Here is a 114331-nt window from a genome sequence, read left to right as displayed (position 1 = left end):
ATCGGCGCTGACCCCGATTTCGCGCGCGCGCGTCGAGACCATGGTCAAGGACGACGTCTCAGGTGCCAAGGCGCTCGCCCGGGTTGTCGACGCCCGCGCCAACCAAATCAACATGCTGGTCATGCTGCGCACCGTCCTCGACGCCGTTGCAGCGGTCTTCGCCGCCATGCTGGCGATGGATCTGATCCCCTCCGACGCGTGGGCGATCATCGCCGCCGTCGCGTCGGTTACGCTGCTGCAGTTCAGTATCATCGGCGTATTTGCGCGCACCGCTGGACGCCGCAACCCCTACACGATCTCGCTGAAGGCCGCGCCGTGGCTGGTCATTGTCAACCGGGTCCTCGGTCCAGTTTCACGCCTGCTCATCTGGGTGGGCAACCTGTTCCACCCCGGCGAGGACTTCCGCGACGGCCCGTACTCCACCGAAGTGGAGCTGCGCGAGATGGTCGACATCGCCCAGGAGAAAGGCGTGGTGGAAACCGCCGAGGGCCGCATGATCCAAAACATCTTCGATCTGGCCTCTACCCACGCCCGCCAAATCATGGTGCCGCGCCCCGAGATGATCTGGATCGAGGGGGAGAAGACGGCCCGCCAGGCAACCACGCTGATGGTGCGCTCCGGACATTCCCGCGTGCCCGTGATCGGGGAGAACGTCGATGAGATTGTGGGCGTCGCATATTTGAAGGACATGTTCGGCCCCACCGGCACCCCAGTGGCGCCGGACACCGTGCTGTCCACCCTGATGCGCGACCCACTGTTCATCCCGGACTCCAAGCCGCTCGACGTGCTGCTGCAGGACATGCAGCGGGTGAACACGCACATCGCCATCGTGATCGACGAGTTCGGCAACGTCGCCGGCCTGCTCACGATGGAGGATCTCCTCGAGGAAATCGTCGGCGAAATCACCGACGAATACGACGACGACGAAGACGCCCCAATCGAGTTCGTCGCCGCGCGCACCCTGCGTGCCCAGGCACGCCTGCCTCTCGACGACCTCGTCGACTTCCTCGCCGACAACCTCGACTACGAGCTCACCTTCGAGGAGGACGTCACCGACTCCGTCGACACCGTGGCAGGCCTGCTGTCCTACGAGCTGGGCCGCGTGCCGCTGCCGGGCTCCGCCATCGTTCACGACGGCCTACGCTATACCGCGGAAGGCGGCCGCGACCGGCGCGGACGCATCAAGACCCGCAGCGTGCTCATCGAGGTCCCCGAACCCGCCGAAGCACCCATGGAAGATTCGGACGGGGGTTCTGAAGACAAGTAGCTGTCAGGTTTGTACGCTTATCCCCATGAGCAATATCTTGTCGATCCAGTCCGCCGTCTCCTACGGCCACGTAGGCAACTCCGCCGCAGTCTTCCCACTGCAGCGCATCGGCCACGAAGTGTGGCCCGTCTACACCGTCAACTACTCCAACCACACCGGGTACGGCTCCTGGAAAGGCCCAATGATCCCAGCCACGGAGGTTGCGGCCATCATCGACGGCATCGAGGAGCGCGGGGCCCTCCCGCGTGTCGACGCCATCCTCTCCGGCTACCAAGGCGGCGACGACATCGCCGACGTCATCATCGACACCGTCGCCCGCGTCAAAGCCGTCAACCCCGACGCCATCTACGCCTGCGACCCAGTCATGGGCAGCGCCAAATCCGGCTGCTTCGTCTCCGACAACATCCCGCCCCTCCTCCGCGACCGCGTCGTCCCCGTCGCCGACCTCATCACCCCCAACCAGTTCGAACTCGGCTACCTCGTAGAACAAGACGTCACCGACCTGGACTCCACCCTCCGCGCCGTCGACGCCGCCCGCGAAATGGGCCCCTCCACCGTCCTCGTCACCTCCGTCGAACGCGCCGACGCCCCCGCCGACACCATCGAAATGATCGCCGTCGACGACCACGGCAAGTGGATCGTGCGCACCCCACGCCTGCCATTCAAGCGCAACGGCTCCGGCGACGTCACCGCAGCCCTCTTCACCGGCCACTACCTGCGCGGCGGCAACGCCGCCGACGCCCTGGCCAAGACCGCCAGCTCCGTCTACGACCTACTCAAGCGCACCTACGACTCCGACTCCGCCGAGCTCCTGCTCGTCGAGTCCCAGGACGCCTACGCCAACCCGCAGCTGCAGTTCGAGGTTGAGGCACTGTAGCCGTTTGCGCCGGCAGTTCCGCCGGCGTTTTCGCGCTCTTTTCGCGCTCATTTTGCTAAAAGCGTGCGCTTAGTAGCGTGCGATGCAGGTCGCGTGTTTTCATCCTGCCGGGCCGATTCTCGGCGACCAGCGTCGCACGCTTTTAATACCTCCACCGGAGCGAAAACTGCTGGAGAAAGTACTGTAAACAGCTCGTTTTTGGCCAAAGCAGGGTCGCAACTGCCTTTAATTTGCGCCCATTTCGCGCCCGTTTTGCTCAAAGCGTGCGCTTAGAAGCGTGCGATGCTGGTCGCGTGTTTTCACCCTGCCGGGCCGATTCTCGGCGACCAGCGTCGCACTCCTTTAACACCTCCACCGGAACGTTTTCGAGGTGGTATTTGAGGCGTTTTCGAGGCAGCGCTCGCGGCCAGGTCGGGTGCCCCCGGATGCACACTATGGTGTGCAAAGCCGAAAAACCCTGGCGCCGGTGACCACATACCTGCCACAATGAGGCGCATGGATACGGGGGACTGGAAAACACGGTTGCGCTCAGAGTTCGTTGACGTTCGGAGCTGCGTGAACGTGAGCCGCGAGGTGCGGGAGCGCTTGGACTCTGGCGAGTTAGTGAGGTTGTCGTCGGGGGTGGCGGTGCCGGCGTCGATAATTGAGGAGGTCCCGCAGTACCAGCGTGACTGGGCGCGGAGCTTCGCTGTCGGTGCGGTTGCGCAGACTGCGGTGGTGACGGGGCGGGCGGCGGCGCACCTGCTGGGGATGTGGACGGTCAATCAGCCGATGCCTCAGGTCTCGATGTTGACGCACAACCCGCCGCCGAAGCCGACTCGGCAGCCGGATGTACGCTACGTGCGGTCGCGATTTCGGCCGGATGAGGTGGTGCAAGGCCAGCATCTGAGCACAACAACTCCGTACCGGACCTTTTTGGAGATTGCCCGCGAGGCAGGGTTTAAACACGCACTCGTAGCCGCGGACTGGCTGCTCTATTCGCGCACGCTCATCGCGCCACAGCTGCAGTATTTAATGCGCACGACTCCCCGGTTTCATGGGATTGGGGCAGCTCGGAAGGCTGTTCAGTATGCGGTGCTCGGTCCGGAGTCTGCGCCGGAGTCCTATACCAGAGCAGTGCTATTAGACGCGGGCTTCAGGAATGTGTTGTCCAACGTATGGATAGACTCGACGCGCTACCGTGTAGACCTTCTCGTGGAAAACGCACTGATCATCGAAATCGATGGGAACATGAAGTACATTGGCCCCGACGTGGATACGGCAGATGTGCTGCTGAAGGAGAAGCGCCGCGCCGATACTCTGCGCAATCTCGGCTATGAACTGATCCGTTTTTCTCCCCACGATGTGGAAAGCAACCCCGCCTCTTTCTTATCGACGGTCCACTCCGCCCTGAACCGCGCCCGCCGGTAGCTCGCGTCCGTTTCGTTCCACGTTTCGCTCTGGTTTTCGCCACGTGTTTCGCGCCCGTTTTGCGCCGCTTTCGCAACCTGTTTCGCGCCGCTTTCGCGCTCAAATTGCGCCCGTTTTCGCGCTCATTTGGCTAAATGCGTGCGCTTAGAAGCGTGCGATGCAGGTCGCGCTTTTTCACCCTGCCGGGCCGATTTTCAGCGACCAGCGTCGCACTCCTTTAACATCTCCACCGGAGTGAAAGCGGCACGAGAATCACGCGAATTCAGATGGCAGCACGCCATTTCCGCACCGTCGTAGACACCCAGCAGCGCTACAACTTGCCTCCAGCGCACACCAAGTTGCTAAAAGCGTGCGCTTAGAAGCGTGCGATGCAGGTCGCGCTTTTTCACCTTCCCGGGCCGATTTCTGGCGACCAGCGTCGCACTCCTTTAACACCTCCACCGGAGTGAAAGCGGCACGAAATCGGAGCGAAAGCGGCACGAAAACAGCACGAAAACAACAGCACGACAACAGCGACAACACTGCACTGCCAACAGCGCAGGGTAGACTTCTGCACTATGAGCGAAAACTTCCCGGAGTTCCCGGACCTGTCTAACGCACCAGCTGACGCAAATGCGAGCACCCCCGACTACGCGGGCTTCACGCAGACACCGGAGGGGTTCCGGTCCGGCTTTGTGAGTTTTGTGGGCAGGCCGAATACGGGCAAGTCGACGCTGATGAATGCGTTGGTGGGCGAGAAGATCGCGATTATGGCGGATCAGCCGGAGACGACGCGTCGGCCGATTCGTGGGGTGGTGAATCGGGAGGATGCGCAGGTGATTGTGGTGGATACGCCGGGGGTGCACCGGCCGCGGACGTTGTTGGGGCAGCGGCTGAATGAGATCGTGAAGGATACGTACCAGGATGTGGACGTGATTGGGTTTACGGTGCCTGCGGATGAGAAGTTGGGGCCGGGGGATCGCTACATTTTGGAGGAGATTCGGGCGGCGAAGCCGAAGACGCCGATCGTGGGCATCGTGACGAAGTTGGATAAGGTGCCGAAGGACGTGGTGGGGGAGCGTCTGTTGGAGATGCACGAGTATCTGGGGCAGGACGTGGAGTTGGTGCCGGTGTCTGCGAAGGACCGGGTGCAGCTGGACGTGCTGATGGATGTGTTGGTGAGCAAGCTTCCGGAGGGCCCGCGGTTTTATCCGGTTGATCAGGTGACGGATGAGGGCGTTGAGGCGCGGATTGAGGAGTTGATCCGTGAGGAGGCGCTGAGTGGGCTGCGTGAGGAGTTGCCGCACTCGGTGGCGGTGCAGATTGATGAGATGCATCCGGATCCGGAGCGTCCGGATCGGATGATGATTTACGCGGTGATGTTTTTGGAGCGCCCGGGCCAGAAGCGGATTATTGAGGGGCCTGGTGGGCGTCGTTTGAGCGGGATTGTGCACCGTTCGCGGAAGCAGATTATGGAGCTTGTGGGTCAGAACGTGTACCTGGATGTGCGTTTGAAGGTGTTGAAGAATTGGCAGGAGGACCCGAAGGCGTTGGGGCGTCTTGGCTTCTAGGAGAGGTCGCGGCGCGGGGAGGCCGTCGTGGCGTGATCGTGCGTTTGTGGTGCGCACGTACGATTTCGGGGAGGCGGATCGCGTTGTTGTGTTGTTGACGCGCGATCATGGCTTGGTGCGGGGTGTGGCGAAGGGGGTGCGCAAGGCGCGGTCGCGGTTCGGGTCGCGCTTGCAGCCGTTCGTCGAGGTGGATGTGCAGGTTTATCCGGGCAGAGGCTTATCGACGATCACTAGCGCCGATACCGTCGCGTTTTATGGTCACGCGATCATTGATGACTTCGATAGGTACGCGGCGGGTTGCGCGATGTTGGAGGCTGCGGAGAAGCTGTCCTTTGACCAGGAGGATCCGGAGTTATTTGCGCTGCTGCAGGAGGGCTTTGAGCGTCTGCAGTCGCCGACGCACCCGACCTTGGTGCTGGACGCGTTTTTGTTGAAGGCGGCGGCGCACGCGGGCTGGAAGATGAGCCTGTTTAACTGCGCGAACTGTCAGGCGCCGGGGCCGCATAAGGCGTTTCACGCGGCGGCTGGCGGCGCGGTGTGCACGCTGTGCAGGCCGCCGGGGGCGATGGATGTGGACCCGGAGGTGCTGCATTCGATGTGGCTGTTGGAGCATGACCATGTGTGTTCGGAGGAGTTCGCGGAGCAGGTGCACCGGGCGACGTCTGCTCACCTGCAGTTTTATTTGGGGGCGGGGTTAACAAGTTTGCGAGTGATGAAGCAGGCATAATGTTTCCCATGAGCAGACCGCAGATTTCCCCGGAGTTTATTCCTCGTCATATCGCGTTGGTGATGGACGGTAACGGCAGGTGGGCGCAGGAGCGCGGCATGAAGCGCACCGAGGGCCACAAGCGCGGTGAGGCGGTGCTGCTGGACTGCGTGGATGCCTGCATTGAGATGGGGTCGGTGGAGTGGCTGTCGGCGTACGCGTTCTCGACGGAGAACTGGCGCCGCGCGGCCTCGGAGGTGCGGTTCATCATGGGCTTTTCGCGCGATGTGTTGCACCGCCAGCGCGAGGAGCTGCACGAGAAGAACGTGCGCATCGTGTGGGCGGGGCGCCGCCCGCGGCTGTGGCGCTCGGTGCTACGCGAGCTCGAGGCCGCTGAGGAGCTCACGCAGGACAACACGGGGCTCACACTTGCGATGTGCATCAATTACGGTGGTCGCGCCGAGATTATCGACGGCGCCCGCCAGCTTGCCAAGGACGCTCGGGACGGCAAGATTGCGCCTGGGGATATTACGGAGAAAACGTTCGCGAAGTATATGTACCGGCCGGATATGCCGGACGTGGACCTGTTCTTGCGGCCGAGTGGGGAGAAGCGGACGTCGAACTTCTTGCTGTGGCAGTCGGCGTACGCGGAGATGGTCTACCAGGATAAGCTTTTCCCGGACTTCACTAAGGACGACATGTTCGACGCCGTGTACGAGTATGCGAAGCGGGACAGGAGGTTCGGAGGGGCCGTCGATAAGTTTGATTAGGCCTGGCAGGTGCTGCAGATGCCGTAGATTTCTGCTTCGTGGGCGACGAGCGTGAAGCCGTGCTCTTTGGCGGTGGCCTCAGCCCAGGACTCGACGGGGCCGCCTTCGATCTCCTCGCTGGTGCCGCACTTGACGCACACGAGGTGATGGTGGTGGTGCTCGGTGAGGCAGTGCCGGTAGAGGGTTTCGCCCTCTGGGCTTTGGATGACGTCAACGGCGCCGATTTCTGCGAGCCCCTGCAACGTGCGGTAGACGGTGGTGAGACCGACTTGCTCGTTGCGGTCGACTAGCGCTGCGTGGATGTCTTTGGCGGGGCTGAACTTGTCAATGTCTTTCAGCGCGTCCACGACGGCCTGGCGCTGGCGGGTCATGCGCGGGCCGAGTTTCCTGACGGGGTTATTCGAGCTTGGCATAGTGCGTCCCAGAGTAGCGGACGGCGCCAATGTGGTGGGGTAGATGCTAAGTGTCTGGGGGATTGGCTACACTAAGCGGGTAGTTTTTGCATCACCCATATATGAGGAGTGTTCATGTCAGCCAGCAAGATCGATACCGTTGTTAACCTTTGCAAGCGCCGTGGCCTTGTGTACCCGGCCGGTGAAATTTACGGCGGTACGCGTTCTGCATGGGACTACGGTCCGCTCGGTGTCGAGCTGAAGGAAAACATTAAGCGCCAGTGGTGGAAGCACATGGTGCAGTCCCGGAAGGATACGGTCGGCGTGGATACGTCGATTATTCTGCCGCGTCAGGTGTGGGAGGCTTCGGGCCACGTGGAGGTGTTCACGGACCCGCTGGTGGAGTCGCTGTACACCAACAAGCGCTACCGTGCGGACCACCTGCTGGAGGCCTACGAGGAGAAGCACGGCCACCCGCCAGTAAACGGCTTGGCTGACATCAAGGACCCGGAGACGGGCCAGCCGGGCAACTGGACTGAGCCGCGTGAGTTCTCGGGCCTGATGAAGACGTACCTCGGCCCGGTCGACGACAAGGAGGGCCTGCACTACATGCGCCCGGAGACGGCGCAGGGCATCTTCGTGAACTTTAAGAATGTGATGACGTCCGCGCGTCTGAAGCCGCCGTTCGGCATCGCCAACATTGGTAAGTCCTTCCGCAACGAGATCACGCCGGGCAACTTCATTTTCCGTACCCGCGAGTTTGAGCAGATGGAGATGGAGTTCTTCGTCAAGCCGGGTGAGGACGAAGAATGGCACCAGTACTGGATTGATAACCGCCTGCAGTGGTACATCGACCTGGGCGTTAACCCGGATAATCTGCGCTTGTACGAGCACCCGAAGGAGAAGCTGTCGCACTACTCGAAGCGCACTGTCGACATCGAGTACGCCTACAACTTCACCGGCTCCAAGTGGGGCGAGCTCGAGGGCATCGCGAACCGCACGGACTACGACCTGCGCACGCACTCCGAGAAGTCCGGCGAGGACCTGTCCTACTTCGACCAGGCAGCAAACGAGCGCTGGACGCCGTACTGCATCGAGCCAGCCGCTGGCCTTGGCCGTGCGATGATGGCCTTCCTTGTCGACGCCTACCATGAGGAAGAAGCCCCGAACGCCAAGGGTGGCACGGATACCCGCGTGGTGCTGAAGCTGGATCGCCGCCTGGCGCCGGTGAAGGTTGCTGTGCTGCCGCTGTCCAAGAAGTCCGAGCTTGCCGAGCCCGCTGAGGAGCTCGCCGCGAAGCTGCGCCAGCACTGGAACGTCGACTTCGATACCTCCGGCGCGATCGGCCGCCGCTACCGCCGCCAGGACGAGACCGGTACGCCGTTCTGCGTGACCTTCGACTTCGACTCGCTTGAGGATGGCGCCGTGACCGTCCGCGAGCGTGACACGATGGAGCAGGAGCGCGTCAAGATCGACGAGCTCGAGGCATACCTGGCTACCCGCCTGATCGGCTGCTAGGGGGCACTCGCCATGCATTACGTAAGCTGGGACCGCACGCAGCGCGACGCCCCGAAGCTGTTGGCTGAGGCCGGCCCGGAGGTACTCGGCGAGTTCACGCACGAGTCCGCAACGGTGGGCGGGCAGCAGTGGGACCTGCTGGTCGCCCCTGAGTCCGGCGCGGTGGCGAAGTGTAACGGTGAGACAGTGGTGGAAGCCACCGCTTCCTTGGCACGCGCGAAGGAGATCCCTGTACACATCGGGGAGCGCTCCTACGTGCTGGTCAACGAGTGGGGCAAGAACTGGGTGGTCAACGACGCCGCCGGCGAGAAGGTCGCGCAGTTCACCCAGGACCACAACGGGGTGCGCAAAGCAATCCTCGAGTTTGAGGGCGAGACCACCCTGCCTGCCACTGATGTGGCGGGGTTGGCGTGGGTAAGCCGCGAGGTCCTGGAGGCGAAGAAGCTCGGGATTTCGAACGCTCTGATCGGCACGCTGTTGCTGTTCTCGGGAATCATCGTGCTGGTGATGTTCCTCTAATGACCACGGTGTGGTGGCGCGGTGCGGCGCTCGAAGGAACCGATGCGACGGTGGCAACCCTGGAGGGCGCCACGATCACCGCGGACGGCCACCGCATCACCATGGTGTCGACGTCCCCCGCGTCCCTGCGTGCAGTCGACGAGCGCGGCCAGCGCTACCAGCTGCGCAAGACCAGCCTGACCGTGGCGCGCTACACCGCCGAATGCGGCGGCAGGCCTTACACGGTGCGCAGGACCCGGGGGCGCCGCCGCGACATTATCGACGCCCGCGGCACCACCGTCGCAACGACAAACGGCCACCTCAACGGTGAGTTGGAGGTGACCGTTCTAGGGGACTGCGCCTCCGAGGCGCTCGTGGGGGACCTGCTGTTTATAACGTGGGCGCTCACGTACGTGGATACGCCCACGCGTAGGCTGCGCTACTAGCCGGTTAGAAAGTGCCGCCGCGGGTGTTCATCCCGCCGCCGCCACCGCCGCCACCGGAGAAGCCGCCGCCTCCACCGAATCCTCCGCCCCCGAAGCCGCCCCCGCGGTTGCCGCCGCCGGACAGGATCGAGCCCCACAGCACGGCCTGCGCCATGGAGTTCGCGGTATCGCGGGCTTGGGCGCGGCGGTACTGATCCAAGTCGTCCTTGGCGGCCTGGATCGCGCGACGCGCGGTGGTGGTTGCCTGGCGGGCGTACTCGATGGCCTCGCGGGTGTTGCTGGTGCGGCGCTGCTGGGCCTCCGCGTACTCGCGCTGTGCCTGGGCCAGCAGGGTGCGCGGCTGCGAGCTGATGATGCGGCCGCGGGAACGAATCATGTCCTCGGCGGACTGGATCTGGGTGGTGGCCACCTGCATCTGCTGGTCGAACATGGTCAGCGCCCGCGACTGGTCGTGGGCGGCGCCCTCGGCGCGTTCGATTTCTGCGTCGAGCTGGGCGTCCACGTCGCTCAAGTCGGCGTACAGGCTCAGTGGGTCGGTGGTGTTGCGGTCGCCGATGTTGGCGATGGCCTCGCGGGCGGTCGCGGTGACGCGGTCGAGGGCGGTCACGTCAATGTCGGCACCCTGTTCGCGTGCCCCCTTGAGCTGCGCGATCTGCTCGATCTCGTCGCGGATTTCCTGGATGAGCGAGGACAGGTTCTCCTTCGCTGTCCGGATGTTCGCGTCGGCGTGTTCGATGGCGGACAAGTTATGGTCGGAAAGTTCGACGGCGCGGGTGGCGGCGGAGAGGACGTCGAGAAGCGGGCCCTGCTCACCGGCCGGACGCGCGGCAAGACCGCGGGCCTTGTCCAACTGCGCCTCGGCCTCGTCGAGAGACTCGGCGGCGAGCTCCACGTTGCCGTCGATGGAGTGCAGCATCTGGGCGGGGTACTGCTCCCGCAGCGCCACCAGCTGCTGCTTCGCAGGCTCCAGCCGCGAGCGCAGATCCACGGTGCGCTGCATCACCTTCTCGATCTCCTCCGGCGCGCGCATCAGCACACCGCGCATCGAGTTGAACTCCTCCGTCTTCGCGCGCAGCGACGCCTCAGCCGTGCGGGCAGACGTAATGATGTCGATGAGCATGGCGCGCCGCTCCGGCTCGGTCTCCGGGATGGCGTCGTGCAGCGCCTGCTGGGTGCGAAACGCGCGCTGCAAGGCGGTGGTCGCCGAGTTCATCGCGGCAGTAAACGGCCGCACGCGGTCCGCGCCGAACTCGGAGGTAGCCAGGCGCAGCTCCTCCTGACCCTGCTGTACGGATTCGTCAGCGGCGACGAGCGTCTCCTGCGCCACCGCGTCCAGGGTGGCGGTAGGCAGGCGGTTCAACGAATCCGCATCGCCGGGTGCCAGCTCGCGTGCCGACGCCACCTGCGCCTCCCGGTGCTGCTTGTTCTTACGACGCGACACAGCCCAGTACCCGCCACCAGCAACCGCGGCGAGCCCGGCACCGCCAGCAATCAGGCCGGTCGCCTCGCCGCCACCTGAGCCCGAACCCGTGCCGCCCGAACCAGCACTAGCGCTGCCGGCCGCCTCAACCGCGGCCAGCGCGGCACCCGCCCAGTCAGACTGCACCAACCTCGCGTACGCAGCCTGGTCAATCGCGTCCGCCTCCGCTGACGACCACTGCTCGCCAGTAGTCACGCTGTAGGCGCGCTCATTCGGCGAAATCGCGATGACTGCCGTGTTCGGCCCGTTGGCCCGCACCGCGTCCTCCGTCCACTCCGACGGCGGCGTTCCCTCAAAGGAATCTAGGAACACCACCCGCACCGAGCGACCCTTCTGCGCGCTGACCTGCGCGATAGCGTCCTCAACCTGGGAGACCTCCCCAGCGGTCAGGACGCCAGCTTCGTCGGTGACTGGCGTCGTCAATAAGCTGGGCTGAAGTGCCAGCACAGACACGGACGGCGCTGCAGCCTGCGCCACCGGAGCGACGGCCAGCAACGCGCCCCCAACAAACAGCGGGGCAGCGGCCAAGAGACGGTAATTGCGCTTAGTCATGCCAATGAGGGTAGTCGCTCACACAGAAACGTGCCGGAAACGTTTACGCTCAGTAGACGTGTACACCTATAACGCCGCAGACGTCGAACGCCGCGCCCCCGAAGCCGCAAAAGGCGCCCAAACCGCGCCCCAGGCGGACACCCGCGACGCGTTTGCCCGCGACCGTGCCCGCGTCCTCCACTCCGCGGCACTGCGCCGCCTCGCCGACAAAACCCAAGTCGTCGGCCCCCGCGACGGAGACACGCCCCGCACACGCCTGACCCACTCGCTGGAAGTCGCACAGATCGCGCGCGGCATCGGCACCGGACTCGGCCTCCACCCCGACCTATGCGAAATGGCCGGCCTCACCCACGATATCGGCCACCCGCCCTACGGCCACAACGGCGAAAACGCCCTCAACGAAGCCGCCCCCTGCGGCTTCGAAGGCAACGCACAAACCCTGCGCATTCTCGCGCGCCTCGAACCAAAAATAATTATCGACGCCACCACCTACGGCCTCAACCTCACCCGCGCCAGCCTCGACGCCGCCACCAAATACCCGTGGACCCGCACCAACCCCGACGGCACAGTCAACCGCAAATACTCCGCCTACGACGAAGACGCCGACGTCCTCGCCTGGGCGCGCGCCGGACACACCGATTCGCGCCCACCCATGGAAGCCCAAGTCATGGACTTTTCCGACGACATCGCCTACTCCGTCCACGACGTCGAGGACGGCATCGTCTCCTCGCGCGTGTCACTGCAGGTCCTTTGGGACTTCGTCGAGCTCGCCGCCCTCGCCGAGAAAGGTGCCGCCGCGTTTGGCGGCACCGCCGACTCCCTCATCGACGCCGCCGACCGCCTCCGCGCCTTGCCAGCCATCGCCGCAGCCGCCGACTTCGACTTCACTCTCCAGTCCTGGACCCAACTCAAAGCGCTGACCTCGGAGCTGGTGGGCCGTTACGTCGGTGGGGTCACGCAGGCCACGCTCACCGACGAAGCAAACAACGTGCTGGGCAGACAGCACGGCAACCTCGTGGTCCCGCCTGACGTGGAGGCAGAGGTCCGTCTTCTCAAGACCGTCGCCGTGCTCTATGTGATGGACGAGCCCGCGCACCTCGCTCGCCAGGACCGGCAACGCGACCGCATCTTCCACGTCCACGAGTACCTGCGCGCCGGCGCGCCGGGCACCCTGGACACAATGTTCCAGCAGTGGTTCGAGGCCGCCGAGACAGATCTGGAGCGCGAGCGCGTCATCGTGGACCAGATCGCTTCGATGACGGAGTCGCGCCTCGAGCGCACCGCGAAGAAGGCCGCCGCATTCGACGGCTTCTACTAGAGGTATGCCTCGCGAGATTATTCGGGAAATCGTGAACAAAAGTGCAGTTTTTGTGACTCATCACACAAGCAAATCTGTTCACAAAATTCCGACTCCGCTCGAGACGACACCTTCTACCTCTACGTGGAGAGGAATCCAGCGATCTGCTCGAGCGCACCCCGCGTGCCAATTTCGCCCGGAAGCCACGGAAGCTCAAGGATCGGCACTGGCAGGTCCAGCAGCTCCAGCGCTCGCGCTTCCACCTCGCGGCGTCCCGCCAAAAAAGAGCCGGCCTCATCTGGCGTGCGGCGGTTCACCACGGCCCCGCCGACGTGCACGCCGTGGGACGTGAGCTCCTCGTAGAACTCCATCGACTCCATGACCGGCAGGCGCTCCGCGGTCAGCACGATGTGGAAGACGCACTGGGCGGGATCGGTGAGGACAGTGCGCAGGCGCTCGAACTTGCGGCGGCGCTTCAGCAGTGTGGAGCGGATCTGCTGGTTGCGGCGGTCGACAGGGGAGCCGCTGTTCCCGGAAGTGCCGCCCATCCCGCGGACGAGCTCGCTGAACTTATCGGACTTATCGCGCCGGGCCAAGAGGCCGTCGGTGTAGGCGGCCATGACCTCGGGGAGCGCCATGAGGCGGGAGGTGTGGCCGGAGGGGGCGGTGTCGAAGATAATGTGGTCGTAGTCGCCGCGCTCTGCGACAAGGTCCGCGATGCGCTCGAGGAGGGCGGCCTCGTGCATGCCGGGGGAGTGTCGTGACATCTCCAGGTGGCGGTCTACTTCGCGGTGGAGGCGTTCGGGCATCATGGCGCGCATCGATTCGCCGACGGCACGCAGGTGCTGGTCGGTGATGGTTGCTGGGTCGAGCTCGATGGCGTGGAGGTTCGGTTCGAGGGCGGTGGGGGCGTCGTGAAGCGAGGTGTTCCAAATGTGCCCGAGGTTGTGTGCGGGGTCCGTTGAAACTAAGAGGACGCGGTGGCGGCGCGCGGCGAGGCGCACGGCTGTGGCGGCGGAGATGGTCGTCTTGCCGACGCCACCTTTCCCGCCGAAGAACATGACTGGGGCGTCTAGCAACATGAGATTCCGTCGAGTGGTGAGTGTTCCATGCCCATGCGGGTGTGCCAGGCGTGGAAGTCGTCGTAAAGCAGGGGGAGGAGTTCGAGCGTGTAGTAGCTGGCGGGGTTCGGGATGCCGAGCATTTCGGAGGCGACGAGCATGGTGAACAGGTCGTCCTCCTCGCGTGCGGCGCGGGCGAATTCGCGGCGGTAGGGCGCCTGGTAGAACTCGCTGAGGCCCGCGCCGAGCGCGGCCAGCTTACTGCGCAGGCTCATGGACCGGCGTGTCCTCCCAGTCGACGGCTGGCTCGCGGCGCGCCTTGCTGATCGCGGTGATCGCCTCAACGATGACCCAGATCGCGCAGATAATAATGACGACGTCGATGGCGAGCAGCAGCCAGTTGCCCGCCTCGAAGAGGGTGCGCAGCTGCAGCACCGCCGCCCACAGCGACATCAGCGTGACGAACGCCAGCGGGATCAGCAGTGGCAGCGTCGGGCGACGCAGCCTGGTCAGGATGACCACCAGGACTGCCAGGGTCAGCCCGGCCATCAGCTGGTTCGTGGTGCCGAACAGCGGCCAGATGATCATGCCGCCGGAGCCGTCGAGGCCCGTGGAGAACGTCAAGCCCAGCGCCGCTCCCACCGCGATGATCGTGGCTGCCAGGCCGGAGAGCTTCACACCCATAATCTGGCCGATCTCGCCGACCACCATGCGCTGCAGACGCACACCAGAGTCCATCGTGGTCGCAGCGAAGAGGACAGCCATGGTGGCCAGAATCGTGGCCGACAGGGACGTCGGGATGCCCAGGCCCTGGTTCATCAACGCACCGCCGCCTTCGACGAAGGCGTTGACGCCACCGGCGTTCCACTCGTTGTACACGTTCTCCCAATCCGCGATCGTCTTGTAGCCGCCCGTCGTCGCCACAATCGTGCCGAGGGCCAGCAGTCCCTCACCAACCGCACCGAAGTACCCAACGAAGCGCGCGTCCGTCTCCTTATCCAACTGCTTCGCCGACGTACCCGAAGCAACAATGCCGTGGAAGCCAGACACCGCACCACACGCAATCGTCACGAAGAGCAGCGGGAAGATACTCGGCGTGCCCTCCGGCACCGCCTCATTAATCGACGGCGCCACAATCTCCGGACGCACAATAAAGAACGAAGCGTACAAAATAATCAGACCAACAAACAGCTGCAGCCCATTGATGTAATCACGCGGCTGCAACAGCACCCACACCGGCAGCATCGACGCAATGAACGCGTACACGAACAGCAAAATGATCCAGATACCGCGGTCCGGAATACCCATCACCGTCTCCGGCAGCGCGAGCGGCACGCGGTCACCAATCACCATCAGCGCGTACAGCGCCACAACACCAACCACCGACACCAGCGGCAGATTCCACTTCAGGCGGTAAATCGCCTGCCCAATCAGCACCGCCACCAGGATCGCGCCCCACGTCGGAATCACCGCCGACGGCGTCGCAATCAGCAGGTTCGAAATCACCACCGCGAACGCAGTATTCACCATCAGCAGCAGCAGGAAAATCACCACGAGGAAGAGATTGCGCCCACGCGCGCCGATGTAGCGCCCAGACAACGTGCCAATCGACTGCCCTTTATGCCTTTGCGACGCCCACAACGCCCCCAAGTCGTGCATCCCCGCAAAGAACACCGTTCCCAAGGTCACCCACAGGAATGCGGGCAGCCAACCCCAAATCACAGCGACTGCCGGGCCGATAATCGGCGCGGCGCCCGCCACGGAAGTGAAGTGGTGGCCCCACAGCACGTACTTGTTGGTGGGCACGTAGTCCACACCGTCTTCCATAGTGTGCGCCGGGGTCTCATAGCTCTCAGAGAGCTTATAGACCCGCTGGCCCAGGAACTTTGAATAGAGCAGGTACCCGGTGAGCAGCATCGCCAGCCCGATGAGTACGAGGAAGAGCGAGTTCATGCGGTCGCCTTTCTGTCAGTGTCTTGAGTCACAACTGCGGAAAGTATGCCACACCTCACAGCTCATTTCCGGTGTTTTCTGAACACTCCCGGAGGTTCTCGTCGGCGACGACTCGCGTGGGGTGGGGATATGCCTCGCGAGATTGTTCGGAAAATCGTGAATAGAATTGCGCATTTTGTGACTCCAACCACACGCAATTTTGTTCACAAATTCCCGACTCCGCTCGAGAGCACACATGCCACCCCAAAATCACCACGCAGGAAGAAGGCCTTCGGGCCGCTCATCGTCGGGGAATCTGCTAATCCTTGCGATGTAGGCTTCAATGCTTGCATCACGGAGGGGGTCGTCGGCGTATTGCAGTGGTTCGCGCGGGCCCCGGCAGATGTCGCAATGCGGGCGGCCGCGGTAGGTGGCGCGCACGGTGTCGGCGATGAGGTTGATCGTGCCGCGGAGGTCTCGGTGGAGTGCTTCCACGGGGACGTGCAATGTGCGGACCCAGCTGGTTTCGGCGGGGGCGCAGTGGTCGTCGAAAAGTGGGGCGTCGGTGAGTGCGAGGGCGAAGTGGGTGCCGTACATGACGCGGTGCGGTTGGGTGTGCCAGTAGTGCGCGGGGAGTGCGTGGTGGGAGAGGAGGGCGGTGGCGAGGTAGCTGAGCTCGGGCGCGATTGGGTGGTGGGTGGCGCGCTCCCAGCAGAGTTGGAGGGTGTTGCGGTCGCGTTGGTGGGGCAGGGCCCAGATGGCTGCGGTGATGGTGTCCTCGTGGCCGCCGACGTGTTTGAGGTGGTTGAGGACGGGGTAGAGCTGCGCGCGTGGCTCCCATTTGAAGATGCCCGCGATGGTTTCGGGCAGGGGTGCGACGCGGATTCCGGCGATGGTGTCGGTGGTGTGGAGGATTTGGCGTCGATAGTGGAGGCCGGGGCGCCATTTGCTGCGGGTGATGGAGGTGCCGTTGGGCAGTGCGACTTCGGTGAGTTCGGGCTGGCGGCCGAGGTGCGGCACGGGGAGGCGGTGGAGGCGCGCGGCGGTGCGCCCAACGATGGCGGCTTTGCGGTTTTCGCGGCCGTGGATGAGGGCTCGTGCGATGCGGCGGGTGTCGGGGTCTAGCGTGCCCCACCACTGCTTTTCGACGGCCCCATACCTCCCAATCTGCACCATAGTCCCGCTCGCGACGGCCTGTTTGTGCCGCTGAGCTTGTACTGTGCGTCCCCGAAGGCTGTGAATGTGTGCGTTGAGCGCTGCGAATTCCCCCATGCGTTGGCAGTGTAGCAATTTTGTTCACAATTTCCCGAGTGTGCTCGAGACGCCACCTTCCCCCCAGTTAGTTACCTCGGCTGCACCTCGCAGAAGGTGTCGTAATGGTTGTCGGTGTAGTACCACTCGTCGACGACGCCGTCGGCTCCGCCGCCGGTGACGATGCGCCGCAGCCCGCGGTGGTGCACGCCCGGCGTGTCCACGGTGTATTCGCGGTAGTAGCCGAGTGGCTCCTCGGGGAGGGTGCGCTCGTAATTACCGAAGCGCGAGTCGTCCTCCGGGTGTGGGTAGGGTCCGCCGGATTCGATGAGGTCGATGGTGTCCCAGGCCTCTGCGGGGAGGTTCGGGCAGGAGGTGGGGTCTCCCGACGCGGCGCCCTCGTTATTGTTGGGCAGGAACGTGTTGATCAGGAGCGCCGCGGCGACAACGACGGCGCCGACGGCGGTGTTCTTCGATTTTCGGCTCACGCTGAGTCATTGTGGCACAGGCTCCGCAGAACAGTTAGGAACTGCCTTGCAGAAGTCGTAGTGGAAGCTGTGTATTTGTTGTAGGCTGCTTTCAACAATTGAAAAGACTTTGGCTTTGCGCTGGTTGCGGAGCTATTCGCTGTAAAGGGGAACTCATGAGAAGAAATGTGAGGGGCTGGCGTCGCGCGACCGTTGCGGTGGGTGTGTCGTTGGCATTGGGGGCGGGCTCGATGACCGCTCCGGTTCAGGCTGCGCCAAGTGAGCCTGAGTTTGGTTCGAGTGTGGAGGATCCGTATGCGGCAGGTGTGCAGCTGCCGAAGATGCAGCCGTTGCGGATTGGGAAAGTTGTCTTGCCTGGGGAGCTGGTCGGTGTTGCCTCAGTGCTTGGGTTGTTGGCGATTATCGCGACGATTGCAGCAACGGTGACGAAGGCCCAGGGCGGGCAGGGCGGATCCTCGAGTGGTGAGGGGAGCTCGCGGTTGGGGTTGAAGCCGGATGAGTACCGGGCGGATAACGGGGCCGTCTATAAGGTGAATCCGCAGGCCCGGAACTTTTCGACGCAGCAAGCCACAGAACTGTTCCCGAGAGGCGCCGGGCAGATCGGTTCGACTCTCGAACTGAGCAAGCAGGCATTCGAGCAGTTGCACCTCCGCGAGGGCGACGTGCTTTCGATCCCGCCGAGCGCGAAGTTCCCGGGGGCGGCGATGGCGAAGATCGTCAAGGTTGAAGAAGGGACGACCGCCGTCACGGTGGAGACGAAGCCTGCGATCCTGGATGACATCATTGAGTACACGAAGGGTGATGTGAAGTTCCAGGGCCGCCTGATGACTGCCGAGCCGATGCCGATCATCGACCCAGTGACTGGCGCGCAGATCAATGCGATGCCGACCGCGGATTCCGAAAAGGAAGCAAAGCTTGAGCTTACAGCTGATCTGAAGAAGCTTGCGGAATCGAAGAGGCTGGTGAAGAAGGATGCCTTGTCGAAAGCGGAACTCACTGGTGGTGTCAGCGTGAGCCCAGAGTTGGGCATCAATAAGGAAGCTGTCGAGAAAGAGGCAGATAAGAGCTTTGAGCTCAAGACGAAGGTTTACACCAAGTTCGAGGTAAAGACTGGGTCAAAGATTGACGTGGGCGAAGACTTGGGTAAGGCGGCGGAGGAGTACTTGCAGAAGCGGTTTGGCAAGAAGCGACCTTGGCTGTTCCCAGTGGGACCGGTGTGGGTGTATATGGACACTGGTGTTGAGCCAACGTTTGAACTTGAACTGTCAGCTGAGCGGGCCAGGAGCTTCTCATTAGAAGCTTCGAAGGAGGGCGTTATCGGGTTTAAGTATGACGCAGATAGTCGGAGTTTGAAACAAATCTCCCGTGAAGCTTCCCCGGGGACGTTCAAACCAGAATTTAGCGAGGTTGAGAGCACGTTAACCGCACGGCTTGAGCCCGGTGTGCAGGCTACCGCAGCTTTGTGGAAGACATTTAATGGCGCGCTTGGCGCAAGTCTGGCGGGTCAGGCCGACCGAAAGAACGACACATGCACTGGGTCGTTGGCCCTGAACGCGCCAAAGGGTGAGATCACTGTGGAATCGCCACTCGGTGGAGTACTCGGCGGTTGGTCCAAGATGGAGTTCTTGAGCCTGGAACTGACTAGTGAATTGGTGAAGAAGGAGTGGGACCTTGGCTGCGGTAAAGACCCAGACACGGGCAAGGACCCAGGCAAGAACAAGGATCAGGACAAGGGTAAGGATCAACCCCAGCACACACCCGATATTTCGGCCGACCTAAAGCACAAGATGCTAAACATGAAAATTCCGGCGGTGTGCGGACATTATGGTGGACGCCTTACTAACGGGCGCCTGGAGGAGTCTGCTGTCCGGTATAAGTATGGGTTTGTAGACATTAATACCCGCATCGGGGAATCATTCGACGAGCCATTAGGCGTCAATGCGAAGTGGCTCAACGTCGATGGGAAGGATCGCATTCTGCTGGTAGCGCAGTGCTATGCAGGAGGCACTGCTTGGCCACAGAGCCTCTTCCTGCTGGACGAAAACCTCAATTTTGTAGAAACCGGACCTTACGGGAATGGCCTCACCATTGAGCCACAGCGACCAGAGGCGCGCAGGCCGTTCTACGTCTTCGAAACGGAAGGCGACAAGGTCATGCTCAAGTACGGCGCTGCCGATGAGCGCGACGCGATGGCCGCGCCGTCGCTGATCATCGAGGGCACGTACCGTGTTGACGGCCAGCGGCTTGTGCCGGTCGGCACGCCGCGTGTGGAGAAATTGTTCTAGGAGCGGTACGCACATCCTGAATGTCGGAGCCGGGGGTTAGGATGTGCGTATGGCTAGGGGCAGAATTCCGGATAGTGACATTGAGGCTATTCGTGAGCGGGCGGCGATCGAGGACATCGTTGGCGAGTATGTGCAGCTCAAACCGGCTGGGTATGACTCGCTGAAGGGCTTGAGCCCGTTTAAGGATGAGAAGACGCCGTCTTTCCATGTGCGTCCGGCGCGTGGTTACTACCACTGCTTTTCTACGGGCAAGGGCGGGGACGTCTTTTCCTTCCTGATGGAGATGGAGCAGATGTCCTTCCCGGAGGCGGTGGAGGCGGTTGCTCAGGAGATCGGCTACCACATTAATTACCAGGGCGGCACGACTGGTGGGCGTGATGTGAAGCCGGGGACTCGCGCGCGCTTGTTGGCTGCGAATAAGGCGGCGCACGAGTTTTACCGTGAGCAGTTAGAGACGCCGGAGGCGGAAGTCGGTAGGAATTTTTTGCTGGAGCGGGGGTTTTCGAAGGAGCTGATTTATCACTTCGAGTGTGGGTACGCCCCGGATGGTTGGGATACGTTGACGAAGCACTTGCTTCGCAAGGGTTTCGACGCCCAGGAGCTCCAGGATGCCGGGATTTCGAGTATGGGGCGTCGCGGGCCGATTGATAAGTTTCGGCGCCGCCTGATTTGGCCGATTAAGGATGTGGCCGGCAACGTGATCGGGTTCGGGGCGCGAAAGCTCTTCGAGGATGACCCGATGGGCAAGTACATGAACACCGCGGACACGATGTTGTACCACAAGTCGAAGGTGCTTTTCGGGCTGGATTTGGCGAAGAGGCACATCGCCACGGATCACCAGACGGTGGTGGTGGAGGGCTACACGGACGTGATGGCGATGCACGCCGCTGGGGTGAAGACGGCGGTGGCGTCGTGTGGTACGGCGTTCGGTAAGGATCACATGGCGGTGATCCGTCGCCTCATGCTGGATGACAACTACTTCCGCGGCGAGCTGATTTACACCTTCGACGGCGACGAGGCTGGCCAGAAGGCGGCGATGCGCGCGTTCCAGGGGGATCAGCAGTTTTCGGGGCAGTCGTTTGTGGCGGTCGCCCCCGACGGCCTGGACCCCTGTGACCTGCGCCTCGAGCGTGGGGATTCTGCGTTGCGGGACTTGGTGGCGTCGAGAATCCCGATTTTTGAGTTCGTGATTGAGTCCCTGCTGAAGGACTACTCGCTGGACACGGCGGAGGGGCGCCTGCAGGCGTTGCGACGCACCGTTCCCGTCGTTGCCGGTATCAGCGACAAGGTGCTGCAGACGGAGTACGCACGCAGGCTCGCCGGCTGGGTGGGCTGGCCGAACCCGGACGAGGTGCTCGAGCAGGTCCGCGAGGAGGCGCGTCGGCCGAAGAAGCAGCAGCGCACCTGGCAGAAGCCGCAGCGCAACCAGCAGCAGGCCGCGCCGGGCCAGCCACCCGCGTTGGTGCCGCCGAACCCGCAGGATCCGCTGCTGTGGCCGCAGCGCGAAGCGCTCAAGATTGCGCTGCAGTACCCGGAGAAGGCCGGTAGCTACTTTGAGGGCATTTCGCCGGAGGCGTTTACGAACCCGGCGTATCGCCAGGTGCGAGACGCGATCGAGAAGGCTGGCGGGGTGACGGGCGCGCACGTCGGCCCGCAGTTTTTGGCGAAGGTCGCGCAGGAGATGCTGGACCTGGTGGGCCGCAATTTCGTTTCAGAGTTGGCGGTTGAGCCGATGCACCCGGACGGCATTGACCGTTACGTGGACTCGGTGCTCTCACGCCTACAGGAGACCCGCGTGGGGGATCAGATTGCGCTGCTGAAAGCGCAGTTGCAGCGCATGCGCCCCTCCGACGACGAGGCCGCCTACAACGCGCTGTTTTCCGACTTGGTGGCGCTGGAGCAGGCGCGCCGCGAGCTCAACGACCGCGCCCTGCGCGGCGGGGCCTACGGGCCGCAAGGCTAGTTGCCCTTGGCTTTGGCCTCCTGCCACAGCCGGTCCTGGGTCTCGGCGTCGATGGTGCCGGTGCTGCCGTCGAAAAGGTAGGGGGAGCGCGCCTTCATCTTATCGACGAACCCCTGCGCCACCTCCGCGAACCCGAACGCGCCGCGCTCTGCCGCGATTTCGGCGTGGAAGAGGACTTGCAACAGGACGTCGGAAAGCTCTTTGCGCAGGGCTTCGTCGCCCTCGTTGTCGGTGATGGCGGCGGCGAGCTCCTCGGTTTCCTCGTGGAGGTAGGGCAGCAGCGTTTCATGCGTCATGGAGCGCTCCCACTGCCCGCGCGTGCGCGCCGCGTGCATGACGGATACTGCCTGGTGGACGGGGTCCTCGAGCGAGGGCACCCGCTCGAGGTGCTCACCCTTCGCAATGCGCTCCCGCACCACCTCGTCGTCCTCGTTCGTGGTGAGGAGCCAGGGGGAGGGGCCGTCGGGGGCGTCGGCAAGGTCCCAACGCACGGAGACGGGAACTTCCATGGTGAACTCCACTGGTCCGCGGATGCGCTGCGCTACCGAAACGGGCAGCATGTCGGGCCAACGAGGGTCAAGCACGAGGATGGTCATAGTGTGTAACAATAGTCCGCATGACAAACCAGATTGCAGAAGCCATCAAGGCCGTTTCCCCAACCGCGGAAGCCGTCGCGCAAGAAACCGTCAGCTTTTCCCCGATCCGCTGGAAGACTGGCTGGCCGCACAACCTGCGCCGCGTCCCACCCTTCCGCGACGACGCCACCGCGACCCTGACCCGCCGCGAAGTCTTCGCCTTCGCACAGGATGTGGTGGACTCCGAGTTTGCTCGCGACCAGATCATCGACTTTCTGGGTGCGTCCTTCGCGTTCCAGGGCGGCAAGAACGCGCAGGCACAGCTGAAGCTGCAGCAGTTCCTGCGCAACAAGGGCAAGGCGAACGCGCTGCTGCAGGCGCTGCGCAAGGTCGGCTCCGGTGAGCTCACGCCGGTCCAGCAGTACGAGGCCGTCGTTGCCACGGGTCTGCCTGCGAAGTTCGCCTCCGGCCTGATCTACTTCCTGGCCGGCCCACAGGAGGCCGCCGACGAGAAGCCGCTCATCATCTGCTCCAACCGCGCGAAGGGCGCCGGCCTGGACGTAACCAGCGACTGGTCTGCCGAGGAATACGGCACCTACCTGGCAGCCATCAAGGCCGGGCGCGACGAGCACGCCCCCGAGCTGCCACTCGACGCGGTAGAATTCGCACTACGCGAGCACGCCCGCCAAGGATAGGAGATTTTTATGCGCATCAACGTTCTCGCCGCACTTGCTCTCGGGTGTCTGGCGCTAGCCGGGTGTTCGACAGGGAAGTCGACAGACCTGGGTTTCGCAGCCGCCGCGCAGGACGGCACGCCGTTTACGGTGTCGCAGGTTGCCGGCGAGCACGCCGAGCGCGCCTATTTCTTCTGCCCGTACACAGACAAGGCGCAGGCGGAGGCCCTGGGCTTCAACCCCGACGATGTCTACAGCATCAACGACAATTCACAGCGCTGGGAGACCTGGAGCGGCATCGGCGTCATCTTCAGCGATGATCGCACACCCGCCATCGAGTGGTTCGACCCCTCAATTATCGACGCCTGCCCCGGCGCCACCACCGGCGATCCCGTCGATGTGCACGCCCCGATTACCCCCACCGTCCAGCCCGTCGAGTTCGCGGGCGACGAAGGCCCGACCGACGTGATCAAGTTGGTAGTGGAGTAGGGCTTCTTTGGGGATTGCACGCTAGCGGGGGTGCGCACCACATTCCCTCACAGGTTTCGCCCGAACTGGGCTTTTGCCGCGCTCGCCGGTCGGAATCGTGGAATGTGGTGCGCGTGCTGCTTGGACTGACACCAAATTCCCTCCCGTGCTTTACGTGACCTGGGGAAATGCAAAAGTCGGCGAAGGAAAACGGGAATGTGGTGCGCAAGCAACGGGGCGAGCGCCTAAAACCTAGCGGGCCAGGAGCTGGCCCAAGTCCAGGTTGGAGGACAGCTGCTGCAGCTGTGGCGGGATGTTGGTCTGGGAGCTGCCGAGGAGCTTCGCCCAGTCCTGTACCGGGTCCGGCTTCACGATGCCGCACTCCAGCGCGCGGTCCGCAACTGCCTGGACGGTGCCGCCGGACATGACGCGAAGGGCGATGGAATCGCCGATCTTGCCGTTGAGGTTGTTGACCAGCTGCTGGCGGGTGGTGTCCTTGCCGGCGACGCCGGTGCCGTTGAGGGTGACGCGCAGGGTGCTGCAGTTCATGGTCTTGACGTTGCCGTTGACCAGCTGCAGGAGCGAGGTGGCGTCCTGTGCCTGTGCTGCTGGTGCTGCGAGGCCTGCCAGGCCGGTCAGGGCTGCGACGCCGATGGCTGCGATACGGGTGGAAATGCGCATAGGGTGCTCACTTTCAGGTTGTAAATAGGTGCTTGAAAAACAGAACGGGATACACCATACCTGTTACTGGTGTGACGCAAGTGAAAATTGGGGATTGCGGGGGTAGTGTAGGATCTTCTGCCATGACGTTTTCTGGCCGTCCCGGCAGGCGTGCGCGCGGGTGTGGGTGTGTGGCGCTGCTTGTTGTTGTCGGCGCGGTGGTGATGGTTGTCGCGTTGGTGGCCTTCCTGCTGAGCGCGCTCGGCGGCCCGGAGCAGTTCGTGCAGCGCCAACCCGTCCCGGAAGACGTGCCCCCGGCCGCTGCCGCGCCACCGCCGACTATCGACGTCCACGCGCCCGGCCGAACCGCCAACGAACTCCACGCGTGGGCTGCCCCTATCGCGGAGGAGATCGGGGTCGACCCGCAGGCGGTGCGTGCTTACGGTAACGCCGCGCTGATCGCGGCGGAGGCCTGGCCTGCCTGCAATCTGCAGTGGAATACGCTCGCCGGCATCGGTTGGGTGGAGACCCGCCATGGCACCTATACGGGCAAGAAGTTCGACGCTGGTCGCCTCGACGAAAACGGGGTGGCGCAGCCGCCGATCATCGGCCCGGCGCTCGACGGCACGGGCAACTTCGCGCTCATTACGGACACCGACGGCGGCGCTCTCGACGGCGACACCGAGTTCGACCGTGCGGTGGGGCCGATGCAGTTCATCCCCGGCTCGTGGGCGATCTATGGCCGCGACGCCGACGGCGATGGGGTAGCAAACCCGCAGCAAATTGACGACGCCGCCCTGAGTGCCGCGAACCTCCTCTGTGCGAACGGGCGCGATCTGTCCACTGCGGAGGGGTGGTCGGATGCGGTGCTGACGTATAACCACTCGCGCGAGTACCTCCACAACGTCCGCGATGCCGCTGCGAACTACGCGCTCACCCAGCGCGCCGCCCGGTAGGCGTGCCGCAGCCATGCCGAGAAAGCCACAAAAGTGGGCGAAACCGGGCATGGACAAAAGGTTTGACGAAGATCACATTCCGAATGGTGTGACCTTAAATCGCGTGGTTGTGGGCCTATCTCTGCACGGAAACGCAGGGAAAGCTCGAGTGTGACGAACGCCAACAAGCATTTTTTGCTGCGATCTGGAACAATCGGTAACGGAAATTTGGTTTGGCCAATCTCAAGGAGATGAACTGTAGTGGCTGATATTATGCACGTCTTTGCTCGTGAAATTTTGGACTCTCGCGGTAACCCAACCGTTGAGGCTGAGGTTTTCCTCGACGATGGTGCGCACGGCATTGCGGGTGTTCCTTCCGGTGCGTCCACTGGCGCACACGAGGCGCACGAGCTGCGTGACGGTGGCGATCGCTACGGCGGCAAGGGTGTCCAGAAGGCTGTCAAGAACGTCAACGAGGAGATCGCTGACGCACTGGCTGGCATCGAGGCTGACGATCAGCGTCTGCTCGACCAGGCGATGATTGAGCTCGACGGCACGGACAACAAGTCCCGCCTCGGCGCGAACGCAATCCTGGGCGTGTCCATCGCTGCGGCGAAGGCTGCTGCTGAGTCCGCTGGCCTGCCACTGTACCGCTACATCGGTGGCCCGAACGCTCACATTCTGCCTGTTCCGATGATGAACATCGTCAACGGTGGCGAGCACGCTGACTCCGGCGTTGACGTCCAGGAGTTCATGATTGCTCCGCTGAGCGCTGAGTCCTTCGCTGAGGCTCTGCGGATGGGTGCAGAGGTCTACCACTCCCTGAAGTCCGTTATTAACGCAAAGGGCCTGTCCACCGGCCTTGGTGACGAAGGTGGCTTCGCTCCTTCCGTCGACTCCACCCGCGCAGCGCTTGACCTGATCGTTGAGGCAATCGAGAAGGCTGGCCTCAAGCCTGGCGAGGACGTCGCACTTGCTCTGGACGTTGCTTCCTCCGAGTTCTTCGAGGACGGCGTGTACAAGTTCGAGGGCGGCGAGCACTCCGCTGAGGAGATGGCCAAGGTCTACGAGGAGCTCATCGCTGAGTACCCGATCGTCTCCATCGAGGACCCACTGCAGGAGGATGACTGGGAGGGCTACGCAAACCTGACCAAGACCATCGGCGACAAGGTCCAGATTGTTGGCGACGACTTCTTCGTCACCAACCCTGAGCGCCTCGCACGCGGCATCAAGGAGCATGCTGCGAACGCGCTGCTGGTGAAGGTCAACCAGATCGGTACCCTGACCGAGACCTTCGACGCTGTGGACATGGCTCACCGCGCTGGCTACCGCACCATGATGTCCCACCGCTCCGGCGAGACCGAGGACACCACCATTGCGGATCTCGCAGTGGCTCTGGGCTGCGGCCAGATCAAGACTGGTGCACCGGCTCGTTCCGAGCGCGTTGCTAAGTACAACCAGCTGCTGCGCATCGAGCAGGAGCTCGGCGACGCCGCTGTTTACGCTGGTCGTTCCGCATTCCCACGCTTCAAGTAATCGCTTGATTCGTACGCACCCCCTGCCGATCGCGCGCTCGCGCGTGGCAGGGGGTGTCGTGTTTTTCCCTGCTGTACACTGATGGACACTATGAGCACCGGCACGCCCCAAGACAAGCACACAGTGAAGCGCCGCAGGAAGCGGCTGGCTCGCACTGTGCCCGTGGCGTCCCGCGAGCAGCGCAAGCAGCAGCTCGCCGAGCAGAAGGCAAACAGGGAGTCGCGCTTCGCCGCCCCCAATTTAGCGACGCTCGCCCTGCTCATCATCGTGCTCATCGCCGTACTTGTGGCAGTAGCAGCCCCACTTCGTAATTTCTACGAGGGCCGCAACGAGATCGCGCGCGCCCAGGCAAACATCGAGTACTTGGAGCGCCGCCAAGCGGACCTCGAGCGCGAGATCGCGAAGTATGAGGACCCCGAGTATCTCAACCAGGTCGCCCGCCGCCGCCTCGGCGTGATGGAGCCCGGCGAGTCGGCCTGGCGAGTCATCGACCCCCGCATGACCCACGGCACCACCATCACCTCCGACGAAACCCCCGACGACCGCGGCTGGGCCGTATTCCTCTGGGATTCCCTGCGCGAGGTCCCCGATGACGTCCCCGCTGACGCTCCTGAAGAATCGCCCGCCCCGGCAGAATCGCCTGCTCCCGAAGCGCCCGCGGAAGCACCTGCGGCGCCTGAAGCGCCTGAAGCGCAGTAGCCCGAGCCTAAAAGGTAGCAACAGGATTACTGCAATCCACTTTTTGCGCGCTCCCACCTGGATTATTCCAATCCTTTTACTCCCATTTGGAGAATCACCAGGCTGCCAGCTCCACGCCACCCCGAGCGCTCCCGTCGACCGATTAGCAGCGTGCTATTAGCAGCGTGTGATTAATGGAGTGCGACGCTGGTCGCCGAAAACCGCCAAGCCCGGCCCAAACAGCGCGACCTGCATCGCACGGCATTTAGCGCACGCTTTTAAGTTCCGGTGCCGCCACGCGAGTGCCTACCTACCAGCAGATGATCTCTCACTGCCTGCTGTACTCGTGCGTCACCCAACATGTAGGCGTCGGCCAGCGCTTGGATCTCGCTGAGATTTTTCTTGCGGATCACGAAACCATAGTCGGAAATCTCATCAGAGCATTCGGTCACACCCGCGCCCTGGAGCTGTTCGAGGCACTCTACTTGGAACAACTCCCTTCCACCAGTAGCGATGCCAAGGTCACTCGGACCCAGGAGACTCCAGCCTGCCAGCGCAATGTTGTCACGGCTGAAACTGATCGCTTCTGAATAAACAAGTTGGCTTCCCAAGAAGGAAGCTTCAGAGCCAAACATGTTCTCGAATTCGTCTGAAACAAATCGGGATAATGCTTGGGCAAGCATCAGGCTCAAGGTTCCCGCAGTATCGAGTTGAACCACCCCTTCATCGAGGGCCCGTTGCAGTGCACATTGGTCAGTTCTGAACCCGCTGGCAATCTGCTCTAGAGGTAGCCTCATCGGCTCTGCCTCCCAATGATTTCCCGAAATGATAACGTCGATCCTATTCAGATCAGGAAGCTATTCCTATCCAGACGAACACAAAATGAGCAAAGTTCATTCTCCACCGACGAGGTAAAACATGCGTCCCGAGGGGCCTAGTCGCATCTACAGCCTTTTTGAAGCAGGTTGCCTCGGGGCTAACGCCCGCTAACGATAGCGAATATCACGCTATTTTAACGCTCACGCCGGATCCCAACGAGCACAACCGAGTACCAGAACCATGTAGTCTGAAACAAACACAACGGCCTGCGACAATGAGAGGAGCACGACCGATGAATTCCAACACACCGGATCAACTCCCGCCTAAGAACACCCGCCCCAAACAGCAACCCATCGACCAGCAGTGGCTGATTGATTACCTCACGCTCCCGAAGAGAAAGAAGCGCTCGAAGCTCACTGAGTTCTTCGGCTGGGTCCTTGGGTTTTAACGTTTAACCAGGCAAGTTAAAGTATTCTCAATTCTGTTGCGCCGTTTTCATTACCAAGATTGAAAGGAGGGAAGCGATGGGGGTTCTGCGTGTTGATATCGAACCGTCTGTGCTGGACTGGGCGCTGCGACGTACAGGACTCAGTGACGAAAAGCTCCGTGCCACGTTTCCCAAGGTAAACGATTGGCGCTCAGGGGAGGAGCGTCCGACGCTCAACCAAGCGAAGGAACTAGCGAAGAAGGCACGAATCCCATTTGGAAGGCTCCTTCTTCAGGCGCCTTCTGGCGAAGAGACTGATTTACCTGATTTTCGTACTGTCAGAAATGAGCGTCTCGATGGGTTGAGTCCTGACCTGCAGGAAGTTATTCACTCCGCCGAGGCGCGCTTGGGGTGGTACGCGGATTACGCAGAGGAAGTTGGAATTCCCGGTCCTGAAATTCTGCGCTCTGCCCAAGATTCCACCAGTCCCGTCCTGGCCGCTCGCCAGGCTCGCATCGCTCTGGATCTTGATGAGACTTCTCCTATTGCTGGGCCAGAAAAAGTTACGACACTAACGCACCACATGGAAGATACAGGGATTCTAGTATCCCGGAATGCCATTGTTGGAAACTCTACTCAACGTCATCTGAGTATTGATGAGTTCCGTGGATTCACCCTGATTGATGGGGAATACTGCCTGGTGTTTGTGAATACAAGTGACGCTAAAACTGCGCAGCTCTTCAGTCTCGCCCACGAGTTGGGTCATGTTGCTTTGGCGAAGGCTGGTATTTCTGACCACAGCGACCACCTGCGGGTAGGGCGCTGGTGTAACGAGTTTGCAGCGGCATTCATCGCCCCAGAGACTGCAGTGAAGGAACGGTACAACAAGAAGTGTTCTTTGCTCGACAACGTCACGTCTCTGGCAAGCGTGTTTGGCATCAGTAGGGAAGCGATGCTGTTGCGCTTGAAAGATATTTTCCTGATCGAGCAACAAGAGTTCGACGAAGTTATGCGATTGGTCCGTGTCAGGAAAGAAAAGAAAGCCACACAAGAGGGCGGCGGCGGTCCTTCGTTCCATGTTCTCGTTCGGTCTCGAGTCGGCGGACGATTCTTTGAGACGATCACCTTTGCCGCAAAGTCCGGACAAATTCCTGAGAGAGATGCTGCGCGGCTTCTTGGTGCTGCCTCGTATAAGTCCTTTGAGAACTTGGTGAAGAAAAGCGATTGGGCTAGCAGGGAGGCAGAGTACTTAGGAAGCAAATTTCAGCTGATCGGGGATTAGGTTTTAGAAAGCGCAGGCAGGACAGGGTGCGCAGCGAAACCAAAGGGATCGATATTAGAACGTCTTTGCGCATCGATTCGAGTAAACTTTGGTGATATGTGTATCGATGAAGGAAACGAGCAGACAATTACCCGCTTGCTGGATAAGAGTGAGGAGGCGTTTGTTCTTGCTGTCGAACTGTACAATCGACCGAGCTTAAAATACGGTGCGGAAAGTTGTTCGATTTTGTTGTGCAATGCTTGGGAGCTGATGCTGAAAGCTCACATGATCAGAAAGTGGGGCATTGATTCAATTTACTTCAAAGATGATCCTAGTAGGACTCTTGCTCTTTCCGATTGTTTGAAGAGGGTTTTTACGAATGAGAAGGATCCTCTTCGGGTAAACATGAAGAATGTGATGGAGTTTCGTAATACGAACACGCACTTCATTACAGACGAGTACGACTTGTTTTATGGGCCCTTCTTGCAGTCGTGCGTGGAAAACTATGCGGACAAGCTTTGGGAATTGCATAACCGTTCGGTAAGCGAGCTCATCCCAGACAATCGGTTGGCCTTGGCAATGAGAAGAGGTGCAATCGTTCCTGACGTTATTCGGACAAAGTATGACGCTGCAGTTGCGCAGGAACTACTTGCCCGGCGGAAAGATGTTGCGGATGCTATCGGGGCTGAAGGAAATCAGAGGATCGCGGCGACTTACGAGACCTCGTTGAGGCTGGTTAAAAAGAAGAATGATGCAGATTTGAATGTTTACATTCAAAACGGATCGGAGCATGGCATCGCCATCGTCAAGGATGTGAAAGATGCCGTTAGCTTTTATCCTTATACTGCTGGTAACGCGACTAAAAAGATCGATTCTTTGTTAAAGAAAAGAGGCATTACTTTTTGCTTCAATGGTTCAGTGAAAGAGAAGTTTACTACGTATGCTTTCCAGCTCTTTACCAAAGCGTACGAGATGAAAGGCGATGAGCGCTTCTCCTACGACCGTAAGACTGCGGGAGAGAAAACGAGCAATTGGATATATTCCGAGGCAGCAGTCGAATTTATCGCGCATCAAGTTGAAAAAGACCCTGGTCACTGTCTTGATCAGTTAAGAAGGAAAATTAATACAAAATAACTGAGCCGCAAATCGCCTTCGAAAAGTAAAACACCAACCCTTGGAGCAAAGGAATTCTCAGGTCGTTTGACCCTACTCCCATTCGGGAACCCAGCTGTATCCTTCTCGGGTTGGTGCTGTGATACACATTCTACGCAACCTTAGTCAGTTAGGCAATGCCCCCATGACTGATTGTGCAAGAAGCAGCTGAAGCCTCAACCCACCTCCGCCGCACCGTTCCACCGCCGCCCACCCCGTGTGGAACAATGTTGCTCATGCAACCGACTCAAGAGGATCTCAATATCATTCAGGAGCAGCTCGGCCGCGCGCCCCGCGGTGTGCTAGAAATTTCCTACCGCACGCCGGACGGCCAGCCTGCGGTGGTCAAGACTGCACCCAAGCTTGACGACGGCACTCCGTTCCCCACGCTCTACTACCTGACGGACCGCCGTCTCACGGCCGAGGCTTCGCGTTTGGAGGGCGCTCAGGTGATGAAGTGGATGGAGGCCCGCCTGGCCGAGGACGAGGACTTGCAGAAGGACTATCGCCGCGCCCACGAGTACTTTTTGGCGAAGCGCAACGAGATTGAGGACTTGGGTACGGACTTCTCCGGCGGCGGTATGCCGGACCGCGTGAAGTGCCTGCACGTGCTGATTGCGTACGCGTTGGCGGAGGGCCCGGAGCACTTCCGGTTCGGTACCGAGGCTGTGGCGCTCGCTGCCGAGCACGGCAACCTGCGTGGCACCGCGATTCCTGCCGACTGGCCGACGCTCGAAGACCTCGGCATCACGCTTGCTGAGGCGGGGGAGCACCTCGCATGAGCCAGCCGGTAACGCTTGCAGCGGTCGACTGCGGCACGAACTCCATCCGCCTCCTGATCACCCGCTTCGACTCCGAGACGAACACGTTCGAGGAAGTCTGCCGCGAGAACATCATCGTGCGCTTGGGGCAGGGCGTGGACGAGACGGGCGCGTTTAACCCGGAGGCGATTGAGCGCACCCGTAAGGCGCTCGCTACCTACACTGAGCGCATGCTCGCCGAGGGCGTCCAGCGCGTGCGCATGGTCGCTACCTCCGCGACCCGCGACGCCTCCAACCGCGACGTCTTCTTCGACATGACCCGCGTGCTGCTCAGTCGGATCCAGCCCGGCACACAGGCTGAGGTGATCACGGGGGAGGAAGAAGCCCAGCTTTCCTTCATCGGCGCCACGATGGACCTTCCCAACGACGACGGCCCCTTCTGCGTCATCGACTTAGGCGGTGGCTCGACCGAGTTCGTAGTAGGCAACGGCGACACCATCGAGGGCCGCATCTCCACCCAGATGGGGTGCGTGCGCCTCACGGAGCGTTTCTTGCGCTCGGACCCGCCAGCGCCCGAGGAGCTGCGCGCGGCCCGCGACTACGCCCGCGAGCAGGTGCAGCATGCGGCAGCGGTGGTCAACATGGCGAAGGCCCGCGCGGTGGTCGGCTGCGCCGGCACCTTTACGACGCTCTCCGCGCTCACCCAGCGCCTTCCCGAGTACGACCCATCCCGCATCCACCTCTCACGCCTCACCTTCGACGACCTACGCGCCACCATCGCGAAGATCCAGGCTCTGAGCGTGCAGGAGCGCAAAGATCACCCGGTGATCCACCCCGGGCGTGCCGACGTCATCCCCGCCGGCGCCGCCGTCGTCGAGGAAATATTAAAAGCCGCCGAGGATCTCACTGGTCTTGACTCGATTGTGATCAGTGAGAAAGACATCCTCGACGGCATCGTGGCCTCGTTGGCTAATTAGTCTTCGTCGGGTTCCAGGATCTGGTTTTGGTCCCCCCGCTTACCGCGCAAGTCCTTGATTTCGCGCATGCGGGGTTCCGGATCGATCTTGTTCGCGATGGCCTTACGGGTGGAGGACACTACTTGTTTGGCCACCGGCGAGTTCACCGCCTTTTGCGTGGCGTTGACAATCTGGTGATAGCGCTTGCGACCGGCTTTCGTGCCGAACACGTACCCGGCGGCTGCTCCGACAACGAATTGAATCATGGGTGCCATAGTACATTTTTCAAAAGTGACAGTGGTGAGTGCGGGGGATTAATGGCCTAAGTCTGTTATCTGCACTAGATTAAAAGGTGTTCTTGTAACTACGAACCGCATTGAGGAAGCTGTGTCTGAAGCAAAGCCCAAAGTAATGACGATTTACGGGACCCGTCCGGAAGCGATCAAGGTAGCCCCGGTAGTCAAAGCGTTCGAAGCTGATGACCGCTTCCAATCCGTGGTGGTGTCTACTGGTCAGCATAAGGAAATGCTGGAACAGGTAAACAAGCGATTCGACATTCACCCCGACCATGACTTGGGTCTGATGAAGCCAGGGCAGACTCTCAACGAGCTTGTATCTCGTGCGATGCAGGGACTTGACGCAGTCATCGAACAGGAGCAACCGGATGTCATCATTTCTCAGGGTGATACCTCTACTGCGATGACAGCAGCATTGGCTGGATTCCATCGTGGCGTAAAGATCGTGCACTTAGAAGCAGGTCTTCGAACTGGCAATATTTTTTCGCCATTCCCAGAGGAAGCGAACCGTAAGATTATTGGTCAGGTGGTAAGTTTGCACCTGGCGCCAACCGAGGAATCTCGTGAAAACCTGCGCCGTGAGAACTTCCGGACGAAGGACATTGTCGTTACAGGCAACACCGTCATCGATGCTTTGCTTGTCGCATCGGGCTGGGATGTGAACTTTGACGACGCCCGCCTCCAGCAGCTCACCGAAACTGATCAAAAGGTGGTCCTAGTGACGACCCACCGACGTGAAAACCTCGAAGCAATGAAGGAAATCGGTGGCGCGGTGCGAGATCTGGCGTCTGAATACACGGACCACGTCTTCACGCTGCCTTTGCACCTGAACCCAAAGGTTCGCAATGCCGTGTTGCCGCTTGTCGAAGACCTGCCAAATGTGATCATTACAGATCCACTGCCGTACGATCAGTTCACCGCATTGCTGAACCGTGCCTACCTAGTGCTGACTGACTCCGGCGGAGTCCAGGAGGAAGCGCCTTCGCTAGGAAAACCAGTCCTGGTCATGCGTGAGAATACGGAACGCCCTGAGGCAGTAGTCGCAGGTACCGTCAAGCTCGTGGGAACTGACCGTAAGCGCATCGTGGCAGAGGCCAAGAACCTGCTCGATCAACCCGCTGCCTATGACGCGATGGCAAATGCAGTGAACCCATACGGTGACGGTCACGCTGCCAAACGCGCGGTAGCCGCGATTGCGGAGCTAGTTGGCGTTGGTGAACGAATCGCGGAGTTTACTCCGGAAGTTCAGGCGTAAATAGCTCATCAGCTAGCAAGGTTGGCCAGTCGCCTCCGAGGGCTACTGCGTATTCCAAAATGCCACGAAGCAAAAAAGCCGGAGGCGGAGCGTGACCCGCCCCCCAGTCATCGACGATAAATGCGCGTCGGTCTGCGTATTTTTCAGTTGCCTTGGCCCAGGGGCGCGCGTGCTTCTCTAAATGTAGGGTGTCATTGACGCATTGCAAATACGCGACGTGGTTAGGGAAAGAGGTTGTGTACATCGGTAGCAAGTTGGTTGTTGCAGGAATCTCTGAAATGGATGCTCCGGCCCAGCTGCTATCCAAGAACTCTTTCACTTTGTTCGCCTGATAATTACAAATATTAGTTTGAGGGTTAGCCGATATCGCTAGTGAATGCGGAAAATGATGGGAGAAGTAAAGGGCTGCAAAACCTCCTGCTGACGGGCCGTAAAAACAAAGATGGTTTGCATACTTGAGTCCACTTTGAATGTGCTTGATTAGTTTGACAAGTTCGTCTTGCAGCGCTAAGTCAGGGGCGCCAGTGAACCAACCGATTGGGCTATCACGGCCTAAAAGTGGATCGGATACAAAAATGATGTTGGCGTCTAGATCGTTCGTCAACTGCTGGCCTACGAATAGGGGGAGCTCAGTGTCTAGGCCGGCTGCTGCATGGAAAATAACAATAGTTGTGGTGGCACCACGATCGGATAGCATCACTTCGAGCAGGTGCTTCCCACACGGTATTACTTGAATTCCAGGGGTAATTGGCGAATCATAAAACTCAGCCAAGGACCGGTAAAGCACTGACGGTGTGCGGTAGCGATGATAATTCCGGACAAGGACCATGCAAAGCAGTCTAATCACGGCGACCGCAATGTGGCATATGCGACCTCCCGCCGCTGGTTATACGGGAATAGCAGGTTCTATACCTACATCGTGATTAGGTTGGGTGTATGACAAATTAGTGTGATTACATACGCAGTCTAGATGTGTTATGTCCATAGGGTTTTTGGACACGGAGTCCGGTGTCTTTTTGGACACGGAATCCATGGTGTTCTTGGGCACTTCTAGCGGCTTACGGTTGCAGCCTGCGTTTCGGCCGGGGCTTGGATAATTTCGGGTTCATCCGCGGTGGTTGGCGATGTTTCATTCCTTCGACGAGGTTAATGTTGATCTGACCACCTGGCGGCCTGTGGCTCAACGTGATCGGAAGGGGCACGCTGAAGAGGAATTCACCAGCATGGGCCGTGTAGAACTCCGCAACATTATCGACTGTGACTGTCGAGTAGAGCCGACGGTTTTTAAACCTCAGACCAATGTAGAGACCGAAACCGCATACGCGTACAACGCCGTCTTTGCTCACGCAGAGCTGGTCTGGGATGCCCCAATGGTTTGTTGATTGTGGCGTCGGCGCCGTTAGTGTGGAGGTGTCGGTGGGAGGTATGCCTTGCTGAGCTGCCATGTCATCGGTGTTGGCCTCGTGTGAAGTTGCCGCTTCCACGGGGCTGTTTGGCATTTTGGATATAGCTTGAGGATTGTGTGCTTGGTTATAGGCAACTACGCGGGCCCAGATTTGATCAGGATCGAGTGGATGCGTAGGCGACGGTGCCTTGGGGAAGGTATCGAAAGCCTGGCGTGGTGTGATGTGCATCTTGCCGACCAGCAGTGATTGGTGCCGTCGTTGTTCGTTGTATACCTGGCGATATTCGGCCAGATAGGTGTTGACCTCAGCAAGGCTTGCTGGGTGGCGTGCATCGAGGAACTGGGTCAACGTACGGTGAGATCGCTCGTCTTTTCCCTGGGTTGTCGGTGCGAATCCAGCAATAGCAAGTACGCCTTGGCTGGCGAGCCAAGTTTCAGTAGCAGAGAGAAAACCCCGGTGGTAGGTGGCGAACGCATCGCCATTGTCAGAAAGGATTTCTTGGGGTTTGCCGTAGGCGGCGAACGCTGCGGCCAGCGTAGCGCGCGCATCAGCACCGTTTTCCGGTAGAGCGAATGCTGTGGTTCCGACATCAAATCTGCTGGCATCATCGATGATCTGGTAAATCGTGACATGCGTGTGGGCATGGTCGAAGAGGCGATTGTTTAGAAGACTGAAATGGTAGCGGCGTGGTGAGTATCCGGTAGCACCTGAGTGAGTACCCGGTAGCGCAGGGATCACCCAGGGGCCACGGAGACGTTGGAGGGTTACTCGTTGGCTTCTAAGCGCATATTCGGTCCTTCCAGCGTGATGATCTCAGCACCAACGACAAGCCGGTTGAGAATCGACTCTGCAATGACCGCGTCAGGAATCGACGCATACCAGTCTTTCGGGGTGAACTGGGAGGTCACAATCGTCGAGCCGGTATGTTCGCGCGCGGCGAGGATATTAAATATCTGATGCGCCGTGGCAGCATCAATCGGCGTGGTTAAAAAGTCATCCAGGACAAGTACGTCCACGTTGTGGAGTTGCTCAATGAACTTCAACCGGGTGGGGTTATCGGGCTGTAAGACTGCAAGTTGTGCTGCAAGCATGTCCGTGCGGTAGAAACTCGCGGAGTAATCGTTGCGGCATGCCGCGTTGATTAATGCTTGGGCCAGGTAGGTCTTGCCGACTTCAGGATTTGCCCAGGATGACAATGTTTTGTCCCAAATGGCACCATTGACCATGAGCGAGTCGGCTGATTTGCTCCGGGTTGATGTTGAGGGCAGGTGTGCACACCACGTTTTCAAGACAAGCATCAAGGTTTGGCGATCGGGATGCTTTCAAAAGTTTGTTGATGCGTCGTTCACGCCTGGCCGCGACTTCCTTATCTAGTGCGTAGAGCACCTTTTGTGAAAACGTCCACGTGTCGAATGCTGGGTCATTAGCAATGTCGATCACGGTTTTACCGAACGCGGTCATACGCAACGCTGTGAAGTCAGCAAGGACAGATTCATCAAGAAATCGATCCATTGGCGGGGTTGAGTTTGTCATGTGTTTCGGGTTCCTTTCTTCATAAGGTTGTCCATGCTGAACTGGTCTGCGCCGCCAAGTAGTGCCCCAGTGGTATCGCGATGTTCAATCACAGCCGAATCAGGCAAGATTGGTGTAGTAGTGCGTTGTGCTTGGTCGAACCCGCGGGGTCGGGTGGTGTGCTCTTTGCGTACCGCGGCCATCATGTTTTTTACTGCGGTATAGGACACGGCACGTCGGCTGCCATCATTGGCTGTCAGGCGCAGGCAGGCCTCTTCCAAAATGGGTTTGTTGGCGTGTTTGCCCATCGACAACACGTTGCGACACGACTGATAAGCCTGGGCCGGGATTGCTTTTGCTGCGATGAGCTCTTCGATGACTTTGCGTGTTGCCGGCCCAACTTTGCTGGCTTCACGGTAGAAGTACTCACTCGTCCACAACCCGCGTGTGGTATCCATGCCTGAGGGAATGTGGTCACAGTCAGTGACATAGGCCCCGCGTGTATGTGAAACCCGGTGGGTTGCAACGGTTTGACCTGCATCAAAGACTGTCAGTACCTGGCCGGTGATACGCACATCGACGGTGCGCCCAACGAGTTGATGCGGTACCGAGTAGCGCACCGTGGCAACAATGATGTGGAAATCTGGTGCGGCTTTCGCGCGTTTCCATTCGGTGTGCTGCCATGGTGTTTGCGGCAGATCGGCAAGAAGATGCTGCTCATAGGTTTCAAACAGGTCCCGGCGGCTTGATTGCTGACTCCGAAACGGCGTGGCATCGTTCATTGCATCGACAAGGCTGACAATCTTGTCATTGAGCTCGTCAAGATCAACACACTGGTGACCATCGAGTGCATGGATGATCTTGTGTGTGACGATTTTGACTGCGGCTTCCACATTCGCTTTATCTTTCGGTCGACGCGGGCGGGCAGGAAGAGCTGCAGTGTTGTAGTGCTCCAAGAACTGTTCGTAGGTGTCATTGACCTTCCGGTTTCTATCTGACGTACTGATTGCGTTCGACGCAGTCGACGCGTTATCAGGCACGACGACTTGGCAGACACCACCGAAGTATTCGAATGCACACCGGTGAGCATCAAGCCAGGCCTGTTGGCGTTGGTCAGCACACGCACAGGCAAACAGCATCCCTGAATATGGAAGAGAGGCAACAAAGATACTGACTCTGGCACCCGGTTTCCCGATTGGGTCAAACAGTCGCATCTTGGTGCCTGCCCAGTCGACTTGCATGGTGTGTCCTGGTGCATGGGTGATGCGTGCTGAAAGCCCGGTCGCGTCGACATGTGCTGCGACAAGTTGACGGAACCTGTCGTAGCTGTAGTGACGCTGCCCCGGACCGGCTGGGGCGGTGGTGTAGCGTGCCCATAAGACTTGCAGGGTCTGCTTTGTACGTCCTGTGCGGGCTTTGACGACTTTTTCGAAGTCAATCGGGACGAATTCACCTTGCCCGGTACTTCGTTTGTCAACGAACAACTCGTCTAGCTCGTTGTCTGTCAGCGCTGCGACTTGTTCAACGGTGCTAAATCCACAGGTTCGCAGTGTGTGGTTCGCGCGTGCGATTGCACGGTGCGAGCACCCGAGTTGTTGTTCTATTTGGCGATAAGAACGCTGTTTGATCAGCAACGTCATTATCGCGCGGTAATCCGTCATGAGCGGACTCCTTCCGGTTGATGCCACACCCGTGTGGTGTGGCTACCGGAAGTATGAACGTGAGGAGATGTGCAGCGCTACCAGATACTCACTGTCGTGCTACCGGATAGTCACGACACTGCTACCAAATAGCCGGTCGCAACAAGGCGATAGACCAGTCCATCGATTTGCCAGAGTTCACCGACGAAATCACGGGCGAAGCGCTTATAGGAACTCCGCGGCCGTTTGCGGGCATTGGCATCAACAAATCCCAGCTCATACAGCCACGAGGCGATTGTGGACCGCGATGGGGTGCGATCTGCACCGACAGAGTCGAACAAGAAGTAGTAGATCGACCAAGGGCCATAATCCAAGCCTTGTTCCATCAACTGTTGCCTGGCGTGAATGACTGCGATTTTGTCGGCCTCGTCAAATTTCTTCATCGGATTCTTCGGGGCAGTCGAATCCGGCACGATACCTGCTCGGCCTTTCTGCGCTATCCGGTTTTTGATGTTGTGGTACGTCTGTCGCGAGATCCCCAATTCTTTGCAAAACTGTGTGACCGTCTTGCCGTCACGAACGGGATCGAAATCTGCGACCTTTCTACGTTTATGCAATGGAATAGCCATCCGGCTATTCCACCGCCGTAACCGTCCAAAAAGCCACTAGACATCCCGTCCAAAAACATCCTGGACTCCGTGTCCAAAAAGTCCCTAGACATCACATACGCAGTCTAGATGTACAGTGACCCAAATAGCTTTTGGGCCCAACACGCGGGAGAAAGTCGAGAGTCTGGATGCTATGGGAGATACAAGGGAAATAACGTTTGCAAGGCCTACATATGTAAGCTGAATGTCAGAATTTTGGTTATGCCACGCGAAAGAATTTTAGTGCATTGAAGATCCTCATCTTGTCTCAGTATTGGTATCCAGAAAATGGGGTACCACAGCGACGCTGGGCGTGGTTGACAAAGATTTTAGTCCGTAATGGCCATCAGGTTACCGTTATTGCGCCTCCTCCACATTATGAGAGGAAAACCTCCTTTAAGTATTGGAAAGATACTCAAGGATGGCGGTCTCACGCCACGGAGGAGACTGGTCCTTCCGGTGAAAGAATAATTAGGTCCGGGTTTTTTCCGGCGGGTAATTCCCTCACGCAACGTATTTTTAATCAAGCCTTTGTCGCGCTCTCGATGATCGCATTGCATGTTATGCCTGGCAAACGCGCTAGAGAGCTTCGTCCAGATCTCGTAATAGGTACGGTGCCGGCGTTACCTACTTCTGTCATTGCTGCTTTGGTCGCTCGATTGCACGGTGTGCCGTACGTATTGGACTTAAGGGACGCATGGCCCGATCTTCTAAGGGAAAGCAAGAGCTGGAATTCCGGGGTAGGTAAAAGGACGCTACGAGAAAAATTGTTGAGTATAGGACCGCTACAGCTTTTGTCAAGTGCGACGGAAAAGTCCATGAACTTATCGTTGAAGAACGCTAGCGGTATTATTGTCACATCACAAAAGGAAGCTGATCATTTATCTGAAACATTCACGCATCTTCCGGAGTGCCAGCGCCCAGTTTTGCGAGTTATCCGGAACGTATTTCCGCCTAAGTCAGACTCGGAGAGATCGGTAGAAAGAAGTAAGAGTTCCTCCCTCCGAGTCTTATATGCAGGAACATTAGGGCGTGCGCAAAAACTGGAGAATGCCTTGATCGCTGCAAGAATGGCAAGAGATGCCGGAATAGATCTGAAGCTTCGATTAATCGGAGATGGAGCTGCGTGGTATGCCCTGCATGAGAAAGCGGAGGAGCTTGGTCTGGATGTTGAGTTTCATCACCGTTTACCTGCTGATGAGCTTCGCGAGTATTACGACTGGGCCGATACGGGGCTAGTGCATTTGACCGACTGGGGAGCTCTAGAGCGCGCGATACCGTCGAAAACATATGAATTAATGGAGCTCGGTGTACACATTAGTGGCGTCGTGACTGGAGAGGCACGTGATCTAATAACGGAGCTCGGGGCAGGGCACGTGGTCGAGCCTGAAAAACCAAATGAGCTTGCAAATTTGTGGGCGGAATTATCAAGGCATCCAGAGTTGTTGTCGGTTTCCGATGCGGGCCGGAAATGGGTGAGGCGTCAACGTGACGAAGAGGTACCGACAAATTTGCTGGAAGTTATCGATGAGGTCGAACGAAAGAATTGTAGATGATTACTGTTCTCAGTGCAGAACCTTATAACGTTGCAGGAAGTGCTAAGAGGGAAGATACGTGCGTAATTCTTCCACGTGCTGATCAACCAATAGTCCTGGGTGAGGATCTTGGGGATGCGGAGTTCCACAAATCCGTTCGCTTCGAGGAAGTTCAACCCGGTGCGCGGACTATCTTTGTAAATGCTCCCGCGGAAGAAAGCGTCCTGCGGCCAGAAATCAAGAATCTTGCAAGTTTTGAGTACTGGGTCGATTCTCAAAATCTATCCAACTTGTGTGATTGCTTGCGTAATGGGAGAGCTTTGACAATTGTAGGCATAAACTCAGATGGAAACTGGCTGAAACTATTGATGCAGCCAGAAGAGAACAGGGGAAGGCCTGCCACTGATCTGCTACGGGGCATCGAGTTGGCTGTCTATGTTGCGGAAGCAAAAACGGAGACGGCACCCCCGGTGTTGGCTCAACCGCCACGTAATGCGTCTGGCTTTGGGACATTGTTTATTAACGTCATCACTCCTTACGCGAAACCGTTGAAGGAGTACCTACCAAAAGGTGTGGTTGCTGTTTTGTACAAATTGCTGGAGAAGATTCGCTGATGTCATTGCGAAGGTTCCGACCAGGAATAAGTGTTATCGTTCCAACATACCGAGGGGGAAAAAGACTGCCCCGGGTTCTGGAGTCTTTACTGAATCAAACACTTGACCATAAACTCTTTGAGGTGCTGTTCGTTCTCAATGGACCCGATGACGGTAGCAGGTTGCTCATCGAAAAGTTCCGTGAGCAACATCGTACGTTAAACATCCGGGTGCTTACTAGTACCCGATCAGGAGCTGGCATAGCCCGAAATATTGGTTTAGCGTCCGTTTTAAGACAATATGTGACATTTCTCGACGATGATGATGCATTTGAGCCTAGGTTCTTGGAGGTTGGACTGAAAGCTGTCCGGCCGAAAGTATGTGCTTTGTTACCCATTGTTGATGTTGTTAGCGATAAGCATTTGTGTTCGTCAAGCCTGGCGTTGCGGACTATGGCTTTGAAAGGAACTGTGCAATCAATTGCCAGCATACCGTGGGTATTGGGATTTAACGCCTGTAAGATCATCTCAAGTGAGACCTTATTGGCATTTAGGTACCCGGAAGATCTTCAGTCAGGCGAAGACGTTGTCTTTTTTGCTCACTTACTGGCGACGCCCGACCTGAAAGTGTGCATTCCTGACGACACTGAAGACGCTGGATATCTGAGAACACAGCGGGAAGGGTCCGTCTCACGGCAGAATTTGACTTTCGACTTCTGCGTTGCCCAACGGCTGAAAGTTATTAGCCGACTCCGGTCAATTGAGATTCCTGCTGCGGGTCTATCGGCTATGGAAGCTCTGGTTCGTGCACAGTTTAGTTTTATAGAACGATTTCTCACTCAGCATCCTAACCAGTTGGATGAGGCGATCACGCTTGCAGTTGCGCTGAAGATCGATAGTTTGGACTGGGAGGGGCTGCGAGCAGATAGATCGAAGAAGCTGGTTATTTCCTATTGTTTTCCTCCGTACGCAGATCCCTCCGCAAACGCTGTCGCCAAAACAATTGCGAACCAAGGTGAGCTCGTCGACGTAATACATGCGGATATGTCTCAAGTGCGCAAAAAAGATGCTTCAACCTCACTGGTTGTCGAACCCTTTGTGGGTAGAAGAGCTGAGATTGCAGTCGCTCCCTCGTTTTCTTCATGGCCATTGATATGTGCTTTCGCACGAAGGGCCGCGAAACAAGCAGAGAGCTGGTCTAAGACGAATAATGGTTATGAAAAGCTGTATTCGCGTGCGTTATGGTCTGCTTCGCACGTTGCGTCGTGTTTGGTGAAGTTGCAGCACCCGGCTATCTCGTGGGAAGCTGAATTCTCTGATCCACTTCGGTATGGAATTTCTGGGGATTTACGAGTCGGAAAAATAACGCCGGGATTCGTTACACATAAGTTGAAGAAGGCTATCAGAGAAAGCGATTGGGCTGGCCTAGCGATACCCAGCCACTTTGTTCTGACAGAACTTGCAACATTCATCCTTGCCGATCGGATAGTTTTTACTAACGATAATCAACGAAGCGTAATGCTCTCACCGTACCCGCAGGATCTTCAGGAATTTGTAGTAGCTAAATCTGTTATTCGAAATCAGATTAAGCCGTCGAGAGAGCTTTTCTCGCTGGGAACCCAACAATCACAAGTCGTCCCAGGCAAAATCAATATTGGATATTTTGGAAGCTTTTACAGGAACCGCGGCATAGGTGGCGTCGTACAAGTACTTGAGGGGCTTGACGAAGAAATCCGAAATAGCTTTGTACTTCACGTCTACTGTAGTGACCCAGAAAGCGTGAACCGAGTGCTCTGGGAATCAGAGAGCACGATTGATGTTCGACCGTATCCGTACTTGAATTACTTGGATTTTCTTGCGAGCTCCGATCTGTTCGACGTGCTTCTCGTAGCGGATGCTTTCGTAGGTCAAGTAGCGTTCGGAAAGAACCCGTTCCTACCGTCAAAATATGCTGATTATTGCGCCTCCAATGCTCCGGTATGGGGAATCGTGCAACCAGGATCCCCGCTGTCGGAAATGCCTCTGGACTTCGTGAGTTCCGTGGGGGATGATGCCAGCATTCGGGAAGTGCTTTTTCAGCTGTACGGTCAGCTGGGGTAACATACTTGTAGTTTTATGCCGTAACAGTTGGTACAAATTGGAGGGACGCGATCTCAGTGAGCGATTCAAACCCTATCGTGGTCCCGCTTGAGGGATTGAAACCGCTTAATCCAAGGCCGAGCCTGATCGAGTATGTGCAACAGCTGTGGGTAAGACGCTTCTTCATCATCGCCGAGGCGCGGTCTAAAGCGCTACGCTCAACCCGAGACTATCGGCTCTGGAAGCTTTGGCTGATTGTGAACCCGATTTTGGGTGTCATTTTTTATGGTTTTCTGTTTGGAGTGCTGTTTCGGACATCTCGTGGAATCGAAAATTTTGTCGGCTACTTGTTCCTAGGCATGATATTTATGCAGATGATGACAGGGCTATTTTCAGCCGGTAGTGGACTCATTCGAGGCTCTAGGGCTATGATCCAAGCGTTCGCCTTTCCTCGCGCTGCACTTGTTTTTTCCCAGACGCTCCGCGCGGCGATTGACAATTTGCTGCCAGCGTTAGTGGCAATTGCTTTGGCTTTTCTTACGCAATGGGGCAAGCCTCCGACTTGGACTACACTTCTTGTGATTCCGCTCTATGTTATGATTCACCTATTTGGTTGCGGATTGATGTTTCTCACCGCACGAATTACTGCTGAGTTGCCGGACACAAAGGCACTAGTTGGAATAACAACGCAAGCTTGGTTTTTCTTATCTGGAGTGATGTTCTCACTGGATCGTTTTGATCATGTGCCCTTGATTCAAAGTGTTATGTTTCATAATCCCGGATATGTTTTTCTCACTGCGATTCGAGACACTACTATTTACGGGACAGTGCCTGACTTTCAGGAGTGGGGGATAATGCTCCTGTGGACGATGGGTACTTTGCTGGTAGGGTTCCTGTTTTTTTGGAGAGCGGAGCAAAAGTATGTCCGGCTTGCATGATGACGCACGAGAACCGCTGCAAGAACCGGTCGCTAATGTCGTTGTTCAAAACGTTTCTAAGCGTTATGTAATTAGTGAATCCCGCTCTGATGATGCGAATACGGTTCGTGTTGGGAGAAACAAACACATTGTTGATTCATTGGTTAACGCTTCATTAGTGGCCCGAGCAGGAGAATCTATTGGAATCATTGGTGTCAATGGCTCGGGCAAGTCAACTTTATTAAAGCTGATTTCTGGAGGCGAAGTCCCCACTGAAGGCCATATTCTAGTCCGCTCTCAACCGGTGCTAATGGGTGTTGCACCTGCATTGCAGGGGGGTCTTTCGGGTGAGTCTAATATCTATCTGGGCTGTCTTGCATTGGGAATGTCGCCTTCTGAAGCGAGAGCTCAGATTCCAGTAATTGCGGAGTGGACTGAGCTAGAAGAAGCTATTGTGCGACCTATGTCTACGTATTCCTCAGGAATGGCTGCGCGATTGGGATTTGCGATCTCAACTGCGGTTAAGCCCGATATCCTCCTTATCGACGAAGCATTGTCAACGGGAGATGCAGCCTTCGGGGCTAAAGCCGCCAAACGGATGGAAGAGGTCCTTGATCGGGCAGGCAACCTATTCTTAGTTTCGCACTCGATAGGTCAAATTGAAAAAAATTGCGAGCGGTGCATCTGGATACACAAGGGGAGAATTATTGCTGATGGAATGACCGAAGAAGTATCGCCTCAGTATCATGAGTGGGCTCGTCTGTTAGGGAAGGACAATAAAGCTCCAGCGGAGGTGTTTCTGCAGGAAGTCATTTCTCGATATGTTGCGCCAGAAATCGAACTGATAGATTGATGACAATCCTCGAGAGTGTAACTGCAGCCGTCTCAAGGACGAATTTCGGCGTGTTTGCTTTCTTGTCTTGGTTTCGTATCCCTAATGTCAAGGCAATGGGTGCATCGTCTCCGAACTAGCGCGGAAACTAATTTCTTATTGATTTAGTTGGAACTCAAGTTCACGAAGTCAGGTATTCACCGATACGGTGACAGTGAATACCTGTGCTGGATTACTTACCAAGTACCAAGTTCCCGATGGCGTTTGGATTGTTGCATGTCGGGAAGGACTAAAATCGACATATCTATCAAGTCACCGTTGACCCAATCATCCCACACAGAATGAGGCACGAGGGCTCCGGTGGTTCTGCTTGTTACGAATGATTCAGAGTCCTGAACGATAGCATCTGGGGTGCATGATAGCCAATGGCTCAATAGATAGTTCTGCTCCAACCTGTCTTGACCAGAGATAATTACTGCAAAATCGGTCGAAAGCGCGTCTCCAGCTGGTACCGCTACTACTTGTGGCATTAAGTTGAGACCAATGTTTGAAGGAATCCTGACTTTATGGGGCCCTACTACGCAGATCTCAAATAAATTTTTTGGCAATGACTGATTAGCCAGGTCCTGCCATAGCTTTTCGCTGGGCGATACAGAGGAAGCGTCAATTAATACCGTGATGGTATCGTGCTTCGGCAACTGTTTGTCATTGTGCGGAGCTTCCCAGCCTTCGATGAACGCATCGAACTCATTATTTGGAGAAGACATGGCTTCACTAACCAAAGCTCGTTGAACTATCGATTCTATTTCTACATTTACGTCTGAGCCTCTCAGTAAGATTGGCCAACGTAGGGAAGACGGAAGCTCAGGATCCCAATAGGAAACAGTTCGAATGGAAATTGGATGTTGTTCGAGGAGCTGTCGGATCGTTCGAACAGATGTCGTGGCTATCGCATCCGCCTTTCGAGCAGTGGCAAATAGTCGCTCCGGGAGCGAGCGCTCTGCCCCAAAATTGTTTACAAATATTGTTGGTATACCGAAGAGGCGGGCACGATCAAATATCCTTGCAACCAATGTCACCTGAGTGGGGTTCGATGACGCAATATGGTTTGACCATTCATTAGTATCGGCGATGTCCGAGTGCACAATCACGGCGTCTAACTCCGGTGTCACTTGAGTCTCAAAGTCGGTTGGCGATATTCTGCGAACAGATTGTGTCACGTCATGTAAATCTCGTTCCACCTCCGGTGGAGCGATTAGGCCAATCCTTAACTTACTGAGGGGCTGAAGTAACTCGAGCGGCACATTCGTCGTGCGAGAGGAAGGTGTCTTAGCCAAATGCTGCTCTATTTGGTCAGCAGACCAGCAGGGTATTCCGGTGGAAGTTGGTTCGCCGCCCTCAAGACAGGCGTCAAAAGTCCAGAACGAATGTATAGAGTCGATTAGATGACGATTTGTTGCTATAACTAAATCAGCTCGTTCGAACGCACTCCGCACTAACTGCGTGACGAAATCATTTGAGCGAATATTGCGCGAAACTGCGTCTATTGAGTCTGCGGTTTCAGCATCATCAACGAACCAGACGAACCGAATTCCCATTACATCCGCAGCAAGAGCTGTTGGCAACGCTGTCCACCAAGGGCCGACAGCCCCAAGTACCGTCGTACCTCTACGGATCCCAGACGCAATGATGCGAGCTTTAACAACGTGTATCCATCGGTCTACACGCAGCTGTCCATCCTCGACAAAGGTCTCATCCGCCACGTTGGGTTGAATTTCGAGGACCGTTGACTCAGGAATGTACCGGCCATCTAGGCGCAAGTAATTCGGAGGAACCAAATCGATTGCCTCGCGATCGATGCCTGAAAGCGACAGGTTGAGATCAGCTGAGTTCTGCGGTTTGACTAATGTAATCTTCTCGTCACGATTCGAACGGTATGCGCTAAACGGCCTGAAGTGGGTGAACCGCCTTTCGTCGAGCGCAGCTAAACCGCGAGTAAAGAGCTCGATGTCTTTCAGAGGACCAGTGGCTGATCGAGTTGTGGGAATATGCTCGTCCAACACGGCCAACGCTGCTTCTGAATCGTGCTCTGATAGTGCGCGTTCCACCGTCACGAACAGGCCCTCTTGCTCGGGCAAAAGATGCGTCAGCGTGCGCCTTTGGGCGGAGCGCGAAGAAAACAGTGTTTGGATCAAATCCAGCCATTGCGCACGGACAGAGTCGTTTGAATACTTACCCGCAAAAGCGATAGCATTCTGTGACATTTCTTGGAAGCCTTTGAGAGTTTGGCCGCGAAGTACGAGTTCAACGGCTTCATCAAGGCTATCAACATTGTGAGGAGCTCCCAGGATTTCATCTGAACCGTCACGCCGCCAAGCAATCGGGATTGCACCACTAATTGCGCCCTCTACGGCAGCCATATGGAAAGTCTCCCGAGTTGAAGGAGAGAGTAACCAGCCGATTTTCGTTAGCCAGTTTCCCATATCAGGCGAGAATTTCTCGAAAGCAATGTGCTGAAGTAACTGAGGATTGTCCCTAATACGTGAAAAGAATTTGCGATAAGAATCTTGGTGGGCGGACTTCTTCCACTCCCAAGCATAGTTCCAAGGCGCATGGCCTTTGATATGCAGTGTATATCTTGGGTCGATCTTAATGAGCGCTTCCAATAGATCCAAGGCTCTGTCTGGCCGTTTAAGAATCGGCACAATTCCTACAATCCCGAGATGATAACGGGCATCAGCGACCTTGTCCCTGCGAATATCGGCGGGATTTACGCTGTTAGGTATGACGACAACTTTGTCGGCAGGCCAACCTTTCAATAAGAGTGCTTTTTGGCGGTAAAAATCTGAAGCCACAACGATTGCTGCGCAGGCATCGATGTTGAGCTCATCAATCCAGTCGGAAAGAAGTTCGTATCCGTGGAGGTGGACAATTAATTTTTGATGGGGCCGTACGTTTTGTGAATACCAAATAGCATTCTTCGATGCGAATTCTGCGATGATTACGTCGGCCCATGCTAAATGAGGCGCACTCTTCACAGGTTGCGGTTTTGCGTTGGCCTCGAACAGATCAACTCTAGTATCCAAGTCGCTTCTTTGGATCAGCGCATCAATAATGTCGCCTGCAAACTTAAAATCAGCACCAGCAAGTAGGACCTTTATCTTTTCACTGGTCGGGGGTGTTCTTTTATAATCAGGCAGGTCAAACTGCCAATACTCTGCAAAAGATGGCAAATGTTGAGGAGCGTTGTCTTCCCATTGTGATGAGGATAAACACGTTAAGTCCTTGACAATCTGAGTGCCTATCGTTAGCGGGTTCGCGCCCCTCATGCGGGCGATTGATGACGTTACAATATTCTCGAGCTTTTCTTGTGAACCAAAAATGAGGACCCGTGACTTATTCGTCACAAGGGGGCTTGATAGCAGTGGTTCATGCTCAAGACGCACGTTAGGCACTTTAGTAAGACCCGTTGCGACGAGGATTGCTGATTCTTCATCGGTGGGGTTTGTCGGCCAACCACAGACCACAATTTCCGGTGGTGTCCGTTTTTCAATGTAAGAGTCTGCAAGTGCATCGAAATTGTGGAGTCGAAGACTATCAGCACTACGTGAAAAATCGATGATAAAATTGTTCCGGCCTGGAGACTTCACGTCGCTCGACAAAGTTAGGTCAGAGAAGTCTGGAACTGGAAGAAGCCGCGTTTTAGATGTCGCAGCAGGAATTCTTGAGTCTAATTGCGCTCGAACAATTGAGGACGTGGTAAGCAGTAGCTTTCCGCGTTCAGCGACGAGGGCCGCCTGTTTTAATTCAGAGTCAGTGAATACCTGGGGTGCCAGCGGGTGGTCATCTAAAATGCTCCAGTGGCGCGTCATGAGCGAACCATTGCCGGCAACTTGGCGAGATAGTGCAAGCCCCTGCGTTAGGATTATGTCGTACTCGTTTTCTTTCGCGACAGAAATCACTTGTCGTGCCCGAAAACGTGGCGCCACACCGCCCTCGTCGTATGAATTTGGTTCAGAGAACTGTTGGGCAGGAATGAGCTTTGCACCGCGTTCGACGAGTTTTGAATGTAGCGGGCACTCTTCTGGACTTTTGGCGAGGACATCAACTTTTGTATCCTCGCTCAGCAACCACCGGGTGGTTGCATCGACCCAGAAAGCATTTTCTGTGTTTGACAAATAATCTACATCGGGAACGAAGAGTATCCGAAGGTCGCCTTTTTCACAATGCATTAGTTTACCTCTCGCTCCAGAGCAACATCGACCAAAAATTTCCACAAATCAGACTGTGGCGCTTTTTCTTCCAAATCAACTTGTGGGATGTTATGAAGGTCCACGGTGGAGGTTGATTTTAACCATTTTGTATCTGTTTGGTCCGGACGTATGGGATTTCCTAGCCAATATACGATGGACCCTTTTGCTCGAAGTTCGCGGCCAGCGTCAAATATTTCCTGTGCCAACGGTCTGTTTCCGCCGTTGTCAGCTGAAATCCAGGGACCTTGATCGAATGCATCTGTATCAATCAGCAAAGAACGGATGTGATTCTGTTTGGCTTGAGATATTGCGGTGCCAGGCATAGCAACTTCAAAAGGAATTGTTGTTGGCCAGTTTACAATCATTTCTTGAGAGGTAATGACAAGGATCGGATCCTGAGAGTCTTGAAAATGCGAGTCCGGAAAAATCAAGTCGTGAAGCTTAATCTTGAAGTTGCTCTCACGAACTGGGGGTGTTGCTGCGCGTCCTAAGTGCCGAAGAAGCTTGTTTAGTCCAGAATTTGCGGAAACCATACTTTCACCTTTCCTCGGATCTAGCCATCAGGGTAGGAAACTTGTGAAGGATCATGTCCCATAATTGAGTCCGGGCACATGCAACATCACCAACTGGTGTTTTGATGTCTGCGGGCTTCCCGGACAGGATTGATCCCTCTTCGATAAAAGCCCAGGTTTTTGCTGATGATCCGGCATAGTCGCTCCACTTCGAAGGGAGGTATGGGTTCCTTGAGTGGTGGTCTCCAGATCGTGCATCGTTGACAATCAAGTAGTCTAGCTTTTCAGTGGTAGCGAGGAACTTGAGGTAGGGGAGTGATGGATTGAAGGTTACGTGATCTTCAATCCCGCTCGCGCCCACGCCCTCGTATGCGCGATTTACGAGCTCATCGTAGCGTTTCTTGGAAAACCCGCGCGGCCGTTGGTTGCCTTCTGATGCCGGAATATAATTTGTGAAAACATGCAAATGGACTCGCTGTTTTAGCGCTTCCGGTAGCGTGCGCATCGCAGCCGTAACTTCTGTAATTGACCTGCTGGAATAGAACTCGCCAAAATAACCTAGATTCAGCACATTATCGTCAACTGCATACTCGGATTCTTCGTGCAGGTAATACGACCTGGGTAACGTTGGGTGATTACTGACGATTGCGCGATTCTGCACGCGTTCCCTCAGACGCTGTGATGGAACCTGCTCGAGCATAGTTTTCATTTGGTTTTCGTTAGTGAAGTAGATTTCGTCGGCCTGTGTGTAGACAAGATACTCCGCCAATGAAAACACTGTCATGGAATCATAGGCTAGTTCTGGGTATTCTTCTGAAACTAGTTGAAAGTAGAACTCACTTAGCTTGTCATGCGGTACAGATCCACCGCGTGGAAGTCCTTCTACATCTAAAGAAAGTGGGTCGGAGAACTCTGCAATCCACTTAACTGAAGGGTAACGACTCTTGAAAAGCGCGCCGGCGTATATAGACGGTGCCCACATTGCGCGAGAATAGAGGAACTCGTAATTAGCCCCGGTTTCCATTTTTTGGGAGGCAAATTCTGTTGCTTTCACCGCAAACCCCCGAAATGGCTCCCAAGATGCCCAGGACGGAGCGAGTGGGAGAAAGTATCGGCTTGCCACATATGGCTCCGCGATTGCTTCGATCGTATTGTCGACTTTCTTGCGATGAAGAAAAGAGCATGCAACCACATCCACAGTAGTGCCAAAATCCCGAAGGCGCTTGGATGCAACTGTGGCGCCGGTATCCTGGAACGGAGAGAAATTGTAAAGCATGGCTAGACCACGAGCCGGAGGCTGGACAGCGTTCCATGGGAAGGCCCGCTTTGATGTGGATTGTACCTGATCTGATACTTTGATCCGTTCGTCTGGATGCGTAGCGAGGTATTTAGCGAGCCATTCGACTGCGGTGTTCCTGCCTGCCAGAATTTTCTTTCGAGATTCTATGTCGCCAACTATTTCGGATAGATGGATTGCCGCGTCGTTAATAAGCGCACACATTTCGACCAGAGAATCACGCTGGAGATCTTCGTCGGCCGAATTTGTCATTGAAGCGTCGTTAACTGGGAATTCAATTCCAAGCGAATAACCAGTGGCCTCAAGGATCTGTTGAGCGCCCTTTTTGATTAGGGGGGACCCGCTTGAAAGCCCTGTCGAGATGATCCCAACGGCGTGATCTGTGAGTGGCTGCATCTTTTTAGCTTTTCTTAGTTTGAGCGTGGAATGGACTTTTGGGCTTCGCTCGAAACTAGACGTAGCATGCGAGCTTCCCTCCGTAGTGCGTTTATAGCGTTATTGAGGTCTTGTACGTCAGTAGTGTCAGAAAGTTTGGAAGACAGTAACTGCGTGGAATCACTAAGCTCCGAGAGTTTGGAGTCGAGTGCGCCACGCCTGTCATTGAATGCTGCATAAACTTCGTCAAAGTTGCCTGACTGTATAACGTGCTTAATTGCATTCAAGCTCCTACGCATCCTCAAGTGGCTAGCAAATGGCAGGATTGCAAGTGAGAGTGCGACGAAAGCTAAACCAAGGTTGAATTGATTGGCGAGAATCGCGACGCAGCCTATTAAGGCAACTAACGACTGGACTGACATCGAGGCAATGTAGAGTAGCCGGTCATTCATGTTCTGTTCTTTCCTGTAGTTAATGTCTTGGTGTCTAAGGGTATCTTAGCGACAGATGGCAATACGTCGAATTTATTGGCTGATTGGCTCTCATTGTTAAAAATAGGTTAGGTCAGTTCGATTTCCTGCCGGTGATCGGCTACTAGTTCTGGATTGTTGACGAAGCAACGCTCTGCAGTTGGGTATCAGCTGAGCTGTTGCAGGACTCTTGGGGATTTTATTGTTTTTGGAATTAATAATGTGATTGTAGTCTGCCGAATATGGCAGCCAGTCCTTTATGGTTTTGTGGCTAAGCACCCATTCGGCAACCCGAAACTTAAATTTATTGTTCCCCGATAGTGTTTTTTCGCGCTTTCAGGCTTTATGTCACCGTGGTGACGTTAAGATGCTTATGTCAGGTGATAAACACACCCTGCATAGAACGCGGCGGATCGCCAGCCCCACTTTGGTAATCGTGTTTGTTATAACGAACGGATTGTTACGACCTCTCATCATTGATATCGCCCATTTATTGAGCTGCCCGTAGTCGGGAGTGGTGGGCGAGATTGCGTACGAAAGGGCTCTGGCAAGTTTGGTTAGAGATTTGCGCTAAAATCATGGCATGTTGCGGATTGTCTTAGGTTAGTGTCGGAATGTGTGGGCGGATAGCTGCCTTGCTCGAATCGAAAGGAATTCTAAATTGGTAAAATTAATTATTTGGGACTTGGATGAAACTCTTTGGCGTGGAACCCTGGCCGAAGGGGATGATATTCAGTTGTTTGAACAACGGAGCCGGTTCGTAAAACAGCTAAATCGCAATGGAATTGTCAGCTCGATTTGTTCGAAGAATGACCGGCAAGATGCTCTGAAAAAATTAGCTGAACTCGGTATGGGGGAACAGTTTGTTTTTCCGGAAATAGCCTTTTCTGCTAAAGGGCCCTTGGTCGAGAAGATTATCAAAGACATGAACTTGCGGGCACCAGATGTCTTGTTCATCGATGATAACGTCCATAACTTAGAAGAAGTGCGATCCGTAGTTCCGGGCATTCAAACTATGGATGCTACATCTCCTGAATGTGACGATTTTTTGGCTCAGCTAGTTGCCGAGTCTGAAGGCGGAAAATCACGTTTGGAAAAGTATCGCATCATGGAAAAGAAACGTGAGGATCGTGCACTGATAGATGGGCCAAATGAAGAATTCTTGCGGCAGTCGGGAATCAGAATGACTGTTGTGAGGACACACGAGAACTTGCCCTTTGCTTCACGGATAGAAGAACTAATAAATCGTACCAACCAATTGAATTTTTTGAAATCAAGGGTAGAAACGGGGTTAATGGCCCCTTTTATCGTAGATCTCGGTAAAAATCTAACGTATTCGCTATTCGTTTGGGATAAGTACGGCAATTATGGTCTAGTTGGATTTGCGTTTGTTCGGGCTAACACAAAAGCACTTCAGCATTTCACCTTTTCTTGTCGGATTATGAACATGGGTGTGGAGGAGTCTTTCGCGTACTATTTAAGTCATGATCCACTGGGGCCCCATGTCCCTGAAGAGAATCTGCCTGTCAAATCTAATCTTCCAGATTGGGTAACCTTTGTTTCTTCAGAGTCTGATGAAGCAAAAGCTGCTATCGAAGAAGCGGGTATATCTGAATTTAGTGGCGACTCTAGGATGCGGATCATGGCCAATTGCCAATCCGGCGCAATTGCTCACTATATGCACAACACTGAGCCTGTTGTGATCGATAACTGGCCTCACGCATTCCGGCTTTGTGATTGGATTTCTACCGGAGATATGAAAGGGCCATGGAAAGCATTAATGGTTTACGGTGCGTTCGTCGATTACCATGAAGCGGTCTGGGAGGGGGACGGAGGGGTGGCCAAGTATCGACTAGCCGTGAGTGAATTTCTTGCCGAATTAGACAGAGCCGGTTCTAACCTAATCGTTTTATTGCCAGCCGATGTCTCGAGAAATTCTGCTGACGTGGTGTTTGACTACCGTAGACTCAACGACACTTGGAGGGAAGAAGCGGCCAAGCGCTGGAATGTTGTTGTAATGAATCTAGAAGAGTACTCAACGGGCATTGGAGCGGACCCGCGACATTTTAATAGAGACGCGATTGTTAGTATTGCCAAAGGTCTGGCAACAACTGCTGATGCCTGTTCCCAGTGGGGGCAATAGCATCTGTTATAAGCACAAACCTGTACGGCATCCCACTTAAACGGTGTAGCCATAGAAGTCAAAAACCGCAGCAGGTTCACGCTATTGTAGTTTTCCGCGTCCCCGAGCTGCCGCCGGTATTTTTACTGTTTTGGGCGGTAGCTACGGTCGGCATTTTGAGAAATTCGTACTGTTTTTACAAAGTGGTACCAATTTTGTAGATATTGTGCTCTTTCGGCAGTCGATATTGCTTGTCGAAAGAGGGTTCAAATGCGGTAGCTTTGCAAATATCGGACTGGTGAGTGTTCGTTTCTGTAAGCGATGCTGAAAACGGTAATTCTTGAAGCCCCATTTGTTAGTCAGTGTCTCACGGGTCGTCACCAAATGGTAAAGAATGACCTATGCGGTCCTGCAAATTTGTATCGTTCCAAAAGAGGCTGGCAGTGCTCTGAAACAACGAGCAATTACGGAAAATACCCAACTGGACTGTTCTGTGGAACATTTTGCTTCGGAAGAGACTAGCTGAGGGAGCTCAGCAACTACAGTCTCTACTAGCACGAGGTAGTAGTTAATGTCATGAAGTTTGCTTTATGCTCTCCTAAGCCGAATTGTAATCTTTTGGAGTATCCGATCATCGGTGTAGGGTCACCGTTGTTAGGACCACGGATATAGTAACGCCGTGGTGAGCAACCAGTAACGCCCGGGTGAGTATCGAGTAACACCCGGGCGCAGACCATCTGAGCAACTACTCCGTGTTGGTTTCTAAGCGCATGTTCGGTCCTTCTAGTGTGATGATCTCAGCCTCTTCAAGGCACATCGCGATGATCTGTTTGAAGTTCGCCACAAGTTGGCCCCTTCCATGTCGAAGATGACGCGACACCATCGGGTGATGGGTCGCCATCTTTTACTATGGAAGAAAACAACGCTGCGGTACCAGGTACGTGGAACCCGGTACCAACTACGCGGACACACGGTACCAACTACCCCGAATCGACATTCAGCCGCGGGCGGAAACGCTCGTAGCTGTAATAACGCTGGGACGGGTTGGCGGGTTGGGTTGTGTAGCGGCCCCACAAGACTTGGAGGGTAACTTTGTTGCGCCCGGTGCGTGCTTTGGTCACTGCGTCGAAGTTGATGGGTACGAAGTCGCCTTGGGCTACACTTCGACCGTCAACAAACCATTTGGTCATTTCTTCGTCGGTGATAACGGCGAGTTGTTCCTGAATTGTGATTTGGTGCGCCGCCATTGTGTGGCGCGCTTTTTGGACTGTGGTGTGTGAGCATCGCACAGTCGAGCAGATTTGACGGACGGACCAGCCTTGTAAGACTAGGTCCATCATGGCCCGGTAATCAGTCACGATCGGACTCCTCTGATGATGCCGCGTGCCCTGTTATCACGCGGTCAGAAGAATCTTCTCTAAAGCGTTACTCGATACTCACCATTGCGTTACCCGATAGTCACCACGGTGTTACTAGATACCCCCGCGCAACAACCGTCGCTACCATTTCAGATTATTATGTCTCTGCGACCTATTGGATGAAAGCACCGTACCAGACCGCAGGAAACTAACATGGGAGAAACGTTGGGATGTGCCGAACCTAGAAGTGATCGGCACAGGTTGCGTCAATTTGGGGGGGATTGTGGGTGACCTGGAACAATTACTATGTATGGCAAGCCGCTTATGGCTACCCCCAAATCCCTTTCGTATCAATTACCTTCTTGCCTTCCAGGCTAGCAGATGGTAATTCTTTGAACTCTTTATGGTCTACCAAAAGGGCCACGATGTCTGCCGCTTGTAGCGCGCTTTCTAATTGCGTGTAGACAGCATTGGAAGTGGAAGCCAACGACCCGGGAAGCTTGTTTATGTTGGGCTCTACGATAAGAAATTTGTTGTCTGGGAATGTGGCCACCGTTTTCTCGGTGATTGCCAACGCAGGGGACTCCCGCAAGTCATCAATATTAGGCTTGAAAGAAAGTCCGAGGAGGGCGACAGTCGCGGTCGGATTTTCGTTAATTGCAGAATTGATCTTGTCCAGCACCCACTCTGGCTTAGAGTCGTTTACTTCGCGAGCTGTCCGAATAAGGTTCGATAGGTTTGGTGACGCAGCCACGATAAACCACGGGTCAACCGCAATGCAGTGGCCGCCAACTCCAGGACCTGGCTGCAAAATATTCACGCGGGGGTGATGATTTGCGAGTTCAATGAGTTCCCACACGTCGATTCCGAAGTCATCGCAGATCATCGAGAGCTCGTTTGCGAATGCAATATTAACGTCGCGGAAGGAGTTCTCGGTTAGCTTGGCAAGTTCTGCTGTGCGGTCGTTGGTCTTGAGCAGTTCTCCCTTGCAGAAGCTTGCATATACAGCCTCAGCGCGTTCCGCTGCGGCAGGGGACATGCCACCAATAATCCGGTCGTTCGTGCGTAGCTCTTCCATCGCTTTGCCTGGCAAGATGCGCTCTGGGCAGTGGGCGAAGAAGACAACAGGCTTAGAGGAATCCGAGTCATCGCCATCTGCACGAAGGTCAGGGCGGAGTTCAAGAATTCGAGCGGCCATCTTCTCAGTTGTCGTTGGTGGAGAAGTGGACTCGAGGATAACCAGCTCGTCACCCTCGAGCTTTGGTGCGATAGCTTCAGCGGCTGAATAGATGAAGCGCATGTCAACGCTGTGGTCGTCGTTAAATGGGGTTGGAACCGCAATCACATAGTTCTTCGCGTGAGGCATTTGAGTGGTGGCCTTGAAGTTGCCGGACTCTAGGGCGTTCTTGAGCTCTTCCTCCAGCTCCGGCTCAACGATAGTGACTTGGCCCGCATTGACTGCGTCCACTTTTTCTTGGACCACATCAACGCCCAATACCTTCAATCCGGATTCCGCCATTACCACGGCGGTTGGGAGTCCAATGTATCCAAGGCCAACAAATGCGACATCTGCGTCCATCTTCATTGCCACTTTCTGATAGGTAGTAGTTTAGTTCCAGCCGAGACATTGAGACCTACGGCATATTGTTTGAATTGTACTAAATCTGTCCAAATCAGTGTGATTGGGCCCCCGTAGATTGGTCGGTTATACTGCACCGAGTTCCAATTAGTTGGAGCAACTGGGGCTATAGCTCAGTCGGTTAGAGCCGCGGACTCATAATCCGCTGGTCGCGGGTTCGAGCCCCGCTGGCCCCACTATTCGCAAGCGATGCCGTCGCCGTCCCGATCGAGCTTCCTGCTGTACCCGGGTTGTCCTTCATAGATTGGAGCGGCCCCGGCTGCGCGTGCTTGGGAGCAGTTGGCGTAGTAAACACGGGCTGGCGCTGGGGCAGGCGCAGCCGGCATTGGTTGTTCAATTACGGGCTCGGGTGCAGGAGCCTGTGCAGGTTCTTCGGCTGGGATGTCGGCGAATTTGGCGATGCTTGCTGTGGTCTCCTCGGTTGTAACACTGCTCGGGGAAGAGCCGTTGTGAGTAGAGCTCGTCGTCGACGTGTGTGTTGTAGTGGTTGCTGCTGAGGTGGATTCACTCGCGGCAGAAGTAGTTGTCGGTGCAGTGCTAGTTGGCATGGGCTCTGTATCTGGAGTGGATTCAAGTTCAGGGGAGAGGTTGCCACCAGCGATAAACAAAACGAGCGCAGCCAGCCAAACCAAAGGCCACCTGCGGTTCACCGGGGTGAATTGAGGTGCGTCGCCCATGCTGTTGAGCACCAACGCATCACGTTCGGGATCGAGGAGCTTGCGCAGCTGCTCGTGATTCGTGGCGGCTTCTTGTGACTCTTTGTAGTGCTTTTTGTCCTGGGCTTCGCACCACATCCACCACGAGCCGGGCACAATGAATGCCGCGGCAAACAGGACACCGCCAATGCCGCCTGAGAACAACATGATTGCGCCAACAGCTAAAGCGATCCAAGCGAGAATTGTTTTAATCTTTGAAGAGGACTGGGTAGGCATTGCTGACCTCTCACTGCAAGGTGACGGAACCTATTCAGAATAAGCCAAAGCCCGAGGATGCGGAAACCTCGGGCTTTGTGCTCCTCCAACTGGGCTCGAACCAGTGACCCTTCGATTAACAGTCGAATGCTCTGCCAACTGAGCTATGGAGGAATACGCACTAGGTGCGAAAGACACTCTAGCGCATGTTACAAGGCAAGGGAAATCTGCAGTCCGCATAGACTGGGAACTGGCGTAAAGGCAGATGAATGGGCGTCGAAAAGTGGGAAGAAGCTGTAGCGTGGGGCCATGGCTACGACATATCGAGTACAAAATCCGGCGACGAATGAGATCGTCGCAACGTATGAGCAGACCACCGACCAAGAGCTGCAGGACACCCTCCAGCGCGCCGACGCTGCGTACAAGACATGGAGTGCTCTCAGCTACGAGGAACGCGCCGCATACCTGCGCAAAGTCGCCCAGCTTTTCGACGAGCGCCGCGACACCCTCGTGAAAATCATCGCCGAAGAGATGGGCAAGGCCATCAACCAAGGCGACGGGGAAGTCAGCGAATGCGTGGAAATCTGCAACTACTACGCAGACCACGGCGCCGAATTCGGCGAGGACGAACCGCTGCCACACGACGGTGGGGACATCGTGATCCGTAAGGTGCCGCTCGGCGTGATCGTCGGCGTGATGCCGTGGAACTTCCCGTACTACCAAGTCGCACGCTTTGCAGCGCCGACGCTGATGGCGGGCAACACCATCATCCTCAAGCACGCGTCCATCTGCCCGCGCTCCGCCGAAGCAATCCAGCAGATCTTCGACGACGCCGGCGTGCCCGAAGGCGTGTTCAACTACCGGCGCATCAGCCACAGCCAGATCGAAGACCTGCTCGCGGACCCACGCGTGCAAGGCGTATCGCTCACCGGTTCCGAGGGCGCAGGCAAGGCCGTGGCGAAGGCCGCAGGTGCCAACCTGAAGAAAGCCCTGCTGGAACTCGGCGGTACCGACGCCTACATCGTCCTGGATACTGACGACATTGATCGCGAAGTGCGCACCGCCATGAAGAAGCGCATGAGCAACGTCGGCCAAGCATGCACCTCCAACAAACGCATCATCGTCATGGACGACATCTACGACGAGTTCGTTTCCAAGATGGTGGACGCCGTGTCCGCCCTGCGTCAGGGCGACCCGTTCACGCCGGAGCGCGGCCACTACTACCCGCTGTCCTCCCGGGAGGCCGCCGAAACGCTTCGCGACCAAGTCGCCGCAGCCGTCGACGCCGGCGCCACCCTCCACTGCGGAGGCGAACTCACCGGGGAAGGTGCTTACTTCACCCCGGCTGTCATCACCGACATCCCAGTTGGCTCCGACTCCTACTACGAGGAGTTCTTCGGGCCCGTCGTGGAGATCTACAAGGTGTCCTCCGATGAGGAAGCCGTGGAGCTGGCAAACAACTCCCGCTACGGACTCGGCGGCGCCGTGTTCTCCGCCGATGAGGAGCGCGCCAAGAAGGTTGCGAACCAGGTTGTCACCGGCATGATCCACGTCAACATTCCGCAGGCCCGTGGTGCCGGGCTGCCGTTCGGCGGCGTGAAGAACTCCGGCTTCGGTCGCGAGCTGGGGCCACTTGGGATGGACGAGTTTGTGAACAAGCAGCGCTACTTCGTGGCGAAGTAGCGCTGGGGGACGGGGTCTCGCGGGAATAGTCGGGATTTTGTGAACAGAATTGCGTCTGCTGCGGGCGGGGTTAACCTCGCTTCAGCGGGCGCACTTCCAGGTTGACGCCGACGGGGCCTGCCACGGACTCGATTTCCACGGTGCGAGGTCCCTCGCCGCGGAAGTCCAGGGAGGAGAGCGTCTCCGTGGCGTCCGCGGTGAACAGCTCGATGGAGCCGCGGTCCAGGTAGATGTCCAAGGTATCGCCCGGAGTCCAGGGCATGGACCGATAGCCGCTTCCGGCGCCATTTCCTCGCTCGAGCACCAAATGGATGCGCTCGGCGAGGGTGTCGAACACGATGTGGGCGCAGCGGGCGTCGTCACGAATGAGGTGGACGGCCACCTGCTCGCAGGTGTTCGTTTGCAGGGGGACGGGCTGATCCAGGTCGGGGGTGACGCGCAGCCATGCCTCCTCGAGCGGGGCAAGGATGGTTGTTTCGCCTGCTTGGAGGGTGGCGTCGTGCGTCTCGGCGGGGCCGAAAAGCTCGGCGATTTCGGGGGCGGGCGCGCAGTGGAGCGTGAGGGCGTCGCTAAGCGAGAGCTCCCGAGGGAGGCTGAGCTGGCCCGACCAGCCGTCCTCGCGCGAGGCAAGCGGGTGAGCGAACTCGCCCATCCAACCGAACGCCAGGCGGCGGTTGTTGGGGGCGGCGAAGGACTGGGTGGCGTAGAAGTGGTGGCCCCAGTCGAGAAGCCGGAAGTCGGTTTCGGGCACGAACTGCGCGCCGGGCTCCCACGAGCCCACAACGTAGCCGACGTTGTGGCCATTGCGCAGGCTGTACCCGGAGCGGATCGGCGTGCGCACCATCGGGCCGTAGATGAGCACCCACTTGCCGTCGAGGAAGAAGAAATCGGGGCACTCGACCATGAAGACGTTCGGGTCTGGGTCGATGAAGAGGGAGCCGGCCTCGGACCAGTTGTAGAGGTCCTCAGAAGTGTAGAGCAGTACGTGGCCGCGACCGTCGACTTCTGCGCCGATGGTCATGTACCAGCGGCCGTCGTGGGAGAACACCTTCGGGTCGCGCGCGTCCGCCTTGACGGGCGGGACCACGGCGCCGTGCTTCTCAAAGTGGACGCCATCGGTAGAGGTGGCCAGCATCTGGGTCTGGAACTTGCCGTCCTTGTCATCGACGCCGTTGACCCAGCGGTTGCCCGTATAGAACGCATACAGCGTGCCGTCGTGGACTACAGCGGAACCGGACCAGATGCCGTCGGCGTCGTCGGAACCGGGCTCGCCCGGAGCTAGCGCGATAGGCTCTTCGCGCCACTCGAGCAGGTCCGCAGAGGAGGCATGGCCCCAGTGCATCGGGCCCCACGCCGGGCTGTACGGGTGATGTTGGAAGAAAGCGTGGAACCGGCCGTCGAAAAAGCAGAGGCCATTCGGGTCATTGATCCAGCCGCCAGGGGCTGCGACGTGGAACGCGGGGTACCAGCGGTCGTTGGTGTGACGGAGGGGTTGCATGATGAAACCTTTCTAAAAACGTTGCGGGCTAGCGGGTTGGGATTTCCTCGGGGTTGACCACGGCTTCGTCGTCGCGCTTGAGCGCGAAGACCGCAATGAGGCCAGCGACGAAGACCACGCCGGAGATGACGAAGAACGTTGGCTGGTAACCAATCTGGTCACGGAGCGAGCCCAGCGGCGTCGACAGGATCACGTTGCCGAGCTGCGAAGACAGCTGGAATGCCACCAGGTACAGGGTCGCGGAGAGTGCCTTGTTGAAGTGGATCGCGAAGTACTTGAAGATAGCCAGGATGCACAGCGGAACCTCAAACGCGTGCAGCATCTTCGCGATACTGATCAACACCGGGCCGGTAAACGCCGCGCACAGGAAGATACGGACAAACATGACGCCGATCCCCAGCAGCAACGTATTGCGGGCGCCTACCTTGCGCATCAACAGTGGGATGAGACCCATCATGATCGCCTCAAGGAAGACCTGCACCGAGTTCAACGTGCCGTACGCACGCTGGCCGACCTCCGGCGAGCTAAACAGGGACGTGTAGAAGTCCGGGAACATCTGCTGGTCAAATACGGTGTAGAACGTCCAGGACAGCAACACAATCACGATGACCTTCCACACATGGCTGTCCTTGAGCAGGCCGAGCATCTCAGAGACCGGCGGGGTCTTCGCCGTGACCTCCTCAATCGAGGCTTCCTGTGCCGTGCCCTTCGGGTGCCAGAACAGCTGCGTGCACAGCAGCAGCGCGCCGAGCGCGGAACCGATCCAGAAGTTCAGCATTGGGTTGATGGTGAAGAAGATACCCGCGAGCAACGCGACAATTGCGTAGGCAAACGAACCCCACATGCGGGCCTGGCCGTACTCGAAGCCAGTGCGGTTTGCCATCCTCTCCACGAACGCCTCCAGCAGCCCGGCGCCAGCCACAAACCCGGCCGAGAGCACCACGCTGCCCAGGATTGCGCCGACGATGAAGTGGTCACGCAGCAACGGGTGGTAAATGAACTGCGTGAACGGCCCGATGAGGGTTGCGCTCGCGCCGATGAAAATGGTCAGTGGGCGCTTCAGGTCCAGCTTGTCCTGAAGCACGCCGTACACCAGCATTAGCGCCATCGTGATCGCGCCCTGGATGGCGTACACGGTACCTACCTGCGCGCCGTTGAGCTGCAGACCGCCAGCCTCAGACGTGAGCCAGATCTGGTAGAAGGACCACCAGATTCCCCACGCTGCGAAGAACAGGAAAATCGTGGCGGAACCGAAGCGGTACGCGGGGTTTGAAAACTGTGATCGAAGCATCTCCATCGCCGAATGTCCTTTCTGTGAGGCCCGGGGGTAGCCGGGCACGACAATGGCTTCGCAGGGATATGTGCAGTTGCGCGTGCTGCGCTTCTCGTTCTTGGTCCTTGCAGCGACCCTGCTTAAACCTTTAAGCACATAGTATGTCGGGGGTGTGCGAAAGGTGGGGAAGGTGCTAAAACGATTTAGCGAGCTTGGGAAACGCTCCCACGCTCAACCACTTTCAGGGGGAGCAAGGTGGGATTCTCGGTACCGGGCTGTTCGCCGGACAGAAGGCCAACCAGCATGCGCGCCGCCCGCGCACCCATCTCCTGATACGGCAGCCGGAACGTCGTCAGACCCGGCCGCACCAACGCCGCCAAATCCTCATCATCAAAGGACAACACCGAAATTGTCGACGCCACATCCAACCCCGCGTCCTGCATCGCCTGATACACGCCCAACGCCAAACGATCGTTCGCCGCCAGGACCGCGGTGGGGTAGTTTGTGGGGTCGTCATCAAGAATCTCCGACATCCGCGCATACCCCGACGCCGGCTCCCACACCGACGCGTGGCCCTCCGCGTGCAGACGGATCCCGTGGTGGGCCAGGGCGGCGTCGATACCGCGCATGCGCTCGCTAATGCTGAACGAAGGCGTCGCGGCCTCTGGGAACCTGCCGATCAACGCAATCGAACGGTGCCCCCGCGCCACCAAATAGTCAATCGCGTCCCTGCCCGCAGCAAAGTCATCCGGCAAGATCGCAGGAAGATCGCCCGCCTGACCGTTGCAGATCACGAGCGGCAAGTTCGTCTTTGGCAGTCCAAGTTCACGCGACGCCATCAACCCGACCACAACGCCATCCACGTTCCGCGACTCCAACGTATGCAACGCCGGAGCAAACCGATCCGAACGGTGGCCGGTCTCCGCCATCATCACCGCGTGGCGCAGCTGTTCAGCCTCGTCCACGATGCCCGTGATCATCGGGGACGCGAAACGGGTAGTTGTGACCTCGTCGGAGAGGAAACCAATCGTGTGCGTGCGTCCAGTCTTCAGTGCCCGCGCCAGCGTATTCGGGCGGTAGCCCAGTTCGCGCGCGGCCTCCCGGACCTTCCACGCCGTCTCCTCCGGGATGCGTGAGCCGGGCTTGCCATTGAGCGCGAGGCTCACCGTGGCCGTGGAGACGCCGAGATGCTTCGCGATATCCGCGAGCGTGACACGATGCGAACTTCTGGACATTTGAAGCAGTATAGCCGGGACGGTCTGGTCTTAGTTGGGATGGGCGTGATGGGATGCGGTGGGGTGGAAGGTGTCGTCGAAAGCTGAGTCGGGATTTTGTGAACAGAATTGCGTCTGCTGCGGGTCGGACTACTCGCAGGCGACGCCGTCGCCGTCACGGTCGAGCTTCGAACGGTAGCCAGGCTCGTGGCTGTAGATGGGGGTGACACCCGCGCGGCGAGCTTCTGCGCAGGACTTGTAGTGGCCATTGGCAGGCAGCTTGCCACTGCGTGCCGGCGCGGGTGCTTGCTTCGGAGCTGGAGCCGGGGCTGGCTTTGGGGCAGGGGCCGGCTTCGGTGCCGGTGCGGGTTTCGGTGCTGGTTTTGGAGCAGGAGCTGGCTTCGGGGCAGGATTCTTTGCTGGTGGTCCAGGGATAATGCCTGGCAGTGGATTCGGGATGATGCGTTGCTGGACCGCCCAGAACGTAGCACCAGCGCCGATGCCCAGTACCGCGAGGATGCTTGTGACTGCGATGGCGGCGATGGCGCCGTCGGAAAGCCCTTCTGAAGGGGTCTCCGGCTTGGAGGTTGTGGTGGTTGTCGGGACAGGACTTTCAGGAGCGGCGTGTGCTGGTGCTGCGACACCGAGCGCGAGCGAGCAGGCGAGGGCTGCTGCGATAGTTGTTTTTCTCATGTGTACAGCATGTCATAAACATTGGAAAAGCCTGAAATGGCATGTTGCAAGAGGGTGGTTGCAATCCCTCACTCGTCGCCGTGGAGGTATGAAGCCTGTGGGCTTTTGTAAAAGCTCTTTACATGTTTTTCGCTAATTCGCTGTCTTGCAAGCTTTCCCCTGAGCCAGTCAATGGCGGCTTCACCTCGTTTTAGTCGTTCTTCGTTTTCACCAAGCTCTGGTCCACCGCACGAGGTCGAGCCATCCTTATCAGCGATGGGGTGTGCGAACAACCTGGAGCTCGGAGAGTGATTTCATGCAGATGGAAAAGGCGAAGCGGTTTGTGTATGAACCATCACATAAAACTCTTGAATCGGTGGACATTATTGGTTATGATCAGGGCAATGCTGGCGATAAGTCCTCCAGGGGAGGACTTCTTACCCCGATAGGTGAGATAGCCAGCTTCTCTATGTTTTATGGGCGCCCCCATGGAAGGAACAAACTCGCAAGCGTCGGTTTAATGCACGGCTCAAACCATGTGCATTTCTTACCTTCTAAATGCCGCTGCACAGCCCAAAGACCGTAATCAGCTACTTGCAATCCCCACGCTGAGGGCGCGGTCCACACACATAGCGTGATATTTCGCTGTATCTGACTGCACACTTCTTCTACTGCTTGTCGCGCAGCTTCTCTGATTCCTTTGGTACCGAACTCTGCCACAATGACGAACAGCTCGTCTTGAGGCTCGGAAACTTGGAGGGCGATTTCTTTGAGGTGTAAGTACCAGGCTGTCTTGTAGAGACCCATTGGTCCAGCGTCTTTGATGTGCGGGTATGCGTTTGACTTGTACAGGAAGGTTGTATCGAAGCGGGGCGCTTGCTTTTGGATGAGGCTGAACATTTCGTTTCGCGTTCTAGCAGAGTCGTCGACGGCGTGGAATCCGCGGGTGAGCTTAATTCCTTCTTTGGAGCGACTAGCGCGTAGGTGGAGACCCTGTAGGAGGTCGTCTCCGTGTGTGTCGTGCTGGAATGTGGCGGTTCCGAAGCCGAAGTAGGTTGATGCTCCGCCACCTTGTGGGTTCGGTGTCCCGTCGTAGTCAAGGTTTCCGGTTTCGTCGGCGTAGAGGTAGATGCGTTTATTCATGGCTTTCAGAGAAGTATTACAGTTTCGATCAAGTAGGCAGGTTTCGCGGTTATGCTTGTTGTCTTTGTCTGATTGCGTGGTCGCTATCAAGGTCTTGCCAGGTGGTGACAACGTAGGTTGTGGCGTCTAGTTTTGTGCGAGCAGGTTCGGGTTGTGCCGATAGAGGCGTTCACATAGCTCGGCCTCTAGCGGGGAGACAGGCAGGGGTGCAACGAATTGGTCAGCTTGTCGTTCTCGGCGGGCATGGAGCGACTCGCTCATCCCTGCGTGGCGCCCGTGGGTAGCGTGCCCCGACTCGTGTGCAAGTGCGTAGCGCCGTTCGATTGGGCGCAGACCGGGCGCAAGCAGAATCAGGTCGTAGTTGGGGAACTAGCCACCAGCGTCACCTGCGAGCCATACAGCGTCATCGACATCGACCTACACGCCGAGCTCGCTAGCCATGTCCAGCAGCGCAATGAAATCAGACGTCAACGGTATCTCCTTATTTGCGGTGCGTGGTTGGCAATTGCGTCACGCTCGCAATCTGTGACTCCACGGGCGCCGCCTCAGCGCTAAGGCGAGTCAACTCTGTGAGATCAACCGGATCGACGAAGGTGTTCTCCATCAGCACGTGGACAGGCTCGTGAACTTGCCAGCCGCGCCCGGAGATTTGCATGCGCAAACTCCGGTAGCGCTTGTAGTCAATCAGCTCGAGCTCATGGGTTCGTCGCACAATCGCTTGAATAGAACAGCCCCACTGCGATTTCAGGTGCGCATAGTCAGACAACGTCGCCTCTGGTGTGACGTTGTCAGCGACAAGCTGCGGGGGCATCAGCAATGCCCCCGCAAATTGGTTGGCTTCAGTCTCAATTACAGGGAGGTCGCGCCGGGTTGTTGCGGTGTGCAGGATGAGGTGGCCGAGTTCGTGGGCAAGGCTAAACCTGTATCGGTCGCCGCTACGTTGCCGGTTGAGGGCAATGACGCGCAGAGGTGCTGCTGTGGGGGTGGAAACGCCGTCGAAGTTGGTGCCGTCGACAACGTCGTCGGGAAGTGATGTGACGATCACACCGCATTGGTGCAGTGCTGCTGTCAGGTTGCCGATAGCGGTATCGGGTGCGAGTTGTAGGTGTTCGCGGGTGCGGGCGGCTGCTTCCTCGATGACGATCTGGTCTAGTGGTTGATCAGGCAGGTCTAGCTTTGGCAGGCTGCTGGTTTGGTCGGGGAAGCGGCGTTTGAGGTAGTGCTCGGTAATCGAGAACGCGGTGGCGATTTTCTCCGATTCGGGTTGCCCTAGTCGTGCTGTTCGGAACAGGAGGTCCGGTGAGTCGTAGTAGTCGATGGGTTCTTCAAAGAACTCGCGGGGAACCTTGGTGACAAACTGCGCGGTAGTCAGGAGCCGTGGCGACAGGTTGCGTCGTTGGCGTTCGACGCTACTAAGCGTTGATTGCGAAACCCCGAGCTCTGCGGCGAAGGCTCCTTGCGTGTAGCCAAGCAGAATTCTGATGTGTTTGAGGTTTGTGCTTGCAGTGGACATGTAGCTGGTGCTTTCTAGGTGCCGAAGTTGAACTCTTGTTCGTCGGCGCGTGTTGGGTAAAACTTGTCTTCGGTGATCTTCTCGTTAGGAGTAAGTAGCTGGAATTCTTGCGATAGTTTCCTTGCCTCTTCAAGGGTGCCTTCGCCGTCGAAGAGTTGTATCGAAAACTTGGTAATCGAGTCCGTCTCCGGCTTCGGGAACTCCCAGAACAATACGATACGGCGTTTGTTTTCGATTAAGGGTTGGTCCGGGGTCTCTATGGGGGAGTTGCGGAATCCTTTCTTGCGGCGCACCACCAGGAAGGCGTCGTCGTTCTCAAACCATAGGCGGGTGGGAAACCCTGATGCTTCGCAGAGTTTAAGACCTCCGAGTCCGCTCTCGCGGAACTGCCGATGCAGTGCTACGAGCATGGCTTCACGGTCTAACCCTGGGTACTCATCGAGGTAATCGACGTAGGGCAGATTTCGGCGGTAGTCCAGCGCGACACCGACTGCTTCGCGTAGCTCGTCGTGCTGCTTTGTTAGCTGCTTGTGGATACGGCGCACTAGTAGGGCGTTGTCTTGGCGGGGATGGGGCATCGTTACTCCTTTATGTAACATTCCGTGTGATATTTTCACACTTTAGTAATAATATCACTCGAACTGTTACATCGGTCGGGGTAAGGGGGTTATCGCGGTGACTTTTATGAAAGGGTGCCCGTTGCTGCCGTCGACCTCATAATGTCGACCAACGCAGGTCAGCACGATTTAGATGATTTGGGGCTATTCTGTCGATTTTACGCTGACCTGCATTGGTCAACCGGAGTAGGTCGACGGGACGATGTCGACGGGGGCGGCGCCCCGGCCGCCCGTCTGCCGACCCGCTAGTCTGAAACGCAAAAACCCGAGGCAACGCCTCGGGTTGTAGTTGCTCCTCCAACTGGGCTCGAACCAGTGACCCTTCGATTAACAGTCGAATGCTCTGCCAACTGAGCTATGGAGGAATATGTGCTTGAAAGCAACGAGCAATACTTTAACCCGGATGTTGGAAATTGAAAAATCGCCAGGTGGGGGCATGTTTCGTGGACATGGAAGGTGGGCGGTATGTAGGGTGGGCGCTATGAAACACTCACTGCTTGCACTCACTGTTGCTTCGGCTGTGTCCGTGACGGCCGTCCAGGCGCCTGTCGCGTGGGCGGAGGAGAACTCGGCGGACGGGAATGCGCAAGGGGCGCAGCAGACGACAACGAAGGACGGCAGCTCCGGGAGCTCCGACGGCGAGGAACTGAGCCCGGCTGCGATTGCGGGGATCACGCTTGGTGTGCTGGCCGCGGTTGGTGCGGGCGCTGCGTTCGCGGCGTCGCAGGGCATGATTCCGAACGTGGACCCGAAGATGGTTGCTGGGTTGACGGGGTTGTCCTCGACGGTGCCGGGGTTGGCGGCGTTGGGGTTCGGAGGGGCGTCGATAAATAGGTGCTCGCCGCAGGCTTTTGATGCGGTGATGCCGGGCTGGCCAGGCGTGACCGGGACGACTGTGCTGTACTGCGAGGGTCAGTGGGCCGTGGCGGGGCAGAAGCAGTCGGATTGGATTGTGCCGTTTGAGCGCAAGGGGGATCGCTGGGTGGCGCTGCTGCCGGATGGGACGTCGAAGCGCGGGCTGAACTCCGCGTGCTACAACGGTGACGCGCTGCGAGGCCGCGGTGCGCCACAGCAGTTTGTTGACAAGATCCGGGTCTGTGCCCCCGATGAGATCGGGCGGTAACGTGCCGCTGTAGTCTTGCAGCGTGGAAAAAAGAGGATTTCGAGTAGGCGCGCTGGTGCTTACTGCGCTGGTGATTGCGCTGGTCACCGCGTTTGCGGTGTTGAAGTTTGTGGTCCCGAACGGCCTGCAGGTCGGTCGGGAGGAGATCAGTGAGGCGTCGATAGGGGCGTCGTTTAGGCAGGTGGGGGAGCTCTCGGTTGAGGAGTATGCGTACTCGAACGTGGGCAACTACGACAATAAGGGGCTTGAGCTCGCGGGTGTGAAAGTGCCGCTGACCGGGCGCAACTTCTTGCTGAGCTACAGCGGGACCGTCAAGGCGGGCATCGCGGACGTCGAGGCGATCGGCGTCAACATTGACGACGCCGCCCAGACCATCACGGTGCGAGTCCCGGAGGTGAGCGTGACCTCCTCGGAGATCGACGATAAGAGCGTGCAGGTGTACAAGCAGTCGATGAACCCGCTCAACCAGGTCAAGGTGGAGGACGTCACCGGCTTCCTCGCCGAGGAGAAGACGCGTGCGGCGGACCGCGCGGTCAAGGAGGGGCTGCTGGATCGTGCGCACACGCGCGTGGAGGAACTCATGACATCGCATGCGGAGGCGCTCAAGCAGGGCACCGCGATGCAGGACTACGAAGTGCGCGTCGAGTGGGTGCGCAAGTAGCTATCATGTGGGCATGATTTTAGAAGAGCACCTTGCATCCTGGCCGGTGAAACACTGCGCGGCGGCGCTCGTCGGTACGCATGGGGAAACCTACGGGGACCAGCACCGGGTGTTTGAGCTGGCGAGCGTGACCAAGCTGCTCGCCGCGTACGGGGTGCTGCTGGCGGTGGAGGAGGGAGCCTTCGAGCTGGACACCCCGTGCGGGCCGGATGGCTCCACGGTGCGTCACCTGCTGTCGCACGCCAGCGGCGTCGGGTTTGATAGCAGGCGCCCGCAGAAGCCAGTCGGGGAGCGGCGGATTTACTCGTCCGCTGGCTACGAGATTCTTGCGGACTTCGTGGAGGAAACCACCGGCATCGCGTTTCCGGAGTACCTGCGCGAAGGAGTCTTTGCGCCGCTCGGGATGGAGACGGCAGTGTTGGAAGGCTCCGCGGGCCACGGGGCGCGCGCGAGCGTCGCGGACCTAAGCAAGTTCGCCGCGGAACTGCTGCAGCCCACGCTGCTGCACCCGGACACCGTCGCGGGGGCGTTCCGCAACCAGTTCGGGGATTTGCGTGGGGTAGTGCCCGGCTACGGGATGCAAAAGCCATGCCCGTGGGGTCTCGGATTTGAGATTAAGGGGGAGAAGTCCCCCCATTGGACGGGGGACACCATGCCGGCCGACACGGTGGGGCACTTCGGTATGGCGGGGACCTATCTGTGGGTTGCGCAGGGCCAAGCCATGGTCGCGCTCACTGACGAGCAGTTCGGCGAGTGGGCGAAGCCCTTGTGGCAGGAAACGAACACTGCCATCTGGAACGCCCTGCTTTAGACTCGGGGGCATGCACGATACACACACGCCACCCCCGGAAGCAGGCCACCGCCTGCCGCCCGGCCAGGTTTGGCCACTCATGCTTGCCCTGTTAACCGCCGTCTTCGCGTTCCAACTGAACGCGTCCATGCTGGCGCCCGCGCTGGCGACGATGGAGCGTGAACTCGACGCCACCACTTCCCAGATCGGGTTGACGCAGACCGCGTTCTTTACCGCTGCGGCACTGTTTTCCCTGTTTATGCCGCGGTGGGGAGATTTGATTGGGCGTCGAAAAGTGCTGGTGGGCATGATGGTGGTCACCGCGATTGGCTCGGTGGTTGCGGCGCTGGCGGCGAATGTCACCATGCTGTTCATCGGGCGCGTCATTCAGGGCGTGTCGGGGCCGACGGTCGCGCTGACGTCCGTGATGCTGCGCCAGGAGGTGCGCGAAGAGAAGCAGTTCGCGCTGCTGATTGGCATCTTGACCTCGATTAACGGTGGTATCGCGGGTATCGACGCCATTATGGGCGGCTGGCTCACAGCTGCCTTCGGCTTCCGCTCCCTGTTCTGGGTGATCGGCGTCTTCGCGGTCGTGGCGGTGTTTGCCGTGCACTTCGGCGTGCGTGAGACGAAGTCCGACGCCGGCTACGCCATGGACTGGAAGGGCGTGGTCCCGCTGGTCGTGGCCGTCGGCGCGATCCTGACCGCGCTGAACGAGGCCGGTGCGTTGGCCGCCGCGAACTGGTTCATGGTCATTGTCCTGCTCGCGGTCGGCGCGGTGGCGCTGGTGGTCTTCTGGCGCATCGAGTCCTCCACGGAGCACCCGCTGGTTGCCCCGCACCTGCTCAAGGAGCGGCGCACGTGGGCACTCTTGACGACGACCACCCTGACTATGACCGGCATTTTCGCCGTGATGAACGGCCTGGTCCCGAACCTTGCCCAGGACGAAACGTTTGGTCCGGGGATGTCGGCGGGCGTGGTGTCCTGGTGGACGCTGACCCCGTACGCGCTGGCTGGTCTGGTGTTTGGTCCGATCGCCGGGTTCTGTGCCGGGCGGGTGGGCTACAAGCTCATGCTGCAGATCGGTATCGCCGGTGCGTTCCTGTCGGTGGTCTTCGGCACGTTCGTGGTGTCTAACCCGACGAAGGGCTTGCTGTTGGCGCTGTCGGTTGCCGCTGGTGTGACCTACGCGGGTATCGCGAACATCATGCTCGGTTCGCTGCACGTGGTGCTGGCACCGAAGACGAACCAGGGATATCTGCCGGGCCTGAACGCGGGCGCGTTCAACCTGGGTGCCGGGATCTCCTTCACCGTGATCTTTGCGGTGGTGGCCACGTTCGCCGACCAGAACGGCGGCTACCGCGCCGGCATGATCGCGGGCGCAGTCCTGCTCATTGGCGCGTTCTGTACGTCGTTCCTCATCCCGCGCCCCGAATCGCTTCCGGACACGATCGCCGCAGAAGACGCGGCACGAAAGAAGGTGCAGTAAATGACAACCAAGATCATCCTCGACTGCGACCCAGGCCACGACGACGCCGTCGCCATCCTGCTCGCAGCTGGAAACCCAAACATTGAACTCCTTGGCGTGACCACCGTTGGTGGCAACCACACGCTGGAGAAGGTCACGCGTAACGCGGCGCAGGTGCTGACCGTGGCAAAGCTCACGGACGTTCCGCTGTACGCGGGTGCGACCCGGCCGATCCTGCGCGAGGTAGAAACCGCCGAGGGCATCCACGGCGACACCGGCATGGAAATCCACGGCTTCGAGCTTCCCGAGCCGGCGCTGTCGGTGCAGGAGACGCACGGTGTGCAGTTCATCATCGACACGATCATGAGCGAGCCCGCCGGGACCGTCACCCTGGTACCAACCGGCCCGTTGACTAACATCGCGCTTGCAGCCCGGCTGGAGCCGCGCATCGTCGAGCGCGTCAAGGAGGTCGTCCTGATGGGTGGGGCGTATGGCACCGGCAACTGGACGCCAAGCGCGGAGTTCAACATCATCGTCGACCCGGAAGCCGCCCACATCGTCTTCAACGAGAAGTGGCCCGTCGTCATGGTTGGCCTTGATCTGACGCACCAGGCACTGGCGACGAAAGAGGTCGAGGAGCAGTTCGCTGCGTTGGGCACGAACGTCGGCGACTTCGTAGTGGGGCTCTTCGGTGCGTTCCGCAAGAACTACCAGGACGCCCAGGGCTTTGATGACCCGCCAGTCCACGACCCATGCTGCGTCGCCTACCTCATCGACCCAACTGTGGTGGAGACGGTCAAGGTACCGGTGGACGTCGAGACGCAAGGGCTGCTCACCACCGGGCGCACCGTGGCCGACTTCCGCAGCCCCGCGCCCGCGGACTGCCACACCTCCGTGGCCACGAAGCTCGACGCCGAGCGGTTCTGGTCCATGGTGCTCGACGCAGTAAAGGCGCTGGGGTAGCAGCCAGGTAGCTCCTGACCCTCAAGTAGAGCTTCAGTAAACAGGGGGATCAACCAGTTGTTGAGGGTTGCCCGGTGTGTCTCGTGTCATGCAAAGTGATGCGAGAGGCCGTTGGGGAAGACGAACCTCGTCTCGCACGAAGATGCGCCCGCCTAGTCAGCGGGCGCGGAACCGGCTAGTCACCGGGCGCGTGCGCCGCACTGTCACACACAGAAGGGTCCCCACAAATGACAACAACTCTCGTTGCCCCGCGTACGTGGCGCTCTGTCTGCGCCGCGCCGACGACCTCCGTCATGAGCATCCAGGACATGCCCGCCGCAGCGCGTATGCGCGTCGAAGAGCTCCTGCTCATGCTCCCGGACGCGCCAGTCAACCAGGAAGCACTCTGGGACGACGCCTGGTTCACCCGCTGGCGTCGCGACGCCTCCGGCACCTACCAGTGCCGCGAAACTTTCCGCGCGACCCCGGACGTCACGCGCAGCTTCGCGGACGCGCTCGCGACGCTAGCCGCCGAGTACGGCTTCAGCGCCAGCATCGAAGCGGCAGGATAGGGCTAGCTGTACGCGCCGTCGCCGAAAGGATCGGTGATGACGTCCACAAGCTGGGCGACGGAATCGATCACCTTCGTTGGCCGGTACGGATAGCGGGCGATCTCGGCGTCATCCGAAATTCCCGTGCGCACCAGCAGCGTGCGCATGCCGGCCTCCAGGCCGGACTTCACGTCCGTATCCATCCGGTCACCAATCATTACCGTGTGCTCCGAGTGCGCGCCGATATTGTTCAGCGCCGAGCGCATCATCACCGGATTCGGCTTGCCCACGTAGTACGGCTCCATCCCAGTCACCGACGTAATCATCGCAGCCACCGCGCCCGTCGCCGGGAGAATGCCGTTCGGGCCGGGGCCCGTCAGGTCCGGGTTCGTGCCGATAAACCGGGCACCCTTCAAAATCAGGTTGCAGGCCGTCGTGATCGCCTCAAACGAATAGGTGCGCGTCTCGCCCAACACCACAAAGTCGGGGTCCTGGTCGGTCAGGATCCACCCGGCCTCGTGCAGCGCCGTGGTCATCCCGGCCTCACCAATCACGTAGGCCGAGCCCTCGCCGACCTGCTGCGACAGGAACGTCGCCGTGGCCGTGGCGGACGTCCAAATCCGCTCCGGCTCAATCTGCAAGCCCATCCGGACCAGCTTCGCCGAGAGGTCCCGCGGGGTTTGCATCGAATTGTTCGTCAGCACCATAAACGGAATCGATTCATCGTGCAGGCGCTGAATGAAGGCGTCCGCGCCGGGAATCATCTGCCCTTCCTTGTGCAGCACGCCGTCCATGTCGGTGAGATAGGAAATAGTCACGCTACGCTCCTTTGTAGTCCTCGTGCCCTTCAATGTAGGCGCTGAGCTCACCCAGCGTCGAGTGCTGCCGGTAGGTTTCCTCGTCAATCGGCACGCCAAGCTCTTGCTCGATGCGCACCGCAAGCTCAATACGATCTAACGACGCCACCCCGGCCCCATCCAGCGTGGTCTCCCGACTCAGGCCTTCAGTGTCCTCGCCGGTGACACGCTCAATGAGGCGCGTGAGCTGAGCGAACGCGGAGGCATCCTCGGTGTTCGCGGTGGGGTCGGAGGGGGCGGCGTCAAGCTTGAGAGCGCTTAAATCTAAGCGTTGTGAGAGTTCCATACCCACATAATAAGGTGGAAGCATGCTGCAAACAGTTGCCTACCTCCGATCGCTGACGCCGAAAGCGCGCCGACAGCTCGTGGAAACCCGCGAACTGTTGCACACTGGCGATGGCGAGTACGGGCTCAAGCCGGACCGCGAAGGCGTGCTCACCGTCGACGCCGGGGGAGAGCGCGTCAACATCCACTGGTACGAACTCGGCCCCGAGGATCCCGACGCCGTCACCGTCGTCTACGTCCACGGCTTCAACATCGCCGCCGAAGAGTTCTTCCTGCAAACCGAAGCGGTCGCAGGCCACGGGGTGCGCCAACTGCTGCTTGACCTGCGCGGGCACGGGCAGACCGGCAAAGTCGACCCCGAACTCTTAACTATCGACGCCGCCGCCGACGACGTCGCCGCCGTCATGCGTGAGCGCAACGTGCGCGGACCCGCCATCGTGGTTGGCCACTCGCTCGGCGGACCGATTTCGCTTTCGATGATGCGGCGCTACCACCACGAATTCAACCTCGCGGGCTCGGTGCAGATCTCCAGCGCGGTCGAACCCTTTACCGTCCAAGGCCTGCCACAGATCCTGGCAGGGCCGATCGGCCGCTTCATCGAAGGCGTCGTCGCCGTGACCCCGCACTTCGCGGAAGGCGTGCGGCAAGTCGTCACCGACATGCTCACCCCGATCCTCGCGCTCGGGTTCTACTTCCGGCCGATGAGCTACCAGCTGGTGCAATTCCACGCCGCCATGATCCGCGAAACCCCGCTGGAAACCTACGCAGGCTACTTCGAGGATCTGCTGCACCACTCGGAACTCGACGCCGGCGAGGTGCTTGGCACCATCCCCGGCTACATCCTCGTCGGCGACCACGACGCCGTCACCCCGGTGTCCCAGAGCGCGAAACTCCACGAGATCTGGCCGCGCGCCTACATGCAGGTGCTGCCTGAAAGCGGCCACATGCCGCCTCTCGACGCCCCCGGCGCCGTCAGCACCGCCATCAACCGACTCATCCAACGCATTACCGAAGACGTGAAGTAACCCATGAATTACAAATTGCTCGCCGTCACCACCGCCGCAACCTGCGCCATCGCGTGCGCCCCGCACGCAACCGCTGCGCCTACTGACGCCGAGAAATACCAGCCCAGCTTCCAAACCGAGGCGCGCTACCTGCCGCTGGTCGAAGGCCAGCTCTACACCGAAATGACACGCTTCGCGCCAACCGGGGCTCCAGCCGGGACGACCTTCCGCGTCATGGGGCAAGAAGAAGAGGAAGGCGAGCCAGTCGTCGCCAGCATCGACGATACGGACCACAGAACGCTAATGGCCCGGCTCCGGTTCCTCAACTGCGACCAGGTCGAAGCCGGGCAGCTGTACGGCAAACACTGCCGCACCGTCCAGCGTGGTGAAAACACACGCGACGCCTACATCGAGGTGACCTACCCGGACGGCTCCTCGGAAGACATCCGCACCAAGGTTTCGCTCATTGCCGACCAGCGCCTCATCTACGAGCCCGTCTACAAACCAGTCGAGGTCACCCACGGCGCATCGTTCACTGCGACCCCGTTCAACTTGCGTGAGCGAGTCGAACTCCCAACCGACGCGAAGTTCGAGCTCATCGATCCACCAGCCGGGTGGGACCTCTCCATCGACCCCGTCACCGGCACCGTCAGCGGCACCGCCACCGACGCCGCCCGCACCCCCTCGACCGTCGAGGTCCGCGCCACATTCGAAGACGGCACCGCCCGCACCGCTGACCTCCGGCTCAACCACGACGGCCCCAACCTACCAGCACCGGCGCAACCACAAACACCCCCAGCGGACTCGAACGGCTCCTCGGGTTCGAGGGCGCTCGTCATCACGCTAGGGGTGCTCTCTACGCTCGCGGTGGTCGGGGCGCTGTTCGCAGCGTTGGCGCCGAACATTCCGGCGCTCGCCCCGTACCTGCCGCGCTAGCCCTTAGGCTTCGGTTGGGTCGTCGATCTTCAGGTCCTTCGCAGCCTGCGCGGCAACATCCATCTCGATCTTGCCCTCGTTCGCCAGACCCATCAGCGCTGCCACCACCATCGACTCGGCGTCAATGTTGAAGTAGCGGCGTGCCGACTCACGCGTATCCGAGAAACCGAACCCATCCGCGCCAAGCACCAAGTACTGGCCCGGCACGTACGGGCGGATCTGCTCCTGCAGGTCCGTGGCGAAGTCGGACGTCGCAACGTACGGGCCCTCCGTCTGCTTCAGCTGACGGGTCACGAACGCCTCGCCGACATCCTCGCCCGGGTGCAGCAGCTGCTCGTTGGCCACACGCGCACCGTCGCGCGCACACTCCACCCAGGACGTCACCGAGTACACCGAGGCGCCCACGTTGTAGTCCTCCTGCAGGATCTTCTGCGCGCGAAGCGCCTGCTGCATACCAATACCGGACGCCAGCAGTGACACGTTGTGCTCGTGCTTCTCGCCCTCGTCGAACAGGTAGATGCCCTTGTGCAGGCCCTCAACGTCGAGGTTCTCTGGGCGCGCCGGCTGGTGCGTCGGCTCGTTGTAGACGGTGATGTAGTACATCACGTCTTCGCCGTGGCCGTCGCCGTACATACGCTCGATGCCCTTGGAAATCAGGTACGGCATCTCGTACGCAAAGGCAGGATCGTAGGTGACCACCGCCGGATTTGTCGACGCCAAAATCGGCGAATGACCATCCATATGCTGCAAGCCCTCACCAAACAGGGTGGTGCGTCCCGCAGTCGCGCCGATGATGAAACCACGCGTCATCTGGTCGCCAGCGGCCCAGAAGTTATCGCCCGTGCGCTGGAAACCGAACATCGAGTAGAAGATGTACATCGGGATCATCGGCTCGCCGTGCGTCGCATAGGACGTACCGGCCGCGATGAAGGACGCCGAGGAACCATCCTCGTTGATGCCCTCGTGCAGGAGCTGGCCGTCCGACGCCTCACGGTAAGACAGCTGCAAGTCGTGGTCCACCGGGACATAGTTCTGGCCCTGCGGGTTGTAAATCTTCAGAGTCGGGAACCAGGAGTCCAGGCCGAACGTGCGCGCCTCATCCGGAATGATCGGCACCACTCGCTTCCCGATCTCCTTATCACGCATTAACGCCTTAAACGTACGCACCAGCGCCATCGTCGTGGCAACTTCCTGCTTACCCGAGTCCTTGAACATAGCCTTGTAGGCCTTCTCGAAGTCCTGCTGCTGCTCCAGCGGCGTGAACTTCACACGACGCTCCGGCAGGTACCCGCCGAGCTCCTCGCGGCGCTCCTTCAGGTACTTGATCTCCGGCGCGTCCTCGCCCGGGTGGTAGTACGGCGGCAGGTACGGATCCTTCTCCAGCTCCTCGTCGCTGATCGGCACGCCCTGCTTGTCGCGGAAGCGCTTCAGGTCCTCCAGCGTGAGGTTCTTCATCTGGTGCGTCGCGTTACGACCCTCAAAGTTGTGGCCCAGGCCGTAACCCTTAATCGTGTGCGCCAAAATGACCGTCGGCTTGCCCTTGGTCTCCAGCGCACGCTTGTACGCCGCATAGATCTTGCGGTAGTCGTGGCCGCCGCGGCGCAGCGCCCAGATCTCCTCATCCGACATGTCCTCGACCAGCTTCAGCGTCCGCTCGTCGCGGCCGAAGAAGTGCTCGCGCACAAACGCGCCATCATTGGCCTTAAACGTCTGGTAATCACCATCCGGAGTGGTATTCATGACGTGGACCAGCGCACCGTCCTTGTCCTTCTCCAGCAGCTCATCCCACTCGCGGCCCCACACAACCTTGATCACATTCCAGCCAGCGCCAATGAAGAAGGCCTCCAGCTCCTGGATGATCTGGCCGTTGCCGCGGACGGGGCCGTCGAGACGCTGCAAGTTGCAGTTGACCACGAAGGTCAAGTTATCCAGGCCGTACAGCGACGCCATGTGCAGTAGACCGCGCGACTCCGGCTCGTCCATCTCGCCGTCGCCGAGGAACGCCCACACGTGCTGCTGATCCGTGTCCTTAATACCGCGATCCTGCAAGTACTTGTTAAAGCGAGCCTGGTAAATGGCGTTCATTGGGCCCAAGCCCATCGACACCGTCGGGAACTCCCAGAAGTCCTTCATACCGTGTGGGTGCGGGTACGACGGCAGACCACCCTGCGGACGCGAATGCTCCTGACGGAAACCATCCAGATCATCCTCAGTCAGACGACCCTCCAGGAACGCACGCGCGTACATGCCCGGGGAAGCATGACCCTGGTAGAAAATCTGGTCGCCGCCCTGCTCAGCGTCCTTGCCGTGGAAGAAGTGATTAAAACCAACCTCATACAACGCCGCCGCCGACGCATACGAGGAAATATGGCCGCCAACCTTCACACCCGGACGCTGCGCGCGGTGCACCATGATCGCCGCGTTCCAACGCATCCAACGGCGGTAGCGCTTCTCAATCTGCTCATCACCAGGGAACTCCGGCTCCATCTTCGTCGGAATCGTATTCACGAAATCCGTCGACGACAACGCAGGCAAATCCACCCGCTTCGCCGACGCCCGCTCCAACAGGCGCAGCATCAAAAATCGAGCACGCTCCGGCGTGGACTGGTCCAGAATCCCATCAAACGAGTCAATCCATTCTTGGGTCTCTTCCGGGTCCGTATCATGCAGATACGAAGCGACACCCTCGCGGATCAACGGGATGTTGGAGTCATTATTGTGTTCAGCCAAGGAACGTCCTCCTAACGTTTCGGGCCTGCAACCAGCGAGGCACAGGCGGGAATGAAAACCTGCAAAACAGGATACGTGGTTTCAGCCAATTGCGTTGAACGTCACAAAACTCGAGGGCCCCCGGAGGCCGTCGCATATTTGTCCGGTAATGTGTAACCCGCAGATGTAAACTAAACGGCATATTTGCATACAACACTCATCTCATTGGGAGGAATAAGAACGTTGGGCGCCAACGGTGTCGATACATACGCTGACCGACTAGGGGTCAATCAAGGCGAAATCGTCCAAGAAATCGGTTGGGACGACGACGCCGACGCAACCATCTCCGAAGCGATCGAAGACCGCATCGGCGACCAACTCCTCGACGAAGACGCACAAGACCTCTGCGACATGATCCTGCTCTGGTACCGCGAAGACGACGGCGACCTTGTCGACGTCCTCGTCGACTGCTCCCGCAACCTCGACGACAACGCCCGCATCTGGCTCATGACCCCAGGCGCCTCCAAGCCCGGCGGCGTACAACCCGGCGTCATCTCCGAATCCGCCCAACTCGCCGGCCTGGTCCAAACCACCGCCGACCGCTTCGGCGAATGGCAAGGCTCCTGCCTCCGCTCCGCCGGTGTACCAAAATAGGCGTTTACCTGCCTGTTTGTTGTTAATTTTGCGATCGGTAGAAGCTTTGTTAAAGTCTCTACCCAGCGCGCCGTTAGCTCAGCTGGAAGAGCAACTGGTTTACACCCAGTAGGTCGGCGGTTCGAGCCCGTCATGGCGCACCAGGTCAAAGGCCCTTTCCGAGGAATCGGGGAGGGCCTTTTTCACGTCGCCACGACATTTCCACGACATTTTGAAAAAGTGTCGTCGAGTCGTCGTTCCGCCACGACATCCAAGTCACCATCAAACAAATCAGCGTAAACGTTGAGTGTCATTGCTGCCGAAGCGTGGCCCAATTGTCGTTGTACGACCTTCACGCTCGCCCCGGAACCAACCATGAGCCCGGCGGCGACGTGGCGTAGCCCGTGTGGGGTGAGCTTCGACGGGAACGACGTGTCCTTGCCTTGGCAGCGTTTCACTGCGTGCGCGAAGAATGATGTGTGGCCCAGGGGTCGCAGTGGCCCGCCGTTGGTTGCGGTCCACAGCAGGGCGTCTTTCGTTTTGCCGCGCGTGCGCTTCTCAAGCAGACCGGCAACCCACTCGGTGATCGCTACGGTGCGTTGCTCGCCGGTTTTTGGGGTGCCGTAGATAGGGCCGGCCGTGGTGTGGCGGGCGTTGCGTTCGACGCGTATGCGGCGGCGTAGGAAGTCGATGTCGCCGACGCGCAGGGCGGTGGCTTCGCCGTAGCGTAGCCCGGAGGTGCCGAGTAGGGCTATGAGGTCACCCATGTCGCCGCATTCACGCACAAGGGCTTGTAGCTGGCCTGGGGTGAGGTACACCTTTATGCCGGGGCTCTTTTTGGGGAGTTTCACCCCACGCGCCGGGTTTGATGGGATCATGCGGTCTTGTACTGCCAGGTCCAGTATTTGGGCGAGGACCATGTGGCAGTTGCGTACGGTGGTTGGGGATGCTGGTTCGTTGGTTGGTTCGGGGTGTTTGCCGGAGGTGTGTTTTTTGATGGTGCCGAGCCATACCTGTATCTCGGATTGGCGGATGGTTTTGATTTGGCGGTCGCCCCACATGGGTTCGACGTGGATGCGCCATGTTGATTCGTTGATGCTTTTGGTGGCGGGTTTGAGGTGCGCCCAGGATTGTTTCCATGTGTTGGCGAGGTCGTTGATGGTGGTGGTGCCGAGTTCGGGGGCGATCCAGTCACCGTCTCCCATGGCGGTGGTGTTTTTCGCGGCCCAGGCTTGGGCGTCTGATTTTCTTGCGAAGCCTTGTTTGGTGCGGCCTTTTCCGGTGGGGTCTCGGTATTGGACGCGCCATTTGCGGCCTGTCGTTGTTTTGTATGGGGTGATGCTTGCCATAATGGGTGTGTCCTTCCTTTGTTGGGTTGGATTGGTGGCCCCCTGGCACTTCTGGTTTTTCTGCATGGCCACATTGGGAAAACCCTTCGGCCATACCTGAACCGCAGGATTGGGAACACTCAACCACATGTCCAAACTGCGGCAACAAACTGACCTGGGATTTTAGCGACCCCATAGCAACAGTTATCCATACCGGATATACGGAGGAAGAGATTAGCTAAAATCGGCTCTAGTACACCCAATTCAATTAGAGACGAAACATGGCCACGAAGAACCGGACGATTTTCTACTACTCACCAAAATGGTGGGATAAGGACGACCAACCTATCGATATCCCAAGTACATTTTGGAACGATATTTGGGATGAGATTAATGCTTTAGATGGGTCGAGCTTTTCATTTAAGCACTATGGGAGGGACTATATTGTCCAGGCAGCAAGTATAAAATCTCCTTCCGTAAAGTTCCTGTATATTGGAAAGGTTCGTTCTAAAGACGATTGGCCTGACCATCGAGACCAGGGCAGCGACCAAATTGAGAGGCTCGCTCAAACTGGTATCGGTGGTCATCTCATCGAAGGTGCCTACCTGACCGCATCAGGGCACGAAAACGTAGTAGCAATATCGAGAACTCAGAATGGAGCTACAGTCTCCGCCATTAGCGCAGCAATTTCTCACCATTTCAATACTCTTCAAAGCGGAAATCGCTTCGAATTAACCCCGTTTGTCCGTAGGGACCAACTCAGACGTCTGCAAGAAGCTGATGGTGCAACTAGACTTCAGCTCACGCTCGACAATGATGTAGACCTTGCAGAACTTGATGGGGATGACAGTGTGAGTAAAGCTTTGGCGAAAGCTAAAGAAATCGACACCGGAAATCAGATGACGGTAGGTATCACTCTAAGCTTTGGCAATTATACGGTCTCCCCCTCAATACAGGATGATATTAAGACTGCGCTTGTCAACCTGTTTGGTAAGGAAACGGATATTCAGAAATTCAAAAAAGCTGAGGCCACCTTGACCAATTGGGACAAGGATGGAAAGCTGCGCAAAGATTCGATTGACTTCATCTCCGATCGAATCACGATTAAAGAATCGTTCCAGAACGAAGAAAATGAGCAACCAGGGCCCGAGCATATTCTTCAGGGAATGCTTGAAGCAAACAGTAAATTTCGCGAAAAACTTCGTAAACTTTAGAAGTTATCCCATAGAAGGCAGAGAGGCATACAATGAAGTGGGGAAAGACACGGAAGGAGATACTTCGTTCTTATCCACGTCTAATTGATGCAACGCTGCTAACACTCACTATGTTACATGCGCTGCTTGCTCTGACGGGTCAAATACCTGATATCTGGCATGCGTTGTCAGACTCTGCGACCCCAGATCGAACTGAGTCCCTCTATACCGGCGCGCTTGGGGCTGCAGCTACAGTATCGGGTTTTTCTGGTGTAGTAGTAATATTTGCTCTGACTGCCAACGGCAAACGCTTTCAAAATCTCCGAGTACTTGGAGGGAAAGCATTAAAGTCCAATTGGATAAGTTCCACATCATCTGGATTTTTCGCAGTCCTTGCTTTCACACTTGCTAATCTTCTTAGCCTTCTCAATTGTCCGAGTATTGCCCCATACATATTTCAAGCAGGATTCCTGTTACTCGCGCACTCTTCAATTCGTTTAGTTTGGCTACTTGGAGAACTCACCGAAATTGTCATTGCTGCAGATCGCGATGCTATTAAACAAGCTCGGCAAGTTTCCTCTACCCGTGAATTGCATGGCTGACCGGATAAAATAAAGAGCTCTATTATTGAGAAATCGAAGTTTCTCAGTCTAGCTGGAGCATTAAACATGCTGCGCCGCCTGGCCCCGCACAACCTCGTGCAGGGGCCATTTTTAATACCCAAAACCACCCAACCACTGAGGAGAAACCACCCATGAAAAACTGCGAACTCAAAATCGCCACCGCCACCACCCGCACCTCCTCCCACTGAACCAACCAACACACCACCCTCCAAGACCTACAGACAATCATCGGCTTCTACAAAGGAGAAGGCAATGACAGATGAAATGATGACCGCGACCGTTTACAGCCGCCCACACTGTGTGCGGTGCACCACCACGATCCGCGCACTCACACGCTGCGGGGTCGTCGTGCAGGTCTGACAGCTCGACGACTACCCCGTGAAGATTGTGGAGATGGAAATGAAGGGCTGGCAAGAGCTGCCACTAGTGGAGGTCCACGACGCACGTGGTGAGCTGGTGGGCATGTGGTGCGGGTTTAGCCAGGTACACATCGACCGACTCAAGGAGGGGCAATGACCAAGCTCAGGGCTTTAGCCCGTGAGAGTATCTGGTGCCGGGTTCAAAGCATGGGCTTTAAGGAGTGCGATGCTGGTCGCTGAAAATCGGCCAGTCTGGGCAGAAATGGTCGACCTGCATCGCACGCTTCTAACACCTCGACCGGAACGGAAACTGACTGGTAGTTCATCAGTGAAACCGGGAACAATCTTTGTGGACATCCGTCGCGACCTGGGAAGACGTGAGTGGTGGTCGACGGGAACAGGCCCAAAACGAAAAATAGTTCCCGAGCCCGGGAACTATTTCAGTGGTAGAACGAGAGCGCAAGGGGTGGCGCACCAAAATCTAGGATTTTCGCGACGCACCTTTGCATTTGCTCAGGTCGTCAGGGGTCGTAATGGATTGTGGTGCACAGCGAATGCCCAGGAACGTGCAGGACCTTCTCTAGTGGTCCGCAACCGCCTCAGTAGCACCAGACTCAGCAGCGCGACCTCGCTCCAAGAACAGGAGCAGGAGCCCAACCACGATCCAGATGAGCAATACCCACCAGCTCTGGGTTGCTCCGAGGCCATCGAAGTAGGAAAGGGAGCGCACGAGGTGTCCGGTGGCGCCGATTGGCATCCACTGGCCGAGCGTCGACCAGCCGACGGGGAGGAGCCACGGCCCGGTGGCCAGGCCGGAGAGCGGGTTGGCGACGAAGATGGTCAGGATCGCGCCGAGGCCCACGCCGGGCAGCCCGATGACTGCGCCCAAACCGGCGGTGAGCAGCGACGTCGCGAGGATGCCGCAGCCGATGCCGAACCACTCCATCCCGAAGCTGCCGGTGAGGGTCCCGTAGACGGAGTGCAGCATCCACGTCGCGACCAGCGACCCGAGCGCAGCAATCCCCACGAGAACGGCGAGTTTTGTCCACTTCTTTCCGCGGAATCCGAGTGTCGCGATGACGGCGGAGACAATTCCGCCGAACGCCAGCGGCAGTCCGAGCAGCGCAAGGCCGGTCGCTTGCGGGTCGTCCGGGGAGGTCGGCGCGAGGTCTTCGCGAGTCACGTCCATGCCCTGAGCTTCGAGTTGTCCCGCCATGCCCTCGATCATCTGCGCATACGGTGCGCCGTTGCCGGAGGCGGTGTATGCCGTCGCACCCTGCGGGGTGACCACGAGCCCACCCACCGCTTCACGCTGTGCGATCGCATCGCGCACTTCCTCGTCGGAATCGCGTACGAGGAGGGTGGGGCCGTCCTCGCTTAGTGTTGCTTCCATCTTTTCGACGAGCGGTCCCGGCGCCGCAACCGCCAGCGGCACATTGCGCGGGCCTGATGCGAAGGTTGGTGCGAGGAATGCGAAGAGCATGAGCCCAATGATGATCGGGATTCCAATGACGGCGCCGACCGCCTTGACTGTTGAGTTGTTCGTTGCGTTCACGGGAACCTCCTATATGGAACGCAGTGTTTCACTTACACAAACCGAACATAGTGTTCCATTTGTTAAGCTGTCAAGCATGAGACAAGACGCACGCGACAACCGCGAGGCCATCGTCACCGCAGCCCGCTCACTTCTTATCGACGTCGGCCCCGGCGTTTCCATGCGCGCCATCGCGAAGGAAGCCGAGGTTGGAGTGGCGACAGCCACGCGACATTTCCCGGAGCGCATCGACCTCCTGGATGCCATTGGCGAACACGCGGTGGAGGACATCAACCACGTCATCGATCGCCACCTCGACGAATTTGCCGACGTCCCCCGCAACGCCTGGCGCCAAGCCACCCACGAAATCGGGGACCTCAAACACGCGGCGCTTGCGCAGGCGATCTTCGCCGATTCCATGAGTGACCCCGCGACTATCAAGCGGCGCGAACCCATGATCGAGAAGCGGATTAGGGAGATCCGTGCCTGCTACAACCGCCTCCTCGACCCTGCCAAAGCTGCCCACCTATGCCCCGAAGATCTAGACCCCATTGAGTTCCACATCGGCCTTGGTGTGGTGACCCGTCCACTGCCAGCCGGGGTGCCGGTCAATAACGTGGCAAAAAACCTGGTTCCGAACCTCATCGATTTATTGCTGGACGGTCTCGAGCAGCGCGCGCAGGGGTAGGAGGGTGAGCTGCCTAAAGGTCCGAAAGAAGTTCCGGTCGAGGTATTCAAGGAGTGCGATGCTGGTCGCTGAAAATCGGCCAGGCTGGGCAGAAATGGTCGACCTGCATCGCACGCTTCTAACACCTCGACCGGAGCAGAATCGGCATGGTAGCCCAGGAAAGTTCCCCGAAGGCGAACGCCCAGAAACCCCTACAGCTCCGCCTCGATGGCGGTGAAGACGGCCTGCATGCTGGCCTGCGGCGTGCCGGGGACGACGTCGGCGAGGACGACGCCGACTCCTTGCGGGGCCTGGAAGGTGACGGCTTCGGCGTCGAGGGGCATGAGGGCGCCGATGATGGCAAGTTCGGCATCAGCGATGCCAGCAGAACCAGAAGAACCGGCCGGGATGTCGATGTCGGTGACGTCCCATTCGCCGACGCGCAGGCGGAGGGAGCCGGTTTCGATGTTGTCGGGGTCGGGGAAGACGGCGACTTCGCGCAGCTCGGCGCGCAGGGCTTTGGCGGCGAGGGCGATGTAGTCGAGGAGGTGGACGAAGGCGTTGTCGGTTTGGGGGACGCTGTGGACGACGGAGTCGATGAGCGGGGCGTTGTGGGGTCCGCGCAGGCCGAGCAGCGTGGTCATCGGGGCTTCGCGGAAGGCGTCGAGGTCGTCGAGGATGGCGTCTTCGATGTCGGCGGGTTCGGCGGCGGCGTCGAGGTGGATGTTGGCGTCACCGAGCAGCGTGAGGCAGCGGGCGAGATGTTTGACGTCGCGTTGGGTCAGCTGGTGGGGCATTAGCGTTCTTCTTCCTTTTCGTATGATTTGGCCCAGGGGTTGCGCCGTTGGGTGCCGTAGCGGGACCGCGCCTGAGCGGGAGCAGCGGGAGCAGCGGGGGCGGAGGCGGGAGCAACAGGCTCGGCGGGTTCGGAGGGGGCGTCGAGAAGCTCGGCTTGTTCTTCTTTGAAGCGGCGGCGTTCGCGGGTTTCGGCCCAGATGAAGTAGATGAGGCCGGCGGGCGCCATGATGCCGAAGGCGATCCACTGGAGTCCGTAGGAGAGGTGGTTGCCGGTCTCGAGCATGGGTAGGGGGATGGCGGTGAGGACGCCGGGGGAGTCGCTCAGGAGTTGGACGTAGGGGCTGGCCAGGGCGGTGTCGGTGAGTTCGCCGACTTGACCTGGGCTGATGGAGTAGACCATGGTGTAGCCCTGGTCGTTGAGGGGTGCGGAGGGGTGTACGCCTTCGTCGACGCGCATCATGCCGGAGATGGTTTGTTCGCCGGTGGGTGGGGCGTCGATGTCGGGGACTTGGGTGGAGCCGATGGCGGGGACCCATCCGCGGTTGACGAGCACGCTTTGTCCGTTGTCCAGGCGGAATGGGGTCAGTACTTGGAAGGATGGGGTTCGGTCGATGGGGCGCAGGCGCAGCAGCACATCGCTGTCTTGGGCGTAGGTGCCAGTTGCGGTGACGCGGGTCCACTCGGCGCCGGGCGCGAGTTCGCCCTGCTTGTCGACGACCTCTCCGATCGGCACCGGGTCATGCTCGAAGGCGGTCTTGATGTGGTCGTTGCGCTCCACGAGCGCTTCGTTCTTGTTGAGCTGCCATGGCGCCAGCAGGGTGAACGCGAAGTAGGAGAACAACACGATCAGGATGGCGACGATGACCCATCCGGGGGTCAGAAACGTTTTCCACCATGGTTGTGCACCTGTTTCAGGTTGCATTGTTGCTCCCGCTTTCACAGATTCCGTACTTTCTCCGGCTAGTCTAGCTGCGCTTTGACCCAGCTGATAATACCTGGGGCGGCGGCTTCGATTTGTTCGCGTGTGGTTTGGAAGCCGTCGGCGCCGCCGTAGTAGGGGTCTTCGACGCCGGCGCCTTCGGGGGCGGCTGGGTCGAAGGAGCGCAGCAGGCGGATGCGGGATTCGGGGACGCCGCGGGCGATGAGTTCGGAGACGTGGTTGGTGTCGAGGGCGACGATGAGGTCGGCATCGATTTGGTTGGCGCCGAACTGTTGGGCGCGGTGGCGGGTGCCGTCGTAGCCGTGGTTGGCGAGTTCGGCGACGGCGCGCGGGTCGGCGGGGCCGCCGACGTGCCAGCCGCCGATGCCGGAGGAGGTGACGCGGACGTCGTTGGCGAGGCCGGCGTCGGCAAGTTTGGCGGCGATGATGACTTCCGCCATGGGCGAGCGGCAAATGTTGCCGGTGCACACGAAATCAATATGCATAGAGGATCTCCTTGAGCTCGGTTGCGGTTTGTGCGGTGTGGGTGGCCTGTGCCCACTCCTCGGCGTCGCCGTATCCCCAGGTCACGGCGACGGACGGGATGTCGAAGTGGGCGGCACCCGTGAAGTCGTGGGTGCGGTCGCCGACCATGATGGGGCGCTTTGCTGCGAAGGTGTTGTGGACGTACTCCAGCACCGCGATCTTGGTGCTGCGGCCGCGCTCGTGGTCGGCGGCGCCGAGGAAGTCCAGGTGCGGCCAGATGCCCGCGCGCTTCAGCGCGAGTTCGGCGAAGGTTTCGCTTTTGGACGTCGCCGTACCGACACGGAACCCATCCCGGTCAAGCTGGGCGATGAGTTCGGCCATGCCGTCGAAGACGGTGAACTGCTGCCACCCGTCGGTGCTCATGAAGTCGGAGTAGACCTGCATCGCGGCGTCGACTTGCGCGGGCGTGCACCCGGCCTTCTCGTAGGACTCGCGCATGGGCGGCCCCGGGATCTTCGCGATGAACGCTTCGTCGGGCGGGGCGACGTCGATGGCGGCGAGCCCCCGCAGGAAGCCTTCGCGGATTCCTGGGAAGGAGTCGAGGATGGTGCCGTCGACGTCAAAGAGCACGGTCGGGCGGTTTGTTTGGAGTGTCACGCCCACCAGCATTCCAGGTTTGTAGGCTAGTTGCCATGACGACGAAGACTGTAGGAGATATTGTCGCGGCACTCGAGGCCGCCTACCCGCCCGAACTCGCCGAAAGCTGGGACCAGGTCGGCCTGATTTGCGGCGACCCGGACGAGCCCGTGCACAAGGTGGCGTTTGCCCTGGACTGCACGATGAGCGTGGTGGAGCGCGCGCTGGAGGAAGGCGCGGACATGCTGGTGGTTCACCACCCGCTACTGCTGCGCGGGGTGCACTCTGTTGCGGCGAATACGCCGAAGGGCAAGGTCGTGCACACGCTGATCCGCGGCGGCTGCGCGTTGTTCGCGGCGCATACGAACGCGGACTCGGCGCGCCCGGGGGTCAATGACAAGTTGGCGGAGCTGGTCGGGATTCGGCCCGGCAGGCCGATTCGCCCGGTGGGGGATGTGGACGTCGATACGCCGGGGGCGCTCGAGCGAGCCACCGGCCTTGGGCGAGTGGGCACCCTGCCTGAGCCGATGACCCTGCGCGAGTTCACCCAGCGCGTGGCCGACGCCCTGCCTGAGACCGTGTGGGGCGTGCGCGCCGCAGGCGACCCGGAGCAGATGGTGCGCACCGTCGCCGTCTCCTCCGGCTCGGGCGACAGCTTCCTTGACGATGCGAGGGCGCTCGGCGTCGATGTCTATGTCACCTCGGACCTGCGCCACCACCCAGTCGACGAGCACCTGCGCGCTGGTGGGCCCGCCGTGATCGATACTGCGCACTGGGCGAGTGAATTTCCGTGGACGCAGCAGGCAGAGGGTATCGTGAACCCGCTAGGCGTGGAAACGTGCATCATCCCGGTGCGCACGGACCCGTGGACCGTTTCCGCCCACCCGAATCAAGCCAAGTAAAGGAGCAGTGCTTCCCCGTGAAACTTGCCGTAGAACTCCAGCAGGTACTACTGAATCTTGCCAAGGCTGACCGCCAGGCCGCCCACCCCGAGGCCACGAGCGAGGAGGAAAAGGAGCTGCAGCGCCTCACCGCGGAGCTCGAGCGCATGCGCGGTGCGGCGTCTGCGGCGCAGCTCGCCGTCGACGACATGGAGCTGGAGATCTTGCGCATCCAGGAAGACGAGCGCAAGCTCAAGCGCCGCGACCTGGACAACAAGCGCATGCTCGGCGCGGAGACAGACGAGGAGCGCCGCAAGGACCTGCAACACGATCGTTACACCACGAAGTCGCGCATCGCGGATTTGCAGTATGAGCTGAAGGAGGCCCACAACGAGATCGCGGCGCTGCGCAACAACCGCGACAACCATGGGGCTCGCCTGGACGGGCTCGAGCGCAAGGTCGAGGCCGCGCAGCGCGCCGTGGACGCTCTCCCGGCACGCGAGCGCGTGGACACCGAAGCACTGCGCAGCCAGCTGCCCGCGGACGTCCTCGAGGCCTACGACGAAATCGGCGCCGCCGCGTTCAACGGCCGCACCTGCAACGGCTGCTTCATCGCCCTGCCCGCCACCGAGCGCAACCAGGTCAACGCCACCCCGGCCGACGAGGTCCCAATGTGCCCGAACTGCGGCACACTGCTCGTGCGCACCCAGGTACAGGAGTAGGCGCATGAAGGTAGCCATGTTTTGCGACGGCGGCTCCCGTGGCAACCCCGGCGTCGCCGGAAGCGGTGCCGTCGTCTACGGCCCGGACGGGGAGACGCTGGCGGAAGTCGTCTACGCGGTGGGCAAGAAGTCCACGAACAACGTCGCGGAGTACCACGGACTCATTGAGGGTTTGAAGGCCGCCATCGACGCCGGCGCCGACGAAGTCGCGGTGTCCATGGACTCCAAGCTCGTGGTCGAGCAGATGAACGGGCGCTGGAAGATCAAGCACCCCGACATGCAGCAGCTCGCACTTGAGGCGAAGCAGCTCGCACGCACGTGCACAAAGGTGACGTACACGTGGGTGCCGCGCGCCAAGAACAAGAAGGCCGACGAGCTGTCCAACGTGGCCATGGACGCCGCCGCGAAGGGCAAACAGGGTCTCGTTGCACACGAGGCGCCCGCGCAAGCACCGAAGCAGGTCGCCTCGGCAGCACCAAAAGAGGCACAGCCCCACGAGACGGCCAGCCCCGGCCACTGGTCCGGCACCGACGCCCCACGCACCCGCTTCGTGCTGCTGCGCCACGGCCAAACCGAACACTCCGCCCGCCGCGTCTACAGCGGGCAAGCCAACCCGCCGCTCACCGAAATCGGGCAGGCGCAAGCGCGCCGGGCCGCGGCCGCGCTCGCCGAGATGGGGCACATCGACGTGATCGTTGCCTCACCGCAGGCGCGTGCCCAGCAAACCGCGCAGGCCTGTGCGGACGCACTCGGGATTGCGCACGAGGACATCGTCACCGAGGAGGGCTTCCGCGAGGTGGACTTCGGCGACTTCGAGGCGCTCAGCAGGCAGGACGCGCAGCAGCGCTACCCCGAGGAGTTCGAGGCGTGGCAGGCCTCCGCCGCCACCGCGCCGCCGAACGGGGAGTCGCTGGCATCGCTGCATCGCCGCGTCACGCGTGCCCGGCTGCGCGTCCAGGAACGCTACGAAGGCAAAACCATCCTCTTGGTGGCGCACACCACGCCGATCAAGTCGGTGATCCGCCAGGGGCTGAACGTGAGCGCTGAAGTGTTCAAGCACCTGTTTCTGGACTTGGCGTCGATTTCTGTGGTGGAGTTCTACGGGGAGATGGGCGTGGTGCGCTGCGTCAACGACGTCGCCCACCACCGAAAATAAAGCGCACCGGCCGCTGTGTTGTAGAGTGGCACAGTGCGAATGAGCCGGCCGGGCGACCGCGTCGCCCCGAACCGCCACACGCGTTGTGGCTGGCGGGGACCGAGGAAAGTCCGGACTCCACAGGGCACGGTGGTTGCTAACAGCAACCCGGAGCGATCCGCGGGCAAGTGCAACAGAAAGTACACCGCCAACCCAGGCAACTGGGTAGGTAAGGGTGAAAGGGTGCGGTAAGAGCGCACCGGCATGCACAGTGATGTGCGTGGCCAGGTAAACCCCACCGGGAGCAAGGCAAGAACCACAGCCGCAAGGCTGGGGTCGTCGGACGTGATGAGGCTGCCCGCCCAGTCCGAAGGTAGCTGCTTGATGCGCCCAGCAATGGGACGCACAGATGGATGGTTGCCGCCCGCGCCTACGGGCGCGGGTACAGAATCCGGCTTATAGGCTGGCTCATTCGCCTTACACTTCGATCCTGCCAACCTCACCCGTCGTGATCGGGATGACCAGCAGGTTCTCCTTCATTCGGGAGGCAAAGTTTTCGGCTTTCGACGTCGGCACCAGCGCCAGCACCGACTGGGAGACCCCAGGTGCGGCTGGCCTTGCGACGCTCGCTCCGCACTCGCACGCGAGCTGGCTCAGCAGCGCCGGGGTTGCCAGGGCCTCATCGGCGGCGTCACCCGCGTGGGGGCTTAGCGCGTTGACCAGCGCATCGATCTGCTGCGAGCGCAACGCCTGCGCCACACCCAGTGCGCGTGCCGTTTCGTCCTCACAGCGCTGCAGCACTGCGCGTGCGCGCCGCGGATCCGGTGCGGAACTATCGCCAACGGTGTGGCGGGCCTCCACCCACTGGACCACGCGCGCGGTCGCGTCCGGTAGTTGGCGCAGCGAGGCCACGCCGAAGTTTGCAGCTGCCGTCTCGATGAACTCCTGGCGCCGCCGCATCGACTCCGCGAACGCGTCCGGCTGCGCAGTCTGCTCCTTGGCCACCACGAACATCCGCAGACCAAGGCGCTCGGGGTGGGTGATCTGCGTGACCGAGCCGTCCGCCTGCTCCACAAGGTTCAGCGTGGTGCCGTGGCCGCGAAGCGCCGCGGTGTAGCGCGCCTTCAATGGGCTGGACGTGGCGTACGCGGTGGCGGACTGTGCGCAGACCTCCGCAAGCTTCGTGCGCAGGGGAGGGGCGTCGATATCGTCGTGGGCGCCGGCGCACGCCAACGTGATGGCGGCTTCTGCCGCGGCAATCTCGCCGAGGCCAACTCCGTGCGTGACGTGGGAGACCACCGAGATGTCCATTCCCGTGGTCTCGCGGGAAAGCACCTGGCGGTGGATCAGCGTATGGATCAGCCCGGTAATCCGGTGCGCGAGCTGCGCTTCCTCGGTGCCCGCGGTAGGGGCGTTGAGTGCCGCCAGCGTGCTGGTCGCGGCGAGAATCCGGCCGTCGACACGCGTGAACTGGAGCGAAATGACATCGTCCGACCTGCGGCTCACCGCGGCACACACCCGCTGTGGGCCAAGCCCGATGATGCTCGCCCCGCCATAATTATCGACGCCATCACCAGCCACCACCACCGTTGCCGGCGCGGAAGCGACGTGGTCGGGGGCGCAGCCAGCATGGTGGGCATGTGCAGCACGCATCTCCTGTTGGACATTCATAGGGCACAACCATACCCGCGGCGCTAAGGTGGGCGCCATGAACGGAAACTTCTACTACAACCCGACCACCGGCGAGATCACCGAGGGCAAAGTGCAGTCCTGGGAAAACCGCATGGGCCCCTACAAGACGCGCGAGGAAGCCGAGGATGCGCTGCGCATCGCGGCCGCGCGTAACCAGCAGGCGGACGCGGAAGAGGCCGCCGAGGACAACTGGGGCACCCCACCTTCCTGGGAGAAGTAGCCCCTACTGCGCGTACAGGACTTACAGGACTTACAGGGCTTTCTGTGCCGCCTTCTTTACTTCGCGGATCGCGCCGAAGTAGCCGCGCAGTGCCTTTTCACCGTCGCGGAGTTCGCGTTGGAAGCACATGCCGTAGGCGAACACGTCCTCGTCGCGCTGGCGCGCCAGCTTCGCAAGCACCAGCAGCTCCTCGCGCGAGGTCGCGCAGTCCTGGAAGTCACCCAGCATTGATTGCAGGCGCTTGCAGGCCTTGATAAGGCGCTTGAACTTCGGGTCGCCGGTGGCTGCCGCTGCGTAGCGCAGCCGCTTGGCGGCCTTGCGTACGTCGTGCACGTAGGCCTCGCGCTTCGCGCGCGGCAGTGACGTGTCGTGGTAGCGGTCGTCGACCTTGGCGTGGCGCTTCATCAGCTTCTTATATGCCTTGCGCACGTGGCGGGCCAGGGCCTCGTCGTTGTCCTTGATGCCCTCGCGCACCTGGGGAGGGTTTGCGATGAGTCCATCGATGGCGTCGAGAAGGTTGAGGTAGGCGTCGCTGTTGCACATGTTGACGATGTTGCGGTGCGCGAGCTTGTACACGCTGTGCATATCCTCGCGCAGGTGGGCTGCGGCAGCATCATCCATGCAGCCGGAGTCGTCAGTGTCGAGCAGCTGCAACCACCGGGCGTGCACCACCTCAGCGTCGCGCGCCACCCCGAGCACGCCCGCGACGTGCTTGAGTTCCTTCTCGATCTTCGAAAACGCATCGCCCTGCACGAGCCCGTCGAAGGTGCGCAGGATGGAGCGCAGCTCCCGGATTGCCACTCGCTGCTGGTGCACCGAGTCCCACTGGTCGGCGCGTACGGCGCGGTCGCCGTGGACGATGGTGTCGCGAAGCGTGCGTACGGAAGTTAACAGGGAATGCAGCGGGGAATCCGCAGGCAGGTGTGCCTCGGTGAGGTGCGGAGGCAGCGGAGCTTTCGCCAACGAGTCCCCGAGCGCGGACGTCAGCTTCGACGGCGAGGAGGACGGGCGAGCGCCGGAGGAGAGCAGGTAGCGCTCCGCCTGGCGCAGCAGGGACGCACCTGCGTTGGTGCCCGCGACCTGCTCCGTGAGTTCGAGTTCCCACTCACGCCAAGTGGTGTGCGAACCCCCTGGTAGCAGGGAGCGGGCGGAGACGTGGTCGTCGCAAAACTCGGCGACGGGCGGGCCTTCCTCGTCGGCGAGGATGGTTTCCACGCGGTGGTTGTCCACCTGGGCAATGGGCTGCAGCGGGTGGCGGCGCACGATGGCGCGGACGGCGTCGACAAGCTCCTGCGGGACCGTGTGCGGGTCCTGCAGTGGGCAGCGTAGCTCGGTGCGGCCTTGACCCGCTGGAATCTTCATGTGCCAGCCGTCGTCCGGGCCTCCCGTGCGGCGGCGCAGCGTGATCTTCTCGCGTGTCAGGCGCAGGTCAGCCGTGTCGTAGTAGATTGCGGAGAGCTGCTGGTGGCTCGTGCTCGCGAGTGCGGACACCCCCGGCAGCTGCCGCATGTCGGGGACGGCGGTGGAGTCGTCGACAGCTAACTTGATCTCAATTTCTACGTACTCATGTGGTGCAGCCACGGCGAAGCCCTACTTTCAACACGAAGCATGTGCGGTCACCGCAAAGTCTAACGCGTTCGCCCACTTTCGCGGCGGCATGAGCGCAGGCGCAGTAGGGTACAACACTATGGACACGCAACAGGAAAACGTACTTCGCATGGTTGAACAGCGCGACATCGCGTTCATCCGCCTGTGGTTCACTGACATTTTCGGATCCCTGAAAACCGTCATGATGAGCCCCGCCGAACTTGAGGCCGCCTTCGACGAGGGCGTGGGCTTCGACGGCTCCTCCATCGAGGGCTTCTCCCGCATCTCCGAGTCCGACACCTTGTTGCGCCCGGACCCCTCTACCTTCCAGCCGCTGCCGTTCGACGAAGGCACCGGCCTGCAGACCGCCCGCATGTTCTGCGACATCACCATGCCGGACGGCGACCCGCTCTACGCGGACCCGCGCCAGGTACTGCGCCGCCAGATGACGCACGCGCGCGAGCTCGGCTTCGAGTTCAACGCCAGCCCCGAGATCGAGTACTACGTGCTCAAGCAGAACATGCCTGGGGAGGACCCGGTGCCGGCGGACAAGGGCGGCTACTTCGACCAGGCGAAGCGCAACGAGGCGCCGAAGTTGCGCCGCCAGGCGATCGCCGCGTTGGAGTACATGGGCATTGTCACTGAGTTTTCCCACCACGAGGCCAGCGCCGGCCAGCAGGAGATCGACCTGCGGCACACCGACGCGCTGACCATGGCCGATAACGTGGTCACCTTCCGCTACATCGTGAAGACCGTCGCGGAAGCCAACGGCGTGCACGCCACGTTCATGCCAAAGCCGTTCGCGGACATGGATGGTTCCGCGATGCACACCCACTTCTCGCTGTGGGAGGGGGAGACCAACGCCTTCCACGACCCGGACGATGAGATTTCGCTGTCCAAGACGGGCCGCCAGTTCGTCGCGGGCATCATCGAGCACGCCAACGAGATCTCCGCGGTGACCAATCAGTGGGTCAACTCGTATAAGCGCCTCCAGTTCGGCTCCGAGGCGCCGACCGCGGCGACGTGGGGCGTGTCCAACCGCTCCGCGATGGTGCGCGTGCCCACCTACCGCCTGCACAAGGCGGACTCGCGCCGCATCGAGGTCCGCTCGTTGGACTCCGCCTGTAACCCTTACCTTGCGTACGCGGCGGTGCTGGCAGCGGGCCTGCGCGGCATCGAGGGCGAGTACGAGCTCGACGAGCCAAGCCGCGACGACGTATTCGCGCTGACTCGCCGGGAGCGCCGCGCGATGGGGTACCGCGACCTGCCGAACTCGCTCGACCAGGCGCTGCGCCACCTGGAGCGCTCCGAGTTTATGGCGGAAGTGCTCGGGGAGCAGGTCTTCGAGTTCTTCCTGCGTTCGAAGTGGGACGAGTACCACGCCTACACCTCCCAGATCACCCCGTGGGAGATCGAAAGCGGCATCGACCTTTAAGGAAACACCATGTCTGCAGATGCACCCTTGCCGAACCCTGCGAAGCTCGGGCTGACCAGCCCCCGCGCCGCCGAGGACTTAGCCACGCTCGGCATCACCGACGCGAAGGTGCTCGCAGCGCTTGCCGACGCCGGCGATCCAGACCTGGCGCTCAACACGCTCTACCGTCTCTTCAGCGCGCTTGACGACGCCCCATCCTGGCAGGACGTGCAGTCCCACCTGGCGGCCGACGGCCAGTTCCGCACCCGGCTGTTCGCGCTGCTCGGCGGCTCCACGGCGCTGTCCGACCACCTGGTGGCGCACCCGCAGCGCTGGTGCAGCCTGCTCGAGCCGCTCCCAGGCAGTGAGGAGCTCTTCCGCACGATGCTCGCGGCCGTCGACGCCGCGCCGGCGGGCCTCGAGGGCGACACAGCAAGCGAGGACCTGACCACCCCCGGCACCTACCGCGCGGGGCAGGAGTGGTCGCGCCACGCCAGCGCCACCGCACCGCTTCGCGAGCACTACCTCACCCTCATGATGCGCATCGCCGCCTCGGACCTCGCAGGTGAGGTGGGCTACCGCGAGGTGACCGAGTACGTCACCACGCTTGCCGACGCCGCCCTGACCGCAGCGCTGGCCGTCGCCATCCGCGAAACCTACGGCGACGACGACCCCGACTCCCGCCTCGCGATCATGGCGATGGGCAAGTGCGGCGCCCGCGAGCTGAACTACATCTCTGACGTCGACGTCATCTTCGTCGCCGAACCAGCCACAGCCCCGGCAACCAAGACCGCCAGCACCGTGATGCAGCTTGGCACCGCGTGCTTCTTCGAGGTCGACGCCAACCTCCGCCCCGAGGGCAAGTCCGGCGCGCTCGTGCGCACCGTTGACAGCCACCTGACGTATTACAAGCGCTGGGCGCAGACCTGGGAGTTCCAGGCACTGCTCAAGGCCCGTCCGATGACAGGCAACGCCGAGATGGGGCAGCGCTACATCGCGGCGTTGCGCCCATTGGTCTGGGAGGCGTCGCAACGCACAAGCTTCGTCGAGGACGTCCAGGCGATGCGCAGGCGCGTGCTCGAGCACGTGCCGAAAGACCTGCGCGAGCGCGAGCTCAAGCTCGGCAGCGGCGGGCTTCGCGACGTCGAATTCGCCGTCCAGCTGCTCCAACTCGTGCACGGGCGCATCGACCCGAGCATCCGGGTGAAGAACACCGTCGACGCGCTCCAGGTGCTTACCGACGGCGGCTACATCGGCCGCGAGGACGGCGCCAAGCTGATCGACGCCTACGAGTTCCTCCGCCTGCTCGAGCACCGACTGCAGCTCACCCGCTTCAAGCGCACCCACCAGCTGCCCAAACCGGACGACGCGAAGGCGATGCGGTGGCTCGCGCGCACCTCGGGCTTCCGCACCGGCCCGCGCGCGACCGCCACTGAGGCGCTGCGCGCCCGCCTCAAGCAGGTCCGCTTCACCGTGGCCAACCTGCACGAGCGCATCTTCTACCGCCCGCTGCTCAGCGCTGTGGTGAACCTGAGCTACGGCGAGGCCACCTTGAGCGCCGACGCCGTCAAGGCCCAGCTCGCCGCACTCGGCTACCGCCACCCGGCCCGCGCCCACGACCACCTCACCGCGCTGGTGAAGGGCACCTCGCGCCGGGCGAAGTTGCAGGCGATCCTGCTGCCGTCGCTGATGCACTGGCTGGGTGGCACCGCGGACCCGGACGCGGGCTTGTTGAACTACCGCAAGCTTTCGGAGGCCGCGGAGGACAAGAGCTGGTTTTTGCGCATGCTGCGCGACGAGGGCGTGGTTAGCCAGCGTCTCATGCAGATTTTGGGCACCAGCCCGTACGCCTCCGAACTGATCATCGCGGCCCCTGAGGTGGTCAAACTCTTTGGCGACGGCTCCTCGGGTCCGCGCCTCATCGAGGCGGCGCCCGACCAAGTGGAGAAGGCGATCGTCGCAGCCGCCGGGCGCTACGAGGACCCGGACCGCGCGGTGTCGGTGGCGCGTTCGCTGCGTCGGGCGGAGCTCGCGCGCATCGCCGCTGCCGACCTGCTCGGCTTCATGGAGGTGCGCCAGGTCTGCGAGGAGCTCACCTACGTGTGGGACGCCGTTCTGCGCGCCGCGCTCGCCGCAGAGATGCGCGCCCAGCACCAGGACCCCGAGCGCCCAACGCCGGCGCGCATCGCTGTGATCGGGATGGGCAGACTCGGCGGGGCGGAGCTCGGCTATGGCTCGGACGCGGACGTGATGGTGGTTGCCGCAGCCAACGAGGGCTACAACGACCACGAAGCAACCGTGTGGGCCGCCAAGGTCATTGAGGCGATGCGCGCGCGCCTGGCCAAGCCGAGCGCCGACCCACCCCTCGAGGTCGACCTCGGACTGCGCCCCGAGGGGCGCTCTGGCGCGGTGGTGCGCACGGTGGAGTCCTACGAGCGTTACTACACCGAGTGGGGCGAGGTGTGGGAGCGCCAGGCGCTGCTGCGCGCCGTCACCATCGCCGGTGACCGGGACCTCGGCGCGGACTTCCTCCGCGTCATCGACCCAGTGCGCTACCCGCCGGGGGGTGCCAGCCAGCGCGACATCAGGGAGGTCCGCCGCATCAAGGCGCGCGTGGATAACGAGCGCCTGCCGCGCGGGGCGGACCGCGCCACCCACACCAAGCTGGGCCGCGGGGCGCTCGCCGACGTCGAGTGGACCGTGCAGCTGCTCACCATGATGCACGCGCACACCCACCCGGCCTTGCACACCACCTCCACGCTGGAGGCCCTCGACTACCTCGCCGACCCAAACGACGACCGACCGCAGGTCATCGCGCCACAGCAGGCCCGCCAACTGCGCGAGGCCTGGCTGATGGCCACCAGGGCCCGCAACGCCATCGTGCTCGTCACCGGCAAGCGCACCGACCAGCTGCCCGCGCCGGGCACACAGCTCGGCCCCGTCGCAGGCTCCGCGGGCTACAGCCCGGAGCACCAACAGCAGTTCCTGGAGGACTACCGGCGCACCACCCGCCGCGCATACCGCGTGGTCGAGGAGGTGTTCTGGGGCGAGGCCCCGTCGCACGAGTTCGAATAACTTATGCTGGTGCCCATGGCTGTACAGATCTCAATTGACCTTCATAATGCAACGTTCGCGGACCTCGTCGCGCTTGTCGACGCCGCCCGCGTCGCCGGCGTCACCTCCGACACCGCACTCGAGCTGGAAGATTCCACGCTGAGCATCGCTGTTGAACCAGATAGCGCGGATGCACACCAGCAGCGCGTGCCCGAGCGCGCCCACGAGGAACACCCGACGACCTCTTCTCCGGGCGCCACGGCGCTGCCGCAGCTTGGCGACGCCGCCATCCGCTCCGTCGTGGACATCCTGACCGGGCGTCAGGAACCGCCGCGGCGCTAGCGGGGTGTTCTTAGTTCGCAGCCCGCGGTGGCGCCTGCTCGACGATCTTGAGTCGGCGCATCTGCGGCTGCGCCTTCGCCCGCGCCACGAGCAGGCCCACCATCAGCAGGGCCGCTAGCACGTAGACCGCGATCCAGGCGTACTGGAAGTCCTCCCACGTGTACTGCACCGAATCTGCCGAGTGGTCCAGCAAAATCCCCACCGCCTGGGCTGCCACCATGGAGGATGTGAACCCGCCCATGTTGGCCAGGCCGGTGCCGGTCGCCACCATGGCGGGTGGCACGTGTTCGCGCACGTTATCGAAGCCGAAGTTGGACGCGGGCACCACCGTGCCCATCACGATCACCACCGCCAGGATCGCGCCGAAGCCGCGCGGAGTGGACGTCGAAAAGAACCACAAAAACATCAGCGGCGTCAGCGAGCACAGCACGATGACCGCCATGTCACGGCGCACGCCCAGGCGTGCAGAGACCGCACCGAGCACCGGCGACGCGACGATCATGCACACCGTCAGCACGATGAGCACCGTGCCGGCCTCCTGCTCGTTCAGGCCCATGCCGAGCGTCATCATCGGCACACCCCACAGCAGGGTGAAAGTGACCATCGGGAAGATGGAGAACCCGTGGATGAAGAAGGCCTCCCAGCACACCGGTGAGCGCACCACCGTCGAGAGCGTGGTGCGAAGCGGCACCTTTGCACTTTTTGCCGCAGCCTCCTCGCCAGGCTTCGTGGGAGCGTCCGCCACTGCGACCACCGCGGCGAGCGCCACGAGCACCCCGACCGCACCGAGCGAGACGAACGCGACCTGCCAGCCCTTTGCATGCAGCAGCGCCAAGAACGGCACCGCGGACAGGAACTGACCCATCTGCCCAATCGCAGTGGACAGCTGCGTAAACAGCGGCGTCTTGCGGGGAGGGAACCAGCTCGGCAGGATACGCATCACCGCCAGGAACGCCGTGGCGTCGCCCGCGCCGATGAGCACGCGCGCCGCAAGTGCGACAGGGTAGGAGGACGTAAACCCGAGCAGGATCTGGCCCACCGCCATCACGAGCGCGCCGACGATCAGCATGAAGCGCGGACCCTGCCTATCGATGAGCACCCCGGTCGGGATCTGCGCCAACGAGTACACACCAACCTGCACTGCGGTGAACACTGCGATCCGAGAAGCGTCGATACCAAAGCGGTCGATCGCCTCAACACCCGCGACACCGAAGGATGTGCGACCCAAGATGGCGACCACGTACACCGCGACCGCAGCGAACCACACAAAAAGGGCGCGCCGGGTGACGCGCTGCTGTGGGTCGTTGGTCTGGGAGACAGGGGAGTTGGAATGGGGCATGCGGTATAACGTACTCCTTTGGCTGTGCAATCCGGCATGCGGGTCCGGTGCGTCACGTAGACTGTGCAACCGTGGATTACATTTCAACGCGCGATACCGCAGGCACAACCTACAAGTTCACCGACATCCTGCTCACGGGCTTAAGCCCGGATGGCGGCTTGTTCCTTCCCGTGGAGTACCCGCAGCTGAGCCCCGAGCAGCTCGACAGCTGGCGCACACTGCTCGCCGAGCGCGGGTACGCGGCACTCGCCGCCGAGGTGCTCAAGCTCTTTATCGACGACATCCCGCACGCCGACATCGAAGCGATCACCGCCCGCGCCTACCGCACCCCCGTATTTAACGACGCCGCCATCGTCCCCGTGACCAAACTCGAGGACGACCTGTGGCTGGCACACCTCTCCGAGGGGCCAACCGCGGCGTTTAAGGACATGGCGATGCAGCTGCTCGGCGAGCTCTTCGAATACGAGCTGGGCCGTCGCGGCCGCCACCTGAACATCCTGGGCGCTACCAGCGGCGATACCGGTTCCTCTGCCGAGTACGCGATGCGCGGCCGCGACAACATCCGCGTGTTTATGCTCACCCCAGCTGGCAGGATGACGCCGTTCCAGCAGGCCCAGATGTTCGGCCTGGACGATCCGAACATCTTCAACATCGCCCTCGACGGCGTCTTCGACGACTGCCAGGACGTGGTCAAGGCCGTCAACGGCGACGCCGACTTTAAGGCGAAGTACGCCATCGGCGCCGTCAACTCCATTAACTGGGCACGCCTGTTGGCCCAGACGGTCTACTACATCTCTACCTACCTGCGTGTGACCGAGAGCAACTCGCAGAAGGTGAGCTTCTCGGTGCCAACCGGCAACTTCGGCGACGTGTGCGCGGGCTACATCACCAAGCGGATGGGCCTGCCCGTTGACCGCCTGATCGTGGCTACCAACGAGAACGACGTCCTCGACGAGTTCTTCCGCACCGGCCAGTACCGCCCGCGCAGCGCGGCAGAGACCCAGGCGACGTCCTCGCCGTCCATGGATATCTCGAAGGCGTCGAACTTCGAGCGCATGATGTTCGACGCCGTCGGGCGAGACGCCGCGCTGACCGGCGAGCTCTTCGGCACCAAGGTGAACAACGGCGGCTTCGACGCCGAGGACTTCGGCGGCGCAGACGTCCTGGCCCGCATCCGCGACGCGTTCGGCTTCTGTTCCTCCTCGTCCACCCACGCTGACCGCGTGGCGACCATTCGCGAGGTCCAGGAGCGCTCCGGCGTGCTGATTGACCCGCACACCGCCGACGGTGTCCACGCCGCTCGTGCTGTCAGCGGTGACGTCAACACTCCTGTCGTCGTGCTTGAGACGGCGCTGCCGGTGAAGTTCGCCGAGACCATCGTCGAGGCCACCGGCACCCAGCCGGAGGTGCCCGAGCGCTTCCGTGGCATCATGGACCAACCACGGCACGTCACCGAATTGCCGAATGACGCCGACGCCGTGAAAGCCTTTATCCAAGACTCCATCGAAGGGAAGTAGCACATGGCACAGGAACAGTTCGCAGGCCCGGAGTACTTCACCGAGTTCGACCCCGAGAAGTTCATCCGAGACATGAAGATTCAGAAGGAAGAAGCTGCCAAGGGCGACCCCGCCTTCGCTGACGATGAAGCGGGCGATGAGCAGTAGCGGCGACCTCGCCAAAAAATACCAGCCCGAAGACGGGCAACAGTGGACGTTCCCGGAGCCGGTCGCCCCAGTAGGGCAGTCGGCGCCTCGTCGCGGGCTAGGTGGTGCCGCGTGGTTTACCGTCATCGTCACCGCGCTGTGCTTGGTCGGGATGGCGGTGTGGCTGGGCCTGCACACCTCTGAAATAGACACGCGCACCGCCGAGGAGCGCCAAGCCCAGGAAGCCGTCCAGCGACCCGGGGAGCAACCGCCTGCCGCGGCAACGGGCAACCGGATCCTGGTGCCCGAGTTCGCACCGTGGGCGCCGGGCTCGCTGATCCAGTCCACGGACCACTACCCGGAGCCGGGGGAGCGCTTCACCGCGCAGTCCTGCACCGTCGCGTTCACGTTCTCGGGTGCCGACGGCCGCTCCTACGCCGTCACCGCCGGGCACTGCGGGCGTGAAGGCAACCTGGTGTGGCCGAAAGGGGCCTCGGACACCAACGACTATTCGCAGGAAGTCGGTAGGTTTATCTACTCCGGGCTTTACACCCCTGATGTAGAGGACCCAGAGGCGGAGCGCATCGACGTCGGCATTATCGAGATCTACGACACGGACCGCGCTGTGCCGCTCGTCGGCGACCCGATCCCGACAGGCGTCGGTGCCGAGATCGGCCCCGTTGACCGCGTCTGCAAAACGGGCGGGACGACCGGCTACACCTGTGGCCACTTCGAGGCCGCGAGCCGCGTCCAGATCGTGACCGCCCACGACGACGAAGAACAGCGTGAGTCCCGCGGCGACATCGCAGGCGTCTGCGCCTCCTCCGGCGACTCGGGCGGCCCCGTCTTCGCAGACGTGAATGGGCGCGCCACCATCATCGGCGTGGTCTCCGGGACGGAAGCCGACCGTTCAGGAGAGGAGTGCTGGGAAGGCATGGAGGACCCGATCATGATGTCCTACTCCAACGTTGATCAAATTCTGAGCGTCATCGAGCGCGTCGTGCCGGACGCCCAGTGGGTCGAACAGCAGTGGTGAGCTACTGCGTATCGGGCGTCGGGTTCGTCTGCAAGTCGTGCTTGCCCTTGTCATCAATCTCGAGCGTGGTCACTTCGCCAGCTCCGTAGGCCTGGTAAATCACCTCGACGAAGCCGTCGGGCAGGCCGACTTCCTCCCACATTGCGATGAGGCTGTCGCGATCAGCCTCGTCGGCCACGTTCATCCACGTTACCTTGACTTTCTGTCCGAACGGGTAGTGCAGGAACCCGACGAAGTCGGCGTCGTAACTCAGCGCGAGGCGCATTTGCTGCGCAATCGATTCTGGTGCGGGCGCTTCGTGGCAGTAGTCCCACAAACTCACGTTGAGGTTGCTGCCCGTGCGCAGCTCGACGCCGGGGATGCAGTTCTGCTGCAGCAGGCGTGAGAGGTGGCCCGAGAACGAGTCCACGTCTTGCACCGCGGTATCCGTGATGTTGCCGCGCAGCGCTGCGCCGCGGTGTGCTTCGTGCACCTCCGCGTTCGCGATCAGGTACGGCCGGATGCTCGCTTCTATCGACGCGATGTCGGCCTGCGGTGCCTCGGGCTGAAACACTAGTTCGCGCTGCAACCGAGTCTCCTGTGGAGCGTTGTGCTGGTAGGCGTACAACGCGACTGCCAGCGAGGCCAGCACCACCACGAGCGCTCCGTACACCGCCACAAACAGTGCAGTTGGCACCCGGCGAAGCAAAGCGACAGACTGTGCGGAGTCATCAGTGGTGGTGTGCAACATGCCGTAAATAGTAACCGAAGTACACTTGAACCCATGCCTATACCCGAGTTCATCGTGCAGACCCGAAAGAAGATCGGAACCGACCCAATGTGGGTTCCCTCCGTATGCGCCGTCGTGCTGCGGGATTCCACCGCGGACACCCCGTGGGCAGTGCCCGAAGTGCTCCTCGTCCGCCGCGCGGACAACGAGGAGTGGACGCCCGTGACCGGCATCGCCGACCCGGGTGAGGACGCCCACGACGCCGCGGTGCGCGAGGTTCTCGAAGAGACCGGTATCAAGGCCACCCCGGCAGCGATCCTCGGTGTCGGCGCCATCGGCCCCGTCACACACGACAATGGGGACGTCGCAAGCTACATGTCGACGCAGATCCGCCTCGAAGCCGTCGACCCCTCTCAGGAGCCAGTCGTCGGTGACGACGAATCCATCGACGTCGGCTGGTTCCCGCTCTCCCACATGCCGGTCACGGACGCGAAGTGGCGCCTCGTCATCGGCGACGCCGCCGCCCAACGCAAGCGCCCCGAGGGCTTCCAGCCACGCATGGGCTTTAGCAAGCGCAACTAATGCGGTTCGGCGTCGACGTATCCGAGCACCAGGCAGGCTTTGAGTTCACCGCCTGCCCGCTCGACTTCGCCATCATCCGCACCACCGACGGCACCTACCAGGACCACGCGTTTTCCGACCTCTTTATCGACGCCCACTCCGCCGACCTCAACGTGTCCACCTACCACTTCCTGCGCAGCCCTTCCGAGGGAACCAGCGTGGCCGAGCAGGTGGAGGCCAGCGTCGAGGTACTCCAGCGCGCCCCCGGCGCCATCAAGTGCCCGATGTGGCTCGACGTGGAAAGCCCCGCTGGGCTCACACTTTCCGACGTCCGCTGCGCCTACGACACCTTTCAACGGTTCGGGGTGCGCGTTGCTGGCGTTTACACGAATGCCTGGTATTGGCGTCGATACATGCGCTTGGCCAGCCCCTCCCAGTTCGGCGCTCTCTGGCTTGCCGACTGGGGCTCCAACGACCCAGCCTTCCCCGGTGCCGACGCCTGGCCGTCCCCGCTCGGCATGGGCACCCCCGAGGTGTGGCAGTACACCTCCCGCGGCTTCATCGGGGGATTCACGGTGGACCTCAACGCATGGAGGCAAGCATGATGAAGGGTGTGCGCGCCGTGTTGGCAGTCGTGGTGTGCGTCGGATGCGTTGTGACACCACCCGCCAACGCGCAGCTGCTGGGGAAAGGGGATAGCGAGCCCTTGCCCACGGCCCCGCTCGAGGCCTTCGAGCGCAACATCTCGGCCCCACCTTCGCGCTGTACCGATTACGAGCTTGTCATCGCCGCCGGCACCGGGGACTCCAACCAGGGCGACGACCCGCTACGCGTGCGCGGGCTGCGACCGGGGTCGACCCTGCTCGCTGACGTCGAAGCAGCTGGCGGGAGCGTGTCCACGTGGCAGGTGCCGTACACGGCGTCGGTTGGCGTGCTTGGGACGCTGGGGGAGACCAGGACGAACATGGCGTTGCCGTACGGGGCATCGCTGGATACGGGTAAGCAGGCGGTGCGCACGCACCTCGCCACGCTCCACGACGCATGCCCGGACACGAAGGTGTTGTTCCTCGGGTTTTCGCAAGGGGCTGGCCTGCTCGGGGACCTCGTGGCGGAGTCCCCCGACCCGAGCCTTGTCGCGGCCTACCTTATCGCGGATCCGGGGCGCAGCCGCACCACCTACCACACGGCGGAAACAGTCACCGGCGCGCGTGGCGTCCGCGGCGAGAACGGCGAAATCCTCATCCCGCTCGACGGCGTACGCCTTGCTAGCGACGTCTCGGGTCTCACCGGGCCACGCCGCACCAGCTTCCACGACGCTGAGGCTGAGGTACTCACGTTTTGCCACAGCAACGACCTCGCCTGCGCCACGCAGCACGACGGGTTGGCGCAGCGCGTCGGCGTGCGCCTCGCCCAGCCCGCCGCAGCCCCGCTGCACAAACTTGCCGGGCGTGGCTTCAAGGACTTCGGGCACAACCCGATTGCTACGCTGCTTGCACTGGCGTGGGAGTTAGCTGCCGTGTCTCATGTAGTACAGGAATATGCGGGGGAGACACCGCCGTTTTCGGGAGAAGACATCACCGGGTTGGGCGTGCTGCTCCACGTGGCCGCGCAGGAACTGCTGCCGATGGCCGCCGGGCTAGGCGTTCCTCAGATCCCGATGCCACTGATTGACCTCATCCCGCACGTGATGAACATGATGCCCCACCACCTGTCCTACTTCGAGGGCGGCGACCACCCCGCGTGGACCATCGACGGCGAGTCAGTAGAGTCGTGGATCGCCCACGACATGGTCGCCCGGATGCAGGCGAGCTAACTATTCCTTATGGTGTACGTCTTACCGGACACCGGCTGCGGCACCATCTGATCCAGGCTCGCCGGCCGCAGCCCCTTCGCCCGCAGGCCGTCGATCACGCACTCCACGGCTTGGGCCGTCGTCGGGTGGATGTCGTGCATCAACACGATCGACCCGGCCCGTGCCTGGTCAACCGCAGTCTTGCACGTCCGCGCCGGGTCGCGGTGCTTCCAATCCAGCGTATCGACGTCCCACAAGACCACCGCCTGACCCTGCACCCGCGCCGCCTCGGACACCGTCGCGTTGAGCGCCCCATACGGCGGGCGGACAAACCGCGGGGAGGCACCAGTGGCATCAGCAATCGCGCGGGAGCCCTCCTCCACTTCGCGACGCACCTCCGGCTGCGAAAGCCTCGTCAAGTCACGGTGCGTGGCAGTGTGGCTGGCTACCGTGTGACCGGCAGCCCGCATCCGCTTCACGACGCCCGGGTTCGCGCGGACCTTCGGCGCCAGCATGAAAAACGACGCCGTGGCGTGCTTGCGAGCAAGGATATCCAACACCTGATTCGTGGAGGCAGCCGGACCGTCGTCGAACGTGACGGCCACGCAGTTGGAACAGTCCGCAGGTTGATCCTGTGCAGGCGTCGGCGCGCTAGGCGCAGGTGCCGGAGCAAGCTGCTGCGCCCACGGATGGCTGCGCGCCTGCGGAGGCAGCGCCCGATAGATAGCCGTGCGGAGCTCCTCACCAGCCTGGGAACTGGACTGCGAGAACGCCTGTGAGCTGCCCGCGAGCGGGTTCGCGGCCGCGTGCGGTGCTGTGAACAGTACCGCCACCGCAACGAGCGTGGATACGACTTTGCGCATTGCTTACACCACCATCCAGAGTTAGTACGCGTGTCAGAGTACCCGGTTTGAAGGACTCGCGAAATCCTGACGCAGGTACTCGACAACGGGCACCACCTTGAACTCTTCCAATTGTTGGCCGTGCTCGCCACGGTAGACCACCCAGCGCTGCGTCGGTTCAATGTCCAACTGGCTGCCAACCGTGGCGAGGTTTCTCCCGTGGCGCGAGCGAAACGTTGCGGAGGACTTTATTTCAACAGCGCGTGGCTCGTGCGTCATGTCAAGGAGGTCTACTTCAACTTTGCTGTCATCGCGATAGAAATACAGGTCAGGGGCTATCCCTTGGTGGTGGTAGCACTTGGCTGTTTCTGCCACGATGAGGTTTTCCATCACCGCGCCGAAAGCCGGGGAGTTCACGAGGTCTATTTTTGTGCGGATACCGAGGAGGTGGCAGAGCAGTCCAGTGTCGTAAAAGTACAACTTAGGGGTCTTCGTCAGCGTCTTACGGGAATTGATGTGAAAAGGACGCAGTGTGAACACGATGAAGCTGGATTCCAGGATGCTTACCCAGTTCTTCACGGTCGCAAACGCGACGCCGAGTTCGCGAGCCAGTCCGGTGTAGTTGATGAGGTTGCCGGCATTAAGGGCCATCAGTTTCATCATCATTTGGAAGGCGTCCGTGTTCTGAGCATTGAGTAACTGTGTGACGTCTCGTTCGACGTATGTGCGGAGGTAGTTCTGGTAGTAGATCTCCGGTGGCATATCTACTTGATAAAGGCGCGGATACCCACCGTGAACCATGAAATCTTCAGCGCTCATGTCGGGTCGTGCGGTGAGTGCCTCCCGGAAAGAGAGTGGAAGCAGGTGGGTGATGCCGACTCTTCCGGCTAGACTTTGCGAGATCTTCTCCATGAGGAGGAAGTTCTGCGAGCCAGAGAGCACGTATTGTCCAGGTGTGCCTCGTTCGTCCGAAATGACCTGCAGGGCCGAGAAAAGCTCGGGCGCATATTGAGCCTCGTTGATGATGAGGGCAGAGCCACGATCATGGATAAAGCCCGTGGGATCCTCGGTGGCTAACGCGCGTAGCGTTGGGTCTTCGAGATTGAGATAGGTGAAATCAGGGAACTGTTCACGAATCAACGTCGATTTTCCGCTTTGCCGTGGTCCGGTCACGCTCACGATCGGAAACCACGAAGCCAGTTGCTCAAGATGCTGTCCCAATTCCCTCGGAATGAACACTATTTCACCAAATCCCTAAAGTGCGACTTACCAAATCCCTAAAGTGCAATCTACCAAATCACTAAAGTGCGACTTACCAAATCCCTAACATGTTGACTGTTATTGTTGGTCATTGCGGTAGTTCTGAGATCGGTGGACCTTCCTGAGATGTGCTACCTCCAGAAGCTGGTCATGCCACGTTTGGTGGCAATCTGGTAGTCAACGAGCTCGCCGAGCAGCTCGAAGTTGAAAGGGGAGCCCCAAGGCTGGCGGATGATATTCTTCGTGAAGTCTGCGCCCAGGGCTTCGAGCTCTGGCTGGAAATGCGTGATCGTTGCTTGCTCAGGTGCGATGGCCATGTGTTTCGACGCCACCGAAGACCCGACGATATACGTGTCGCCGAGCGTAAACATCGGCTGGCTCCATTTGATCTGTAGCTCGAGATCTGGGTAGTTACTGTGCGCCCAGTCGATGACGTCGGTCATCCGGTCGCGCTTGTCGCCTTCGGGAACGGTTGCTAGAAATTCGTCAAGTGTTTTCAGCACCACCAGTCCCAACATAGGCGATGGCAGTGCCGTGCACGACACAAGTCCGCCCAGCAACCACCCAAGCAGTGTCAGGCAGCCTGCTCCATAACCCCGATCCAAGGGACCGCTGCGTCACGGGAGTACCCGACGCGTGCTTACCTACAGGCTTTCAAAGACCAGGGTTGCCTGCACGCGGTCGCCTCCGAGCAGTCCTTTACTGCCAGATGAGGTGGTGGTGATGGTGTGCAGGCGATAGCCTTTCGCGCACTGGGTGTTGATGACGTCTTCGAGTTCGGAAAGATTTCTGGAGGCAGTGCCCATGAGCTTTTCTTTGAGCACCACTTGCAGTACAACGTAGGTTGGATTCGTGCACGTAATCCTAATGTGATTAGCTCGTGAGTTTTAGGCATTTCGGGGGTATCCGAGCGCCGGAGAACACAGCTTCACATAACAAGCCTTCGTTCTAAGAAATCAAAGCGATCCCGGTAATTAGGCATCGAACTCGGGCAGACGAAGAATATCTGCGACCACATGGGTGCGAAGGTACTCGCGCAGATAGGGGAGAGCGAAGTCTGCGGTGCCGCGGTCGTAAGTGATTAAGTCGGCTTCGCTAAGGCGGCGTCGATAGTTGTACGCTTGTTGTTCGCTCACTTCGAGGCGGCTGGCGACGTCGCTGATTTTCGAGGCACCATCATCGAGCGACATTGCAGCAAGGAACCTACGATCCTCCGCAGAAAGATCGTTGAGCGCTGGTTCATGAACAAGTTGCCCGAGTTTCTTCCGTGCACGAGTAATCGCCTTCTCCGTAGCCTCCAATTGAATTGTGTCAGAGGATTCAAAGCGCCAAGCGAAGTTGCCAATCAACTGGATCATGAACGGATAACCTCCAGTAGCTTGGACAGCTGACACAAGGGCTCCCTCGTCCCACGAGCGTCCGGCCTGTTGGACGGGAACTGTGAGCCCCTCACGGACCTCTGTACCTCTGAGTCGGCCGAGATCCACGCGATTTGCACGCCTTAAGAAAGTGATTGGATTGCGCCCTTCGTCACTGGCAAGCAGAGGTCTCACCGAACTTGGAATACCTGCCATTACGACGGCGATTTCCCTGTTTTCTCTAACAAGGTGTTGAATAGCCGTCGCGAACTCAACAATTTCATCATGATGTACGAAATGAAGCTCATCGACCGTAATTAAGACACCACTTGCAGAGCGGTTAAACCTGCTGTGGTTCGCGAGCGTGTCAAGGACCTCCGTGAGTAGAGTACGGAGTGAACGTGGCCTTTGAGCAGGCCGTTCGAACTCATGCTTGAGACGCAAAGCACTCGGACCAACTTGAAAAGAGGTTCGGGTCGGCGCATCGCTCTCGAGAAACTCTGTAAGCTGGTCTCTCAACTTATCGACGAACCCCTCAGTCGCCGTTTCGGAAAACGTTAGCCACCCAGTGTCTATTGCGGTGTCTTCTAACTCGTTGAGTAGGGCAGTTTTTCCAATACCTCGTGCGCCAACGAGGAGTGAGATGCGTTCGTGTGCACCTGGTCCTTCTTCAAGCCCGAGTCTGAAGTCATCGATTACTTCGTCGCGGCCGACTAGGAGTGGAGGGCTAGTCCCAAGCGAAGCACGGAAAGGGTTTTGCGTGGTCGTCATAGTTACACATTAGCGCTCTTGTGTGGAGTTGTGTGGTTTGTGTGGAAATGTGTGGTTTGTGTGGAGGTATGTATAGCGGGGGATGTCGCTGGTTCTTGCGAGTGAGCTGTGCACCACAATCCGTCCGCGGACTTCGGCCACCTGGGGAAATACTCAAGTCTTTCTGGGGGAAATGGGGAATTTGGTGTCCGGGCCTGAAGCGTAGTGACAGGGGGCGCAAGTTTGAATTTCGACCTCCACGTTCCTGCAGGTCACAAAAGGGCTAGATGTTACGTGTTGTGTCTTTTGGCACTGGCACGAAGCGGCCCGCACCAGATTCCTGGGTTTGGGAAGGGGACGTCGGCAAATGCGCAGGTCGCCGATTTCGCGTGAGGGAATGTGGTGCAAAAGTCCGCTGCACAGGAAGAAGACAAAGAAAAACCCACGGCAACCGTGACGGAAACCGTGGGCAAGAGGCCAGGACGAACCTGGGCTCAGAGGAACGTTTGGGAAACCGCGTGGTCAGCCGCTGTGACGTTGGTTCACAACCCGTTCCCACCGGACCCCGCCCGGTTTTCCCGCGCGTTACTTGTACGCACGGCCTTCCCGCTCATAGACCTCGGCGGCGGTCTCGGCCTTGTCAATCACCGCGCGAACGTCGGGGTTCTTGAGGTCCACCGACCGCAGCGAGTCAACGTCCTTGCCGGAGACCGCAAGAATCTGGACGAACTGGTCACCGAACTCGGCTGCGTAGTTGGACAGTGCGCGCAGTTTGTCGAGCGCGTCGCCTAAGTGGTGCCCGTGCGGGTCGATAATTGAGGGACGAACCGTATCACCCACTTCGCGGAAGAAGATGAAGTCCGGCTGCATGTTGCGCCACCGGTTAGCAGTGTCGTCGAGGTACACCGCAGTCAGTGCCTCCGCACTGGAGCGCGACGGGTTGCGGTACCAACCAACAGCACCGCTGCGGCCGGACTCGGTGGAAACGACGTGGGCCTCCCACTCGTTGAGGTTGAACGGGGCCGTACCGTCGCTTGCGGTAAGCAGGTGGCCGACGTAACGGGTGAACGGGACCAGGTTGTTGTCCTTGTCCGCAGTGCCTTGTGGCACCGTCCGGTTCGCGGGCTTGATCAACGGCTCGTGGCTTGGGTGAATCGCCATTTCACGCAGCGGCTGGTACGCGGCCTTGCGCGAATCTGGCAGCACGGCCAACTCGGCGTTGTAGGTGTCAAGCCAGTCACCCGCCACGTCGTCCGCGTTGTCCGACACCGACTGCGCAATACCCGCGACACCGGCCAGTGCCGCCAGTTGCAGCCGGGCCTCGTCGATTAATTCCTCCTCGTCCGCGTCCGGGTCCTTGTCCACGAGTTCGTCAGTGCGTGCGTCCACCCACATATCGGCCAGCGCGCGGGTGAACACCGGAATTGCCGCGCGGTAGGCCTCCTCAATCACGCGCCGGTCGGCGTACAGTTCGTCTCCCGACTCGTCCGTTGTCAGGTCACGGTCCGCATAGTTGAACACAAGGCGCTGGGTTTGGACTTTCAAAATGTCTTCGCGCTTGTCGGCAACCTGTTTTTCGTAGCGGGTGAGGTAGCCGTTGACAATGGCGATAAGTTCGTCCTCGGCCTGTTTCATGCCGTTTTCCATAAGCCCGTCGCGCTGCAACTCAATGCCTAAGTTGAGCAGCATGGAAATGGGCTTATCCGAGCGCGTTGGTGCAACCATGCGTGGCAGCGCACAAAAGGCGTCCCAGACCTTCTCGTTTTCCACGGGAGTAAGCGTCTCGGTGTCAATCACAATATCGACCACAGGCACATCGCCACCGTCGCCTGTATCGTCCTGCTTGCCCTGGTTGATTCTCTTCACCGCGTCCTCGGCCGCCGGGCGGTCAAACTGCGGCAGGACACACAGCACCGAGTTCAACAGGTCGTTGCCCTCAATACGGCGCGCGAGCGGGGAGCGCACCATGCGTCCAATGACCTGCGTGATGTGGGCTTCATCGCGTGCCGTGCGGTACGACACCATGACTTCGGCGCGTGGGCAGTCCCAGCCGGTCGAGATAGCGGTCTTGGCGAACAGGACGCGAATCTCGGTGCGTTCCTGCACGCGCTGCGGTTCGATGTAGGGCACTAGCGTATCGCCGGCCATGATGTTGTCGTGCTCGCCGTAGACGTTGGCAAAACAGTCGTGCGGAATCTGCGGCCAGCCTTTACGGATAGCGGAAATGGCCTGGTACATGTCCTCGTCCGTGGCCTTGTCCTTCATCTGCACGACCATGAGCGGTACGACGCGCTCGCCGTCGCCGCCCTGGTCCTCGTGGTAAGCGTCCCACCGGGCCGTGGTTTCAGCCAGGATACGCGCTGCGTCCTGGACGAACACACCGTCAAACGACTTGCCTTCTTCGCCTGGGATACGTAACTCGACAATGTCTTTAATCAGGCCGGACTCCTGCACGTCGGCCACCGGCACCTCCACGTCGTCGAGCACCAGGCGACTGCCCGACATGCCGCCAATCATCGTCTTGAATGCGCCGGGGGTTGCCGAAATACCCACCACCGTCGGAATCGGTGGCACCGGCTCCGCGTGGCCGTCTGGGGTGTGGCCTTCAATCAGACGGCGTAGAATCGTGGCCTTGTCTTTGCGCTGCTTACCCGCGCCGCGGTGGGCTTCATCGACGACCAGAATCAGGTTGTGCTGGTCCGAATGAATCGTATTGCGCAGCGTGTCCCAGAACGTCACCTGCGTGGTATCCCCGCGCGCAAACAGCGGGTCCTGTGTATCCCTGCGGCCGCCGGTGAGTTTGGTTCCCTTGCCCAACTTCTGCGTGTTCAAAAAGTAAATGCACCCGCGCTCGAAGGTGGGTAGGTTGAAACTACTGTCCAACGTCACCGTTCGCGTGGCAAGGTCACTCGACGCGGTTTCGATACGGTAGCGCGACTGCTCGTTCAAGTCCGGGTTGTCGGAGAGCCACAAAATGACGGCGTTTTCGTCTTCCACGCGGTCGTCGCTGGGAATCAAAATGCGCTCGAACACGCTGGTCGCAATCACGGTCTTGCCGGCGCCCGTCGGGGCAGACAGTGCGAACACGGCGGGGCGGCCTTTGTCGCGTGACTCGGCCACCTCGTCAAGGCGCTCCATAATGGTGTCGGACGCCGTTTCCTGGTACGGCATGAGCGTGTACTTCATTAGTGGTTCTCCCGTGTCTGCTGGAAAGCGAAGTTGTTGAGATAGGTCGAGTAAAGACGAACCAGTTCTGCTCCGGTGCCCGCCAGTTCGCGCGCCATAGACTCGAATACTAGGTCGTCATTGGTCACGATATAGACCACGCGCACCGTTTCTCGCTGCTGCACAGCGGCGACGAACTCCGCCGACGCAGCCACGTTCTCAATCACACCGTAAGCGTCGGTGAGGTCCCAGCCCCGCTGCGGTATCTGGTCGATAATCCGACCAGTCTGGCCCGCACGCAGCCACAACATCGGCGCAATCTCTTTGAACGCGCGGTTGTGCCGCACGCGCGTCGGCGGCTCGTAGGTCAGCGTGAAGAACCGCGCGTTGGCGTCGAAGCCGTCGGAAAACTGGCTTCCGT

At 59.6% G+C, this 114331-nt stretch carries 104 protein-coding genes, 4 tRNA genes, 1 other RNA gene and 1 pseudogene (2 of these 110 cut by a window edge); 58 read left to right on the top strand and 52 right to left on the bottom strand.

Features of this window, described 5'->3' with window-relative positions:
- From KBP54_RS08255 to KBP54_RS08230, 6 genes are all read left to right on the top strand, one after another.
- Positions 1-1267: the 3' portion of a hemolysin family protein gene (locus KBP54_RS08255; protein ID WP_256005356.1), read on the top strand. Its footprint begins 74 nt before the window's first position; 1267 of the gene's 1341 nt are visible here — the last part of the coding sequence; the start codon falls outside the window, past its left edge; it ends in the stop codon at positions 1265-1267.
- Positions 1268-1292: 25 nt separating this feature from the next.
- Positions 1293-2144 carry a pyridoxal kinase PdxY gene (gene pdxY / locus KBP54_RS08250; RefSeq protein WP_256005354.1) on the top strand — a complete coding sequence of 284 codons (852 nt, stop codon included), beginning with the start codon at positions 1293-1295 and terminating at the stop codon, positions 2142-2144.
- 495 nt (positions 2145-2639) lie between these two features.
- On the top strand, positions 2640-3554 hold the full coding sequence (locus KBP54_RS08245) for a DUF559 domain-containing protein (RefSeq protein WP_176754791.1): 915 nt from the start codon (positions 2640-2642) through the stop codon (positions 3552-3554).
- A gap of 557 nt (positions 3555-4111) precedes the next feature.
- The gene (gene era, locus KBP54_RS08240) at positions 4112-5104 is read left to right on the top strand and encodes a GTPase Era (RefSeq protein ID WP_256005352.1); all 993 of its coding nucleotides are present in this window, start codon (positions 4112-4114) and stop codon (positions 5102-5104) included.
- Complete coding sequence (gene recO, locus KBP54_RS08235) at positions 5094-5831, top strand: DNA repair protein RecO (RefSeq protein WP_256005351.1); 738 nt, start codon at positions 5094-5096, stop codon at positions 5829-5831. The genes era and recO overlap by 11 nt, the downstream gene beginning before the upstream one ends.
- Before the next feature lie 8 nt (positions 5832-5839).
- A complete protein-coding gene (locus tag KBP54_RS08230) occupies positions 5840-6580 on the top strand; it encodes an isoprenyl transferase (RefSeq protein ID WP_240492792.1) in 741 nt (246 codons plus the stop codon).
- Here KBP54_RS08230 and KBP54_RS08225 read toward each other — a convergent pair.
- Positions 6577-6993, bottom strand: a complete 417-nt coding sequence (locus tag KBP54_RS08225; RefSeq protein ID WP_256005349.1) for a Fur family transcriptional regulator — start codon at positions 6991-6993, stop codon at positions 6577-6579. The genes KBP54_RS08230 and KBP54_RS08225 overlap by 4 nt on opposite strands.
- A 114-nt stretch (positions 6994-7107) precedes the next feature.
- Between KBP54_RS08225 and KBP54_RS08220 the strand changes: the two genes are divergently transcribed.
- From KBP54_RS08220 to KBP54_RS08210, 3 genes are read left to right on the top strand one after another with little or no spacing between them, the layout of a single operon-like run.
- Positions 7108-8490, top strand: a complete 1383-nt coding sequence (locus KBP54_RS08220; RefSeq protein ID WP_256005347.1) for a glycine--tRNA ligase — start codon at positions 7108-7110, stop codon at positions 8488-8490.
- 12 nt (positions 8491-8502) lie between these two features.
- Positions 8503-9009: a hypothetical protein gene (locus tag KBP54_RS08215; RefSeq protein ID WP_070362095.1), complete on the top strand. Its 507-nt coding sequence runs from the start codon at positions 8503-8505 to the stop codon at positions 9007-9009.
- Complete coding sequence (locus KBP54_RS08210) at positions 9009-9434, top strand: hypothetical protein (protein ID WP_256005345.1); 426 nt, start codon at positions 9009-9011, stop codon at positions 9432-9434. The genes KBP54_RS08215 and KBP54_RS08210 overlap by 1 nt, the downstream gene beginning before the upstream one ends.
- Positions 9435-9438: 4 nt before the next feature.
- On the opposite strand, the gene KBP54_RS08205 is transcribed toward KBP54_RS08210, so the two are convergent.
- Complete coding sequence (locus KBP54_RS08205; RefSeq protein ID WP_256005343.1) at positions 9439-11466, bottom strand: TPM domain-containing protein; 2028 nt, start codon at positions 11464-11466, stop codon at positions 9439-9441.
- Between the two features lie 4 nt (positions 11467-11470).
- Here KBP54_RS08205 and KBP54_RS08200 point away from each other — a divergent pair, with 4 nt between their 5' ends.
- Positions 11471-12784 (top strand): deoxyguanosinetriphosphate triphosphohydrolase, encoded by a 1314-nt coding sequence (locus KBP54_RS08200; protein ID WP_256006640.1) that lies wholly within the window; start codon positions 11471-11473, stop codon positions 12782-12784.
- 119 nt (positions 12785-12903) lie between these two features.
- Here the strand turns inward: KBP54_RS08200 and KBP54_RS08195 are convergent, their stop codons facing one another.
- From KBP54_RS08195 to KBP54_RS08175, 5 genes are all read right to left on the bottom strand, one after another.
- On the bottom strand, positions 12904-13845 hold the full coding sequence (locus KBP54_RS08195; RefSeq protein ID WP_256005342.1) for an ArsA family ATPase: 942 nt from the start codon (positions 13843-13845) through the stop codon (positions 12904-12906).
- Complete coding sequence (locus KBP54_RS08190) at positions 13836-14099, bottom strand: cory-CC-star protein (protein WP_256005340.1); 264 nt, start codon at positions 14097-14099, stop codon at positions 13836-13838. Before KBP54_RS08190 ends, KBP54_RS08195 begins: the two co-directional genes overlap by 10 nt.
- On the bottom strand, positions 14083-15777 hold the full coding sequence (locus KBP54_RS08185) for a carbon starvation CstA family protein (RefSeq protein ID WP_252931289.1): 1695 nt from the start codon (positions 15775-15777) through the stop codon (positions 14083-14085). Before KBP54_RS08185 ends, KBP54_RS08190 begins: the two co-directional genes overlap by 17 nt.
- A gap of 249 nt (positions 15778-16026) precedes the next feature.
- Positions 16027-17028 carry a hypothetical protein gene (locus KBP54_RS08180; RefSeq protein WP_256005339.1) on the bottom strand — a complete coding sequence of 334 codons (1002 nt, stop codon included), beginning with the start codon at positions 17026-17028 and terminating at the stop codon, positions 16027-16029.
- Positions 17029-17099: 71 nt separating this feature from the next.
- The gene (locus KBP54_RS08175; RefSeq protein ID WP_256005337.1) at positions 17100-17495 is read right to left on the bottom strand and encodes a guanyl-specific ribonuclease; all 396 of its coding nucleotides are present in this window, start codon (positions 17493-17495) and stop codon (positions 17100-17102) included.
- Positions 17496-17650: 155 nt separating this feature from the next.
- Here KBP54_RS08175 and KBP54_RS08170 point away from each other — a divergent pair, with 155 nt between their 5' ends.
- The gene (locus tag KBP54_RS08170; protein WP_256005336.1) at positions 17651-19780 is read left to right on the top strand and encodes a hypothetical protein; all 2130 of its coding nucleotides are present in this window, start codon (positions 17651-17653) and stop codon (positions 19778-19780) included.
- 49 nt (positions 19781-19829) lie between these two features.
- Positions 19830-21743, top strand: coding sequence for a DNA primase (gene dnaG, locus KBP54_RS08165; RefSeq protein ID WP_256005334.1), 1914 nt, complete (start codon positions 19830-19832; stop codon positions 21741-21743).
- On the opposite strand, the gene KBP54_RS08160 is transcribed toward dnaG, so the two are convergent.
- On the bottom strand, positions 21740-22339 hold the full coding sequence (locus KBP54_RS08160) for a MazG nucleotide pyrophosphohydrolase domain-containing protein (RefSeq protein WP_256005333.1): 600 nt from the start codon (positions 22337-22339) through the stop codon (positions 21740-21742). The two genes, dnaG and KBP54_RS08160, sit on opposite strands and share 4 nt — an antisense overlap.
- A 20-nt stretch (positions 22340-22359) precedes the next feature.
- Here KBP54_RS08160 and KBP54_RS08155 point away from each other — a divergent pair, with 20 nt between their 5' ends.
- Together KBP54_RS08155 and KBP54_RS08150 are read left to right on the top strand one after the other, a co-directional pair.
- Positions 22360-23013 carry an 8-oxoguanine DNA glycosylase OGG fold protein gene (locus KBP54_RS08155; RefSeq protein WP_256005331.1) on the top strand — a complete coding sequence of 218 codons (654 nt, stop codon included), beginning with the start codon at positions 22360-22362 and terminating at the stop codon, positions 23011-23013.
- Between the two features lie 9 nt (positions 23014-23022).
- Positions 23023-23481: a hypothetical protein gene (locus KBP54_RS08150; protein WP_256005330.1), complete on the top strand. Its 459-nt coding sequence runs from the start codon at positions 23023-23025 to the stop codon at positions 23479-23481.
- A 231-nt stretch (positions 23482-23712) separates the two neighbouring features.
- Here KBP54_RS08150 and KBP54_RS08145 read toward each other — a convergent pair whose 3' ends face one another.
- Complete coding sequence (locus KBP54_RS08145) at positions 23713-24141, bottom strand: hypothetical protein (RefSeq protein WP_256005328.1); 429 nt, start codon at positions 24139-24141, stop codon at positions 23713-23715.
- Positions 24142-24263: 122 nt separating this feature from the next.
- On the opposite strand from KBP54_RS08145, the gene KBP54_RS08140 reads away from it, so the two are divergent.
- The 3 genes from KBP54_RS08140 to KBP54_RS08130 all read left to right on the top strand — a co-directional run bounded on the left by KBP54_RS08140 (position 24264) and on the right by KBP54_RS08130 (position 27290).
- Positions 24264-25076, top strand: a complete 813-nt coding sequence (locus KBP54_RS08140; protein ID WP_256005327.1) for a lytic transglycosylase domain-containing protein — start codon at positions 24264-24266, stop codon at positions 25074-25076.
- A gap of 240 nt (positions 25077-25316) precedes the next feature.
- Positions 25317-26591: a phosphopyruvate hydratase gene (eno, locus tag KBP54_RS08135; protein ID WP_256005325.1), complete on the top strand. Its 1275-nt coding sequence runs from the start codon at positions 25317-25319 to the stop codon at positions 26589-26591.
- 90 nt (positions 26592-26681) lie between these two features.
- Entirely contained in the window at positions 26682-27290 is a 609-nt protein-coding gene (locus KBP54_RS08130; RefSeq protein ID WP_256005323.1) for an FtsB family cell division protein, read from the top strand.
- Positions 27291-27547: 257 nt separating this feature from the next.
- Here KBP54_RS08130 and KBP54_RS08125 read toward each other — a convergent pair whose 3' ends face one another.
- Entirely contained in the window at positions 27548-28066 is a 519-nt protein-coding gene (locus KBP54_RS08125) for a hypothetical protein (RefSeq protein ID WP_256005322.1), read from the bottom strand.
- Between the two features lie 314 nt (positions 28067-28380).
- Between KBP54_RS08125 and KBP54_RS08120 the strand changes: the two genes are divergently transcribed.
- The 5 genes from KBP54_RS08120 (at position 28381) to KBP54_RS08100 (ending at position 32666) form a co-directional block, all read left to right on the top strand.
- On the top strand, positions 28381-28536 hold the full coding sequence (locus tag KBP54_RS08120; RefSeq protein WP_256005320.1) for a hypothetical protein: 156 nt from the start codon (positions 28381-28383) through the stop codon (positions 28534-28536).
- A 76-nt stretch (positions 28537-28612) separates the two neighbouring features.
- Positions 28613-29797, top strand: coding sequence for an ImmA/IrrE family metallo-endopeptidase (locus tag KBP54_RS08115; protein ID WP_256005319.1), 1185 nt, complete (start codon positions 28613-28615; stop codon positions 29795-29797).
- A 96-nt stretch (positions 29798-29893) separates the two neighbouring features.
- A complete protein-coding gene (locus tag KBP54_RS08110) occupies positions 29894-30910 on the top strand; it encodes a DUF3644 domain-containing protein (protein WP_070362111.1) in 1017 nt (338 codons plus the stop codon).
- Positions 30911-31164: 254 nt separating this feature from the next.
- Positions 31165-31710, top strand: a complete 546-nt coding sequence (locus tag KBP54_RS08105; RefSeq protein WP_256005317.1) for a DUF501 domain-containing protein — start codon at positions 31165-31167, stop codon at positions 31708-31710.
- Complete coding sequence (locus tag KBP54_RS08100; protein ID WP_256005316.1) at positions 31707-32666, top strand: Ppx/GppA phosphatase family protein; 960 nt, start codon at positions 31707-31709, stop codon at positions 32664-32666. The genes KBP54_RS08105 and KBP54_RS08100 overlap by 4 nt, the downstream gene beginning before the upstream one ends.
- On the opposite strand, the gene KBP54_RS08095 is transcribed toward KBP54_RS08100, so the two are convergent.
- Positions 32663-32911, bottom strand: a complete 249-nt coding sequence (locus tag KBP54_RS08095; RefSeq protein ID WP_256005314.1) for a hypothetical protein — start codon at positions 32909-32911, stop codon at positions 32663-32665. The two genes, KBP54_RS08100 and KBP54_RS08095, sit on opposite strands and share 4 nt — an antisense overlap.
- 145 nt (positions 32912-33056) lie before the next feature.
- On the opposite strand from KBP54_RS08095, the gene wecB reads away from it, so the two are divergent.
- Entirely contained in the window at positions 33057-34196 is a 1140-nt protein-coding gene (wecB, locus tag KBP54_RS08090; RefSeq protein WP_256006637.1) for a non-hydrolyzing UDP-N-acetylglucosamine 2-epimerase, read from the top strand.
- Here the strand turns inward: wecB and KBP54_RS08085 are convergent.
- The 6 genes and pseudogenes from KBP54_RS08085 to KBP54_RS08060 form a co-directional block, all read right to left on the bottom strand.
- Positions 34174-35025: a hypothetical protein gene (locus KBP54_RS08085; RefSeq protein ID WP_256005313.1), complete on the bottom strand. Its 852-nt coding sequence runs from the start codon at positions 35023-35025 to the stop codon at positions 34174-34176. The genes wecB and KBP54_RS08085 overlap by 23 nt on opposite strands.
- Positions 35026-35254: 229 nt before the next feature.
- Positions 35255-36340: an integrase core domain-containing protein gene (locus KBP54_RS08080; protein WP_256005311.1), complete on the bottom strand. Its 1086-nt coding sequence runs from the start codon at positions 36338-36340 to the stop codon at positions 35255-35257.
- Positions 36341-36366: 26 nt separating this feature from the next.
- Positions 36367-36798: an ATP-binding protein gene (locus KBP54_RS08075; protein ID WP_256005310.1), complete on the bottom strand. Its 432-nt coding sequence runs from the start codon at positions 36796-36798 to the stop codon at positions 36367-36369.
- On the bottom strand, positions 36776-37135 hold the full coding sequence (locus KBP54_RS08070) for an ATP-binding protein (protein WP_256005308.1): 360 nt from the start codon (positions 37133-37135) through the stop codon (positions 36776-36778). Before KBP54_RS08070 ends, KBP54_RS08075 begins: the two co-directional genes overlap by 23 nt.
- Positions 37132-38775 carry an IS21 family transposase gene (gene istA / locus KBP54_RS08065; protein WP_256005306.1) on the bottom strand — a complete coding sequence of 548 codons (1644 nt, stop codon included), beginning with the start codon at positions 38773-38775 and terminating at the stop codon, positions 37132-37134. Before istA ends, KBP54_RS08070 begins: the two co-directional genes overlap by 4 nt.
- A 143-nt stretch (positions 38776-38918) precedes the next feature.
- Positions 38919-39383: pseudogene (locus tag KBP54_RS08060) on the bottom strand (helix-turn-helix domain-containing protein); the annotation flags it as partial.
- A 266-nt stretch (positions 39384-39649) separates the two neighbouring features.
- Here KBP54_RS08060 and KBP54_RS08055 point away from each other — a divergent pair.
- From KBP54_RS08055 to KBP54_RS08035, 5 genes are read left to right on the top strand one after another with little or no spacing between them, the layout of a single operon-like run.
- Positions 39650-40957 carry a glycosyltransferase family 4 protein gene (locus tag KBP54_RS08055; protein WP_256005303.1) on the top strand — a complete coding sequence of 436 codons (1308 nt, stop codon included), beginning with the start codon at positions 39650-39652 and terminating at the stop codon, positions 40955-40957.
- Positions 40954-41550 carry a hypothetical protein gene (locus KBP54_RS08050; protein WP_256005301.1) on the top strand — a complete coding sequence of 199 codons (597 nt, stop codon included), beginning with the start codon at positions 40954-40956 and terminating at the stop codon, positions 41548-41550. Before KBP54_RS08055 ends, KBP54_RS08050 begins: the two co-directional genes overlap by 4 nt.
- Positions 41550-43628 (top strand): glycosyltransferase, encoded by a 2079-nt coding sequence (locus KBP54_RS08045; RefSeq protein ID WP_256005299.1) that lies wholly within the window; start codon positions 41550-41552, stop codon positions 43626-43628. Before KBP54_RS08050 ends, KBP54_RS08045 begins: the two co-directional genes overlap by 1 nt.
- A 56-nt stretch (positions 43629-43684) precedes the next feature.
- The gene (locus KBP54_RS08040) at positions 43685-44545 is read left to right on the top strand and encodes an ABC transporter permease (RefSeq protein WP_256005298.1); all 861 of its coding nucleotides are present in this window, start codon (positions 43685-43687) and stop codon (positions 44543-44545) included.
- The gene (locus KBP54_RS08035; RefSeq protein WP_418904453.1) at positions 44529-45377 is read left to right on the top strand and encodes an ABC transporter ATP-binding protein; all 849 of its coding nucleotides are present in this window, start codon (positions 44529-44531) and stop codon (positions 45375-45377) included. The genes KBP54_RS08040 and KBP54_RS08035 overlap by 17 nt, the downstream gene beginning before the upstream one ends.
- A 215-nt stretch (positions 45378-45592) precedes the next feature.
- On the opposite strand, the gene KBP54_RS08030 is transcribed toward KBP54_RS08035, so the two are convergent.
- From KBP54_RS08030 to KBP54_RS08020, 3 genes are read right to left on the bottom strand one after another with little or no spacing between them, the layout of a single operon-like run.
- The gene (locus tag KBP54_RS08030) at positions 45593-49588 is read right to left on the bottom strand and encodes a glycosyltransferase family protein (protein ID WP_256005295.1); all 3996 of its coding nucleotides are present in this window, start codon (positions 49586-49588) and stop codon (positions 45593-45595) included.
- Positions 49588-50142, bottom strand: coding sequence for a hypothetical protein (locus KBP54_RS08025; protein ID WP_256005293.1), 555 nt, complete (start codon positions 50140-50142; stop codon positions 49588-49590). Before KBP54_RS08025 ends, KBP54_RS08030 begins: the two co-directional genes overlap by 1 nt.
- A gap of 4 nt (positions 50143-50146) precedes the next feature.
- Positions 50147-51814 (bottom strand): hypothetical protein, encoded by a 1668-nt coding sequence (locus KBP54_RS08020; RefSeq protein WP_256005291.1) that lies wholly within the window; start codon positions 51812-51814, stop codon positions 50147-50149.
- 1065 nt (positions 51815-52879) lie between these two features.
- Between KBP54_RS08020 and KBP54_RS08015 the strand changes: the two genes are divergently transcribed.
- Positions 52880-54406 carry an HAD-IIIC family phosphatase gene (locus KBP54_RS08015; protein WP_256005290.1) on the top strand — a complete coding sequence of 509 codons (1527 nt, stop codon included), beginning with the start codon at positions 52880-52882 and terminating at the stop codon, positions 54404-54406.
- 959 nt (positions 54407-55365) lie between these two features.
- Here the strand turns inward: KBP54_RS08015 and KBP54_RS08010 are convergent.
- Complete coding sequence (locus KBP54_RS08010; protein WP_256005288.1) at positions 55366-55743, bottom strand: helix-turn-helix domain-containing protein; 378 nt, start codon at positions 55741-55743, stop codon at positions 55366-55368.
- A 328-nt stretch (positions 55744-56071) separates the two neighbouring features.
- Positions 56072-57328, bottom strand: a complete 1257-nt coding sequence (gene wecC, locus KBP54_RS08005) for a UDP-N-acetyl-D-mannosamine dehydrogenase (protein WP_256005287.1) — start codon at positions 57326-57328, stop codon at positions 56072-56074.
- 156 nt (positions 57329-57484) lie between these two features.
- On the opposite strand from wecC, the gene KBP54_RS08000 reads away from it, so the two are divergent.
- Positions 57485-57558, top strand: a tRNA-Ile gene (locus KBP54_RS08000).
- Here the strand turns inward: KBP54_RS08000 and KBP54_RS07995 are convergent.
- A complete protein-coding gene (locus KBP54_RS07995) occupies positions 57559-58245 on the bottom strand; it encodes an excalibur calcium-binding domain-containing protein (RefSeq protein WP_256005285.1) in 687 nt (228 codons plus the stop codon).
- Positions 58246-58394: 149 nt separating this feature from the next.
- Positions 58395-58467 (bottom strand) — tRNA-Asn (locus KBP54_RS07990).
- 135 nt (positions 58468-58602) lie between these two features.
- On the opposite strand from KBP54_RS07990, the gene KBP54_RS07985 reads away from it, so the two are divergent.
- A complete protein-coding gene (locus KBP54_RS07985; RefSeq protein WP_256005284.1) occupies positions 58603-59976 on the top strand; it encodes an NAD-dependent succinate-semialdehyde dehydrogenase in 1374 nt (457 codons plus the stop codon).
- 70 nt (positions 59977-60046) lie between these two features.
- Here the strand turns inward: KBP54_RS07985 and KBP54_RS07980 are convergent, their stop codons facing one another.
- From KBP54_RS07980 to KBP54_RS07945, 8 genes are all read right to left on the bottom strand, one after another.
- Positions 60047-61474, bottom strand: coding sequence for a glycoside hydrolase family 32 protein (locus KBP54_RS07980; RefSeq protein ID WP_256005282.1), 1428 nt, complete (start codon positions 61472-61474; stop codon positions 60047-60049).
- Positions 61475-61502: 28 nt separating this feature from the next.
- Positions 61503-62765, bottom strand: a complete 1263-nt coding sequence (locus KBP54_RS07975; RefSeq protein WP_256005281.1) for an oligosaccharide MFS transporter — start codon at positions 62763-62765, stop codon at positions 61503-61505.
- A 185-nt stretch (positions 62766-62950) separates the two neighbouring features.
- Positions 62951-63982, bottom strand: a complete 1032-nt coding sequence (locus KBP54_RS07970; RefSeq protein WP_256005279.1) for a LacI family DNA-binding transcriptional regulator — start codon at positions 63980-63982, stop codon at positions 62951-62953.
- A gap of 129 nt (positions 63983-64111) precedes the next feature.
- Positions 64112-64654, bottom strand: a complete 543-nt coding sequence (locus tag KBP54_RS07965; RefSeq protein ID WP_070362136.1) for an excalibur calcium-binding domain-containing protein — start codon at positions 64652-64654, stop codon at positions 64112-64114.
- A gap of 453 nt (positions 64655-65107) precedes the next feature.
- A complete protein-coding gene (locus KBP54_RS07960) occupies positions 65108-65776 on the bottom strand; it encodes a DUF3800 domain-containing protein (RefSeq protein WP_070362137.1) in 669 nt (222 codons plus the stop codon).
- 481 nt (positions 65777-66257) lie between these two features.
- Positions 66258-67289, bottom strand: a complete 1032-nt coding sequence (locus tag KBP54_RS07955; RefSeq protein WP_070362138.1) for an XRE family transcriptional regulator — start codon at positions 67287-67289, stop codon at positions 66258-66260.
- 14 nt (positions 67290-67303) lie between these two features.
- Entirely contained in the window at positions 67304-67867 is a 564-nt protein-coding gene (locus KBP54_RS07950; protein ID WP_070362139.1) for a hypothetical protein, read from the bottom strand.
- Positions 67868-68198: 331 nt separating this feature from the next.
- Positions 68199-68271: transfer RNA gene (locus KBP54_RS07945), tRNA-Asn, on the bottom strand.
- 116 nt (positions 68272-68387) lie between these two features.
- Between KBP54_RS07945 and KBP54_RS07940 the strand changes: the two genes are divergently transcribed.
- The 6 genes from KBP54_RS07940 to KBP54_RS07915 all read left to right on the top strand — a co-directional run bounded on the left by KBP54_RS07940 (position 68388) and on the right by KBP54_RS07915 (position 73462).
- Positions 68388-69029 carry a hypothetical protein gene (locus tag KBP54_RS07940; RefSeq protein WP_256005277.1) on the top strand — a complete coding sequence of 214 codons (642 nt, stop codon included), beginning with the start codon at positions 68388-68390 and terminating at the stop codon, positions 69027-69029.
- Positions 69030-69051: 22 nt separating this feature from the next.
- Positions 69052-69690 (top strand): DUF4230 domain-containing protein, encoded by a 639-nt coding sequence (locus KBP54_RS07935; protein WP_256005275.1) that lies wholly within the window; start codon positions 69052-69054, stop codon positions 69688-69690.
- A gap of 13 nt (positions 69691-69703) precedes the next feature.
- Positions 69704-70501, top strand: a complete 798-nt coding sequence (locus tag KBP54_RS07930; protein WP_256005274.1) for a serine hydrolase domain-containing protein — start codon at positions 69704-69706, stop codon at positions 70499-70501.
- Positions 70502-70511: 10 nt separating this feature from the next.
- Positions 70512-71969 carry a uridine transporter UriT gene (uriT, locus tag KBP54_RS07925; RefSeq protein WP_070477959.1) on the top strand — a complete coding sequence of 486 codons (1458 nt, stop codon included), beginning with the start codon at positions 70512-70514 and terminating at the stop codon, positions 71967-71969.
- Complete coding sequence (uriH, locus tag KBP54_RS07920; protein ID WP_256005272.1) at positions 71970-72911, top strand: uridine-preferring nucleoside hydrolase UriH; 942 nt, start codon at positions 71970-71972, stop codon at positions 72909-72911.
- A 227-nt stretch (positions 72912-73138) separates the two neighbouring features.
- A complete protein-coding gene (locus tag KBP54_RS07915; RefSeq protein ID WP_070477953.1) occupies positions 73139-73462 on the top strand; it encodes a hypothetical protein in 324 nt (107 codons plus the stop codon).
- Positions 73463-73464: 2 nt separating this feature from the next.
- Here KBP54_RS07915 and KBP54_RS07910 read toward each other — a convergent pair whose 3' ends face one another.
- On the bottom strand, positions 73465-74259 hold the full coding sequence (locus KBP54_RS07910; protein ID WP_255365820.1) for an HAD-IIA family hydrolase: 795 nt from the start codon (positions 74257-74259) through the stop codon (positions 73465-73467).
- 1 nt (position 74260) lies between these two features.
- Complete coding sequence (locus KBP54_RS07905) at positions 74261-74584, bottom strand: acyl carrier protein (protein ID WP_256005270.1); 324 nt, start codon at positions 74582-74584, stop codon at positions 74261-74263.
- 22 nt (positions 74585-74606) lie between these two features.
- Between KBP54_RS07905 and KBP54_RS07900 the strand changes: the two genes are divergently transcribed.
- Entirely contained in the window at positions 74607-75608 is a 1002-nt protein-coding gene (locus KBP54_RS07900; protein WP_083329349.1) for an alpha/beta fold hydrolase, read from the top strand.
- 3 nt (positions 75609-75611) lie between these two features.
- Positions 75612-76523: a Rib/alpha-like domain-containing protein gene (locus KBP54_RS07895; RefSeq protein ID WP_256005267.1), complete on the top strand. Its 912-nt coding sequence runs from the start codon at positions 75612-75614 to the stop codon at positions 76521-76523.
- A gap of 3 nt (positions 76524-76526) precedes the next feature.
- Here KBP54_RS07895 and aceE read toward each other — a convergent pair whose 3' ends face one another.
- Entirely contained in the window at positions 76527-79253 is a 2727-nt protein-coding gene (aceE, locus tag KBP54_RS07890; RefSeq protein WP_256005265.1) for a pyruvate dehydrogenase (acetyl-transferring), homodimeric type, read from the bottom strand.
- 204 nt (positions 79254-79457) lie between these two features.
- Between aceE and KBP54_RS07885 the strand changes: the two genes are divergently transcribed.
- Both KBP54_RS07885 and KBP54_RS07880 read left to right on the top strand, forming a co-directional pair.
- The gene (locus KBP54_RS07885) at positions 79458-79886 is read left to right on the top strand and encodes a DUF3052 domain-containing protein (protein WP_070362150.1); all 429 of its coding nucleotides are present in this window, start codon (positions 79458-79460) and stop codon (positions 79884-79886) included.
- Between the two features lie 67 nt (positions 79887-79953).
- Positions 79954-80029: transfer RNA gene (locus KBP54_RS07880), tRNA-Val, on the top strand.
- A gap of 39 nt (positions 80030-80068) precedes the next feature.
- Here the strand turns inward: KBP54_RS07880 and KBP54_RS07875 are convergent.
- Complete coding sequence (locus tag KBP54_RS07875; protein WP_256005263.1) at positions 80069-81214, bottom strand: site-specific integrase; 1146 nt, start codon at positions 81212-81214, stop codon at positions 80069-80071.
- Between the two features lie 260 nt (positions 81215-81474).
- Here KBP54_RS07875 and KBP54_RS07870 point away from each other — a divergent pair, with 260 nt between their 5' ends.
- Positions 81475-82407, top strand: a complete 933-nt coding sequence (locus KBP54_RS07870; protein ID WP_070362152.1) for a hypothetical protein — start codon at positions 81475-81477, stop codon at positions 82405-82407.
- Between the two features lie 110 nt (positions 82408-82517).
- Positions 82518-82988, top strand: a complete 471-nt coding sequence (locus KBP54_RS07865; protein ID WP_256005261.1) for a hypothetical protein — start codon at positions 82518-82520, stop codon at positions 82986-82988.
- 960 nt (positions 82989-83948) lie between these two features.
- Here the strand turns inward: KBP54_RS07865 and KBP54_RS07860 are convergent.
- Positions 83949-84923: an ABC transporter permease gene (locus tag KBP54_RS07860; RefSeq protein WP_070362153.1), complete on the bottom strand. Its 975-nt coding sequence runs from the start codon at positions 84921-84923 to the stop codon at positions 83949-83951.
- Positions 84924-84999: 76 nt separating this feature from the next.
- Between KBP54_RS07860 and KBP54_RS07855 the strand changes: the two genes are divergently transcribed.
- Positions 85000-85590, top strand: a complete 591-nt coding sequence (locus KBP54_RS07855; protein WP_084028560.1) for a TetR/AcrR family transcriptional regulator — start codon at positions 85000-85002, stop codon at positions 85588-85590.
- Between the two features lie 191 nt (positions 85591-85781).
- Here KBP54_RS07855 and KBP54_RS07850 read toward each other — a convergent pair whose 3' ends face one another.
- Genes KBP54_RS07850 through KBP54_RS07835 form a run of 4 tightly spaced genes read right to left on the bottom strand, consistent with a single transcriptional unit; the run spans position 85782 to position 88429 of the window.
- Positions 85782-86366: a hypothetical protein gene (locus KBP54_RS07850; RefSeq protein WP_256005259.1), complete on the bottom strand. Its 585-nt coding sequence runs from the start codon at positions 86364-86366 to the stop codon at positions 85782-85784.
- Positions 86366-87289: an SURF1 family cytochrome oxidase biogenesis protein gene (locus tag KBP54_RS07845; protein ID WP_070477941.1), complete on the bottom strand. Its 924-nt coding sequence runs from the start codon at positions 87287-87289 to the stop codon at positions 86366-86368. Before KBP54_RS07845 ends, KBP54_RS07850 begins: the two co-directional genes overlap by 1 nt.
- A 38-nt stretch (positions 87290-87327) precedes the next feature.
- Positions 87328-87792, bottom strand: a complete 465-nt coding sequence (locus KBP54_RS07840) for a low molecular weight protein-tyrosine-phosphatase (protein WP_070477939.1) — start codon at positions 87790-87792, stop codon at positions 87328-87330.
- Complete coding sequence (locus tag KBP54_RS07835; RefSeq protein ID WP_255366067.1) at positions 87782-88429, bottom strand: HAD hydrolase-like protein; 648 nt, start codon at positions 88427-88429, stop codon at positions 87782-87784. The genes KBP54_RS07840 and KBP54_RS07835 overlap by 11 nt, the downstream gene beginning before the upstream one ends.
- Before the next feature lie 35 nt (positions 88430-88464).
- Between KBP54_RS07835 and KBP54_RS07830 the strand changes: the two genes are divergently transcribed.
- From KBP54_RS07830 to rnpB, 4 genes are all read left to right on the top strand, one after another.
- Positions 88465-89310: a Nif3-like dinuclear metal center hexameric protein gene (locus tag KBP54_RS07830; protein WP_070362158.1), complete on the top strand. Its 846-nt coding sequence runs from the start codon at positions 88465-88467 to the stop codon at positions 89308-89310.
- Positions 89311-89327: 17 nt separating this feature from the next.
- Complete coding sequence (locus tag KBP54_RS07825; protein WP_070975120.1) at positions 89328-90011, top strand: zinc ribbon domain-containing protein; 684 nt, start codon at positions 89328-89330, stop codon at positions 90009-90011.
- A gap of 4 nt (positions 90012-90015) precedes the next feature.
- Positions 90016-91167: a bifunctional RNase H/acid phosphatase gene (locus KBP54_RS07820; protein ID WP_256005256.1), complete on the top strand. Its 1152-nt coding sequence runs from the start codon at positions 90016-90018 to the stop codon at positions 91165-91167.
- A 40-nt stretch (positions 91168-91207) separates the two neighbouring features.
- An RNA gene (rnpB, locus tag KBP54_RS07815) (RNase P RNA component class A) lies at positions 91208-91621 on the top strand.
- Positions 91622-91623: 2 nt separating this feature from the next.
- On the opposite strand, the gene KBP54_RS07810 is transcribed toward rnpB, so the two are convergent.
- On the bottom strand, positions 91624-92817 hold the full coding sequence (locus KBP54_RS07810; protein WP_256005255.1) for a galactokinase: 1194 nt from the start codon (positions 92815-92817) through the stop codon (positions 91624-91626).
- A 37-nt stretch (positions 92818-92854) separates the two neighbouring features.
- Here KBP54_RS07810 and KBP54_RS07805 point away from each other — a divergent pair, with 37 nt between their 5' ends.
- On the top strand, positions 92855-93058 hold the full coding sequence (locus tag KBP54_RS07805) for a hypothetical protein (protein ID WP_256005253.1): 204 nt from the start codon (positions 92855-92857) through the stop codon (positions 93056-93058).
- A gap of 30 nt (positions 93059-93088) precedes the next feature.
- On the opposite strand, the gene KBP54_RS07800 is transcribed toward KBP54_RS07805, so the two are convergent.
- Positions 93089-94639: a CYTH and CHAD domain-containing protein gene (locus KBP54_RS07800; protein ID WP_256005252.1), complete on the bottom strand. Its 1551-nt coding sequence runs from the start codon at positions 94637-94639 to the stop codon at positions 93089-93091.
- Between the two features lie 106 nt (positions 94640-94745).
- Between KBP54_RS07800 and KBP54_RS07795 the strand changes: the two genes are divergently transcribed.
- The 3 genes from KBP54_RS07795 to KBP54_RS07785 are packed head-to-tail and all read left to right on the top strand — an operon-like array spanning position 94746 to position 99455.
- Complete coding sequence (locus KBP54_RS07795) at positions 94746-96080, top strand: glutamine synthetase family protein (protein WP_256005250.1); 1335 nt, start codon at positions 94746-94748, stop codon at positions 96078-96080.
- A 9-nt stretch (positions 96081-96089) separates the two neighbouring features.
- Positions 96090-99134, top strand: coding sequence for a bifunctional [glutamine synthetase] adenylyltransferase/[glutamine synthetase]-adenylyl-L-tyrosine phosphorylase (locus tag KBP54_RS07790; protein ID WP_256005249.1), 3045 nt, complete (start codon positions 96090-96092; stop codon positions 99132-99134).
- 15 nt (positions 99135-99149) lie between these two features.
- Complete coding sequence (locus KBP54_RS07785) at positions 99150-99455, top strand: hypothetical protein (RefSeq protein WP_256005247.1); 306 nt, start codon at positions 99150-99152, stop codon at positions 99453-99455.
- 10 nt (positions 99456-99465) lie between these two features.
- Here the strand turns inward: KBP54_RS07785 and KBP54_RS07780 are convergent, their stop codons facing one another.
- Positions 99466-100794: an MFS transporter gene (locus KBP54_RS07780; protein WP_256005246.1), complete on the bottom strand. Its 1329-nt coding sequence runs from the start codon at positions 100792-100794 to the stop codon at positions 99466-99468.
- A 71-nt stretch (positions 100795-100865) separates the two neighbouring features.
- Between KBP54_RS07780 and thrC the strand changes: the two genes are divergently transcribed.
- Genes thrC through KBP54_RS07765 form a run of 3 tightly spaced genes read left to right on the top strand, consistent with a single transcriptional unit; the run spans position 100866 to position 103473 of the window.
- Complete coding sequence (thrC, locus tag KBP54_RS07775; protein ID WP_256005244.1) at positions 100866-102311, top strand: threonine synthase; 1446 nt, start codon at positions 100866-100868, stop codon at positions 102309-102311.
- Between the two features lie 3 nt (positions 102312-102314).
- Positions 102315-102458 (top strand): hypothetical protein, encoded by a 144-nt coding sequence (locus tag KBP54_RS07770; RefSeq protein ID WP_168156175.1) that lies wholly within the window; start codon positions 102315-102317, stop codon positions 102456-102458.
- Entirely contained in the window at positions 102448-103473 is a 1026-nt protein-coding gene (locus KBP54_RS07765) for a trypsin-like serine protease (RefSeq protein WP_256001229.1), read from the top strand. Before KBP54_RS07770 ends, KBP54_RS07765 begins: the two co-directional genes overlap by 11 nt.
- A 1-nt stretch (position 103474) precedes the next feature.
- Here KBP54_RS07765 and KBP54_RS07760 read toward each other — a convergent pair whose 3' ends face one another.
- Positions 103475-104203 (bottom strand): hypothetical protein, encoded by a 729-nt coding sequence (locus KBP54_RS07760; RefSeq protein WP_070477924.1) that lies wholly within the window; start codon positions 104201-104203, stop codon positions 103475-103477.
- A 33-nt stretch (positions 104204-104236) separates the two neighbouring features.
- On the opposite strand from KBP54_RS07760, the gene KBP54_RS07755 reads away from it, so the two are divergent.
- The 3 genes from KBP54_RS07755 to KBP54_RS07745 are packed head-to-tail and all read left to right on the top strand — an operon-like array spanning position 104237 to position 106556.
- Positions 104237-104764: an NUDIX hydrolase gene (locus KBP54_RS07755; RefSeq protein WP_070477922.1), complete on the top strand. Its 528-nt coding sequence runs from the start codon at positions 104237-104239 to the stop codon at positions 104762-104764.
- Positions 104764-105348, top strand: a complete 585-nt coding sequence (locus KBP54_RS07750) for a GH25 family lysozyme (RefSeq protein WP_256005242.1) — start codon at positions 104764-104766, stop codon at positions 105346-105348. The genes KBP54_RS07755 and KBP54_RS07750 overlap by 1 nt, the downstream gene beginning before the upstream one ends.
- Positions 105345-106556, top strand: a complete 1212-nt coding sequence (locus tag KBP54_RS07745; protein ID WP_256005240.1) for a cutinase family protein — start codon at positions 105345-105347, stop codon at positions 106554-106556. The genes KBP54_RS07750 and KBP54_RS07745 overlap by 4 nt, the downstream gene beginning before the upstream one ends.
- On the opposite strand, the gene KBP54_RS07740 is transcribed toward KBP54_RS07745, so the two are convergent.
- From KBP54_RS07740 to KBP54_RS07710, 7 genes are all read right to left on the bottom strand, one after another.
- Positions 106553-107398 (bottom strand): polysaccharide deacetylase family protein, encoded by an 846-nt coding sequence (locus KBP54_RS07740; protein ID WP_256005239.1) that lies wholly within the window; start codon positions 107396-107398, stop codon positions 106553-106555. The genes KBP54_RS07745 and KBP54_RS07740 overlap by 4 nt on opposite strands.
- A 33-nt stretch (positions 107399-107431) precedes the next feature.
- Positions 107432-108616, bottom strand: a complete 1185-nt coding sequence (locus tag KBP54_RS07735) for an ATP-binding protein (RefSeq protein WP_256005237.1) — start codon at positions 108614-108616, stop codon at positions 107432-107434.
- A 152-nt stretch (positions 108617-108768) separates the two neighbouring features.
- Positions 108769-109140: an iron chaperone gene (locus tag KBP54_RS07730; RefSeq protein WP_256005236.1), complete on the bottom strand. Its 372-nt coding sequence runs from the start codon at positions 109138-109140 to the stop codon at positions 108769-108771.
- A 141-nt stretch (positions 109141-109281) separates the two neighbouring features.
- Positions 109282-109461 (bottom strand): DUF4177 domain-containing protein, encoded by a 180-nt coding sequence (locus KBP54_RS07725; protein ID WP_256005234.1) that lies wholly within the window; start codon positions 109459-109461, stop codon positions 109282-109284.
- Between the two features lie 150 nt (positions 109462-109611).
- A complete protein-coding gene (locus KBP54_RS07720; protein WP_256005233.1) occupies positions 109612-110766 on the bottom strand; it encodes an AAA family ATPase in 1155 nt (384 codons plus the stop codon).
- A 564-nt stretch (positions 110767-111330) separates the two neighbouring features.
- Entirely contained in the window at positions 111331-113931 is a 2601-nt protein-coding gene (locus tag KBP54_RS07715) for a DEAD/DEAH box helicase (protein ID WP_256005231.1), read from the bottom strand.
- Positions 113931-114331, bottom strand: the 3' portion of a protein-coding gene (locus KBP54_RS07710) for a site-specific DNA-methyltransferase (protein WP_256005229.1). 1882 nt of this gene lie beyond the right edge of the window; the window shows 401 of its 2283 coding nt (coding positions 1883-2283); its start codon lies beyond the right edge, outside the window; it ends in the stop codon at positions 113931-113933. The genes KBP54_RS07715 and KBP54_RS07710 overlap by 1 nt, the downstream gene beginning before the upstream one ends.

The sequence above is a fragment of the Corynebacterium pseudogenitalium genome, from assembly GCF_024453815.1.
Classification (GTDB): domain Bacteria; phylum Actinomycetota; class Actinomycetes; order Mycobacteriales; family Mycobacteriaceae; genus Corynebacterium; species Corynebacterium pseudogenitalium.
Note: the sequence above shows the minus strand (reverse complement) of the source record. Positions and strands in the feature narration are given on the sequence as shown.

What these genes read in the sequence shown, in the direction of transcription:
- KBP54_RS07855 (WP_084028560.1), top strand. Translation starts at nt 85,000, where the DNA reads ATGAGACAAGACGCACGCGACAACCGCGAGGCCATCGTCACCGCAGCC.
- KBP54_RS07780 (WP_256005246.1), bottom strand. Translation starts at nt 100,794, where the DNA reads ATGCCCCATTCCAACTCCCCTGTCTCCCAGACCAACGACCCACAGCAG.
- KBP54_RS08180 (WP_256005339.1), bottom strand. Translation starts at nt 17,028, where the DNA reads ATGGGGGAATTCGCAGCGCTCAACGCACACATTCACAGCCTTCGGGGA.
- KBP54_RS07930 (WP_256005274.1), top strand. Translation starts at nt 69,704, where the DNA reads ATGATTTTAGAAGAGCACCTTGCATCCTGGCCGGTGAAACACTGCGCG.
- KBP54_RS07960 (WP_070362137.1), bottom strand. Translation starts at nt 65,776, where the DNA reads ATGAATAAACGCATCTACCTCTACGCCGACGAAACCGGAAACCTTGAC.
- uriH (WP_256005272.1), top strand. Translation starts at nt 71,970, where the DNA reads ATGACAACCAAGATCATCCTCGACTGCGACCCAGGCCACGACGACGCC.
- KBP54_RS08095 (WP_256005314.1), bottom strand. Translation starts at nt 32,911, where the DNA reads ATGATTCAATTCGTTGTCGGAGCAGCCGCCGGGTACGTGTTCGGCACG.
- KBP54_RS08160 (WP_256005333.1), bottom strand. Translation starts at nt 22,339, where the DNA reads ATGACCATCCTCGTGCTTGACCCTCGTTGGCCCGACATGCTGCCCGTT.
- KBP54_RS08245 (WP_176754791.1), top strand. Translation starts at nt 2,640, where the DNA reads ATGGATACGGGGGACTGGAAAACACGGTTGCGCTCAGAGTTCGTTGAC.
- KBP54_RS08120 (WP_256005320.1), top strand. Translation starts at nt 28,381, where the DNA reads ATGAATTCCAACACACCGGATCAACTCCCGCCTAAGAACACCCGCCCC.
- KBP54_RS08050 (WP_256005301.1), top strand. Translation starts at nt 40,954, where the DNA reads ATGATTACTGTTCTCAGTGCAGAACCTTATAACGTTGCAGGAAGTGCT.
- KBP54_RS07915 (WP_070477953.1), top strand. Translation starts at nt 73,139, where the DNA reads ATGACAACAACTCTCGTTGCCCCGCGTACGTGGCGCTCTGTCTGCGCC.
- KBP54_RS08210 (WP_256005345.1), top strand. Translation starts at nt 9,009, where the DNA reads ATGACCACGGTGTGGTGGCGCGGTGCGGCGCTCGAAGGAACCGATGCG.
- KBP54_RS07795 (WP_256005250.1), top strand. Translation starts at nt 94,746, where the DNA reads ATGGACACGCAACAGGAAAACGTACTTCGCATGGTTGAACAGCGCGAC.
- KBP54_RS07715 (WP_256005231.1), bottom strand. Translation starts at nt 113,931, where the DNA reads ATGAAGTACACGCTCATGCCGTACCAGGAAACGGCGTCCGACACCATT.
- KBP54_RS07875 (WP_256005263.1), bottom strand. Translation starts at nt 81,214, where the DNA reads ATGGCAAGCATCACCCCATACAAAACAACGACAGGCCGCAAATGGCGC.
- KBP54_RS08230 (WP_240492792.1), top strand. Translation starts at nt 5,840, where the DNA reads ATGAGCAGACCGCAGATTTCCCCGGAGTTTATTCCTCGTCATATCGCG.
- KBP54_RS07755 (WP_070477922.1), top strand. Translation starts at nt 104,237, where the DNA reads ATGCCTATACCCGAGTTCATCGTGCAGACCCGAAAGAAGATCGGAACC.
- KBP54_RS07760 (WP_070477924.1), bottom strand. Translation starts at nt 104,203, where the DNA reads ATGTTGCACACCACCACTGATGACTCCGCACAGTCTGTCGCTTTGCTT.
- KBP54_RS07975 (WP_256005281.1), bottom strand. Translation starts at nt 62,765, where the DNA reads ATGCTTCGATCACAGTTTTCAAACCCCGCGTACCGCTTCGGTTCCGCC.
- KBP54_RS08130 (WP_256005323.1), top strand. Translation starts at nt 26,682, where the DNA reads ATGAGCACCGGCACGCCCCAAGACAAGCACACAGTGAAGCGCCGCAGG.
- KBP54_RS07740 (WP_256005239.1), bottom strand. Translation starts at nt 107,398, where the DNA reads ATGCGCAAAGTCGTATCCACGCTCGTTGCGGTGGCGGTACTGTTCACA.
- KBP54_RS07790 (WP_256005249.1), top strand. Translation starts at nt 96,090, where the DNA reads ATGTCTGCAGATGCACCCTTGCCGAACCCTGCGAAGCTCGGGCTGACC.
- KBP54_RS07770 (WP_168156175.1), top strand. Translation starts at nt 102,315, where the DNA reads ATGGCACAGGAACAGTTCGCAGGCCCGGAGTACTTCACCGAGTTCGAC.
- KBP54_RS07950 (WP_070362139.1), bottom strand. Translation starts at nt 67,867, where the DNA reads ATGCCCCATCCCCGCCAAGACAACGCCCTACTAGTGCGCCGTATCCAC.
- KBP54_RS08100 (WP_256005316.1), top strand. Translation starts at nt 31,707, where the DNA reads ATGAGCCAGCCGGTAACGCTTGCAGCGGTCGACTGCGGCACGAACTCC.
- dnaG (WP_256005334.1), top strand. Translation starts at nt 19,830, where the DNA reads ATGGCTAGGGGCAGAATTCCGGATAGTGACATTGAGGCTATTCGTGAG.
- KBP54_RS07820 (WP_256005256.1), top strand. Translation starts at nt 90,016, where the DNA reads ATGAAGGTAGCCATGTTTTGCGACGGCGGCTCCCGTGGCAACCCCGGC.
- era (WP_256005352.1), top strand. Translation starts at nt 4,112, where the DNA reads ATGAGCGAAAACTTCCCGGAGTTCCCGGACCTGTCTAACGCACCAGCT.
- KBP54_RS07955 (WP_070362138.1), bottom strand. Translation starts at nt 67,289, where the DNA reads ATGTCCACTGCAAGCACAAACCTCAAACACATCAGAATTCTGCTTGGC.
- KBP54_RS07830 (WP_070362158.1), top strand. Translation starts at nt 88,465, where the DNA reads ATGACGACGAAGACTGTAGGAGATATTGTCGCGGCACTCGAGGCCGCC.
- KBP54_RS08030 (WP_256005295.1), bottom strand. Translation starts at nt 49,588, where the DNA reads ATGCATTGTGAAAAAGGCGACCTTCGGATACTCTTCGTTCCCGATGTA.
- KBP54_RS08225 (WP_256005349.1), bottom strand. Translation starts at nt 6,993, where the DNA reads ATGCCAAGCTCGAATAACCCCGTCAGGAAACTCGGCCCGCGCATGACC.
- KBP54_RS08070 (WP_256005308.1), bottom strand. Translation starts at nt 37,135, where the DNA reads ATGACAAACTCAACCCCGCCAATGGATCGATTTCTTGATGAATCTGTC.
- KBP54_RS08020 (WP_256005291.1), bottom strand. Translation starts at nt 51,814, where the DNA reads ATGCAGCCACTCACAGATCACGCCGTTGGGATCATCTCGACAGGGCTT.
- KBP54_RS07805 (WP_256005253.1), top strand. Translation starts at nt 92,855, where the DNA reads ATGAACGGAAACTTCTACTACAACCCGACCACCGGCGAGATCACCGAG.
- uriT (WP_070477959.1), top strand. Translation starts at nt 70,512, where the DNA reads ATGCACGATACACACACGCCACCCCCGGAAGCAGGCCACCGCCTGCCG.
- KBP54_RS07995 (WP_256005285.1), bottom strand. Translation starts at nt 58,245, where the DNA reads ATGTTGTTCTCAGGCGGCATTGGCGGTGTCCTGTTTGCCGCGGCATTC.
- KBP54_RS07905 (WP_256005270.1), bottom strand. Translation starts at nt 74,584, where the DNA reads ATGGAACTCTCACAACGCTTAGATTTAAGCGCTCTCAAGCTTGACGCC.
- KBP54_RS07720 (WP_256005233.1), bottom strand. Translation starts at nt 110,766, where the DNA reads ATGACGACCACGCAAAACCCTTTCCGTGCTTCGCTTGGGACTAGCCCT.
- KBP54_RS08025 (WP_256005293.1), bottom strand. Translation starts at nt 50,142, where the DNA reads ATGGTTTCCGCAAATTCTGGACTAAACAAGCTTCTTCGGCACTTAGGA.
- KBP54_RS07840 (WP_070477939.1), bottom strand. Translation starts at nt 87,792, where the DNA reads ATGCATATTGATTTCGTGTGCACCGGCAACATTTGCCGCTCGCCCATG.
- KBP54_RS07745 (WP_256005240.1), top strand. Translation starts at nt 105,345, where the DNA reads ATGATGAAGGGTGTGCGCGCCGTGTTGGCAGTCGTGGTGTGCGTCGGA.
- KBP54_RS07870 (WP_070362152.1), top strand. Translation starts at nt 81,475, where the DNA reads ATGGCCACGAAGAACCGGACGATTTTCTACTACTCACCAAAATGGTGG.
- KBP54_RS08170 (WP_256005336.1), top strand. Translation starts at nt 17,651, where the DNA reads ATGAGAAGAAATGTGAGGGGCTGGCGTCGCGCGACCGTTGCGGTGGGT.
- KBP54_RS08150 (WP_256005330.1), top strand. Translation starts at nt 23,023, where the DNA reads ATGCGCATCAACGTTCTCGCCGCACTTGCTCTCGGGTGTCTGGCGCTA.
- KBP54_RS07845 (WP_070477941.1), bottom strand. Translation starts at nt 87,289, where the DNA reads ATGCAACCTGAAACAGGTGCACAACCATGGTGGAAAACGTTTCTGACC.
- KBP54_RS08105 (WP_256005317.1), top strand. Translation starts at nt 31,165, where the DNA reads ATGCAACCGACTCAAGAGGATCTCAATATCATTCAGGAGCAGCTCGGC.
- KBP54_RS08155 (WP_256005331.1), top strand. Translation starts at nt 22,360, where the DNA reads ATGACAAACCAGATTGCAGAAGCCATCAAGGCCGTTTCCCCAACCGCG.
- KBP54_RS07900 (WP_083329349.1), top strand. Translation starts at nt 74,607, where the DNA reads ATGCTGCAAACAGTTGCCTACCTCCGATCGCTGACGCCGAAAGCGCGC.
- KBP54_RS08145 (WP_256005328.1), bottom strand. Translation starts at nt 24,141, where the DNA reads ATGCGCATTTCCACCCGTATCGCAGCCATCGGCGTCGCAGCCCTGACC.
- KBP54_RS07785 (WP_256005247.1), top strand. Translation starts at nt 99,150, where the DNA reads ATGGCTGTACAGATCTCAATTGACCTTCATAATGCAACGTTCGCGGAC.
- KBP54_RS07895 (WP_256005267.1), top strand. Translation starts at nt 75,612, where the DNA reads ATGAATTACAAATTGCTCGCCGTCACCACCGCCGCAACCTGCGCCATC.
- KBP54_RS08035 (WP_418904453.1), top strand. Translation starts at nt 44,529, where the DNA reads ATGTCCGGCTTGCATGATGACGCACGAGAACCGCTGCAAGAACCGGTC.
- KBP54_RS07940 (WP_256005277.1), top strand. Translation starts at nt 68,388, where the DNA reads ATGAAACACTCACTGCTTGCACTCACTGTTGCTTCGGCTGTGTCCGTG.
- KBP54_RS08115 (WP_256005319.1), top strand. Translation starts at nt 28,613, where the DNA reads ATGGGGGTTCTGCGTGTTGATATCGAACCGTCTGTGCTGGACTGGGCG.
- KBP54_RS08125 (WP_256005322.1), bottom strand. Translation starts at nt 28,066, where the DNA reads ATGAGGCTACCTCTAGAGCAGATTGCCAGCGGGTTCAGAACTGACCAA.
- KBP54_RS07850 (WP_256005259.1), bottom strand. Translation starts at nt 86,366, where the DNA reads ATGCCCCACCAGCTGACCCAACGCGACGTCAAACATCTCGCCCGCTGC.
- KBP54_RS07965 (WP_070362136.1), bottom strand. Translation starts at nt 64,654, where the DNA reads ATGAGAAAAACAACTATCGCAGCAGCCCTCGCCTGCTCGCTCGCGCTC.
- KBP54_RS08190 (WP_256005340.1), bottom strand. Translation starts at nt 14,099, where the DNA reads ATGAGCCTGCGCAGTAAGCTGGCCGCGCTCGGCGCGGGCCTCAGCGAG.
- pdxY (WP_256005354.1), top strand. Translation starts at nt 1,293, where the DNA reads ATGAGCAATATCTTGTCGATCCAGTCCGCCGTCTCCTACGGCCACGTA.
- KBP54_RS08205 (WP_256005343.1), bottom strand. Translation starts at nt 11,466, where the DNA reads ATGACTAAGCGCAATTACCGTCTCTTGGCCGCTGCCCCGCTGTTTGTT.
- wecB (WP_256006637.1), top strand. Translation starts at nt 33,057, where the DNA reads ATGACGATTTACGGGACCCGTCCGGAAGCGATCAAGGTAGCCCCGGTA.
- KBP54_RS08200 (WP_256006640.1), top strand. Translation starts at nt 11,471, where the DNA reads ATGAGGGTAGTCGCTCACACAGAAACGTGCCGGAAACGTTTACGCTCA.
- KBP54_RS08085 (WP_256005313.1), bottom strand. Translation starts at nt 35,025, where the DNA reads ATGGTCCTTGTCCGGAATTATCATCGCTACCGCACACCGTCAGTGCTT.
- KBP54_RS08045 (WP_256005299.1), top strand. Translation starts at nt 41,550, where the DNA reads ATGTCATTGCGAAGGTTCCGACCAGGAATAAGTGTTATCGTTCCAACA.
- istA (WP_256005306.1), bottom strand. Translation starts at nt 38,775, where the DNA reads ATGACGGATTACCGCGCGATAATGACGTTGCTGATCAAACAGCGTTCT.
- KBP54_RS08140 (WP_256005327.1), top strand. Translation starts at nt 24,264, where the DNA reads ATGACGTTTTCTGGCCGTCCCGGCAGGCGTGCGCGCGGGTGTGGGTGT.
- KBP54_RS08195 (WP_256005342.1), bottom strand. Translation starts at nt 13,845, where the DNA reads ATGTTGCTAGACGCCCCAGTCATGTTCTTCGGCGGGAAAGGTGGCGTC.
- KBP54_RS08220 (WP_256005347.1), top strand. Translation starts at nt 7,108, where the DNA reads ATGTCAGCCAGCAAGATCGATACCGTTGTTAACCTTTGCAAGCGCCGT.
- KBP54_RS07765 (WP_256001229.1), top strand. Translation starts at nt 102,448, where the DNA reads ATGAGCAGTAGCGGCGACCTCGCCAAAAAATACCAGCCCGAAGACGGG.
- KBP54_RS08215 (WP_070362095.1), top strand. Translation starts at nt 8,503, where the DNA reads ATGCATTACGTAAGCTGGGACCGCACGCAGCGCGACGCCCCGAAGCTG.
- wecC (WP_256005287.1), bottom strand. Translation starts at nt 57,328, where the DNA reads ATGAAGATGGACGCAGATGTCGCATTTGTTGGCCTTGGATACATTGGA.
- KBP54_RS07985 (WP_256005284.1), top strand. Translation starts at nt 58,603, where the DNA reads ATGGCTACGACATATCGAGTACAAAATCCGGCGACGAATGAGATCGTC.
- KBP54_RS08185 (WP_252931289.1), bottom strand. Translation starts at nt 15,777, where the DNA reads ATGAACTCGCTCTTCCTCGTACTCATCGGGCTGGCGATGCTGCTCACC.
- KBP54_RS07750 (WP_256005242.1), top strand. Translation starts at nt 104,764, where the DNA reads ATGCGGTTCGGCGTCGACGTATCCGAGCACCAGGCAGGCTTTGAGTTC.
- KBP54_RS07980 (WP_256005282.1), bottom strand. Translation starts at nt 61,474, where the DNA reads ATGCAACCCCTCCGTCACACCAACGACCGCTGGTACCCCGCGTTCCAC.
- KBP54_RS08110 (WP_070362111.1), top strand. Translation starts at nt 29,894, where the DNA reads ATGTGTATCGATGAAGGAAACGAGCAGACAATTACCCGCTTGCTGGAT.
- KBP54_RS07865 (WP_256005261.1), top strand. Translation starts at nt 82,518, where the DNA reads ATGTTACATGCGCTGCTTGCTCTGACGGGTCAAATACCTGATATCTGG.
- KBP54_RS07970 (WP_256005279.1), bottom strand. Translation starts at nt 63,982, where the DNA reads ATGTCCAGAAGTTCGCATCGTGTCACGCTCGCGGATATCGCGAAGCAT.
- KBP54_RS07810 (WP_256005255.1), bottom strand. Translation starts at nt 92,817, where the DNA reads ATGAATGTCCAACAGGAGATGCGTGCTGCACATGCCCACCATGCTGGC.